Source organism: Bacillus sp. FSL K6-2869 (assembly GCF_040869405.1).
Taxonomy (GTDB): domain Bacteria; phylum Bacillota; class Bacilli; order Bacillales; family Bacillaceae; genus Bacillus; species Bacillus altitudinis.
On sequence record NZ_CP152035.1, the window covers coordinates 3,134,112 to 3,249,454 of the forward strand.

The following is a 115,343-nucleotide window of genomic DNA, read 5'->3' on the forward strand; positions in this document are numbered from 1 at the left end:
AATCTTATTCACATCGGAATAGGTCATTCTTTCCGTCGTTTTGATCACACTTTGGAAAATTTCGTGTTTGACGACTTTCCCACTTCGATCAATGATCATTTCACAAGAGAGTGTGAGACGATCAACCTTCGGATTCAATGAGCAAATGCCATTTGACAGGCGATGAGGAATCATTGGAATAACGCGGTCGACAAGATACACACTCGTTCCGCGCTCATAGGCTTCCTGATCAATCGGCGAATTCTCTGTAACATAATGAGAAACGTCTGCAATGTGCACGCCGAGCTTATATTTGCCATCATCGAGCTTTTGCACGGTTACGGCATCATCTAAGTCTTTTGCATCTGCACCGTCAATCGTCACAATCGTTTCATTGCGCAGATCACGTCTACCTTCAAGGTCCTTTTCATCAATCGTTTCAGGTGTGTCTACTGCCTGCTGGAGCGCTTCTTCCGGAAACTCACCTGGTAGACCGTGTTTATGAATAATCGATAAAATATCGATGCCAGGGTCATTTTTGTGACCGAGAATTTCCGTCACTTCACCCTCTGCGCTCATTCTTCCTTCTGGATAGCTTGTCAGCGTGACAACGACTTTATGACCTTCAACCGCTCCGTTTTTAGCGGATTTCGGAATGAAGATATCGTTTGTGATTTTTTTATCATCAGGAATGACAAAACCAAAGCTTTTCGTTTCTGTATAGGTACCGACAACCGTCTGAGTATTACGCTCCAGAATACGGATGACCGTTCCTTCTTTTTTGGTGCCATTTGATTTGTGGCTGACACGAACCATGACGGTGTCGCCATTCATTGCTGTGCCTAGCTCATTTGGCGGAATGAAAATATCATCCTGTCCAAACTCTTCTGGTGTCACAAATGCAAATCCTTTTGCATGCGCAGACAGCTTCCCTTTGACCAAGTTCATTTTTTCCGGTACACCATAGCGGTCGCTGCGGGTACGGACGATCAGTCCCTGATCCTCTAATATCACAAGTGCTTTGACGAGCTCTTTATAATCATCTGGATTGGTAATTTCCATCATGACTTCTAATTCCTGTACCGTTAATGGTTTGTACGCCTCTTCTTGCATAAACGCAAGTAATTCATCCATAAATTCTTCTTTTTGCACACTCTAACCCCCTATATATTTAAATTGACCAATCGAGTGATTCTAAGAATGCATATACATCCTGATGAACCTTCTCCCGCTCTTTATCAAGCGTGATAACATGGCCCGATTCTTCATACCACTTTAATTGTTTTTCATCTGTCTCTACTTCGTTATAAATAATGTTTGCACTGTCTGTATTAATCATATGATCATGACGTGCCTGAACAACAAAAGTAGGTGAATAAATCATGTCAACATTGTTTCTGACATCTGCAATGAGTTCTTGAAGAGCCTTGAGTGTACCCATTGGTGTTTTCTTGAACTCTTCCATCTCTTGCTCAATTTGATCCTCTGACTTACCCTCGAATTTTTTATAGTTACGGGCATAATCTAGTACACCCTGGTACATGACTTCTTCACTTTTTATGTACATAGGTGCACACATAGGTACAATTCCCTTTACAGGTACAGTGTAACCTAATTTCAATGAAAAAACTCCTCCGAGGGATAGTCCGCAAACCGCAATTTCCTCATAACCTTCGTCTTTTAAAAATTGATAGCCTTCTTCTACATCTTTCCACCAATCTGTAGGACCTGTATGAACAAGCTCCTCTGGCGGCACACCGTGTCCTTTGTATTGAGGTGCATGGCATGTATAGCCTCTTTCATTTAAATAGCGTCCAAGCATACGAACATCGGCTGTATTCCCAGTAAAACCGTGAAGAAGAAGCACCGCCTTTTCTCCACCTTTAAACGTAAATGGTTTTGGTGTAACAACTTTCATGATGTGACTTCCTTTCCTTCTGATATGGTTTATATTTTCCACTTGTATGTATGAAACAAACACAAAAGAGTGCTGATAATAAAAAAAGGTCTGAAAAAAGATCAGACCTTCTGTTACTCGCGCCTACACGCCTAAATATGCCAATGCAAGTGTTAAGATGAAGAAAAGCACTGACAAAATGACAGTTAATCGGTGAAGAATCAAGTCAAGACCTCTCGCTTTTTGCTTACCGAAAAGCTGCTCGGCTCCACCTGAAATAGCGCCTGACAGTCCTGCACTTTTACTTGATTGTAATAATACAACGATGATAAGTGCGATACTGACAATTACGAGTAATGTGATAACAAATGCGTGCATGAAAACACCTCCAGACAAACTGGTACACATAACTTTATTTTACATGAAAACAAGGTGCATGTCACGAAACATCAAAATAAAGATTTCCTATATATTGTCGACTTTATTTGTCATTTTGATTCAATTTCGCTCCAATGGATTGCATGCAGCATTTTTTATATGCAATTTTTGAGGTTAAAAAGCGTTTTTAGCGAGTTGCTTCTTCTTTTAAGAGCTGTTTTAATTCTACTAACAGCCTTTCAGCTCCTTCAGGACTCAGCACGACGTTACCATTTCCATAGCTTTTGTTGTATTTCGTTATTTGGCCAGTTAATAAGCAGCTCTTATCTGCATCATATTTTTTCAGCATAATGGTTTGATCTTCGATGAAAATTTCTAACAGCTGCTCTTCTTTTATATTGAGTACCTTTCGCATTTCTGAAGGCAGAACAATTCTGCCAAGCGAATCGATGTGTCTTACCATTCCAGTTCTTTTCAATGAAGCCGCCTCCTTAATGATCAAACAATGATTTCATTCATTGACTTTTGTCAACATCTTCATAGTAAAATAAATCTTCAAATTTTTTATCAAAGTAATGAATCATTTTGCCAATGACAAGCTGTCCTGGCTTCCGGTGACCATTCAATACCCTGCTGAGTGTGGCAGGAGAGATGCCAATTTCATCTGCGAGCTGATTTAAAGACATATCGTTTTCGATCATATACTGCATCACAAAAGCCCGCCTGATCTGAATCTTTTCGACCATCATTACAACCTCCTATAGGATCAATATGTACAACATGTAGGATTCTCACATCTCTCGGATTCATTAACTTATGTCAACACTTTTACGCCCTTTCTATTTCCTTTGGTCAATGATCATACTAAAATAAGTCATATACTGAAATGTGAGGTTCGATGACATGAATCACTTTGGTGAACAATTACGCATTTTAAGAGAGAATAGAAAGATGTCTGTCAATCAACTCGCCATGTATTCAGGCGTAAGCGCTGCCGGTATTTCTCGGATTGAGAATGGAAAGCGTGGTGTGCCAAAGCCTTTAACCATAAAAAAATTAGCACGCGCTTTGAAGGTGCCTTATGAGGATTTAATGCTGCTTGCCGGTTATATTGAACAGGAAAAAGTGCATGAAATGAAACCGAAATATGAATCCATATTAAAAATCTATCAAACGGCGCTTCAAAAGGATGTAGAACATCTCCCTATTTTCGATGGAGACCAATGGGAAACACTCACCGCACAAGACATCAGCCAGCTGAATCAATACTTTCTCACGCTCATTAACCAAAAAAAGGCGAACAAATAGCGGGGCATAAACATAAGATACATCCACCATTAACTAATGTCAATATTTTCATGGTACACTTATTGCCAATAGTCAACAAATCGAGTACACTAGAGATAACTAATCTTTAACCATGTGAGGTTTTGAGTTGATGAACTTCGGTGCATATTTAAGAGCATTACGTGAGAAAAGGAAACTATCGGTGAACCAATTAGCGATGTATTCAGAGGTCAGCGCTGCTGGTATTTCTCGGATTGAAAACGGGAAACGCGGCATTCCGAAACCTCCTACAATTAAAAAACTAGCAAGTGCATTAAAAGTACCTTATGAGGACATGATGCAGGCTGCAGGGTATATTGAAGAAGCATCTTCTGCCTATGTCATAAAGGAAGAAGAAACGGCTTTTACCCAAATAAAAGAAGCAGCAGAGCAATATGAACTTGATGATCTTGAAATATTTAATGGGGACATATGGTCCACCCTTTCTAAACATGAAATAGAGGATTTAAACCGCTATTTATTATTTCTACTAAACAACCGTTCGTCATCGTAAAATGTTTTGATCATTGACAAGCTTTTTGCGCCGATTTTTGACAGAATTACGGTATAATGGGTTCAGATTGGAGTGAAGAAAGATGAATCAATCTGATATGTGCCCGCGGTTTGAAAAAGCAGTTGAGTTATTAAGTAAACGTTGGGTGGCACTGATTGTTTTTCAGCTTCTCTCAGGTTCGCAGCGCTTTAGTGAAATCGAAGCAGCTCTGACCAATTTAAGCGGAAGGGTTTTATCTGAGAGATTAAAAGAGCTGGAAGCAGCAGGCATTGTAAAACGGGAGGTTTTTGCTGAAACACCCGTGCGTATTGAGTATTCATTAACTGATATGGGGCGCTCACTTGCACCCGTTTTTGAGGAAATTGCGAAGTGGTCCTCTGAATGGATCACACTTGAATCATAAATGTCTTCTGATGTGAGCCGCCTAATCATGATAAAAAAACCTCCCCTACAGATGTAGAGGAGGTTTTGTCTTTTCAAGCATTTATGCGGACGTCATGTTTTTTTCAGCTAATGCCTTGCTTTCTTTTTTCTTGTTGGTTGGGCTTAAATAGCGTTCAAGCCAGCCCATGACAAGGTCAGCAATAATGGCCATGAGCGCAGTTGGAATAGCACCTGCTAAAATAATGGCTGTTCCGTTTGTCGCGTTTGATCCTCTGATGATAATATCACCAAGTCCTCCAGCACCAACAAATGTCCCAATCGCTGTAATACCGATTGCGATCACAAGTGCGGTTCTTAAACCAGCCATAATGACAGATAAAGCAAGCGGTAATTCAACCATTCTCAGCACTTGCCATTTCGTCATGCCCATCGCTTTCCCCGATTCTAAATAGGCATGCTCAATGCTGACAATACCTGTGTACGTGTTACGGATAATCGGCAGAAGCGAATATAAAAAGAGTGATAAGATGACTGTATTTGCACCAAGTCCTAATACAAGCATCAACACAGAAAGCATCGCTAACGCTGGAATGGTTTGAATGACATTGGTTATTGCGAACACCCAATTGCTCAATTTGCGGTAATGCGCCACAAAGATGCCGACTGGTATTCCGACAATTGCCGCAAACAATACCCCATACGCTGACATGAGGAAATGCCGGTAAAATTCTTCTAACACATATGAACCGTTCTGTTGATAATACGCCCATAATTGCTGTAGTGTGTCCATCAGCTCTGACACCTCCCAATCTTACTCAAAGTAATTGTGTTTCTTTAGAAAATCTCTCGCAACAGTCGCTGGTTCTTTTAGTTCTCCATCGACTTGATAATTGAGCTCTTGCATTTGTTCGGTATCGATTTTTCCAATCAACCTGTTGATCACCTTGTCCAGTCCTGGATTTTCTTTTAATACCTTCTCAGGGACAACTGGTGATGCATCGTATGGTGGGAAGAATCGTTTATCATCTTTTAAGATTTTGAGATTATACGCTTTGATCCGGCCATCTGTTGAATAGGCAAGCACAATATCCATTTTTTCATTTTTCAATGCGTCATAGACTAGACCGATCTGCATCGGAAAAGTGCTTCCAAATTCAATTCCGTATGTTTTCACAAACCCTTCGTAACCGTCACCTTTCTTTTTCAGCCAAATATTATCCACACCGAAGCGATAATTTTTGGCATTCTTTTTTAAATCAGAGACTGTTTCTAGGTTGTTTTCCTTCGCCATCTTCTGCGTCACAGCAAAGGCATACGTATTATCAAACCCATAGGAATCAAACCATTTGTAATCATAGCGTTTTTTGAATTCTTTCTGGACGATTTCCATTGCACGCTTTGGATCTTTTTCTGCATCCATTCCTAGCGTACTTGTTAAATCCGTGCCTGTATATCGTGTTGCTGAAATGTCGACATCCCCGTTTTCCATTGCTTTTTGCTGCACCGTATTTGAGCCTAAATTCTTCACAATGGTTGTCTTTTTATCTGTGTAATGCTCAATGATGTCTCCCACCATATAGGCCATAATTTCTGATTCTGTAAAGTTTTGTGCACCGATTCGCAGCGTGCTCCCTGAAGAGCCGGCTAGTCCAGGAAGTGAACAGCCACTTATGAATAGCAAGCATCCGGCAAGCAGTGCACTGATCCATTTTGTTTTTCGATTCTTCACATGAGCCAACTCCTTATGAAACTTCCTTCAATCCTTTTAAGCCTTCTGGTGTTACTTTTTTCTCAAGCTTCATCAATGTAAGGTCAATGATGACCGCTAAAATAGTGACAGGGATTGCACCCGCAATAATGTATTCCGGCTGGTAAAGCTGAAGCCCAATTAAAATGTAGTCACCAAGACCGCCTCCACCGATAAAAGCAGCAAGTGTTGTCCACCCAATTAAATAAATCGTTGAGGTTCTGACACCTGCCATAATGACCGGAACAGCAAGCGGTAGTTCCACAAGACGAATTTGTTCCCATGTCGTCATGCCAATCCCTTTACCAGATTCAAGCAAGTTTTTGTTCACACCTTGAACACCGGCATACGTATTTCTTAAAATAGGCAAAACGGAATAGAAAAATAGCGCAACGATCGCAGGTATTTTTCCAACTCCCAAAATAGGAATAAAAAATGCAAGAATCGCTAAACTAGGGAGTGTTTGAAAGATATTCACGATGCCGATGACAAAACCGGCGCCTCTTTTCATTCGTGTAAGAATGACGCCTAAAGGAACGGCCACGATAATGCCTAACACAACGGCAATTAAAGAAATGTATAAATGCTCCCACATTTTTGTGAGGAGTTCCCCACCATTTTTCTCAAGAAAATCGATGATTTGATCCATGTGTACACCTCCCTTAGTTCATTTCAGTGACAGCCTCCGGGGTATCTTCTCCCCAAATAGAGTCATATACGACATCTACAAGACTTGCACGTGTGACGATGCCTTTTAAGTGCCCTTTTGCATCGACAACCGGTACATATTTAATGCCGCGTATTAAGATCTTTCGGACAGTATCTCTAAGAAGCGCTCCTTCTTGTACTGTATAAAATTCTGTATTTAAAATATCGCCAACGAAGGCTGCTTTTCTGCGATTTGCATCGATGGTTTCAATGTCGATATAGCCTTTTAGCACGTGATCTTCATCAACGACAAGCAGGGAATCAACCCGCTTTTCTCTCATAATAAAGATGGCATCTGTCAATGTTTTTTCGACGGTAATGGTGACTGGAGACGTGTTCATCATTTGTTCCACACGTTCCATATTCGGATTTGACTGAAGCAAACGTTCTTTCCCGATGAATTCTTCTACGAATTCGTTCGCAGGGTTACGTAAAATGTCATCTGGCGTGCCCACTTGGACAATCTCTCCATCTTTTAAAATGACAATGCGGTCTGCAAGTTTAATCGCTTCATCCATGTCATGTGTGACAAATACGATTGTTTTATTTAACGTTTTTTGCAGTTTCTTAAATTCTTCCTGCAATGAATCTCGTGTGATCGGGTCAAGTGCTCCAAATGGTTCATCCATCAGGATTAAAGGGGGTTCTGCTGCGAGTGCGCGAAGAACGCCGATACGCTGCTGCTGCCCTCCACTGAGTTCATGAGGGTAACGCTCTAAGTATTCCGGCCCCATGTCGACGAGTTTGAGCAATTCACGCGCTCGTTCTTTTCGTTTTTCTTCCGGCCACTTCAGCAGCTTCGGCACAAGGGAAATGTTTTGTGCGATGGTCATATGAGGGAAAAGTCCAATTTGCTGAATCACATAACCAATTTCTCTTCTTAATTGGACTGGATCTTTTTTCATAATGTTTTCTCCCTCGATCAATATGTTTCCTGAGGAAGGTTCAATCAGTCGGTTAATCATCTTCATGGTTGTCGTTTTACCACAGCCACTCGGTCCAATAAAACAAATAAATTCTCCTTTTGCTATTTCTAAATCAATATTTTTGACAGCTTTTTTTCCGCCTTTATACGTCTTAGATACATTCTCTAGTTTCAGCAAATGAGACACCTCCAATTAGTCGGATATATATTTTCAGAAAATTTACACCTTATTTATTATAGTGCAAACTTTATAAAATAAAAAGTTTACAATGTGTTTGTATTGCATAAGATTTATTTAAAATTTTCAGTTAACGGTCTGATATGTAGCGATCCCTCCTTTTTCCTCCAACTTACGAGCAAATACTCAATATTTATTGTTTTCATCAACAAACAGGTATATGATATATTGTGTTACAAATTGTCAGTCGTGAAGGGATGAAGCGGGGAATGGACAAGCAAGCGTTAGGCGCCATTCAAAAAGCACAGGATCATTATATTGAAAAAGCTGCCGAGAACATGAATGCCTTTGGTCTTTCTGCCACAGTGGGTAGAGTGCTTGGTATCATTCATATGAACCGTAAACCAATGACGCTCGGTGAGCTCTCAGAGGCGACCGGCATGAGCAAAACAAGAATGAGTCAAGTCGTTCGAGAAATGCTTGATCTGAATATTGCTGAAAAGGTTTATGAAAAAGGAATACGCAAAGATTTATATGACGTTGAGCAAGATCAATATCAAACTTTTATTTCATTGTTTGCAGCCAATTGGTCACGTGTTGTCAGCAAAAATCGCAAGGCACATAAGAAGACATGCAAGGAATTGCTGGAGCTGCTTGAACAAGATGACCTGCCAGAAGAAACAGTAGATAAAATCAATCTTCTTCTTTCAGAAATCAAGGAAAGTCTCGATTATTATGACTGGATTAGCCGTTTAATTGAGTTCTTTGAAAGTGAAGAAGTATTTCAACATGTGCCAAAACCTTAAAAAAGCTGTTTTATTTTACAATTTTGTAGAAAAAAACAGCTTTTTTATATACACTTATGACATCAGCATTGGGAACATCCCTTTGATCCCTGCGCCAATCATCTCTACTGCCACAACAGCTAAAATCAATCCCATTAATCGTGTCACGACATTCATCTCTGTTTTCCCCATTTTTCGCATAATGAAACTCGAATAATGAAATGCATAATAGGTCATGGCAAGTACGACCACAATGCCAATAAGAATCGCAAGCAGATGAAGCGTTACTTGGTGGCTTCCTGGGGTTAAGCTCATGACGGTCGCAATTGTACCAGGTCCGGCAATGATCGGAATGGCGAGTGGGGTCACCGAAACATCAGCCTTCTCTTTGCTCTCTGCCTTTTCATCCGAATGAGGGTTTTGAACATGTGATTCTTTTGCATTTAGCAAATTGTAAGCGATACCAAAAATAAAAATACCTCCGGCGATACGGAGTGCATGGATATCAATGCCAAACAATTTGAAAATGAGCCTGCCTGCCAAAAGAAAGGCAATCAAAATTATAAAAGACACAACAATCGCTTTTTTGGCCGTCTGGGATCGTTCTTTTTCTGAGTAGCCTTCTGTTAAAGTGATGAAAAGAGGCACGTTTCCAATGGGATTTGAGACAGCAAATAGTGACACAATGACATGAATCATAAAGGAAATCAACAGACACCCTCCTTTTTTCATAGTGTCTGCTAATCTGATGCGAATATTCCCTTGTTCTGTTAAAACCTGGTTTGTTTTAACCGATGATAATAGAGGTTTAACGAAAGGGGAATAGAACATGAAAAAAAACATCACGATCATTGTCTTGTCTGTGATCATCCTAGGTGCAACTGGCTGGATTGTGTGGCAGCAGCAGTCGCTCACCGCATCAGAGAATAAACACCAGCAAGAAATGAGAAAGAATAATGAGCAGCTGACACAATTAAAGTCAGAAGGAACGGATATGAAAGATGAAATGGATGGTCAAAAAAAGGAATTGTCCACCGTCACAAACAAGCTGAAGAAAGAAAAGAAGGCGCATCAAAAAGAAATCAAACAGCGTAAAGCGCTTGAATTGAAAATAGACCAGCTTCAAAAAGAACTGGAAACGGCTCAAGCGAATAAGCAGGCAGCACAAACGACTAGGAAAGCAACTGTCAAAAAGGACCCAAATGTCACCCATCATCCTCCTTCTCAATGGGTGCAGGATCAATATGATTGGGGTGTTAAACAAGGGTATATCAAAGAATAGAGAGGATGAAATGATTTGATACAGATTCGGCCATTGTCTCATGATCAATCTGTTCCTATGGATCTTTTACTATTAGCTGACCCTTCAACTGAAAAAGTCCTTGCCTATGTACAATCTGGTTCTTGTTATGTTGCTTTTCATAAACAGGACATGATTGGTGTGTATGTTCTGACGCCTCTGTCTCAGCAGACAGTGGAAATCATGAATGTCGCCGTGAAGGAGTCATGGCAAGGTAGAGGAATTGGGAAGCAGCTGATCCGCCATGCTATTTCAGAAGCCAAGGCAGCTGGCTTTCATACAATTGAAATTGGCACAGGCAACTCTAGTATTCAGCAGCTCGCCCTTTATCAAAAATGCGGTTTTCGCATGGCGTCTATCGATCACGATTTCTTTCTGAAACACTATGATGAACCGATTTATGAGAACGGTATTCAATGTATGGATATGGTGCGGTTGTCACTCGTTCTTCAAGCAGACTGACTTCATTCAGCCTGCTTTTTTTATGTTCTGCTTTTTTTCACTGCATGAATCACATATTGAATCAAGAAGTAGAGAGCGGCACCCGCTAAAAAACAGACCACGCACCCAAAGAGCGTTGCCTCTGAGCTGAATTGATACTGTTCAATTTTCATGATATAAAATGGCATACCAAAGAGAGTTGGACTTGATTCAACATGATGAACCTCTAGCAGCATTAAAAATACTGGCGTCATAAACACAGCAAACACATAAAGCATCGCAAGCGTTAAGCCGCTAGAAAACGAATGAAATACTTTAACCATTTAGTTCTCTCCTTTCATCTCTTTTAAACTGGTGATGATATTTTTCCCGTCTGGGCAAGCTGGATGCAGCATCACTGTATTTAATAAAGAAAAAAGCAGCAATGGATGCGTCAATGGATGCCCCCACATGAAGAAAAGCACACCCGAGCAGATCACTGGAAACACAGGACCTGCAAGTGCCACCATCACATTAAAACCCGGCCGTGAAAATTTCTCATGAACAATCGACACGTGCTTCCAATCGATCATCACCACATAATCAAAGATGGGTCTTTTTTGAATTTTGTTGCACACCATCACCATCAGGATATGACCGAGTTCATGAATGAGCACAACTGCTATTAAGCAAAATAAAAGCGTCATCATCGCACAATCGGCCTCTTTAGCATGGCAGCATATATGAAGATGAAGAATGCGGCTGAACAAGCCATATAGGCAGTTGAGAGCAGCTGGATATTTGCTGAAAGCCACTGGACTAAAAGCATATCCAACATACTGAACACAGCAATCATCATCACGATCACAAACAGTTTATTAAATTCACTAATCTTCACGACAAACCCGACACATGCCGCCATGACAGTGATCAATAAAATGGACAAACTCGCCAAACCGTGCCCTTCACTTTCGACCCCTATCATGAAATAAGCAAGCCAGATATAGACAAAATAAATCAATATATTCATTGTGTAATAAAATAAAATTCTTGATAATAAATAGGCACCCTTTGATGTATTTAACATAAAAATGGCTCGCTGATGGAGATGATATTCCCTGCCAATCATCAGAGGAAGCATAATAAGGATCTCCTTTAAGGCAAACTGCACAATAAAAGCATACAGCCAGCCAGTCTCTGCCGGAGTAAAGATGAATGGGAGACCTATCGTGAAACAGACAAGAAACAGGAACAAAATACCTTGTTCTTTAAACACAGCTGATCGGCTAAAATAAACAAGCTCCTGCCGCAGATGTGTGAAAAATGAAGAATCCGATCTGATTTTTTGGTAAGAAAACGACTTCACCTCTACCTTTAGCTGCAAAAACATCCGATTGACATAACAAGCCGCCAAGCCTTTCAGCCAAAACCACCCTGCACATAGAAAGATCATCAGAAATACAAGATAGATAGACGGCCATACGTGAATCATCTCAACCGCTTTTTGAAAAAGGAGAAACACGAAAGCTCCGAGCGTCACAAATCCGAGCGCTTGCAGCAGTAAATGCTCTTTTGTTTTTGATATAAAATGGCTCACACCAATTCGTATCAGCATCCAAGAAGCGAGCGTATAGAGCGCCAATCCACAGCAAGTGATCCCTACCACAATGATCCAATACAAAGATAGTGTAACGCCGCTAATGATCAGTCCTAATAGGATGGGTAAAAAAAGCAGACCAAGCATGATGAAACAAAACAGCACTGGAAAGAAATACACACAAAGGACAAATGAGACACTTTGCATCGCACTATTCAAAAAGAAGAACTGATACTCTTGACGCTTCATTTTATGACGGGAAAAGACAATACCTGCTCCCAAAAGCAGCAGGGTCATTTTCACAAATTGAAGGTATAAAGCAACTGGTTCGCTCTCCCCTACTTGCATAAAAAAACGCAGGCTCATGACAACGTATATGGCGTAGATCAGCAACATAAAAACGGCTGCGGCGAGAAGCTGCAAAGGATATTTTTTGCCGAGCTGCTTGATTTTCGTTGTGAGCATGCCCCATTCTATTTTATGAAGAACGTGTCGTGTCCAAGTCATTGAGCAACCTCTCCACCTGCATATAGTAATCTTGATTCACTTCTTTATAAATATCCTCAAGTGCTTGATGAGGGAATGTTTTGTTTGTTTCTTGACGTGACATATCCAGCTTGATATCACCGTTTCTTAAGATCATAAGGTGATCATACAATGTCTCACCAAAACCTAAATGATGGGTAGAAATGAGAATGCCTGCACCTTGATCTCTCAGCTTCATGAGCACCTTTTTTAAGATGATCATCATATCTGGATCAAGTCCATTTGTAGGCTCGTCGAATACATAATAATCACAAGGCCTAAGGAGCTGGGAAATGATTTGTGTTTTCTTTTGATTGCCATGAGACAACTGGGCAATTGGCTGATCCATATAAGGTCTCAGCTCAAAAAGATCGACGAAGGCCTCTTCTCGAGGTCCATTTCGTTTGTCTGGAAGCTGGAGTAAATGAAAATATTCTCTCGGCGTTAAATAATCAAACAAAGCATGATCATCAGGAATATAGGAAACATGTTCTTTCAAAAAGGAGATATGTGCTGAGGATTGAAAATTCAGCTGTTTACCATGTAAAGAGACAAACCCCGTAAATGGTGTTAGTCCAAACATAGACTGAATCATCGTGGTCTTTCCTGCACCATTATGCCCCAAAAGCAGAAGCATACGTCCTTTCTCCACATTTAACTGAATATCGCGGAGAGAAAAGGTGCGGCTATACGTTTTTTCTGTTAAGTGTAATGTCAGCATCATGTCCCTCCATTTATTTCAGATAGAACAGATGACCCCGCATCTGTTCTCACCATTTGTTAGAAGCCGCATTTGATTTTAATATACAGGCCTAAAAACTTGAACTCTCCTAAAAATTTCGAGCCTTTTCCAAATGTTTTGCATGCCCAAATCAAAGCGGCAACTGTCACAATGCCTAAGATAGCGGCAAGGACATAAATCCAAAATGCATTTTTCTGTACGTTCTTAGAAGTTAGAATTCGTTGCTTCCTTTCATCATATGCCGCCAGTAGGTGAAGGACATACATGTACACGCCTACTGGAAAACGAAGGCTAAAAGGATTCAGCATCTCATCACCCCCTAATATATGTAAAATGATACCACCCCCATGCAAATAGCATAAGTTCAATTCAGATCATATTTTTAGAAGAGTTTTCATGATTTATTGCTTATAAATCGTCAAGCTCATCGTTTCTCCTCTGACTGAAGGATGATTTTTTACAAAAATAGGATATGACAAAGGAAGCAGAGCCTATTCGCTTGAGCTAGCTTTGCGTCTTTATTTCAACATAAAAAAAGCGCTGCGATACGCTCTTTTCAAAAGAGCGCACGCAGCGCGTTACTTTACATTACTTATTCAAGTTGTAGAATGTAGCAATGCCGTGGTATTGAGCTGTTTCAGCCAATTGATCTTCGATGCGAAGTAATTGGTTGTATTTCGCCACACGGTCCGTACGAGACGGAGCACCTGTTTTGATTTGTCCAGCGTTTGTTGCAACTGCAATGTCTGCAATTGTGCTGTCTTCTGTTTCACCAGAACGGTGAGAGATAACAGCTGTATAGCCTGCACGTTTCGCCATTTCGATTGCATCAAATGTTTCAGTTAATGTACCGATTTGGTTTACTTTGATGAGGATTGAGTTACCAACGCCGTTTTTGATTCCTTCAGAAAGCTTCTTCGTATTTGTTACGAACAAGTCGTCGCCTACTAGCTGAACTTTGCTGCCAAGACGCTCAGTTAATAGTTTGTGACCTTCCCAGTCGTTTTCATCAAGGCCGTCTTCGATCGAGATGATTGGGTATTTCGATACCATATCTTCATACCAGTCAACCATTTCAGCAGATGTTTTCACAACACCTTCGCCTGATAAATGATATTTACCGTCTTCTTTGTTGTAGAACTCAGAAGATGCAGCATCCATCGCAAGTTTCACTTCTTCACCTGGTTTGAAACCAGCTTTTTCAATCGCTTCTACGATTGTTTGAAGTGCTTCTTCGTTAGAACCAAGGTTTGGAGCAAATCCACCTTCGTCACCTACAGCTGTGTTTAAGCCTTTTGCGCTTAATACAGATTTCAGGCTATGGAAGATTTGAGCGCCCATGCGAAGTGCTTCACGGAAGTTTGGAGCACCTACAGGCATAATCATGAATTCTTGAATGTCTACGTTGTTATCCGCATGCTCTCCACCGTTGACGATGTTCATCATCGGTACTGGAAGCGTTTTGGAGTTGAATCCACCAAGGTATTGGTAAAGTGGAATTTGTAAGAAATCAGCAGCCGCACGTGCTACAGCGATAGATACGCCAAGGATTGCGTTTGCGCCTAATTTCCCTTTGTTTTCCGTTCCGTCAAGCTCGATTAACATTTTGTCAATTGCGACTTGTTCAGTGACATCAAAGCCTAAAAGCTCTGGTGCAATGATTTCATTTACGTTGTTTACAGCTGTCAGAACACCTTTTCCAAGGTAACGGTCTTTGTCTCCGTCACGTAGTTCTACTGCTTCATATTCACCAGTAGACGCACCACTTGGTACTAGTGCACGGCCAAAGCCGCCAGATTCTGTGTAAACTTCTACTTCAACTGTTGGGTTACCGCGAGAGTCTAATACTTCGCGTGCATATACGTCAACAATGTATGGCATCGTTATTTCTCTCCTTTTGAATCAATTTGTTATTTTTGAATCAATGATGTTCCTGTCATCTCTTTTGGTTTTTCAAGACCAAGTAAGTCTAAAAGCGTTGGAGATAGATCGGCTAAAATGCCGCCTTCTCTAAGCGTCGCCCCTTTTTTCGTTACAATGACTGGAACAGGGTTTGTCGTATGTGCCGTATGCGGCTTTCCTTCTTCGGTAATGAGCACGTCTGCGTTACCGTGGTCTGCCGTGATGATGGCATGTCCGCCTTTTGCTAGGATTGCGTCGACTACAGCTCCTAAGCACTCATCTACTGCTTCAATGGCTTTAATTGTTGGCTCAAGCATACCTGAATGACCCACCATATCTGGGTTAGCAAAGTTCAGAATGATCGCATCATGCTTGTCCGCATTGATGTCTGCAACAAGTGCATCCTTTACCTCATAAGCGCTCATTTCTGGCTTGAGGTCATAGGTTGCGACATCTGGTGAATTGATTAAGATGCGGTCTTCTCCAGGAAATTCTTCTTCACGCCCACCGCTCATAAAGAACGTCACGTGAGGATATTTCTCTGTTTCAGCAATCCGCAGCTGCTTCAATCCATTTTGAGAAAGTACTTCTCCTACTGTGTTATCCAAATTCACTGGTTTGAAAGCCACATAGCCATCTACCGTTTCACTGAAGTGTGTGAAGCAGACGAAGTGTAAATCCTTCGGATGTGCTTCCCCGCGGTCAAACGAGCGGAAATCTTCATTTGTGAATGTGTTTGAAATTTGAATCGCACGGTCTGGACGGAAGTTATAGAAAATCACAGAGTCGCCGTCATTTACTTTTGCTACCGGCTCACCATTTTCTCTCGTAATGACAGATGGAATAACGAACTCATCGTAGATTCCATTTTCATAGGAGTCATCAACGACATCATAGATGTTTTGATAACTTGGGCCTTCACCATACGCCATCGCGCGATATGCTTTCTCCACACGATCCCAGCGCTTGTCACGGTCCATTGAGTAATAGCGTCCAGAAAGTGTTGCCACTTCACCGACACCGATTTCTTTGATTTGTTCTTCAAGCTGCTTTAAGTACACTTTCGCTGTCTTCTGACCAACATCACGTCCGTCTAAGAAGCCGTGAATGTATACTTTTGTTAAGCCTTCTTTTTTCGCTAGTTTCAGCAAGGCAAAAAGATGCTGGATGTGGCTATGCACACCGCCGTCTGACAAGAGACCGAATAGATGAAGGGCCTTGTCATTTTCTTTTGCATAAGTCATTGCGTCTAGGAACGTTTCGTTTTTCTCAAATTCCCCATCACGAATGGCCACATTCACTCTTGTTAAGCTTTGGTACACGATGCGTCCTGCACCGATGTTCAAATGCCCAACTTCAGAGTTCCCCATTTGACCTTCTGGGAGACCCACTGCCTCACCTGAAGCCGTTAAGGTTTGATGCGGGAATTCGTTCCAATAGCGGTCGAAGTTCGGTTTCTTTGCTTGGGCAACAGCGTTACCGACTGTTTCGCCTCTTAAACCGAATCCATCTAAGATGATTAATGCAGCTGGTTTCTTACTCATATTGACCTTCCTCCAATAATTGAACGAAAGACTGAGGTTCTAAGCTTGCGCCGCCTACCAAAGCACCGTCAATATCGGATTCTGCCATATATTCTTTAATATTCGCAGGTTTCACGCTTCCGCCATATTGAATGCGAAGGCTGTCTGCCGCTTCTTGACCAAATTCGCTTGCAACCGTTTGGCGAATGTGCGCACAAACATCGTTTGCATCTTTCGCTGTAGAAGATTTACCTGTACCGATCGCCCAGATTGGCTCATAGGCAATCACAGATTCAGCGACTTGCTGCTTCGTTAAACCAGCTAGTGCTTTTTTCACTTGATCAGCGACAAGTTCGTTTGTTTTGCCTGCTTCACGCTCTTCAAGCGTTTCACCTACACAGATGATTGGAACGATGCCATGCTTGAATGCAGCATGTGCTTTTTTGTTCACTGTTTCATCTGTTTCAGCGAAAAATTCGCGGCGCTCTGAATGACCGATCACTGAGTAGCCGATGCCAAGATCTTTAAGCGCAGCAGGGCTGATTTCACCAGTGAATGCACCGTTTTCTTCAAAGTGCATGTTTTGCGCACCAATTTTAAGGTCTGTTCCGTTAGAAAGGCTGTTCAGCTTTTCAAGGAAAAGGGCTGGTGCACAGACAATAGATTCCACTTTGTCAGGAGATGGAATAGATGACTTGACTTCTTCAACGAAGCTTACAGCTTCACCAAGTGTTTTGTTCATCTTCCAGTTCCCAGCTATAATTGGTTTTCTCATGATTGACACTTCCTTATAGCAGTTTTGGTCTTATTTATCGTTTAATGCAGTCACACCTGGAAGTTCTTTGCCTTCCATAAATTCAAGTGAGGCGCCGCCGCCTGTAGAAATATGGCTCATCTGATCGGCAAGACCAAATTTCTCAACAGCAGCTGCTGAATCTCCACCACCAATGACAGAATATGTATCTTTTGCTTCTGCCAGTGCTTCTGCGATTGCTTTTGTTCCTTTAGCGAATGCATCGATTTCAAATACACCCATTGGTCCGTTCCAGACAACAAGTTTGCTGTTTTTAATAACATCAGCATACTTCTCTCTTGTCTCTATTCCAATATCAAGTGCTTCTAGATCACTTGGAATTTCAGAGATTGGCACAATGCTTGTATTCGCATCATTTGAAAAGTCGTCGGCTACCAGAACATCTATTGGAATCAGGAAGTTCACGCCTTTTTCTTTTGCACGGTCCATAAAGGATTTCGCTAAATCTACTTTGTCTTCTTCTAATAGAGATTTCCCTACTTCGTGGCCAAGTGCTTTGACAAATGTATAAGCAAGCCCGCCGCCGATGATCAGGTTGTCCACTTTATCAAGAAGACTTTCAATCACACCGATTTTATCCTTTACTTTTGCGCCACCGATAATCGCTGTAAATGGGCGATCAGGGTTTGAAATGGCTTTTCCTAGAACCTCAAGCTCTTTTTGCATGAGGAAGCCTGAAACAGCCGGAAGATAAGCTGCAATACCAGCTGTGGATGCATGTGCACGGTGTGCAGCACCGAACGCATCATTGACATACACATCGGCTAAATCAGCAAACGCTTTTGATAATTCAGGATCGTTCTTTTCTTCACCAGGATAGAAACGAACGTTTTCAAGCACTAGCACATCTCCTTCTTTTAAGTCAGAGATTTGCTTTTTCACGTTGTCGCCGTAAGCTTCATCTGCTTTTTTCACTTCTTGTCCAAGAAGCTCTTGCAGACGTTTTGCTACAGGTGTCAGACGCAGTTCTTCAGTAACTTGACCTTTCGGACGACCCAAATGACTAGCTAGTAGTACCTTTGCGCCTTGTCCTGTTAAATACTCAATCGTTGGTAATGCTGCGCGAATACGAGTATCATCCGTCACTTTTCCGTCCTTCATTGGAACGTTAAAATCTACGCGGCAGAACACAACTTTACCTTTTACGTCAATGTCTTTTACTGATTTCTTATTCATGCTCGTCAGGAGATCCTCCTTTATTCTGGTTTCCTTACGCATTGGACAAGTCTCTCTTTATCCTTTTCCCATTTTGCCCTCATCAAAACGAGAAATCGTGCAGAACGGATAAATACAGAGAAAAAGGGAAAGGGATGCTTCCCCTTCCCTTGTCCGTCTTCATTATATCGTGTCTCTAGGAAAGAACCAAGTGAGTTCCTTCAGTGTGAGAAATTAAAGACCTTGTTTTGCAATGTAAGCTGCAAGGTCAACAACGCGGTGAGAATATCCACTCTCGTTATCGTACCAAGAAATGACTTTCACCATGCTGCCTTCCATTACCATTGTAGAAAGAGCATCGATTGTTGAAGAGTTTGCATTACCATTGTAGTCACCAGATACTAATGGCTCTTCGCTGTAGCCAAGGATTCCTTTAAGTTCTCCTTCAGCCGCTTCTTTAAGTGCTGCATTTACGTCTTCAGCTGTCACATCTTGATTTAATTCAGCAACAAGATCAACTAAAGAAACGTTAGGTGTTGGAACACGCATAGCGCCACCGTTTAATTTACCTTTAAGTTCAGGCAATACAAGTGAAACAGCTTTCGCAGCACCTGTAGAAGTTGGGATGATGTTTTCCGCAGCTGCACGAGCACGACGGTAGTCTTTGTGCGGAAGATCAAGAATTTGTTGGTCATTTGTGTATGAGTGAACAGTTGTCATCATACCGCGTTTGATACCAAATTTATCGTTAAGTACTTTTGCAAATGGAGCTAAGCAGTTTGTTGTACAAGATGCATTAGAGATGACATCGTGGCTAGCTGCATCGTATTTGTCTTCGTTTACACCCATAACGATTGTGATATCTTCTTCGTTAGCAGGAGCAGAGATGATGACTTTTTTAGCGCCAGCTTCTAAGTGTTTAGCAGCGTCTGCACGTTTTGTGAAGAATCCAGTAGATTCAACAACGATTTCTACGCCTTGTTTACCCCAGCTTAATTTCGCAGGGTCACGCTCAGCTGATACTTCGATTGTTTTACCGTTCACTACTAAGTTCGTACCGTCTACAGAAACCTCTGCATCTAGTTTTCCGTGAACAGAGTCATATTGTAAAAGGTGTGCAAGCATGTTAGCGTCTGTTAGATCGTTAACCGCTACTACCTCAACTTCAGGATTGTTTAATGCTGCACGAAATACGTTACGTCCAATACGTCCAAATCCGTTAATACCGACTTTTACTGCCATGATGTTTCCTCCTTTTATAGGTCACAATGTTTTATATTGAGGGATCTATTGACTCCCTTAATAACTCTTTTGCGGCTCCTTCGTCTGTGACGAGAACCGTTCGGCGGGGTTTTTTGAAATAAGCTTCAATGGCCCCAGCCTTTGATGATCCACCTGCAACAGCAATGATGTGTGGAATGCTTTCTAAATCATCTAGCTGCATGCCGACGGAGTGCACTTTGTGGACGACCTCACCATCACGATTAAAGTAATAGCCAAAGGCCTCTGTCACTGCGTCATGCTCATCAATCTTTTTTAAATCTTCAGCGGGTGTGTTTCGTCTCATCGCCATTGTTTTTGCTTCACCGATTCCATGAATAAGCATCGTGGATGATTTAATTGTTTGAAGCACTTCTTTGACAGACGGCTCTTCAATAATGGAAGAGTAAGCACCTTCTGACAGCTGTCCTGGAACAAACAGCAGTTTGTAAGTACCGGAAGCTTTTTCAGCCATGTGGGCACAAATGGTGTTTGCCTGATTTTTTACATTCTCCCCAAGACCGCCTCTCGCAGGGACAAACATCATGTCTCTGTTTTTGGCATCAGGGGTCATCATTTCGGCAACAGCTTCCATCGTCGTTCCGCCAGTGACGGCGACGATATTATTTCCAGTAAACCTTTTTTTCATACATTGGACAGCAGCTCTTCCCATTTCTTGCTTCACCCACGGGGATTCATCGCTGTCACCAGAAACAATGATGACTTCTTCCAGGCCTAATTTCCTCTTTAATGTATTTTCCAAAAAGGTTAAACCTAAAACGTCCTTCATCATTCCTTCAAGCATTTCAAGCAAAGCATGACCTTCAGTCGTCAGCATCATACCGCTCGTTTTGACATCCAGCAGATTTTGTTCCTTTAAGAACTGAACTTCAGCTCTTAAGATACGTTCACTCAGACCAAGACTTGTCGCAAGACTTCTGCGACCAATTGGTTCAGCTAATCTGATGTACTGCAAAATGTCGTAGCGCTTTTGCATAACTGTGAGAAGATCTGGTAATAATTTTTTTTGAGCTTCCAATAAACGATTCATGGCTAACGACCCTTTCTTTTCACGTTGGACTAAAAACGTCCCACTGTGACAAAAAACGTCCCGCCACAGCCAAAAAAAATCAATCCCTGCTTTCTTTAATTATTTTAACAGGATAATCTTGCATTTTCAACTCTTACAAACACATTTAGACAAAAAATAGACACATTTTGACCGATAACCTGCTTGTCATCTAGCTTTCCGCTATTTTATTTTTTTCAAACTATTTATTTTCTTCTATATTGAATGCATTTGTCTTTGAAAAGGTGCAGGCGGTCAAAAGCCGCCTGCTTATGTTTTCGGTATCGTTTCTTTCTCTTCATTAAACCGTTTCGCATCTTCCTTCGGTTTAATCTTGAGGTAATAAATGATATAGCAGGCGGCCATAAATGGAACTCCGCAATAAAGACCAATCCGCTGATCCTCAATAAAGAATAAACTGATAAGAACAATGCCAAATGCGATAAAGCCTGCTAATGGCACAAATGGATAAAAAGGCGTTCGGAAGACAAGATCCTTTACATCTCCGCCCTCTTTTATGAATTGTCTCCTAAAGAAGTATTGGGATAAACAAATCGACATCCAAACCACGACAAGCACCATACCCGAAATGGATATGAGCCAGACATATACCGTTTTTGGTGCTACAACACTCGTGAGCAGTGATAGAGCGGATACACCCATTGTCACCAATAAGGCATTGATCGGGATTTTACGTTTGGATAATTTTTTCGTGAAAACAGGTCCTTTCCCGTCTTTTGAAAGCGCCCAAAGCATACGTGATGATGCATATAATCCAGAGTTCGCTACAGATAAGACGGCTGTAATGATAATAAAATTCATGATATCTGCAGCGTATGGTATGCCGACCTTGTCCAACACCACAACAAACGGACTATCCACCGCGCCGGCGGTCTGCCATGGCAGAAGCGCTGCAAGAACCGCAATCGATAAAACAAAAAAGACCATCGTCCGCCAAATAATATTCCGAATAGAGCGTGGGAGTGTTTTTTCTGGATTTTCACTCTCCCCTGCTGCAATCCCTACAAGCTCTGTTCCTTGAAAGGAGAAATTGACTGTGACCATGGTTAATAAAATCGCAAAAACACCATTAGGAAAAAGTCCGCCATGATCCGTCAAATGGCGAAATAGAGGGGCAGGTTCCCCGCCTTTCAAATGAATCATTCCGAAAATTGCGCCAATTCCAATGATAATAAACAATAAGATCGCAGCAACCTTGATGGCTGAAAACCAAAACTCGGTTTCAGCAAAGCTGCGAGCTGAGATGGCATTGATGGAAAATAAGATGACGCTAAAGGCAAGACACCAAAGCCAAACTGGGATATCAGGAAACCACCTTTGGAGCAAAATGCCTGCTGACGTAAACTCCAGTCCAATTGTACATGCCCAGCTAAACCAATAAAGCCAGCCGATCATAAAGCCTGTGGACGGACCTATATATTTGGTTGCATACTCCTGAAAGGAACCAGCTGTCGGCATCGCCACTGCTAATTCACCAAGACAGAGCATGACCAAATACATGAGCAACCCGCCAATGATAAACGAAAGAATGGCTCCCCCTGGGCCTGCCTGATGAATAATGAGTCCTGATCCAAGGAAAAGGCCTGTTCCGATGACCCCACCTAAGGCAATCATAAAAAGATGTCTGCTTTTCATGGAACGCTCTAGTTCATTATGCTGTTCTGGCTTCAAATCCGCTTCCCCACTTTCACTCTTCTATTCATCAACCTTTGACAAAATTCGCCGTTCATTGAAAGAGAAAGGGAGAATTTGAAGGCTTCTCCCTTGATCATTTATGCTTGAAATAACGCTTGGATATGAGCAATTGCCCAATCCAAGTCTTCTTTTGAAATAGTAAGCGGCGGTGCAAATCGAATCACTGTCTCATGGGTTTCTTTGCATAACAGCCCTGCTTGCTTGAGCTTCTCACAATAAGGTCTAGCTGCCTCAGTCAGTTCCATCCCAATAAATAGTCCACGCCCGCGTACTTCCTTAATCACAGGACTTTGAATGCGTGATAGTTTGTCTTTGAAATATTGCCCAAGCTCCAATGAGCGCTCGGCAAGCTTCTCGTCGATTAAAACATCTAGTGCAGCAAGTGATACTGCGCACGCAAGAGGATTCCCGCCGAAGGTAGACCCGTGAGACCCTGGATTAAATACACCTAAAATATCACGGTTTGCGACAACACATGAGATCGGGAATACCCCACCGCCAAGTGCTTTACCAAGAATCAGCATATCCGGCTCAATGTCTTCCCAGTCGCATGCAAACATCTTGCCAGTCCGCGCTAATCCCACTTGAATTTCATCTGCGATCAATAACACATGTTCCTTCTCACAGATCGCTTTTGCCTCTTTTATAAAGCCCTCAGGCGGCATGACAATGCCCGCTTCTCCTTGAATCGGTTCAAAGAGAAAAGCTGCTGTTTGCGGAGTGATCGCTTCGCGTAACGCCTCAATATCTCCATAAGGGATGAGCTTTATGCCTGGAAGCATCGGACCGAAACCTCTTTGATATTCTGCTTCCGAAGAAAGTGACACAGCCGTCATTGTACGACCATGAAAATTCCCGGTACATGCAATGATTTCTGCCCGATTCTCTTCGATTCCCTTGACATCATAGCCCCATCGTCTCGCTGCCTTTATCGCCGTTTCCACAGCCTCGGCACCCGTATTCATCGGCAATGCCATCTCTTTATTCGTTAATTTGCAAATCTTCTCATACCATGGGCCAAGCTGATCATTATGGAAGGCCCTTGATGTGAGTGTCACGCGGTCAGCTTGTGTTTTAAGCGCTTCAATAATGCGGGGATGGCGATGTCCTTGGTTCACTGCAGAATATGCACTGAGCATATCCATGTAGCGGTTGCCCTCAGGATCAGTCACCCACACTCCCTCAGCCTCTGAAATCACAATTGGCAACGGATGATAGTTCGCCGCACCGTATTGTTCTGTTTGATGAATCAATGCTTTTGTCTGTGTCATCGTGTATTCCTCCTTCTATAAGCTTGCCTCTTTTGATTGGGTTCATCTTCACTCTTATATTATGCAAGGATCATGCCAACTTAGTGATCGCTCTGTATCTAGGATTGTGCTCATCTTTAACGCAAAATAATTTTGCATATGCAAATTTTTTTAGAGGAAACCGCAAAATTTTTCATGTAAAATAGAGGTAATGTCTGGAGGTGGCGCAAGTGAAAAAAGATCAGCATACCGCAAAGTTCGAAAATGAGATTGATCTATATAAACAAATGCTCGATTTAATTGATGTTGGGGTTCACGCCATTGATGAAAATGGAAATACCATTGTTTATAACAAAAAAATGATGGAGATCGAATCTTTAAAACGTTCTGATGTCCTTTATAAAAATGTCTTAGACCTCTTTGTGTTTCAGGATGAGATGCACAGTACACTTGTCCAAGCGCTGCGAACCGGGAAACAGACGGTTCATGCAAAGCAGACGTATCACAACTACAATGGAAAAGAAATCACAACGATTAACCATACATACCCGCTCGTTCGAGACGGTTTGATTCAAGGGGCGGTTGAAATTTCGAATGATGTCACGAAACTGGAACGGCTCATTCATCACAATATGAAGAAAAAAGGAAACACACGCTTTACATTTGATTCAATCATTGGGGAGAGTCCTCCCTTTTTAGAAGTGATTGAACATGCGAAACGAGCCACACGTACCTCTTCTTATGTGCTAATTGTTGGTGAGACAGGGACGGGGAAAGAGCTATTTGCACAAAGCATTCATAATGGTAGCAGCCGTTCATCTGGACCATTTATTACGCAGAATTGTGCAGCACTGCCTGATAACCTGATTGAAAGTCTGCTTTTTGGAACACAAAAAGGGGCTTTTACAGGGGCAACAGATCAGCCCGGTCTATTCGAACAAGCACAAGGAGGGACTCTGCTTTTAGATGAGATCAACTCATTACACCCAGCTCTTCAAGCAAAACTATTGCGCGTCTTGCAAGAGAAACGTGTAAGAAGGTTAGGCAGCACAAAGGAAATCGCCATTGATGTGAGAGTGATTGCTAATATGAATGAGGACCCTGTGGATGCGATCGCAGGTGGACGAATGCGAAAGGATTTATTTTACCGGCTTGGCATTGTCACCTTGTTTATCCCGCCACTCTCTGAGCGAAAAGAAGACATCCCCACATTTGTCATGCATTTTATTCAAAAATATAATGAACTGTTTCAAATGAATGTGAAGGCGGCTGATGAAGAGGTACTTGCCCTGTTCCAAGCGTATCATTGGCCGGGCAATGTAAGAGAACTGGAGCATGTGATTGAGGCTGGAATGAATATGATGATGGACGAAAAATACTTAAGCATGCATCACCTTCCTTACCATTTCCGTTTCAAGCAAGGAGAAGGACGTCCTAGTGAACACATGCAGAAGAGTCCGCTTAATCTAGCAGCTGCAGCTGATACGTTTGTCTACACGAGCTCAGATCATACAACTGACTTCCAAACCCAAATGGAACGATTTGAAAAACAATACATCGTCCATTACTTAAATAAAATGGACGACAATATTTCACAGACTGCAAAGATATTGGGCATGAGCAGGCAAAGTCTGCAATATCGAATGAAAAAGCTGCATATTTCTCTTCAATAATAGAGCTGTGCCCTTATGTGGCACAGCTTAGATTGTTGACAAAGGGCTAAAATGACCTTTATTTTAGCCCTTTGTCTTCTTTTCAGCGTGATAGAAAACCTTTGCAGTCTAGGAAGGACGAGCACTGGCACGGAGCGAATTTGACAATCGTGAGTACCAGCGCGCAGGACTGACAAAGAATGCGAGGGTTTGTCTACACGCTGAGCTGTGCCGTTTTTCGGCACAGCTTATTGTATATCTGGCTTTCCTTCCTGTTCTTGCAGCACATCACCAAGAAGTTGTTCTACTTTTTCCAAATGTGTAAGCATCGCCCTCTCCGCTTCTTCTGGCTGCTTGTCCATGACAGCTTGATAAATACGTTCATGGTCTTTATAAAGCTGACGTATGGACGCTTTTCTTGAAAATAACACGATTTTTCTCGTTTCCCGCATCGTTTCAATTAATAAGGATGAGACCTGATTCATTAACGCCGCCAGTAAATGATTCTTTGAGGCTTTAGCGATGGCAAGATGAAATGCGAGGTCTGCCTCTTCACCAATTTCTTTATGCGCTTCTGCACGCTTCATTTGTTCTAGTGCCTCATGCAGTCGATGGAGGTCCTCGTCTGTCCGCAGCAATGCTGCCTTTTTGACAGCACCTGATTCAATGATTGATCTCACTTCAAGAAGCTGCGTGATATCCTGCTGCTTCATCAAAAAAGCAGGAGATAAACAAAATGTGAGCTGCTCAGGATCGAACTGCTTCACATATGTGCCTTCTCCTTGCTTCATCTCTATTAATCCGATCGCTTTCAGAGCGGACAGCGCCTCTCTCACAGCGGAACGGCTGACTTGAAAGTTTTCAGAAAGTGCTTGAACCGAGTCTAATTTTTCGCCCGGAAGAAGCTCCCCCGTTCGAATGGATTCGACTAATGCATCCGCAATTTCTTCATATATTTTTTTCGTTTTGATTTGTTTATATTTCAATTGGTCTCACCTCATCACTGTTGTCTACCCTATCGGCTCATGCCCTATCTTATACTTTACCCCAAAATTTCAAATCACACGTCTTCCCTTTTTTCAATTCTCAAGAAATCTTCTATCACTCTTCCACTCATCAAAAAAGAAGCACGTGCCATTGTTTCTGGCATGTGCTTCTTTTTAATCATATCGCTTCCGCAGCGTGGAAGACGGAAGGTTCATTTGTTCACGATATTTGGCAATGGTTCTGCGAGAGACGCGGATACCAAAGGTTTGCTGAAGCTGCGTCATGATTTGCTGATCTGAATACGGTTTTTTCTTATTTTCTGATTGAATCAGCTCTGCAATGTGGGTCTTCACTGTGTAGCTGGATGCTTCTTCGAGCGAATGCCCTTCTAGTTTCGCTTGGAAAAACTGTTTCATTTCCATTAACCCATAAGGGGTCTGCACCATTTTCCCTTTGACTGTTCGACTCACTGTCGACTCATGCACTTGTAATATATCTGCAACCCGCTTCATAGTAAGCGGTTTCATTTTATGCTTCCCTGTCAGGAAAAAATCAGTCTGTTGTAAGATAATCTCACGAACGACATTTGTCATCGTTTGTTTTCTCTGCTTCAGCGCTTGAACAAGCCAATTGTACTGCTGATGCTTTTCCTTTAAATATGCATATGCTTCATGCCGCTTTTGATCTTGAATCATGGCGAAATACCCTTCATTCATTTCAATGTCCGGAAAAGCACGCTGGTTCAGCTCGAATGTGATGTGACCTCCCGCAGCTGTAATCAACACATCTGGTTCTATATACACATCCTCTTCTTCATAAGAGAAATGAAGGCCTGGTCTTGGTTCGAGAAGCGACACCTCATCTTGTATGGCTTGCAGGGTTTTCAAAGGTATACCTGTTTTTGCCGCGATTTCCTTCCAAGCCTTCCTTGCGAACAGAAAGAAATGCCCTTCGATGATCAGCTCTGCTTCATACCAGCGTTCCTTTTTTCGTCTAAGCTGGAGCAGGATACATTCTTGCAATGATCTAGCGCCAATACCGGCAGGCTCTAATGATTGAAGCTGATGAAGAACGGCCTCTACTTCTTCTGCCGAAGCCTGTAACACAGCGGCCATTTGGTCAACCGATTCATTTAAATAACCATTGGAATCAATGGACTCAATCATGAATTGAAAAATCCTTTGATTCTTTTCACTTAAATTCAAATCAATGGCCTGTCTCTTTAAATACATTTGCAGGCTTTCTTTTTGATGCGTACGATACGGCTCTGTCATTCGATCTTGCGTTCTTTTATGATAAACTGGTTGATAGCTGTCCGTGTCTTTCCGCTCAATCAGAGGGTTCTCAAGCGCTAACTGATCAAGATACTCACCCAGCTCTGCACAATTCAATTGCAGCAGCGTAATCGCCTGCCTGAGTTCTTGCGTGAGTACCTGCTTTAATACTAGTTCTTGTTGCAGTTTAAGGCTCATTGTCTCCCCTCCCTCTCATCATTTTACATGAAGATTGACGGACCGTATATACGAAATAGGAGTGATTTCCATGTCTGAACTTTTTTCCGTTCCATATTTTATTGATAACTTAAAACAGCATATTGCCATGAATCAACATGAAGACAAGATTCATGCCATGAACGCTTATTATCGTTCGGTGGTTTCTACACTTGTGCAGGACCAATTGACGAAAAATGCTGTTGTCTTGAAGCGAATTCAGCATCTCGATGAAGCGTACCAAAAGGTGAAAAAAGAAAGCGAATAAATGGACGAAAAACAACACCCTTTCTCATGATTGCAAAGGGTGTTTTTCATGCAGGAAAAGCTTTTGATCCAGCTTCGATTTGTACATCATCAAAAAGCCGGACCGCCCTACAGTATAAATGATAAAGGCAAACCATAGTCCGTGATTGTGCCATATCGGAATGACTGCCGCCTGAACAGCCACAAACAAAATCATCGCAAACAGCATTGAATTCCTAACAGGAGCAATTTCTGTCGCACCTGTGAATACACCATAAATCACCAAGCCAAAACAAGCAGCAAACGGATAAAGAACGAGCCAATCGGCATATTGCAGTGTCACATCAAGAAGCTGAGGCAAATTTGTAAACAGGCTTAAAATCGGTACTTTAAAGAAAAAGTAACCTGCCGCAATGACACATGCCATCACAACTGCCCATTGTCTCGAAAGGGTTAATGTTTTATCATAAAGCGCTCGGTCGTTCGCACCTACTGATCTACCGACAAGGATGCTGGACGCATTGGCAAATCCATCGAACAAATAGGCCATGATGTAGTGAATTTGAAATAAAATAGCATTCGCCGCCAATTGCTCTGTTCCGAAAGAAGCTCCCTTTGCTGTAAACATGTTGATCACAACAAGCAGACAGATCGTTCGGATAAACAAGTCTTTATTCACATGAAACATTTTCTTTACTGCACGTGTGTCCATCACCTGCTGGATAGACGGCATCCGAAAACCGTTTGACGTATGCTTCAAGATGATCCAGGCCCCTAACACAAAAGCAGTGAGTTCAGAGATCAATGTCGCCGCTGCCACACCTTTGACGGCAAAAGAAAACGCATGAACTAAGATCAATGCCAAGATCATATTCATGACATTGATCAAAATTTGTAAAGAAAGGGCTTCTTTCATTTTTGCCATCCCCATCAGCCAGCCAAGTATGACGTAATTCATCAAGGTAAATGGCGCTCCCCAGATCCGAATATGAAAATAGTCCGCTGCATATTCGCGTACATCAGCAGCAGGAGAGATGATCCATAATGCGGATTGAATAATGGGCCATTGAAGAGCAATAAAACAAAGCCCGACGATAATAGCCAGCAAAAAAGGCCTTAGAAAAGCAAGAACACCCTGCTCCTCGTTCTGCGCTCCGTTTGCTTGGGCGGCAAAAGCAGATGTACTTACCCGTAAAAAGCCAAACAGCCAGTACAATGTACTAAAAATGAGACTGCCGACTGCGACGCCTCCTATATAAGCGGGGTTGGCAAGCTGGCCAACAACTGCTGTATCGACAGCTCCAAGTAATGGCGTGGTCATCGTTGAAATGGTTAAAGGGATCGCCAAAGCTAAATATGCTCGATGGTTCACGATGCCACCTGCCTTTCATGAAAAATAGCCTCTCTTAAAAGAGGCATTGAGGGAATGAAAAAGTTAACGAACCGGCCTGCCAATCGTTCGAGACAAAGGGTGGCTGGCGAGCGTTGCCTCCTTCATTTTCAGCACAGCTTCGTGCTCTGATAGAAAGAAATCATCCTTCGATTGAAACTGAGCCACAAGTTCACCCTGATCAAGAATCGCTAATTGATCACTTAAATGATAGGCCGCTGTCAAATCATGTGTGATAAATAAGTATGCAAGCTTCAGCTCTTTCTTTAATTCGACTAACAAATCTAAAATGACTGCCTGCGTAACCATATCTAAGCTACTGACTGATTCATCCAGCACAATGAGCTTTGGCTGAAGCACCAGTGCTCTGGCGATGTTGATCCGCTGTAGCTGGCCGCCGCTAAATTGGTATGGGTACTTGGACAAATCCTGCTCACTGAGCCCTACTCTTTCTAACCAGTGAATGAGTATATGCTGACGTTTTTTACGGGTCATTGGTTCATAGTTTTCAAGCGGCTCAGATAGAATTTGTTCCACTGTCCACCTTGGATTAACCGCTGAATATGAATCTTGAAATACCGCTTGTACATGTCGGCGGAAATGCTGATGTGTCCGCTGATCTGCACGAATGATATCCTGACCTTCAAACAGAACTTGTCCGACCCTCGGCTTCTCTAGTCCAAGGATGATGCGGCCGAGTGTACTTTTCCCTGCGCCACTTTGACCTAATAATCCAAGACAAGTGCCTTCTTCAATGGTCAAATGAACGTTTTTCAGGACAGGGGTTCTCCCTTTTGTCCTCATCAGAAACGATCGGTTGCCATATGAATGACTAACTGCTTTCACTTCTATTAAATGCAACGGTCTTCTCACCTCAAATCGTGCAAACAGCTGGCATGGATGGACGAGCTGCTAAAAGTTTCTTTGTATAATCATGCTTCGGGTGTTCAAAAAGCTCAAGAACTTCAGCCTTTTCAACGATTTTTCCTTGTTTCATCACCACGACCTCGTCTGCCATTTCTGCAATCACACTAAGATCGTGGGTAATGAGCAAAATCGCCGTTCCGTATTCATGACGAATTTGATTCAAGTGCTCAAGCACCAGCTTCTGATTGTGTACATCTAATGCGGTTGTCGGTTCATCTGCGATGATCAGAGGCGGATGCATACAGGCAGCCATAGCAATCATGACACGCTGGAGCATCCCCCCGCTTAATTCAAAAGGGTATTTACTCAGTAATTGATCTGGATGGGGCAGGTTCATTTTCTCTAAGGCTTTAATTGCCTGGACCCGTGCCTGCCTTTTACTGACAGCTGTATGCCTGCGGATTGTTTCAATCAATTGATGTCCAATCGTCCATACAGGCGTAAAGCTATTCATTGGATTTTGCATGATATATGAGAGATCTTTGCCACGAATAGACCGCATATGCTGTTCACTCAAACCGATCAATTCTCGACCTTGTAGAGTGATACTGCCTGTCACTTCCGTTGTTTTTCGATCAAGCATGTTTAAGATCGACATACTTGTCACCGTTTTTCCGCATCCGCTCTCACCAATTAATCCAACAATTTGACCGCGCTTTACCTCAAATGCTATTTCCTGAACGAGAGAAATGGTTCCTTGCGGCGTTTTCGTATGCACATGCAGGTTTTCTATGTTTAAAATAGACTCTTCCAACTGACTCATTCCTTTACACACGACGTTTGATGCCATATTTCTCTGAAAGGGCTTCTCCCAGTAAGTTGAATAGAATGACCACAGCCATAATCACAAGGCCCGGATAAAGCATCAGCTGAGGATTTGTTTGAATATAAGATTTTCCTTCATGGATCATCGCTCCCCATTCAGGCGTAGGTGGCTGAACCCCTAAGCCTAGAAAAGACATGGCGGAAATGTCCATAATCGCCCAGCCCATTTCAAGTGTGCCCACAACTGCGAGTGGCGGCAGTACATTCGGAATCATATGCTTTCTCATGATATTCCAATGGGAAGTACCACTAATCTTCGCAGCTGCAATAAAGTTTTGTTCTTTTAAACTAAGGACCATCCCTCGAAAGACGCGAGCGTAATACACCCACTGTACAAGCATCAAAGCCAGCACCACTTGAGAAAGCCCCGGTCCAAAAATACCGACTAATCCAAGGATCAGTACCAAATTCGGAAATGCCATGACCCCGTCGCACAATCTCATCAATACGTGATCGATCCAGCCCCCTTTATATCCAGATATCAGCCCTACGATTAAACCGATAGATAGAGAGGAAACAAAGATTAACAACGCACAGCCTAGTGAAATACGAGCACCATATAGAATACGAGATAAATTACATCTTCCCAATTGGTCGGTGCCTAGAGGATACTCCCATGAAGAACCCTTTAGTTTCATTGCAAGATTAACAGCAGAAGGGTCATGCGGAGCGATCCATGGTGCACATACCGTCACAATGAGCAGGAGACCGAGCAGCACCACACAGATCGAGATCATCTTTTGATGATAGAAGAGGTGTTTTACTTTTGTCATCATGGCTGGCGGCCTTCCTTTCTAGAAATACGGGGGTCAATGAGCAGCTGAAGGAGATCAACCATCAAACTACTTAAGATAAAGATACACGCCGCCATCAACACATAAAATTGAATGACCGGCAGATCCCGGTTAAAGATCGCTTCTATAAAAAATCGTCCAAATCCAGGCCATGAAAAAACAGCCTCTACAATAATAGTCCCTGTGAGCAGCTTGCCAAGATTCACGCCAAGTCCTGTCAGCATTGGTGATATTGCCATTCTGAAGACATGTTTGAACATAATCGATTGTTCCTTTAACCCTCTCATTCTCGCATATTGAACAAAAGGCTCGTGAAGCGTCTCACTCACACTCGCTCGCAATAATCTCGTATACATCGCAATTAACGGCACAGCCAGGGTAATGGATGGCAGTACAAGATGTTCCCATGTACCAACACCTTCAACAGGTAAAAGATCGAGTTTCACTGAAAAAAAGAAGATGAGCAAATATCCCAAAACAAAGGTCGGGATAGATGCTCCTAGGAAGGAAATCATCCGGCTCACATGATCTACAACGCCATTTTTTCTCAACCCGCTGAAAAAGCCCAGTGGGATACTGACACAAATTGCGATCAGCAGACTAGTGAACGCCAATTGAATCGTCGCAGGTATTCGATAGATCACCTCATCAAGCACAGGCTGATTGGTCATATACGACCGCCCAAAATCAAGACGGACGACTTTTCCAATCGTATGAAGGTACTGCATGTAAAAAGGTTCATCTAAACCAAATTCACTTCGTTTTTGGGCTAATACCTCATCAGTAGGCTGAATATGAGCCGCTGCTAAATATGCCTCCGCTGGATCAACTGGTGACAGATGAATCATGCCAGTTGTGAACAGTGTGGCTAGTAGAAATACAGGAATGATGGATAACATTCGTTTGATGATATAGCGGCTCATTTGCTTACCTTCCTTCTGTTACTTCAGCTTGATGCCTGTGAAAGGATGTTCATCTCGATTCGCAGGGAAATCAAAGTCCTTCACATCTTTTTGATAAACAGCTGTCTTTTTAAAATAAGAAATTGGCACAATCGCCCCTTGATCTTGCAAGGATGATAAGACGGACGAATAAAGTGCTTTACGTTTGTTTTCATTAGTTGTTGATGGAATCTCCGTCATTTCTTTGATCAGCTTATCTTTATTCGGATACGCTGAGATCGCCTCTTTGAATCCAAAACCATCTGATGAGACAACGTTCATAAATGTATGCGGATCATACGGCGCTCCATAATTGCTAAAGAAGTTCATATCAAACTTGTTCGCTTTAAACCGCTGAACCTGCGTCGCCAGCTCGACACCTTCAAGTTTGACGCCGACCCCAATGGCTGCCCATTCTGCCTGCAGTGTTTCAGCCATTGTTTTTTGAATCGATTCTGCTGAGTCATACATCATACTAAACTCAAGCGTTTTTCCGTCTTTTTCGCGTATGGTTTTTCCTTTCGGAAGCGTCCAGCCTGCTTCATCCAGTAAAGCCTTCGCTTTGTCCACATCATATTGGAAAGATTTCACCCGGATGCCTGACGTATATGGCATGTTGGTCGGCAAGATGTGATCTGCTACATCCTCTAAACCAGAGGTCACACCTTCCACCAATGATGTTTTATTGATCGCATACTGAAGAGCGTGACGCACTTTCTCATCTGACAGCTGATCGATTTTTGTGTTCATGACAAGCTGTCTTGTGGCTACAGGCTCTGACATCTTTGTTTCATACTTGCCGCTCGCCTCTAATTGTTTAAAAGCATCGAGGCTAATCGTTCCTTCTCCATAAAGTAAATCTACATCGCCTTTTTCAAATGCCATCACTCTTGTTTCGGCATCTGGAATGACCTTCACTTTGATTTCTTTGACCTTTGGTTTCTCTCCCCAGTAGTGGTCATTTCGTTCAAAGATCGCGTAATCATCTTTTTTGTACGTCTTTAATACCCAAGGACCTGTCCCCACTGGTTTTTCGATTCCTTTTGATGTATCTCCGTTTTTTGGAAAACCTGCTTCGCCTAGGAAACGAACGGGGCGCACAACAGCTAACTCTTGAACAGTTGGATAATAAGGCTCAGTTAATGTGAGTTTAAACGTTTGCTTGTCCACTGCTTCTGTCTTTTTGATTTTCTTTATGACACCTAACCAGCTATGTACTTCTTTGTTTTTTAAAATCGCATCAAAATTCTTTTTCACAATATTCGCATTAAATTTAGATCCATCTGAGAACGTGACATTGTCTCTTAGATGGAACGTATACACCTTGCCATCCTTGGAAACATCCCATGATTTTGCTAGTTCAGGTTTAAGCTTTCCATTTTTTTGATAGCTCACCAATGGTTCGTAAATCATGGATTGGGCAAACAATTGTGATGGATTGTATATGTGCGGGTTCATTTCGCCAATATCTCTTGGCCATGCCATGGTGATCATATTGGGATGATCCTTGTCTCCACTTGCTCCATTATTTGCTTGAGAACAGCCTACTAGTAAGAAGATCAGTAGGATAGGTAATATTGCATTTATTTTAATTTTCGGAAAATTACTCCAAATAGACATAAGTTGCTCCTCCTAATTGATGCTGATAATCATTTTCATTTTAAGGAGGAAGGACACCGTTGTCAATATCATATTTGAAACGAAATGACAATATATATTCCTTATTATTCCACAAATTAAGAAATTTGTTAAAAAGAGAGGCAGGCTGCTGATGAACGAGCAGCCTATGTGGAGGGTAATGCTTTCTTTTGCAGAGCGTTGTACAGTGTATCAATGACAAGCTCCTGTTCCGCGTCTGTCATGCTTGTACCAGATGGCAGGCAAAGACCTGTCTCAAATAACAACTCAGATGCAGGGACTTCATCGGCTGTTGTATAAAAAGGACAACCATGAAAGAGCGGCTGCTGATGCAGTGGCTTCCATACACGCCTTGCTTCGATCTGCTTTTGTTCTAAAGCATCTATCATCTCTACTGGAGACATCTGTGCATGATGATCAATGGTGAATGTGGTCAGCCAGCGGTTTGATGTGGTTTCTTGATATTCTGGCATAAATTGAATGCCTTCAATATCGGCTAAAGCATCTTGATAACGCTCGAAAATGCGGCGTTTTTGCTGAACACGCTCCTCTAACACTTCCATTTGTGCAATTCCTACACCTGCGAGTAGGTTGCTCATCCGATAGTTATATCCCTCCTCTTGATGTTCATAGTGTAGAGCATGTTCTCTTGCCTGTGACGCGAGAAATCGGCAGCGGTCGATGGCGGCTTCATCATCACTGACAAGCATTCCGCCTCCTGATGTTGTAATGATTTTATTTCCGTTAAAAGAGTACACACCGAACCTGCCCATTGAACCGCTTTTTCTTCCTTTATATATACTGCCTAACGATTCAGCCGCATCTTCAATGATTGGCACATCATATGCCTCACACACCGCTATGATTTCATCCATTTTCGCACTTTGTCCGTATAAATGAACGACAATAACCGCACGGGGTCTTTTCCCAAGTCGTTTTGTTTCAGCGAAGGCTTTCTCTAACGCCAGCGGACACATATTCCATGTCTCTTTTTCTGAATCAATAAAAACAGGCGTCGCTTGTTCATATAAAATAGGATTTGCACTGGCAACAAATGTGAGAGTGGAACAAAAGACCATATCTCCCTTTTGAACACCAATGAGTTTTAAGGCAAGGTGAATGGCCGCTGTACCTGAAGATAATGCTGCTCCTCTCTTCACCCCTGCATAATCTGCGACTACTTGCTCAAATTCATTTACAAGCGGTCCTAATGGTGCAATCCAGTTGCTCTTAAATGCCTCCTCTATTTTCATCTGTTCTTTTCCACTCATATGAGGAGGAGATAAGTAGATTCGTTTCCTGTCTCTCATGATTTCCCACCTTCTCTTCGATCTTTGATCTCAATTGCAGGAACGCCTACGGCGACTTTCTGATCATGTATATCTCGGGTCACTGCCGCTCCTGCGCCGATCACTGCCCAGCTTCCAATGGTTCTGCCAGGTATGACAGCAGCCCCAGCTCCAATATGAGCACCCTCTCGCACAGAGACACAGCCGGTGAGCACAGCTCCCGGGGATAGGTGCGTAAAGGATTCGAGAAAGCAGTCATGCTCCACGATAGAACCGGTGTTGATAATGGCATGCTCACCAATTACTGCATCTGCTTGCACAACAGCCCTTGCCATCACAACCGTTCCTCGGCCAACCTTCGTTGACGAGCTCACAACTGCCTCTGGATGAATCAGTGTGGCAAATGCCCTCTCTTCAAATGCGAGACGTTCTTTGATCCTCTGTCTGATTTCGTTTTGCCCAATGGCAATCAGCCATTGCACATCAGGTATTTCATCTCTTACCTTTTGACTCATAGAAATGGGACCATACAGAATGCCGGTTTGAGTGTCAGCTTCCTCAAATCGATCGTCTAGTACAGCACCCAATGAGTAATCAGGATGCAAAAAAATCAACTCCTGTATAACCTTACTGTGTCCACCAGCCCCTATTAAGCCAATGGGCTGCTCTTTACGTATCGGTTCCTTTGAATTTTTCAGCTGTTGCATGATTTGGCTGCTGCACCCCTTCTGTTTTGATGACTTTCAGCAAGGTCATCCATAAGATTTTCATATCGAGCCAAAACGATTGGTGCTCTACATACCAGAGGTCATAGGTGAATTTCTCCTCCCAAGAGAGAGTATTCCTCCCATTCACCTGGGCCCATCCAGTGATACCAGGCTTCACAAGATGACGCTTCGCTTGCTCCTCTGTGTACATTTGTAAATACTCCATTAAAAGCGGTCTTGGTCCAACGAGACTGATTTCCCCTTTGAGTACATTGACAAGCTGCGGCAATTCATCAAGACTGAGCTTACGAATAAAGGCGCCGGTTTTTGTTAATCGAAGATGGTCTGGAAGCAGTACGCCATGTTCATCGCGTTCCTCGGTCATCGTCCGAAATTTATAAAGCATAAACGGCTGTCCGTACAGACCAGGTCGTTCTTGTCGAAACACCACAGGAGCTCCGATTTTCCACCGAATGAGTCCATAGATGAGAAGGAAAAGGGGGCTGCCTGCGATGAGCAGGGTCAAAGCCACGACCACATCTATTATTCTTTTCATCATTGCTTCTCCTTTCCACACTAGCGAGAGACAGCCCGTTCAATAGCAGCTTGTTTCACCTTACGCATGAGCTGTATCCGCTCTTGTTTTGTTCCTGCAAATTGATACAAATAGCCTAAGTAGAGAACGAAACATATTCCGCCAATACAAAATAGCTCCCACCATCTCGTCACATCATACACAGCCTGAATGCCGGCACAGATCCCCCATATAAACAGAGCCCCAAACAGCGGAACGACTGTATGTTTGTAAAAGATGGTACTTTTCTGTTTCGTGATCTTGGCTGTATACAATGGGAGAAAAACGATATTTTTCATCAATAAAACAACGGCCCCTGCTGATGCAATGCCATATAACCCAAGCTGAAGTAGGTGAGTCAGTCCATAGGCGAACAGGACATTGGAACCGCCTAATATGAGTGTCACAACCGCCGGCACTTTAAATCGGTTAAAGGCAGTCGGTACATAGGTCAGCGGTAAAAACATCAACGTGAAACACAAATAAGCCGCATGAATCATCAGCAGCCATTTTAGATCCTCAAAGGCTGGTCCAAGCCATAACAGCATGAGCGGACCGGCAAGACCTCCTAACAGAGCCGCGGGGAATGCCACAAATAAACCACTCCATTTCATGGCATTGGCGGCGTATTGAATGAGCCCCTGCTCGTCTTGATTTGAATATAATTTTGTGATCGTTGGCGCAAACACAACCGCAAGTGTCCCTGCAAGGGTGCGCAATAATAATGGAAATTGTAAAATGGCGGCATACTGTCCAGTCGCTTCTGCCCCAATCAGTAAGTTGGTCATCAATAAATCGATTTGTAAAAACAACAAAATGCCCATTTGCTCAAATGAATGCCACACCCCTGATCGAACCAGCGTGAGACTTGAAGATAAAGAAACGTACCGCCACTTAAACGAAAACCAAGGAATGAGTTTCTTAAAATAATAGAGACCCATTCCCAAAGCGGCGAAACTCCCCATAACGGCTGCAAGCGGAATATGCCAGATGGCTGGTGTCGTCACAGTAAATAACAGTACAATCACAAGCGCCCTGCCAAACATCTGAATGGCCTGTCCAACACTCGATACATATAATTTGTTCGCATAAAACGGTGCCGCCCCAATACCAGACATGACGAAATTGAGCATAAATAAAAGACCCCCTAACACAAAGGCGATCTGTGTATCTTTTGCAAGATGAGCAGGCACATGAAGCCAGTCAACCAGCTGCTGAGACATGAATAGACAAAGTAAAAAAAGACAGATGGATAAAAGAAGAGAACTGACAAAATAGGAAGCGAGATAGCGCTGCGCTTGTTCCATCTCTCCTTTATGAGCCGCAACAGAAAAAAAACGCACCACCACAGCACTTAATGAAGCCGTAATGACCGATAAATAGTTGATCATATTTTGCGTCAGATGAATCAGACCAAACGCTTCCACTCCAAGTGTATGAACAATGTAAGGCGTTAAACAAACAGACATCAGCATCATCAAGAAAAACGTCATCACATTTGCACTGACATTGTAAAGAAACGCACGGTTCATGGTGATTTCACGCAGTGTTTAAGGGCCTTCATCCAACTTCCTCTCCCTTTTGTCTGCTTGTTTTCATATGCTGATGAATGGCCTTTTTCACCGCTTCCTCCGTTGGTTCCTTCAAAAGGGTCATAAACGGCAAGTGCGCTACCCATTCATATCCTTCCATGACTTTATGATCAAACGACCTGATGACAACACACGGTGTATGTGTGATCGCACAAAAGATCATGCCATGCAGTCGATCTGTCACGACAACTTGTGCCTGTCTCAACTGCGTCCATAGCGTGGATAATTCCTCTAAACGAGTCGTTCGATTCACTCGCTTACCAATGGTCGTTGTGATAAAACCAACTTGATCATACGTTTCTTTGATATGCTCCTGCAGTTGTTCTCGTTTCTCTTTCGTGAGATACGCCTCCTTATCCTCACGCAGACAAAGTAGCACACCTTTACGGGTTTGACTCTTTGATGTTTCGTCTAATGTCAGGACCATATCAGGCTGTTTCCACACCTCTTTATTAGGAAAATGCTTCTTCATCCATTGATAGGTGGTTTGATCTCTTGCCATCAAGAGAAGCCTCGGGTGTTGCTGATATGCTTGAATAGCGCGGCGTTCTTCTCTTTTCCCTCTCTTTGTTTCTGTAAAATGAGCAGTAGCGGGCAGCTGAATGACGGGATAAGACTTAAAGGCGTTCATGATAAATTGTCTTGTCCATTCTTCATATCGATATAAATCGCCCATGTTGCCCCCGCCGATAATACAGACAATGTCCTCTGGGTGCCGTGCGTGCTTCAGCGGACGTGCTAGACGATACATCTCCTGCATGTCTACTTCTATGATTTGATAGTCTGGAAAGTGCTTTTGTAGAAAACAGCAGCTGGCATAGGCAATCGCGTGATCACCTAAGTTGTCATGTGCCGGCAGCAGCGTGAGAATGATTTTCTTCTGATGACGCAGCTCTGGCAGTCTTTGGCGGCTCAACCTATATTGAAGTGGATACTTGACCTTTAAGAGCAGCCACTCTGCGGCATGTGCTTTTAATTGCTGCAATGTCACACTCATCACCCCGATTTTCTCGTTTGATATTCAATCCATTTTTGATAGCTTGAAGCTGCGGCAGAGAGCGGATACACCCACTGCATCCTAGCAAGGAATAAGATCATTCGCTTTCGTACAGTCAGCTTCGATGGTTCCACTTGTTTCACAGCCTTCTGAAAAGCTTCATGTGTCACCATTTCACGCATATGACCAAGCTTTTTTTGAAAGGAAAGGGAATTTTGGCTCTTCCATTCATTGAGCATACAATGCAGCGTATGATTCACGATAAAAAAGTAAAAAGCCTCCTCATATGGTGTCAGCTCATCATGCTCTTTTAAAAACAAACGCTGTGCGTCATAAAACGCCAGTCCATGCTGAAAATACTGCTTTTGATATCGCTGGACAATGGATGACAAATGAACCCGGTAATAATAAAGCGGCTCATGAACAAAGGCAATGACACGTGATAAAGAAAAACAGCGCAGCGTGACATATTGATCTTCAATATTCTCAAGCTCACCTCTCAATGGAAAACGGATATGATATTTTTCGATAAACGCCCGCCGATACAGCTTATTCCATGAGAATCCCGTGATCTCACCATGTAATAACGATTTTATTAAACTTGTCTTATCGGCTTTCTGCTGCGCTAACAGCGTCGTCGGTATGATCCGTTTTGACTGTTCAAATTGAATCCAATATTCACTGACAACAAGATCGGCACCAGTGTTTTCGGCTTCTTGATATAAAGCCTCACAGTATTGAGGAGCGAGAACATCATCTGAATCAACAAAGGCAAGATACGTTCCTGCTGCTTCTTCTATGCCCCTGTTCCTCACCGCTCCGAGCCCTTGATTGGTTTGGTGAATCACCCGAAATCGCTCATCACGCGCAGCAAACGCTTCAAGGATGTCTCCACTGTGATCGGTAGATCCATCGTTAATGAGGATGACCTCTATATCTGAAAAGCTTTGGTCTGCAATCGATTGAAGACACTGCTCCACATATTGACTAGTGTTATAGACTGCGACCAATAGACTGATAGCTGGCATGACAGCAAGCCCCACCTTTCTTCAAATCTACTTTGTAAAAATCGTTCGGTACGGTAAAACAGAAGAATCAAACGGCATCAGCATGATGCTGTACAAAATATAGCAAACCGCAATTCCGATATACATAAAGAAATTGGTTCGCTGATCAAAAATCCGTGTGAAATAAGGCAGTAAAATGAGCTGATACAGACCAAAGTAAATATGAAATCTTGCATAAATGACATCCTTCGTTGCAAGGATGCCAAACAAAAATCCAAGCAAGCAAAAATTCACAATATAATCACTCTCTGGCGTCAGCTCACGAAGTCGTTTTCGACAAAAGAACGCAAGCAATAATGGCAAAATCAAGACACCAATTTTCGTCACATTCATTCCATTCGTATTCGTTGTCAGCCACTCCTCGTAATGACCATAAGAACTCCCTTGCAGCATCACGACAAACACGGAGACAAAGCGGTCATACAGAGCGGTTAAGCCTAGAAAAATCATACATAACACAAGCATCATCCAAGACCATGCCTTTGTTCTGACGATGAAATAGACTGGAATCATAATGAGTGCCGAGGAATGAAATAGCGCGCATACAAGTACGAGCGGAAAATACCATTTCCACTGACCTTTGATGACAAACTGGATGGCATAAAAAAGAATCGCTGCCACCATATACTGCCGCATGCCATTAAAGGAAGCGTAATAATGAAATGTGCCGAGAAATAGCAGCATACTAAGCTCAAATGGCCGTCCATATCGCACAAGTGTTTTGATAATAAAAAAATAGGTGATGATCCCAACTGTGATATACATGATTTGCGGCTCATGTGATAGTTGATTGAGCATCCATAAGATCAATGTAAAGCCCGGATCAGTGGCGGCCTTGTCTACACCGAATCCGAAAATATGCCAAGGCTTGTCATAGTTGACGGAGAACTCATACATTTGTCCATAGGTGACGAAATCAGTTCCTACTTTGTAGCGTATGCCCGCCACAATACAAAGAAATAAAAACGGAAAAAACACCAGAAGCTTGTTCGGCCGCCAGCCGCTTTGTATGGTATCATCACGTCTGCCATAAAATGCAGCAAAGCTCGACCATAAATAGACCATGATCATGTTCACCAAATAAACCGCCATCTGCCAATCCTTCCTTACAATCCATACACATTCATCACACGGGTGATGTTCTGTTTCACATCAAATCCTCTAAGGCCAAGCTGAGAAATAATCGTCTCCTGAAGAGGAGGGTCTGCATGGTAGGCTTCTAGTATGGCTTTCATCCACTCATGTGCTGAATCTTGCAAGGATTTCCGTTTCACAAGCCCACAACCTAAATCGACTTCCTTTGTGATATGATCTGAAATCACACATGGGAGTCCAGATGCCTGCGCTTCCACTAATACGAGCGGAAGACCTTCAAACAAAGACGGCATCACAAACACATCAAATGCTTTCATATACTGCGGAACCTCTGAGACAACGCCCGTAAACACAATGTCTTCCATTAGTCCTGCTTTCACTGCATACGATTCAACCACTGGCCGGAGCGGCCCATCTCCTATGAGAACTAGCTGAAAGGAGACCCCTTGTTTTTTCAGTGTCTGCGCTAATTCGATGAAAAAAACATGGTTTTTCTGCTCATGAAATCGGCCAATATGTCCAATGATCAGTTTTCTCTCGTGAAGATGGAGGTCTTTTTTCATCTTCACCTTCGCTTCTGGCTCCAACTGAAAAAAAAGGTCCAAATCAATCCCATTTGGCAAAATGTCCACTCGTCCATCGTGCATTCTTTTTTGTCCAAATAAAAAGACACCGGCATCTTCACCGCATGCAACGAGCTGCGTAGAAAAGGCAAAGATCAGCTGACGAAATCCTTTGAGCATCAAATGATCAACCCGGCTAGGAGACTGTTTCCAAGCCGTATTATGTGAATGGCAAATGCGTATCTTCACACCTGCCAGTTTCGCAGCAAGGGCAGAAAAGCCCGTTTGAAAATCTGTATGTGCATGCACCGCCTGATAAGGTCCCGTTTGCTTGATCGTCTTCGTCAACGTTTGGACAAACGTCCATGGAGAGGACGATCCAATACTTGGGACATAAAAAATCCGCCCGCCAAGCTGACGAATTTCCTCATCGTAATCACAAACATCCTCCCGGTGGGTAATGAAATCAAATTGAAGAACATTCCGGTCGATTGCACGATAGATATTCATGATCATCGTTTCTGCTCCGCCTCTGTTCATTCCGCCCACAACATGAAGTACACGCTTTGGCTCACTCATCCCGAATCGTCCTCCTTTTCACCATAGATCCTCCAAGTTTCCGCTGATGATAAAACCTCATGATCTTTGGTGACATACAGGCACGGATGACCGGCTTAAGCGCAAAGAGATAATCAAACGGCGACAATTTTAATTGCTTGCATGCTTGTAACACAAGCCAGGCATTGTCCATTGAGTATCGGAATTTCCGGCGCTGAAAGGCCGCTTCATCCTCCCTTACAAGGTATAAGGGCTCTTGCAGATTAAAGCCTTTTCTCCCCGCAGCAAAAAAACGAATCCAAAGATCGATATCTTCCATCCGTCTAGTTGTTTTGACAGAACGATAGCCATTTAAAGCCTTGTAGGCAGACGCTCTCATCATAATCGTTCCATGACAAAAAGGCGTTCCTCTTGCTAGCACCCTTCGATCAGGCTCTGAGACAAGTGCTCGAACACCCTTCGTCCCTGACTCATCAAACACCGTCATCGCCGTACCAACTACATCATATTCCGGATGTGCATCAAGGAAACGAACCTGTTTTTCTAATCGTGTAGACACCGATATATCGTCGCCATCCTGTCTTGCAATCAGTTCTCCATTCGTTTCAGTGAGACAACGATTTAAACTGGCGGCAAGTCTTTGATTGTGTTCATTTCGGATGAGGCGAATTCTATCGGGTTCACGCATGGTATAGTGCAGCACTTTTTCATAGGTGCCATCTGTTGATGCATCATCACATATGATGAGCTCCCAGTTTTCATAGGTTTGATGAAGAATCGATTCAATGCTTTCTTCTACTGTCTCTTGGCAGTTGTAAACACCCATGATAATCGATACTTTCGGCTGACGCATGCTCACATCACCTTCTCTTTTTGATCCATATACGTTGTGTAAATTTCCTCCATTGCACTTACCGTCTGCTCCTGTGCAAATGCGTGAGCCATAGAACGTCCCGCTTTCCCCATTAGGTGAAGCTGGTCCTTTTTATGGTAGAGCTGTTGTAAATAAACGGCTAAACCATTCACATCATGCGGTTTGACTAAAAAGCCGTTCACTCCATGTTTGACGAGCTCACAATGCCCTCTATTTTCTGTTGCAATCACCGGCTTTTCAGCAGACATCGCTTCAAGAAGATTCATCCCAAGTCCTTCTCTCAAGCTGGTTGATACACATACATCGCTCATATGCATCCAATCTTCGATGTGTTTGCAAAATCCCGCAAACTGTACATGTTCCTCAAGATTCAGCTGACAGACCAGCTTTTCATAGGACGACCGACTTGTCCCTTCTCCAGCAAATACAATTTTCACATGTGGTATATTCCGATACACCTGCGCGCAAGCTTTGATGAGCATTCCTTGATTTTTATTGTCATTTAATTCACCAGCACACAGCACGATAAAATCTTGCGTGGTAAAACCATATGCTTTACGAAGGCGGCCTTTTTCTTTGTCATCAACTGGTGCAAATCGCTTCATATCGACACCCATACCGGGAACATAATGCACAGCCGCCTTCTCTTTTGACAGACGATCGGCTCTTTCATAGTCTTCTCCATTAATGGTGATGAGTGCATCCGTATATTGAACGAGCCATCTCTCAACTGGATAATAAAGCAGCCAATTTTGAAGCGGTGCCCCCTTCCAAAAGTGAAATCCATGCGCTGTGTAAAGAACTTTCGTCCCTTTTTTGCGCGTCCCTTTGGCCGCTAGCCTGCCAATGACACTCCCCATCGGTGTGTGACAATGGATGAACTGATAATGCTCTTTTTCTAACAGCTTTTTCAGCTCCACATAAGCAAGCCGGTTGTGCAAATGAAAAGGGGAACGCTGAATCGGAATGGAATGCGCTTGATCCACATACGGCAGCTCCAGCTGGCCATTTGCCGCTGTATGCACTTCCCATCCTTGTTCCTGAAACCATCTGAAATACGGGAGATGGAACGCCTTAAAATGATAATCAACCGTTGCGCAAAACAAGACTTTTTTCTTCATTAGCAAGTGGCTCCTCCTCTCGTTGCATCGGTTCAGGCAATACATCATGCGACTCAATGGCGGCAAACAAGGCCTGTCTTAATTGATCGTCACTCATCATATTAAATTCGTGAATAAAGCGGTTCAGCACATACGGATCACCATCCAAGGCATGCCCGATATGGATTTTCGGGAAAATTTGCTCCTGTGCTTTTTCATGCTGGTTGAGTAACTCCTCGTACATTTTCTCTCCGGGACGAATCCCTGTAAATGTGATTGGAATCTGGTCTGTGGTGTAGCCTGAGAGGTGAATGAGGTTTTCTGCGAGGTCGACAATTTTGACTGGCTCCCCCATGTCTAAAACAAAAATCTGCCTTCCTTCTGCTAGTGCACCAGCTTGAATAACAAGCCTTGATGCTTCTGGTATCGTCATAAAATATCTTGTCATGGCTGGGTGCGTGACGGTCACTGGCCCACCTTTTTCAATTTGTTTTTTAAAGATTGGAATGACGCTCCCCCTGCTCCCGAGTACATTCCCAAACCGGACGGCGACAAATTTCGTTTCACTGCTTGCCCCCATTTGCATAATCACCATTTCAGCAAACCGCTTTGTCGCTCCCATCACATTGGCAGGGTTGACCGCTTTGTCAGATGAGATGAGGACAAATGTTTCAACTCCGTGCTCATGTGCAGCTTCTGCCACATTTTTTGTCCCGATAATATTGTTTTTCACCGCTTCTTTCGGGCTGATTTCCATGAGCGGGACATGTTTATGTGCAGCGGCATGATAAATCATATCCGGCTGAAAATGACCAACGATTTCACTCATTTTTTGTTTATCTTGAATATCCGCAATTTGTGGATATAGGCTAATGCTGTCTCCATACAATTCTTTCAGCTCTAGTAAAATAGAATGAATGCTAAATTCTCCATGTCCCACAAGCACAATCGCCCGAGGGGAAAATACACAAATTTGACGACAGATTTCTGACCCGATAGACCCGCCAGCTCCTGTCACCATAATCATTTTTCCTTTTAGGTGAACGGATAGACGGCTTGTATCTAATTGAATCGGCTCTCTTCCAAGCAAATCCTCTGGCTGTACATCCCGCAATTGATTCAGCGCGTGGGTTCCTTTTAAAATCTGTTCCATTTCCGGCATAATCTGTGTTTTGATTCCAGTCGCTACACATTCCTTATATAGTCCTTTTAATGTGTGACTGCTTTTGGATGGAATGGCGATAATGATTTTTTGAATATCCATCATCGCAACAGCCGTTTGAATATGTTCTTTTCCCCCAAGAACAGGCAGCCCCATAATTTCAAGCTTATGCTTTGTTTTGTCATCATCAATGAAAGCGACCGGCTCAATATGTACATCACTCGACTGCTGAAGCTGACGAACGATAATGGTCCCGGCTGATCCAGCGCCAATGATTAGTGCCCGCTCCTTTTCAACTTGAAACCGCTTGGCACCATCATGAAACAGCCTGGATGCCATACGTGATGCACCGATGAATAACACATGGAAAAGCCAGACAATAAATAAAAAGCGAAATGGCCATGTCTGCACAAAAATGTACAGCATCGTCATGGAAAATAAAAACGAACACGCAAAGGTCTTCATTAAAGAAAATAGCTCTCTAACCCCTGTATAGGCCCATACTTGCTTGTACACGTGAAAAACATACGAAAACAAATGGTGCCCGATAAGCAGACTGAGCGAAGAAATGACGAGCATTTCAAATGTATATACGGTTAACGCCGCCTCTTGGACAAATTGAAAGCCAAAAAAGACGGCAACTAAGATGAGATATGAATCTAGTGCCACGATGATTGATAATCTTTGGGCGTAAGTCAACGCTCCTCCCCCTTTTTAAAACATCACTATTCTTACGTAAAATGGGCATCAAACCCGTCCTCACATCCCACTACCGATGACGAGCATCTAAGGCATATGTCATGCCCACAGCAGGATCGAGTGCCTCCGTTGTTAAAGATTAGGAGACATCACCTATCAATCTCTTTAATACATATAGTGCCTTCCCTTTTTCACTTTCTTGCCATTTAGCATCGCCCCAAGCAGTTTCCCTGTCGTACCCTCTAATACTTCTTTTGATTTCTTCACAGCGGCAATCTTCGTTTTACCGCTTAAAACCACAAGAATGCTTCCATCCGTCCGGTTCGCTAATATTTTGGCATCGGCTACAGGCAGAAGCGGTGTGGAATCAACAATCACCATGTCATACTGCTGCTCAATCTCGTAAAATAGCTGCTTCATCACAGAGGAGGAAAGCAGCTCAGCGGGATTTGGCGGAATGGTCCCACTCGGAAGCAGCTCTAAATGCTCAATCGGTGTAGGCAAAATGGCTTCTTCCAAACTGCAATTATTTAATAACACATTGGTCAATCCGGTGTGCGGGCTTAGATCAAAATATTCATGAATGGCAGGTTTACGTAAATCAGCATCCATGAGCAAGACCCGTTTTTTCTGCTGTGCAAAAACAGCTGCCAAGTTTGCAGCCGTAAATGATTTTCCTTCCTTCGGCAAGGAGGATGTGACCAATATCGACTTCAGCCTCGTTTGAATCGACGTGAATTCGATGTTCGTTCGGATCGTTCGGAATTGTTCCGCAATGACAGAGTGAGGATTTAATACAGAAATACAGGATAAATCTCTTTTTTCTCGTTTTTTCCTCTTAAAAATCAATGTTCTGTCCTCCCGTTATGACGGACTGCTTGTCTTTTTTTGCCCTCCTGTCTGCCTGCATCTGATAGACACTGCCGAGCGACGGCAATCCGATCTCTTCTCTTATTTGATGTGTTCGTTTCACCGTATCATCGAGTAAATTCATTAAGAAAATGAGTGTCATTCCCCCTAATACAGAGGCGCCTAGTGCCAGAACGATGTGAACGAATTTACGTGAGTTCATCAGTATCGTGTTGGACAGCTTGGCTTCAGACAAAACATTAATGCGATCCATATTCATGGTTTTTTTGATTTCTTCTTGCAGCACCTCTGTGGCTGTATTCGCAATGGCTACTGCCTTCGCTCGGTCCTCATCTTGTACAGAAATATTTATGACCTCTGACTCATTTTCTGTACTTGTGGCAATTTTGTGTTTTAATCCTTCCGCCGATTCTGTAAGATTGAGTGTTTCTTTTACTTTTTCAATAACGATTGGACTTTTTAATAGGACTTGAAAGGTACGTGTATATTGAAGGTTCATCTGAATATCGTTTAAATTCGCTTGTGCATCACTGCTTCGTTTATGAACAAGAATTTGAGTGGTTGCCTGATATACAGGAGTCGAGACATAGAACTGATAGTAGGCTGAAATGCCCGTTACGATCAGGACAATCAGGATCAGAAGGGCCATTTTCTCTTTTATGACAGAAAACAGCTGCTTAAAACCTATATTCTCATTCATAGATACCTCCCGATTTCATCATAAAAAGGTTATATATGGTTTCTTTTTGTTAATGATTGGATTATAAAAGATAATACCCGCAAAGAAAAATGTCATAATAGGTCTTATAGTTCTTTTTAAAGAACGAAATCGTTCGTTTTCTTTTGTTTACTTCCTGTTTCTTACGTTTTTGAATTTTATAAAGAACAATTTATTTCTTATAATGAACGAAAAGGTCGCAGAACGATTCGCCGGGGAGAAGGGAGATCATATATCGAATGATAGGAAAGGTGATACGCATTTACCGAAAGAGGAAAGGATACTCAATCCAGCAACTGGCTGAAGATGCCCATGTCTCTAAATCATATTTGAGTAAAATTGAGCGTGGTGTCCATCGTAATCCATCTGTCCAGTTTTTAAAAAAGGTATCCTCATCACTAGACATTGATTTACAAGAGCTGTTTGATGCAGAAACGATGATGTTTCATTACGCTGAGGGCGGTGAACAGGAGTGGCGGGATCATATCGTTCATGCCGTCCAATCCGGCATGCCTAAAGAAGAACTGTATCAGCTGCTTCAAACCTACAGAAAGGAGCAGGAAGGAAAGACGTTACATGTCCATCAGAGAAAGCTAACCGACTCAAATATGTCAGAATGGAAGCGTCTCATGAGTGAAGCAAAGGCCATTGGCTTAACCATCGAGGAAGTGAAAGCGTTTCTGACCAATATGGGAGAACACCGGGCGTAAGCCTCTGAGATAAAATCAATTTGCGGGGAGAGGCGCTTGTCGCTTCGATGAAATAGAGCCTCTTTGCATGAGAGGCTCTGTTTTTTATTATTCTTCTTTTTTGGTTCGTGCTTTTTTCGTAATATCATTGTTCTTCCAATAGGCCCATAGTGATGTGATGCCAAGAAAGGCTAACGTAATGAATTGCTGCACACCTTCTTCATCAATTGGAATTGGGCTTTTTCCTGCAGCAGTGAGAGCGCTGTTCACAAGTGCCAATAAAAGCAGCACAAGCCTCGCAATAGTGCCTGCACTAATTTTTTGAACCTTCAACTGTAACCCCTCCCCTTATCCTTTCATACGGGCGATACTGCTCGTTCCCTCTCATATGTATGCAAAAAGCGAATGAATAGAAGAACGAATCAAAAAAAGAGACATCATTCCTAGATGCGGAATGATGCCTTGATTTATCTGCTGTTTATTTAGAGAACATCTTTTTTGCTTCATCCATTGCCATTTTGTTGCCTAGAGCTGAATAATCTAACCATGGCTGATCGGCAATCGGATACACTTGGTTTTTCTTCACGGCTTTTAGGCCTTTCCAAATTGGCGTCTGTTCTAACTGTTTGAATGCCTGTTGCGCCTTATCATCACGGTTCACGACGACAAAAATAGCATCTGCATCAAAGTCAGGAAGCACTTCTTGAGAAATGACTTCAAATGGACGTTTGCTGTCCAGTTTTTTCACACCATCTACAGGTGTCAGTCCTAAATCATCGTATAAAATTGGACCCATCGGACGTTTCATACTAAATACTCGAAGCTCTTTTGCTGTTACACGAATCGCCATCACTTTCCCATTTCCAATCTTTTTCTGGATGAGTGATTTGACTTCTTTTGCTTCTTGATTGTAGTCCTTAATATATTGATCGGCTTCTTTTTCTTTATTGACGAGCTTGCCGATTTTTTTCAAATGATCACGCCATGTGCCATCATTTAAATTAAACACTTCGGTTTTGGCGATTTTCTTGTATTTTGATAAGTCTTGTCCAGCCAGTTCTTCATCGACGTAAATGACATCTGGTTTTAAAGCAAGCAATGACTCCATATCAGGATCTGCTGCGATGCCCAGCTTTTTCGTTTGGCTAAGCTGCTTTTTCGCATGTGGAAGGAAATCTTTTAAGTCTCCCCCTACAACAGAGCCAGCAGGTTTTATCCCGAGTGCTAATAAGTCATTTGTTAAATGAATCGACAAGGACGCAATCTTAGGTGTTCCGTTTTCATCTTGATTTGTTGTCTTCTTTGTTTCCTGTTGACCACAAGCGGCCAGAATCAAGAAACAGAGCGTTAAACCAAAAACAAGTACTTTTTTCATGATGAGTTCCTCTTTCTTATTTTGTTTTTGTTAGTAAATAGAGAAAATAAGGTGCTCCGATAAAAGCCACAACCACACCCGCTGGGATGGCATTTGGGGCAAATATGGAACGTCCGAGTGTATCAGCACTGACCAAAATCAACAATCCAAGCAAAGCGCTCACTGGTAAAAAATATTGGTGCAGTGAGCCGACAAGACGCCTCGCCAAATGAGGTGCAACAAGGCCAATAAAACCAATTCCGCCTGTCATCGATACACTTGCACTCGCTAGACCAACAGCTAAGGTGAGAAGAAAAAGTCGTTTGCGCTCTACACGTACTCCGACACTTGAGGCGACGGCATCACCTAACGTTAACGCATTGAGTGTGCTGGACTGCATGAGCGTAAGCGGGACAAGACATACGATCCAAGGTAGGAGCGCAAGTACATGAATCCAGTCTCTTCCCCATACATTTCCCACAAGCCACCTTGAAGCGAAGGTGTATGTATCTTCATCCAGTTTCAATGACAAATATAACGTCAATGCACTAAACCCCGCAGCTACGGCAATTCCAACAAGGATCAGCCGGATAGGCACAAGCCCTTCATGCCTGTCGTACGCAAGAAGAACGATGACTGCCGCCGCAAGCAGACCTCCACCAAATGTAAAGAGCGGAATGAGTAAAGATGGATTTCCTTCTAGTACGTGAAAATACGTCACAAAGATGATTAAGCCGAATGCGGCTCCTGCATTCAGACCAATAATCCCAGGATCGGCCAGTGGATTGCGGGATAAACTCTGCAAAATGCCACCTGCAATGCCTAGACCTATTCCAGCTAGTATCGTCACGACGATTCGAGGCAGACGATAATCAAACAGCACCGTCTCACTTTGGAAATCTCCAAAGCCAAATAACGTTTTGACGACAACGAGAGGACTGAGTTTCAGCGTGCCGGTATTTAAACTATACAGCACGACAGCCGCACTCAGACAAAGCAAAACGGCTGTCACGACAAGAGCACGCCGTTTCTCTTTCATGACAGGTTCCTCCCTTCTTTTCTGGCAATATATAAGAAGAAAGGAACACCAACAAGTGCCACCATGACGCCAATGGCAAGCTCTCTTGGCGGATTTACTGTCCGGCTGGCAAGATCAGCGAAGACGAGAAGCATTGCGCCTAAAATCGCTGACATCGGAATGACGAAACGATAATTGACCCCAACCAGCTTTCGTGCAATATGCGGAATGACAAGCCCGACAAACCCAATAGACCCAACTGCCGATACAGAAACGCCTGCCAGCAGAACCGCAGCTGCCATACCTAGTATTCGCACTTGCCGGGTTTTCACCCCTAAATTCGCAGCTACATCTTCACCAAGTGATAATAACGAGAGGGATCGTCCTAATAACATCGCCCAAACGATGACAATGAGAATGACTGGAGCAAGGATCATCAGCTGCGGCCATTTGACACCTGCCACACCCCCTGCATACCAAAAAGCCAGATCCTGACTGAGATCAAAGTAAATGGCGATACCTGAGCTTAGCGCATGCAGCAATGCGGCAACAACAGCTCCAGCTACAGTGAGCCGAAGTGGGGTCAGCACGCCGCCAGCCGCCCCAATGGCAAAGATCAGCAGTGTACTGAGAACGGCACCAAAAAAAGAAAATAACATCAATGCCGAATAAGGCATTCCTGGAAAAAAAGCAAAACAGAGAGCGACTACAAACATCGCACCGCCGTTAATGCCTAATATCCCCGCATCTGCCAGCGGATTTCTTGTAATGCCTTGCATGAGCGCACCTGCCACAGCAAACGCCGCTCCAACAAGCGCAGCTCCTAGCACACGAGGAAGCCTTAATTCATGAATGACCTGCTGCTCTGTCACATGAGACTGATAGTCAAACACAGCTGTCCAGACCGTTTGCAAAGACAATGACTTTGCACCGTAGGAAACAGCCAAAAACATAGCCGCCAATAAACCAATGACAGCGAGAAAAAACAATAAAAAGAACAAAATAGGTGATGATCGTTTTTGTTGAGATGTTCGCTTATCCGGCAAAATCGGTGTCATCCTTTTCTTCATTAAAAGTCAGTTTGAAAATGAGAATCATAATCATCAAAATTATAGCCGTCAGCCTCTGAAAAATCAATGTACGGCTCATTTTTTTAATTATTGAAGGTATTGGTAGACGGCAAATAAGAGAATTCTTTCCTTCTGCTTTTTCTCGTTCTGAAAGACCTATCAATTTTTACAGTATTTTAATAGGAAAATAGTTGACATTCCGCATGAAAATCCCCTAAAATTACAAAAGTAAGTCAATTGTTATAAAAATATTACAAACAGATGTCAAAGAAATAAAGAATGACCCGTCATGAGAGGAGAATTGAAAGTTGTGTCAGTAAAGGGAAAATGGAGTATCATCCTATTTGCGCTTGCCATCGTCATTGGAGCAGTTGCATTCTTTCAAAATCAGCAAGCAAGCGGTACAGAGAAGAAAAATATGAAGCAGGATACGAATTATAAAAATGTTGAAATTGTCACTCTTGTAAATGACGGGAAGTTTATGAGATATGCGGTGAACTATCCTCTTTTTCATCAAAAAAAGCTAGATGACAAGATTCAAAGCTATGCGAATTCAGCATTAGAGCATTTCAAAAAGACATTTAGTGAAGCAAAGGACATTGATGAAAACAAACGGTTTGAACTGAATATTGACTATGACATGGTGCACTATGCAAAACAATCTGCGGCCATTTATTTTACGACCTACACGTATACAGGTCAGCAAAATGGGACCACTCATCACGTCACAATCAATTTCGATTTTCAGAAAAAAGACTTTCTTGACACAAAAGATTTATTTCAACCAAAAAAGGACTATTTGAAAAAATTATCCTATATTACATACACGGAGCTTAAAAAAGATAAAACCTTGTCTAAGGATCTATCACTCCTTCAAAAAGGAACAGCCCCTACTGATCAAAACTTCAGTCAATTCGCCTTAAAAGAGAAATATATAGAGTTCTATTTCCCAGCTTCTCAAGTAGCCGCAAAGGACTTAGGTCCGCAAACGCTGGCGATCAAAAAGACGCTGCTAAAAGATATCTTGAAGCCAGAATATATGAATAAGACCAAAAATCAGAATGAAATCAAAGAACCGAATCCAAAAAGAAAAGCCGTCAAGCTGCCGCAAAAGCCAAAGCTTGATCCGAATAAAAAAGCCATCGCACTTACATTTGATGATGGTCCAAACCCAGCCACAACTTCAACCATTTTAGCAGCGCTGAAGGAAAATAAAGGACACGCCACCTTTTTCGTATTAGGAAGCAGGGTTCAGTATTATCCTGGAATGCTTGCCGACATTTTAAAGGGCGGAAATGAGATCGGAAACCATTCATATAACCATCCTTTATTAACGAGACTCCCTCTAAATGAAGCGGTCAAACAAGTAAAAGACACGCAGAAGCTGATTGAGAAGGCCAGCGGTTATACTCCTACGCACTTTAGACCGCCATATGGAGGAACAAATCCCGACATCAATCAAGCGGTGGACATGAACGTTTCATTGTGGGATGTCGATCCTGAGGACTGGAAAATTCGCAACAGCCAGCAGATCACAAACCATGTTCTCTCACATGCAGCAGATGGCAAAACCGTACTCATGCACGATATTTATGACAGCTCTGCTCGAGCAGCAGTGAAGATCATACATGAACTCACCAAACAAGGTTACCAGCTTGTCACAGTCAGCGAACTTGAACAATTGAAAAAAGAACGAAACGAACAGACCCCTGTGCAGTAAACACAGGGGCTTTTTTTATGACTCTAACAACTTCTTTCTTTTTAACAATGCTTGAAACGTCTCTTCAAGCTCACGAGAAGGCTCGATGCTTAAACGACTGAGCACTTCAGACAGCTGCATATCAATCAGCAGGAGCTCTTCTTCTTTCTTTGTAGCAGCTGGCTTTTCTTCCTTTTGTTTATATTCTTCATAGGTGCCATCAAAGCGTTCAATGGTTTTCTCGTGCACATGAAGAATACGAGTAGCCACCTGCTCAATGAGCCTCCTGTCGTGGGAGACAAACACAACTGTGCCCGGGTAATCTTTTAAAAGTCCTTCAAGCGCTTCTACTGCCGCAAGGTCTAAAAAGTTCGTCGGTTCATCAAGCATCAGAACATTGGCATCACTGACGAGCAACTTTGCAAGCATCGTCTTCACCCGTTCCCCGCCGCTTAATACGTTCGTCAGCTTATACACATCGTCTCCCCGAAACCCAAGTCTCGCTAAAACGGTGCGAACGATCGTCTCATCTTGAATCGCCTGTTCCAGTGCATTTTGTAAGATCGATTCATCTAGATTCAGTCCTGAAAGATCTTGGCTGAAATAGCCAATCTTCACGGCTTCTGAACGAAAAATCCCGGGATGTCCGTTTACAAGCATTCGGAGAAATGTCGTTTTACCGCTCCCATTCTTCCCAATGATCGCGACTTTGTCTCCGCCTCTCACTTCTACATTCGCCTTTTTCCAAAGGACTTTATCTCCTGCCATGCCATCTACATGTTCGACACGAAAAATGGAGCGGCTTGCCACTTCCTTCATGGTGTGCTGCGTCATTTGAAGAGGCTGGACTTCCTTTACCTTCTCCACCTTTTCTAATTTCTCCATTCTTGTTTCAATAGATTTGGCTGTTTTTTGAAGCTTTTTTTGCTTGTTTGCATAATAAGGCTTCGCAATTTTAGGCCCCGAGGATTTCAGCTTTGGAGATGGCTTTGTCGCTTTGTCGGCTTTTTTCATTTTCTTTTGCAGTGCATGTTCTAACTGTTTTTTCTTTTGGGTATACACCTCGTACGCCTCCACGTGCTGGCGATGTTCGAGTTCTTTTTGCCGGGCAAAATCGCTGTAGTTGCCTTTGTATAGTTTGAGCTTCCCATCTTCCAATTCCCAAATGTCTGTACATAACGCATCTAAAAAAGCACGGTCATGCGAGACGACAATCAGAGCACCTTGATGATAACGAAGCTTTTCTTCTAGCCACTCAATATGCTCCGTATCTAAATGAGTCGTGGGTTCATCGGCTAATAAAAGGGCAGAAGGCCGGCTTAAAGCTCTTTCAATATAAGCTTGTGTCATCTCTCCGCCACTTTGTCTGCCATCTCCTGTCTTTAGTTGAGGAAGCAGCGTACAAGTTGTAGTGTGTGCAAATGTGCCGCTGTCTGGTTTTTCCCTCCCCGCCAGTACATGGAGCAATGTCGTTTTCCCACTGCCATTTGTCCCTACAAGGCCGATTCGGTCCCCTTGATGAATGGCAAGCTCCTCTATATCAAATAACAAACGATCCTTTCGAAATACTTTTAATTGGTGGGCTCTCAGTAACATCCAACCCTCTCCTTTCGTATCAGGAGACATGAAAAAGCCTCCCATTCTCAGAATAGGAGGCAAAATGGTGTACAAAAATAAGCGTATCGATACAGAATGACATGCGGTTCATCAAATGAGCACACATATCCCCCGTATCCATCACTTCAATCTTTGATTCCCAAGCTGTACCATCCTATTCCGAAGCTAAAAAATGAAAACGCAGCAAACATAGCAACACATATCGTTTGCTCACTGCCTTCGTTCTTTCATTTTGCTTACAGGTCATAGGATTAGTACTTCATTGCATTGGGTCACCCTTCCGTCGTTTGTTACGTATACGATAAAAGATTGGTTATTCTTTGTCAAGCTGAAAAGGCATGAGTGAGTCTATTAGCTTGAGCGTAAATGGATGAGTCGATTCTAACAGCTGGTCACTTTTACATTCTTCCACAAGTCTTCCCTCATGTAAAAAAAGAAGTCGATCACATAAAAAAACGGCTGCCTCTAGATCATGGGTAATCATGAGAATGGTCATATCTAACTCTTGCTTTAATGTTTCAAGAAGCTCCAATATTTGAACTTGGACAGAAACGTCAAGTGAGCTAAGGACTTCATCTAAGATGAGAATGGCTGGATTCGTCGATATGGCCCTTGCTATGCATACACGCTGGAGCTGACCGCCGCTTAGTTGGTGAGCATATTGATTTAGCAAAGACGATGGAAGTCTTACTTGTTCAAGCAGGGACAACACTTTTTGGTTCACATCCATGTTTCGCTTTATTATTTGCATGGGTTCTGCTATGATCTCTTTCACTGTAAAGGAAGGATGGACAGAAGAAAGATAATCCTGAAAAACAACACTCATTTTCCCCCGGTTCATCTTACGCCATGTATGAGCTGGCCATCCACCTATCTTTATCTCTCCGCCGTCTAATGTTTCTAAACCAAGCAGCGTACGTGCTATTGTACTTTTACCACTGCCGCTCTCACCGACTAACCCGACACATTCACCCTCTCCAATCTGAAATGAAACCTGAGCTATGCGTGCTATGGATTCCTCTTTATGAAAAAAGCGCCCTTTATCTTCTCCATGTTTAAGTAGTTGATTGGCTGTGATCAGCATGGGAATGCCCTCACTCTCTTCTGCTGCCTCAGTGCTTCAAGGGGGGCCGATAAGTGAAGCCTCGTTTCTAGTAAATGCCTCGTTTGAGGATGCTCAGGTGATGTAAATATCTCTTTTGCATGACGATGCTCAAGCATCTTCCCTTGGTGCATCACCAACAATTCATCAGCGATTGCCTGAACGACGCCTAAATCATGCGAAATGATGATCAAGGCAGCTCCTGTTTCTTCTTTCAGCGTCTGTAATTGCGTGATGACTTCACGCCGGTTATATGCATCTAATGATGCTGTAGGCTCATCGGCAATGATCACGTCAGGAGAAAGCATGATCGTAATGGCAATCATGACTCGTTGAAGCATCCCTCCCGACAGCTCATGAGGATATTTTTTCATTAACATATGCGGATTGTTTAAATGGACACGTTCTAGCCCAGTGATCGCATGTGCTGTTCCTTCTTTGCCACGTAAGCCCAAATGCCGCTGGAACGTTTCAAGTATTTGATGACCAATTGTTTCAATTGGATTGAACGCATTCATGACATCTTGTGAAATGAAGCCAATTCGCTTTCCTCTCCAACGCTGTGCAGCCTGACTTGTCAATTTTTCACCGTCAAACAAAATGGTCCCAATCATCTCTAGCGAAGGAGGGATGAGGCCAATTAATGCTTTTGCAACGGTTGATTTTCCGCTTCCACTTTCTCCAATAACGCCTAAACAACGTTGTCTATGTAATGTAAACGTGATATTTGCCACTAAATCCTTTTGTTGAATCGGATCATGTACGGACAGGTTTTTTATCTCGATGAAAGGCAAACCGTCTCCTCCTTTTTTTGTTGCTAAGATGCATGGCAGGGGTCATGACCTGCTGAAGACTGTCTCCCAAAAAATTCAGTGCCATGACCACAAATAAGATCGCAAGTCCAGGCGGAAGCATATGAACCGGGTGCGTCACCATGACATTCTTCGCCTCGTTGAGCATCATGCCCCATTCCGGTGTAGGTGCACTCACACCTAATCCAAGAAAAGACAGAGCAGAAATATTTAAAATAACCCAGCCTGCGTCAAGTGTAGCAAAGACAGCTATCTCTCCTGAGATGCGAGGAAATAGATGTTTTCGAAGGATATAAAAAGGTGAACCTCCAGATACTTTCGCAAACTGAACAGATGGTTCATTCGTATATTGCAGGACTGACGAACGAATCATCCTTGTATACCAAGCCCATTTTGCAAGGACATTGGCCAAAATAATATTGAAAAGCCCAGGTCCCATAATGCCCACAACGGCCAAAATCATCACCTCTGCTGGAAATGACAGCATGACATCACATATTCTCATTAGAACTCCATCAACTTTCCCTCTAAAAAAGCCAGCCATGAGTCCAAGTATCGTGCCAATGAGCATCGTGATACACATTGTCAGCACGGCAGCAAGCATCGTTGTCCGAATACCATATAAGAGCCGCGATAATACGCATCTCCCCAGCTGATCGGTTCCGAGGGGATATGTTAGACTCACACCAGCATATTTTTGAAGAATGTTCGTGTCAGTTGGGTCATGCGGCGCTAGAAACGGTGCAAACAGCCCAGCTAATGTGACAAGTACCAAAAGCCAGATAGACAGAATAGCCATTCGATCTTTTCTTAATTGATTCCATACGATCAAATTTTTTAGACCTCCTTTCTTAACTGCGGGTTCATGATCATTTGTATGACATCAGCAACGAGGTTACACACAACGAACAGGCATCCCATCACAAACAAATAGGCTTGAATAATAGGGAAATCGGCGTGAAAAATAGCTGTTACACACAAACGGCCAACCCCTGGCCAAGCAAAGAGATTTTCAATAATGACGGTTCCTGCAATGAGCTTTGGTATTGACATACCGAGTGCTGTTACCGCTAGTTGAAGGGCATGTCTCATCACCTTCAATTGAATGGTTCGTTCCTTTAAACCACGAGCTCTTGCATAAAAAACAAAGGGCTCGTGCTGAAACTTTAGGATTTGATTTCGAATGAGTCTCACATAGGTCGATAAGTAGCCAAGTGATAAAGTCATCGCTGGCAAAAGAATCGATTTAAATCCTTCCATTCCACTCGTGTTGACCCAGTTAAATTTGACTGAAAAAAGCCAGATAAACAAAATGCCCAACCAAAAACTAGGCATGGAAGCTGCAATAAACACAAATGCTCTCACGATTCGATCCAACCATGTATGTGCCGCATATGCACACACCATTCCGAATAACAAACTCAGCACAATAATAAACAAAAGGGACATCCCTGCAAGCTGTAAAGTCGCAGGAAGTGCCTCCAAGATCAGATCAAGAACTGGCTCCCGCGTGACATAGCTGCTGCCAAAATCACCTGTTAATCCATCTTTAAGCCATGTGACATATCGTAAGAAAAATGGTTGATCTAAGCCTAGCTCTTGACGCATGGATTCAACCATTTCTTCGGTTGGGGTTACTTGGTTCACACGTAAAGCGACCTCAGCTGGATCACTTGAACGCATCGCAAGCAGCACAAACGCAAAGAAGGTAATGAATACAATGAGTGGTAAAAGAAACAATAATCTTTTTATGATATAGCGTGTCATGTCTCCGCCTCCGGTTATGACGAAAAATACATTCGGTCAAAAGGAATTTCATACTGAGATACATGAAAACCTACACCTTTGAGGCGCTTATTATAAACAGCCTTTGTCACAGAATACGAGATAGGAATATAGACATTTTCATCATGAATATACGTCAAAATATCTTGATACATTTGTTTTCGTTTTTGCTCATCCGGCTCCACCAATACTTTCGTAATGGTCTCATCCAGCCACTTTTTCTTTTTCAATCCTAATTGAGCTTGATAATCAGCATGGGATGCAACACGGAATGAAGAGACGTATGTTTGAGGGTCATAAGGAAGTCCCCACGATAGAGAGTACATAAGATCAAACTTTCCTGTTTTTTGACGATCTAAAAATGCCTGTTTTTCTTCACCTCTAATATCCAGCTTGATTCCAACCTGCTTGAAGTCCTGTTGTATCGATTCACTAATCGTTCTTTCACCTGCATTATCCGAATTGTAATAAATGGTCACGCTAAGCGGCTTGTCTTTTTGATAACGATAGCCGTCTTCTTTTAACTTCCAGCCTGCCTCATCTAATAATGCCTCTGCTTTCTTTTTGTGATAGGTTTTCTTTTTAAGCGGAATGTCCGCGTAAGGGACAGACGGAGCAAGCAGTGTATGTGCCACCTGTTCAGTTCCATTTAAAATCCCTTCTGTAATCATCTCTTTTTGAATGGCATATTGAAATGCTTCTCTTACTTTTGGATCTTGTGTTATTGGTTGATTGGAGTTGATTACAATAGATCTTGAACCAACAGGAGGACTCACAGTCACACCATATTGACCAGCTTCTTTTAAAGCCTGAAATGAATCTCCATCAATCATGTCACCATCTGCTCCAAATAAGAGATCAATCTCCCCTTTTTGAAGAGCGAGTAAAATGGTTTGATGATCCGGCATGACCTTCCATTTCACCGTTGAAATCTTTGGCTTCTTTCCCCAATAGCGATTGTTCACTTCAAAAATGGCATATTGATTTTTCTTATGTTCCTTTAACACATAAGGACCTGTACCTGCATAACCTTTGACGCCTTTTGATGTGGTGCCATCAATAAAGCTTTTGGGAGAAATAAAACGGAATGGACGTGTTAAACCAAGTTCTTCTAATGTTGGATAATAGGGCTCCTTCAATGTGAGAACAAAAGTATGTTCATCTACAGCCTTTGTGGATTTAATTTCTGACACGAGATTAAGCCAAGCATTTTTTTCAATATTTTTGACAACTGCATCCATATTCATTTTGACAGCCTTCGCATTAAATGGCTCACCATCTGAAAAAGTCACGTTTTTCCGAAGATGAAATGTGTAGGTTTTTCCATCTTTAGAAATATCCCAGCTTTGGGCCAGGGCTGGTTGAATGCCTTTTTCCGTATTCACAACAAGCGATTCAAACACCATATTTTGAGCGGCCATCTCCCCGCCATATAGATGGGGATTAATGTCTCTTATATCTTTTGTACTTGCATACACCAGTTCATCATCTTCTCTTCCACTTAAACTGGAAGAGGTCTTATTTTCAGAACATGATGCCAATAGAAAGCAAGCCATGACTGAAAACAACATCAAGGTATATGTCACAAAGGACTGCTTTTTATTGTCCTTTTTCTTTATGTAAACTGGTTGATCATTCATATGTACTTCCCCCAAACATTCATTTTATCGTAATCATTACGATTATCAATCGAAATGATTACGAATTGAATATTAGCATACAGATCTGGGAAATACAATGTCTTTTTCACAGAAAAAACAGACTCATGATTGAGTCTGTTTCGCTTGCATAAACTGATCAATGACACGTAATGCTTTTTCTGTTCCACCTGCTGTTTGGAAACTTTCTTCAATCTTTTCAATCCCAGCACGGTATGTGTCACTTCCGAGTACACTCTCTACAGTATCTCTCAACTGCCTTGCTGTCAGCTCGTCTTTATCGAGTGCACGAGCAGCAGAGAGATCCGTCAGTCTTTTTGCCACCATCGGCTGATCTTTGTCAACCGGGATGACAACCATTGGAACATGATAATGAATACCTTCATTGACACTGTTCATCCCGCCGTGGGTGACAAACACATCTGTCAGTTCAAGGACTTCAAGCTGCGGCACATAAGACTCGATGAGAAAATGAGATGGTGCTTCTTTTAGGAGAGACATGTCGATTTTTTCACCAGTTGCGAGAATCACTTTTCCATCAAAGTCGGCAAAGGCATCAATACACATATTAAAGAATGCTTCAGTATCTCCAAGAACCGTTCCCATTGAAATAAAGACGACCTTCTCCCGCTCAAGCGCTTCTAATGGGAAATCGTGCTGGTCAGCACGTTTTAGAAAACTCGGTCCAATGAAAACAAACGAATCATCCAATGCATCAACAGACGGCTGAAAATATTCACTTGTATACACCATATTCAGTTCGCCGCGGTTTTTCATGAATTGCATCAAATGCTTTGGCTGAACGCCAAAACGTTCATGTATTTCTTCTAACAGATGAGCCGCCTTCTCATCTTTTCTGTATAGAGGTGTATCAAAATGCGCCTCCTGCAGCACAAAAGAAGGATTCGAACCGATGCCTGGAATCTGTAAGTAATCCCGCACAAGCTCACCTGCTCCAAACATATCAAAATAGACCAAATCAAATGAATGCTGTTGAGAAAGAGTTTCCACCACTTCTAAAATGTCTAATGACGTTTGTAGCATGGCATGAAAAAATGGCTGCATGGATTCCAAATCGTCTTCTTCCACACTTAATGTCCGAATATAATCTGGATGTATATGTACGTGAGCGCCTAAGCGTTTGATCCGCTTTTGATAATGTTGAGTTGTGACCACATGCACTTCATCACCTCGATCAACAAATGCTCTTATCATCCCTAACATTGGGTTCACATGTCCTTCAGCTGGGAACGTAATCATTAAAACCTTCGCCACAAGAATCCTCTCCTTATTGTCAATTCCCTTCCATGTTAATCTTATACAGTGATCAGGCTCAACAAATACGCCTGAAAAGGGGATAAATGAGTCTTATGGCTAGTATTTTCAGAGGATAGCAGAAAAAAAGACAAAGCCTCCTTTTTAAGTGCTTTGTCTTTTTTCTATTAATTTTTGAGCAGCATTTGTTTAAACGCAGCAGACTGTTTTTCAATTGAGATTGGATCAGCATAGATAAATTCTTTGATTGAATAGGATAAAACATGTCCTTGTTTCACTGCTTTATTCTTCTTCCATACACCGCTGCCTGTGATATCTAGATTAGGTGCTTTTCCATCCTTTGTTGGTACAAGTAAATAGTCACCTGCATACTCGTTCATCTCCTCTAATGAAATACCGAGATACCCTTCTTTTGGTAGAGCTTTCTCTGCTTTTTCAGGCAAACTGAATCCATACCCTTGATAGATAACCTCTCCTCCACGACCAAAGTCTGTACCAAATAAGTACACCTGCTTAGGCTGCACATCCATAATGGAGAACGTCTTGTCTTCACCAATTTTTGCTTTGACCTCTTTGCCGTCTTTTTTCAGCTGCTCGTCCATTTCTTGTATTTGTTTTTTGGCTAACGATTCTTTTCCAAGAATCTTTCCGATTTCAATATGCATCTCTTTAAAGCTATGTTCACTTGTTGTGAAAGTAATTGTTTTTGCGATCTTTTTATATTTTTCAACTTGATCATTTTGTGAATACGCAATAATGAGATCAGGTTTCAGTTTGGCGATTGCCTCCACATTTTCTATCGGCACCCTCTTCACACCTGTTTCATCTAAAAAGGATGATTTAGGATAAACATCTGTCATGCCAACAGGTGTCACACCTAACTTTTTAAAATTTCCAAGCTGTGCTGTTAACACAACAATTCGTTTCGGTTTGTCAGGAATGGTGATCTTTTCACCCGTTTCAGTTGTATATGTACGAGTATTTGATTCTTGTTCTTCATTGTCTTTCTGCCCGCAAGCCACCAACAATACTGCCAGCAGACTCATAAGCCAAATCATTTTTTTCACTTACGAAAACCACCTTTAATTGAGAATGATTATTAATTATAGCATAAATAGTGTGGTGTAAATGACAGCTAAAAAACACTTTCTATAGATAGTTTTCATCATGCATTCAGATTTCAGAGAATTGAATAGAACATCTTTAAAAGAATTTCTCCGTAATATCTTGAAAATTTGATAGATATCTCCTTTTTTACTGTATAATTAGTTCTAGTCTTAAAGGAAGGTGACTAAACCTTGATTTTCAAAAGAAGTAAGCAAACCAAAAATACAATCGCTAACGCTGACAAAATAGTAGAAAATTATTTATATGTACACTCCGCTTGGCCTGCTGTAAATGTAACTGAAATCACTTGGGAAGAGAATCCTTATCAAAATGTGACTTGGTGTTTTTATTTACATAGTTTGGATATTGTAGCATATTTAATGCACGCATATGAACTAGATTCCGACTTGAAATATCTTAAAAAAGCAAAAGAGATCATTCATAGTTGGATAGTAAAAAACCCTTCTAAAGAACAACAAGCAAGTGTCTATGCTTGGAAGGATCACAGTGTGGCTAATAGAATTGTGAATATCATTCATTTTTGGGATAACTACAAAGACTCACCTATCTATGAAGAGACCTTTACTGAAGTAATCACACAAACATTAATAAAACACGGCAATTATCTTGAAGATGATAAGAACCATACTTTCATTAATAATCATGGCATTTTCCAAGATCGCTCATTGATTGAATTATCCCTAGTTTTTCCTCATCTAGCTAATGCGGATAGATGGTATGATAAAGCCATTAATAGATTTATGGATCATGCTAGAAAGGATGTTGCTCAAAGCGGTGTTCATCTTGAACATAGTGCAGAATACCACATCGTTGTATTAAATCTTTTTAGAAGTATCAATGATTTCTTAAATTATCATGGAAAAGAAGTTCCTGAATTATCTTTTTTAATCTATAAGATGGAAGAATATTTAGCGTATTTGTTTAAGCCAGATGGAAAAATTCCTCTAACAGGTGATTCAAATCCCCTAGATATGTCCCATTTTTCAGAAAAAATGATTTCGAATCCAAACTTCCTCTTTATATTTTCAAGCGGACTTTTGGGGAAACAACCTGAAATTGATAAAGTATACAAAGATGCTGGAGTTGCGATTTTCAGAAACAATTGGACATTTAATAGTGCCCAGCTTTACTTAAAATTTACTGCTGGCTTTCATTCAAGAGTTCATAAACACGCTGATGATTTATCCATTCTACTATCTATTGGACAAACTGATTTTTTTGTAGACTCAGGTAAGTATAACTATCAAGAAAAAGATAGTTATCGTCAGTATTTTAGAAGCACAAAAGCACACAATACTGTTACCGTAAATCGCAAATCGTATGAAATAACCGATGAGCAAATTGGAAAATCAAATATACAGAATTATGGTTTTCACCAAGATTACAGTTTTGTTACCGGCATACACTCGCTATATCCGGGGAACATTGTCAAACGTACACTTTTATATCTAAAGAAAATGGAGTCTATTATCATTTTTGATGAGTTAACTAGTAATAAAGAGTGTACGTACAGCCAAATATTCAATATTGGCGAACATGTGAATACAACTGTAGAAACAAAAAAGAAAATTATTTTGGAAAGCACACTGGACGGCAGAACAATTGAGTTGCTTCAAATGAATCATGTGACAGAGTTCAAAAGATACGAAGGTCATACTCAGCCGATTGGAGGATGGCAATCATCGGTTTTTAATAAAAAACATCCAATCACTCAAATTCAATTCTCAAATAAAGGAAACGGCCTAGAATACAAAACCATTATAAATACTCATAAGGATATCGGCATTAAATACTTCTCTACAAAAAAAGTCGATGATCAGAAAACAATTTACTCAATCACAGATAAGTACAATGAGAAGCTATATATTAAAATTTAAAAGACGCGTTAATTATCATCAAAGGAACACGCCTTACGTTTTTGCAATTTATTTGTATATAAAAAACCTCTCGATAGATATTTTCATCGAGAGGTCTTTTTATTCTACTAATTAAGTACGCGCTCGGAGGGATTCGAACCCCCGGCAGACGTGGTACCGGAAACCACCGCTCTATCCAACTGAGCTACGAGCGCACGATATGTTTTTTAAACGTCAGCATATCAAATTATAAGGGAAATGCTGCAAGAAAGCAATGATTAATCGCTATCCCTGTCGATGCATTTTCTTCATTCCCATACATATACTCATATGATGGTTTGAAGTGGAAGAGTTTTGGGGAAAATGGATAGGGGTATTTGATTTTAGGTCAGCATTTTGTTTGACCTTTATTGACCAAAAATGTATCATTGAATTACATACTTACCTAAAAGGTGAAGGAGGAACATTATGAATTTAATACCTACAGTCATTGAGCAAACAAATCGTGGGGAAAGAGCTTACGACATTTATTCTCGTCTTTTAAAAGACCGTATTATCATGCTTGGTTCTGCGATCGATGACAATGTTGCCAACTCCATCGTATCACAGCTTCTTTTCTTAGAAGCCGAGGATCCAGAAAAAGATATCTCTATCTACATTAACAGCCCTGGCGGTTCGATCACAGCTGGTATGGCCATTTACGATACGATGCAATTTATTAAACCAAAGGTATCAACTATTTGTATTGGTATGGCTGCATCTATGGGTGCGTTCCTGCTTGCTGCTGGTGAAAAAGGTAAGCGTTATGCCCTTCCAAATAGTGAAGTGATGATTCACCAACCACTAGGTGGTGCGCAAGGTCAAGCAACAGAAATTGAAATTGCGGCAAAACGAATCCTTTCTTTACGCGATAAACTGAACCAAGTACTTGCTGAACGTACTGGTCAGCCAATTGAAGTCATTGAGCGCGATACAGATCGTGACAACTTCAAAACAGCGGAAGAAGCACTTCAATACGGACTCATTGACAAAGTCTTGACCCGTAATTCAGAAGAACAAAAATAATCACAAAACAAACCGTCTGCTCTTTGAACAGGCGGTTTTTTGTTATGCATCTGTTTTAAGACAGCTCCGTCCATTTCTGCTGAAGAGACGGTGTTTGATAAGAAGCCATCTGTGAAATCAATTCTTCCGGTTCTCCAGAGGCATGCAGCAATTGAAGGTGTGATTCATTCGAAAAACCTTCCTGTACACTAAACTTCACCATGTCTATAAGCGGATTGAAATAATCATTCACTTGATACAACCCGATTGGCTTTTGGTGGATGCCAATTTGCGCCCAGCAAAGCACCTCAAATAATTCTTCATATGTACCAAAACCACCTGGCATGGCAATAAACCCATCGGCCAGCTCGCTCATTTTCGCTTTTCGTTCATGCATTCCTTTGACTTCAATGAGTTCAGTGAGCTCTTGATGCACAACCTCTCCTCTAAAAAGCCCTTTTGGCATGACTCCGATCACTTGCCCGCCGTTTTTCAATACCTCATCTGCTATAGCGCCCATTAAGCCAATTCGTGAGCCACCGTATACAAGACGGATTCCTTGCTCTGCCATATAAGCCCCTAGCTCGACAGCTTTTTGTTTGTAGATGTCATTCACACCTGGATTCGAACCAGCAAACACACAAATCGTTTTCATCAAAACAGCTCCATCTCTCTCTATGATTTCTTCACCCACTCATTCTACTATAATTCATTGTAAAGAAACAGCCGCTCCATCTATATATAGTGTAAAATCAGAAGGTGAACACCATATAAGGAGCTGTATAAAGAGAATGCAAACAACTGAAATGGAAAAATGGATCAAAGATTTCTACAAAATGAGAAATTGGACAGAATACGGGCCGTTTATCAGGTTAGGTTTCCTGATGGAGGAAACAGGAGAACTCGCTCGTGCAGTCAGGGCGGTCGAAATTGGACGCGATCGACCTGATGAGAAAACACAGGAGAACGCCGCGTTAAGAAAGGACCTAATTGAAGAAATGGGAGATGTCTTAGGAAATCTACTAGTTCTAGCTGATCTCTATGATGTAACAGTAGAAGAGGTCTTCTCTTCCCATCAACAGAAACTCACACAACGGTTTTCTAGTGAAAAAGAGCAGGTAAAAAGCACGTGACCGACATGTCACGTGCTTTTTTTAGCCTTTTATAGCTGCTGTGGTGAAATATCATCCGTTCGTTCAAAGAAATGCTGCTTTCCAATGTGATGGAAAAGACCGGTACGATGCAAAAGCTCTTTTGGCTGTGATTGAAGCCCTACAATCATCAATTTTCCATTGTGATGCTTTAATCGATTGGAAATGTTCATCAGAACCGCTTCTGCTGAGGTGTCCATATAATTCACTTTGTTCATAAGCAAAATGAGTGTTTTCGGCTTTGTCTGAACATGATCCAAAATCGAATTTTCCAATGAATCGGTTGTACCGAAAAAGAGTGGCCCTTCAATCGAATACATACTAATCCCTTTCTGATCAGTCTCCCTTTCTAAGGCAGCCGCCGTTTCGATTTGAGGAACAGCAACATTTGTGTGGATATTCGTTGTCTGGCTCATTTTTTTGATAAAGGCGATAAACGCTAAAATGAGACCTGCAGTCACGCCAATAATCAAATCACCGATGACCGTCAGCAGGAAGGTCACGACAAGCACAAGGGAATCCGCATTTTTGACTTTGACAATATTGATAAACTCTTTTTTCTCACTCATATTCCACGCCACAAACATCAAAATCGGTGCCATGGCAGCAAGCGGAATCATCGATGCATATGGTGCAAATAACATTAAGATGAGCAAGACGACGACACCATGCACGACTCCTGAAATGGGGCTTGCTCCACCATTTTTAATGTTTGTTGCCGTACGAGCAATCGCTCCAGTCGCTGGAATCCCTCCGAAAAGCGGCGCCGCCATATTGGCAATTCCTTGCCCGACGAGTTCTTTATTGCTGTCATGCTTTGAGCCTTTCATATTATCAGCAACCATAGCTGACAAGATGGACTCCACGCCGCCCAAAAGCGCAATGACAATAGCCGGCGGCAGCAGATACATCATTTTTTCAATCGTCAATTCAGGAAAAGCGAAAGTTGGCAGTTGACGAGGGATTTCGCCATATGCAGAGCCGATGGTTTCAACTTGTCCTTGAAAAAAGAGAACAGCTATAAATGTTGAAACGAGTAGACCTAATAGAGCACCAGGTATTTTGGGAATGTATTTTTGCGCCGCCAAAATCACGATGAGCCCAACAATCGCTGTGAGAATGGCGAGACTGTTTGCGGTACCGAGATGGACCACGATCTCTCTCATATTGAGGAAAAAGCTTTCATGCTTTTCAACACCCTTTAATCCGAGGAAGTTGGCAATCTGTCCTGAAAAAATAATGACAGCAATGCCGGCAGTAAAGCCGATGATAACCGGACGAGGAATAAATTTCATGAGCTTTCCTAGTTTGAATATTCCGAATAAGACAAGCATACACCCTGCCATAAAACCAGCAATGAGTAAGTTTTCAATACCGTACTGGCTGACGATCCCGAATAAAATTGGAACAAATGCCCCGGTCGGTCCGCCAATCTGATACTTTGAACCACCAAACAATGAAATCAAAATGCCGGCAACGATGACTGTGTATAATCCGTATTCTGGTCCGACACCAGATGCAATGGCAAAAGCCATGCCTAAAGGAATTGCCACAACGCCCACGACAAGCCCAGCGATTAAATCGCGTCTAAACTTTGATGAATCATAACCTTCAAATCTTCCATAAAAACGCATGGTATGTGTTGGCCTCCTTCAAGTATGTGTAGATGATTTAGGTATATTGTGGGTCGATCTGTTTATCTTTTATAACGACATCCAGCTTTCCTGTTGCCGGATGAATCACTAGTCCATGAACAGCTACATCACTTGGCATGAGCGGGTGCTCTTTGACTAATTTCACACTTTGAGATACGCTCTCTTCCACTGAATCAAAGCCTGTCAGCCAGCCCTTTAAATCGACACCTGCGCTTTTCACAATGCTCAAACACTTTTCCTCAATTCCCCGTGCTTTTGCCTTTTCAAGTAAAGGGTCTGCCGCAAGGCCTGCCATTCCGCATTCATGATGTCCGACAATGCATACTTCCTCTGCTTTCAGCTCATAAATGGCTAGTAAAATACTCCGCATGACACTGCCAAATGGATGTGTGACGATGGCTCCTGCATTTTTAATGATCTTCGCATCACCGTTACGAAGCCCCATGGATTGGGGTAATAATTCCAACAGGCGTGTGTCCATACAAGTTAATATAACCAATTTCTTCTCAGGAAATTTTCCCGCCTTGAAAGGCTCATACTGTCTCTCTTTCACAAAATCTGCATTGTGCTGAAGAATCTGTTCTAATGTTGAATCCATCCTGTCATCTCCTATCTTTTTTAAGTGATTGTAACGCCTTACCTGGCCTCCTTTTCCCTTGTGTGTTCTCAAGCATAGAGAAGAAAAATGATAGAAAAAAAAGAAAAAAATGAGAAAACGATGAGAGAATATGTAAGCATTTTCTCTATTTTGCTCTTTGTTCCGCTTCAGCACAGGGGAGAGGCGGCTTTTGCTTTCAAACAATGGCTTTCATTTCAACAAAAGACGATGAAATGGTTTAGTAGAAAATGACCATCCCGTTTAATACACTGCAAATATAATAAATTTTCTATCAAAAAGTCTCGATCTATTTTCCAGTTTGTCAGATTATCTCTCGAAACATCTAGCGTTTTTCTATGACTCATCTACTAATCACTCGTTTTTCTACATCATAAAAAGACATCAGATGGCCATGTCATTTACTCTTTCACTATAAAAATCTCTCCTTTTCCGTTATTTCAGTATATTAAATATTGAGCAGCTCATATTCAAACGTGTACTGCCAAAATGGTTGCTTTATAATAAAAAGAGAAAGATGACCATGTGAAAGGAGCGAGTTGATGATGAAACCACATATTTTTGTCGCCAAACCCTTACCTGCCGCTTTTGAAGACATGTTAAAAGAACATTGTACATATGAGGTATGGCAGTCAAAGGATCCGATCCCAAGAGATCTGTTATTTGAGAAGCTACAGAAGGCTGATGGCCTTTTAACATCTGGTACGAAAATTGATCAAGATTTATTAGATCATGCACCCCAACTCAAGGTGGTGAGCAATAATTCAGTCGGCTATGACAATTTTGATCTAGAAGCCATGAGACAAAGAGGCGTGATTGGTACGCACACGCCTTATACACTCGATCATACCGTTGCTGATCTTGCCTTTTCTCTCATTCTCTCTTCTGCGAGGAGAATTGCCGAGCTTGATCGTTTTATCCGCGAGGGAAAATGGACAAAATTTGTTCAAGAAGAAGACATATTCGGCATTGATGTCCATCATCAAACGCTTGGGATCATTGGGATGGGACGAATCGGTGAGCAAGTAGCCAAACGAGCCGCTCATGGTTTTGATATGAACGTCCTCTATCACAACCGGAGCCGGAACGAGAAAGCCGAATCGGCATATGGCGCTGTATATTGCGCACTGGATGACTTGCTGAAGCAAGCTGATATCATTGTGTTAATCACACCACTGACGGATGAGACGTACCATATGATAGGAGAGCGGGAATTGAAATTAATGAAGCCGACAGCTTTATTCGTGAACATCTCCCGCGGAAAAACCGTCGATGAGAAAAGTCTCATTCAAGCACTGCAGGAAGGGTGGATTAAAGGAGCTGGTCTGGATGTGTATGAGCAAGAACCGCTTCAGGAAGATCATCCTTTCAAGGAGATGGACAATGTCACGCTTGCCCCGCATATCGGTTCCGCTACTGAAACGACAAGAGACCTTATGCTGAAACGAGCCATTCATAATGTACTTCATGGAATTGATGGCAAAGCCCCTGTTGATATTGTGAAGGAGCTTGCCTCATCTTAATTGAAAAAAGGCGCAGGGAACTGCGTCTTTTTGTTTACGTCATCTAGAGACAGTAGGTCAAAAAGCCTCATTTTTTCCAATCTCCTGATTCTTTACATTCTCTTCATATGCCGGTGCTATAATATGAGGTAGACAAGCATCAAGAGGACGGCATCCCATTTCCTTTTGAGGAGGATCAAGATGAAAAAAATAAGTTCGATTTTTACTCTGTTCGCTCTGATTGCTGCCATTCTGTTTTCTGGATTTATCCCGCAGCAAGTCCATGCAGAAACACCACTTACACCCACAGCCACAAATGAGACTGCTTCCGTACAGCTTGCACCAGACCTTCGTACCCTTGCCGTCATTAATACCTTTGATGGTGTAGCAGATTACTTAATCCGCTATAAACGACTACCTGATAATTACATCACCAAATCACAAGCGAGCGCCCTCGGATGGGTGGCATCAAAAGGAAATTTAGCTGAAGTCGCGCCGGGCAAAAGCATCGGTGGAGACGTATTCTCTAATCGGGAGGGACGCCTTCCATCCGCTAGTGGCCGTACATGGCGTGAAGCCGACATCAACTACGTCTCCGGTTTCCGTAATGCTGACCGCCTAGTATACTCAAGTGACTGGCTCATTTATAAAACAACCGATCACTATGCGACATTTACGAGGATTCGTTAATCAATGAAAAAGACAGCCCTTTGATGAGCTGTCTTTTTTATCATGTTTGCTTGCGGGCTGCAAACGTTGTGTCAATTGATATTGCTAAATGAGATTTATCACTAGGCAATCATGTTATTTTCAATAGACAGAATATTAAGTTAATTATACCTTTACATCAACTCGTTTAATATTTTATATCGTTTATTTTATTCACATTTAGTTGTTCATCTTCAATCATATTTTCACTACGCGCAATACACAGTGTACTGACTACGTCACCTGTCACGTTAAGTGAGGTGTGTCCCATATCGATGATTCTATAGATCCCAGCAATCATTCCAACTATCTCCATAGGGAGTCCTAATGTAGTTAACAGCATAATGGTCATAACGATACCACCTCCAGGAATCCCGGGCGATCCAACTGATATTAAAGTTGTCATTAATATGACTAGTAGTTGCTGGCTAATTGGCATGTCAATCCCATATATTTGGGATACAAATATGATGGCAGCAGAGTAATACACAACGGCACCATTCATGTTCATCGTTGCTCCAATAGGAAGGGTAAATTGCGCTAGTTCCTCTTTCACCTTAAAATCTTCTTTCGTCACAGAAATAGTAACAGGTAATGTTCCAGAACTGCTTGTCGTACTCGCAGTCACTACCCAAATTTTACCGATTGACTTAAAGAACTTAGATAAGGGAATTTTCGCTATGAATTTCAACATAAACAAGTACATCAAAATGATGACAGAAATCAAACCGATATAATCAACTAAAATAAATTTGCCCAAAGGCCCAAATATCCCCAAACCGTATTCCCCAATCGTACAAGCCATTAAAGCAGCCACACCTATAGGTGAAAATGCCATGATGATTCCTGTCATTTTATACATTACCTGTGTACCTTCTTCAAAAAAATGTCTAAGGGTGACTGATTTGTTTCCTATTAAAACGATGGATATTCCTAAGAAAATGGAAAAGATGATAATTTGCATGAGATTTCCTTCTGCTAGAGCCTGAACAGGATTTGATGGAAATAGACCTAATATCGTCTCTCCAAAAGTAGGAATATTGGCAGCTTTATATTCGGACGATGTCTTAATACTATCAATATCAATTCCATTCCCCGGTTTAAATATATGCGCAACCAAAAGACCGATTCCACCTGCTATTAAAGTCGTTCCAATATAATAAATCAGCGTCTTTGTTCCGATTTTCTTTAATTTTTGAACATCACCAATACTAAAGATTCCAGAAGTGATGGAGAAAAAAATGAGCGGAACCACGATCATTTTAATGAGTGTTAAGAATATATCCCCAATAGGTTTAATGATTAATATTTTTTCTTTAAAGATTAAACCTAGCAATATACCGATGACAAACCCAATAAATACTTTTGTACCGAGACCTAATTTCTTCATTAGTAGTTCCCCCCTAGTTGATGAGTTTGCTCATTCTCTTCGTTTCAGATAACTCTTTGGTTACAAATAAAAATTGATCGATGTCCTCTTCTGTATGACAATGGAACGGTGAAACCCTTATCGCACCAGTTAATCCAATGGCTTCGAGTATACGTTTTGAGTAGACACTAGTATTCACTCGTTCATAAACGGTAATTCCTCGATCTTGATAATCCTTTCTTAGTTGTTCATCATCTATCCCTTGAATTCCCATCGCAACGATGAGATCTCTTTTCGTTAAATCAGGGGCATCCGCAAAAACTTTTACGTTCTTCATATATCTCAATCCCTCGATCTGATCACTGCCTTCAAGAAGTCGATGGAGTAGTGCTCTTTCGTGAAGAACTATTTTTTTCATACCCTTTAGATACTTCTCTCTTCTAGACATTTCTCCAATACTGTCGTACGAACCCAGCCAACATACATAGTCGATAACAGCTGACATAGATGCAAATAGCGAAGGTGTTGGTGAACCAAGTTCCCATTCACGATCATCCTTTGCTAGTAATTTTTGATGTGGAAGTTTCGATAATCTGTCTGAAACATAAGCGAACCCAATACCTCTTGACGCCATAAACTTATATGGTGCAAAGTTTGCTCCGTCTATACCAAGCTTTTCTACATGAAGAGTCCCATGCGGCATATGCTGGACTGCATCAACAATAATATATAAATCTGGTTTTTTCTTTCTAGCAGCTTTTATCATTTCTTCAAGATCCATGATATTTCCTGAAATATTACTGGAAGCAATGACGCTTAACAAAATCGTATTCTCGTCAATTTTATCAGCGATCGCTTCGGGATCAACAAAGCCTGTATTCACATTTGCTTTAGCAACTCTAAATTCTTTATTGTTCTTTTGACAGTAAAATTCTAATGAGTCATACGCAGAAGGATGTTCAATATTAGTCGTGACGGCATTCGTTCCCTCAACATTTTCAATAATAGTTGAGACCATTTTAAACATGGCTTGAGAAGCTGTTAAATCTGTTATTAAAGAACCTGACTCAGCTCCGAACATGACACTCAATACATCATTCTTACATTTGTCCATCATATCATTCAGATCTGTTGCTCTTTGATGGTACCTTTCTGGACAATCCGGTAACAAATCAATCTTTTCTTTCACCTTGATGGCTTCCTTTAACCTTAAAGAGCCTCCTGAATTATCAAAAAAAAGTCTTTCCCCATAGTCTGGGTCAAAGGATAGAAACGAAAATTTTTCACGTAATTCCTTTAATAGCTGCTGATCCATTAATTTCCCTACTTTATAATCATTCAACATACTTCCTCCTCTACAACACAGAAAATGTTTTTTAAAATTCTTCAAAATAATATGAATGAATAATTTTCTTCATCATTATGATGATATAAGCTTCTTTTTCTGTCAGTTATCTTGTTAAAAAACATGACGGTTTTTTTTCACACTAAATATTTCTTCCAAATCACTTGAATTAATACACTTTATAGAAATCAGCATGAAGAACCGTCACACAAGCAAGCGTTTTCATTTATTCTTTTTTAAAAAAATATGAAGAATTTATTTCATTTTGATTTTATCATAACCATTTTGTTAATAACAATATTTTTTTGAAATTTTCAAAAAATATACGTTTATCATTTCCTAGTCCTGTTCCATTTTTTATCTTCTCAACACATGAACAGTTTCTCAGAATTTCTCCATTAGTCATGTTGTAAAGTAAACAAACAATAACCCACCAATTAGAAAAACTGGTGGGTCGTTTTTTGCGAATTTACTTTATTGGAGTCATACATGATTGTAGTCATACATGATTGTAGTCATACAAGCTTGACCTCCCTTAAAGAATTCAAATACACCTGCAAAGGTCAGATCATATTTATATCAACTATACTTTTTATTAATACATACCAAACTGGCTAATATGTTTATTAATTCTTTCTAATTTTTCCTCACTATGAGCGACTGTCGCTCGACTGACATGTGTACATATTAACTCAGCTAAAAATAATACAGGTGTGTAAGAATTGAAGAATGCATTACTATCCACTGAAACTAAAAGTAGGACATCAGCAAAATGTGCTATAGGTGCTGTGGCTTTATCAGTAATGATAACAACTTTCGCATTGATTTCTTTTGCCATTTTGGCTGCTGCAAAGTCTACTTCAGAGTATCTTGGGAATGAAAAAATAAGGACACAATCATCCTGACTACATGAAGCTAAGGAATCAAACGGAGTAAACGATTGTTGACTATTAATCACTACATGATCAATGATCTGATTTAGGAAAACTCCCATTATTTCGGTTAAACCAGTTCTAGCTCTACTGCCTAAAATATAAACTCTTCTAGCGTCAATGATATAATTGATTGCCTTGTTAAACTCTTCAGATGAATTTTTCTCTGAAATAGAATATATATTTTTTTCAAGAATTTTTAAATTGTCATTCAGTAAATCTGACTGTATCACTTTATCATAACTTAATTTTAATCTTTCAGAGGGAATGGTCACATCATCAGAAATGGCTAAGCTTTTGTCATAGTACTGTTCTCTAAGATATTTTTGAAAGTCACTATATCCAGAAAAGCCTAACTTTTTCGGGAATCGAACAACTGTAGCATTACTCACTTTTAATCTATGAGCTAGTTCTATTGAAGTAACAAGACATGCTTCTCTTACATTATTTAAAATGTATTCCGCTATTTCTTCTTCCTTTTTTGTTAGTTTAGTATTGCTTATCATTGTTTTCAACGATTTTTGCGATACATCCATTTGGCATCCCTCCATGTTCACTTATATTGATTCATTATATTAGGGGAATAGAATGATGAAAAGCACTTGATAAAGTACGATACTAACCCCGGCTTTTTTGACATCAATTATGAGCGGTGAGTCATACGCCTATAGGGGGATGAGCGATTCAGCTAGGCAAGCCGGGGTGCACATTTAACATTCGTGAGTGCGACAGTAGGTACAAGAGTTTGTCTATCCGCAAAGACAGCCATTCAAGCAAACTGTCTCTATGATTTAGGTGCAAGATGTGTTTGTACATATACTTCAAAAGGTTGAGAAAGCAAGTTTTTCGATACTTCTTCCTGTTCATGTATCGTGACATGATCCTCTGTCACGATCACACGACCTGTTGGTGTTAGTTTGGATGCAAGCAGCCTTTTGTTAAAAGGAGAGGCTTCATTTTCATAAATCTCATGCCGCAATTGCACAAGTGTATCTTCACCGACTTCTTTTAATGTGAAAGCATAACCTGTTTCAGCACCTGCTCCCCTATCCAATTGGAGTAGATGGGTTCCTTTTTCTGTTTCCTCTGCGTTCACGCGAAAACGAAGGGACGGTGCTTCCACCCATTCACCTGTAAAAGGGACGGGCTGAAGGGGTAAATTCACACCAAATCCTGCATCAATGAGGTAGCGCTCATGGTGATGTTGAAGGACGATGGCTACATGCGTCCCATCCAGTGCCCACTTCTCTGCTTCTTTGTTATATACGGTCCCTTGAACGAGCTGTACGGCGAGACCTGCCTCTTTTAAGACATAATATAAGAGCGGATTGAGGTCATAGCAAAGCCCGCCTCTGCTGCCTTCCAGAAGATGATGCTTCAAACCTTCTTGATCCAAAGCATAGGCGTGTTTACCCACCACAGATCTATTTTCAAAAGGAAAGGTATAAGCCATCTTCCTTAGTAAATCCGGTAATTGATCAAACGTAATGGACGCGGCTTCATATCCAATTTTCTGTAAAAAGGCTGATTGAATCACAACTTTCCCTCCTAAAAAAACTGAGCCCTTGAAAGAGACTCAGTTTTCTTGATTGATAAAATCCGTTAACGCATCGATGGCTTCTTGTTCATCTGCTCCATCAGCTATTAGTTTGACGGTGACACCAGAGCTGATCGCAAGACTCATCAGTCCCATAATACTCTTCGCATTGACCTTTTTCCCATCTTTCTCTAGAAAAATATCAGCACCAAAACGATTGGCTTCTTGAACGAACAAAGCAGCCGGACGTGCCTGCAAACCCGTTTTCAGCTGAATTGTGACCGTTTTTTCCACCATATGATCTGCCTCCCTTTTTTATTTCCCTATTTGAGTGTAACAGCTTGTCCGTTTCTTAATTGTTCTGCAATTTGATCTAGCTTTCTTAAACGGTGATTAATGCCTGATTTGCTGATCTTGCCGCTTTCCACCATTTCGCCAAGTTCCTTTAGTGTGACTTCTTGGTAGTCAATACGCAGTTGCGCAATTTCACGCAGCTTATCTGGCAGGGCGTCTAGTCCAATCTTTTCGTCAATGAATTGAATATTTTCAACCTGGCGCAGTGAGGCACCGATCGTTTTATTCAAGTTTGCTGTTTCACAATTGACGAGCCGGTTCACTGAATTCCTCATATCTCGGACGATGCGCACATCTTCAAAACGAAGCAATGAGTTATGAGCACCCACAACACTTAAGAATTCCGTAATTTTCTCCGCTTCCTTCATGTATGTGATAAAGCCTTTTTTGCGTTCAAGTGTTTTACTGTTAAGATGGAATTGATTCATGAGCTCACAAAGGGCATCATTATGTTCTTTGTATAGTGAAAAAATCTCAAGGTGATACGAAGAGGTTTCTGGATTATTCACAGAACCTCCTGCTAAAAAAGCACCTCTCATATAGGAACGCTTGCAGCATCTTTTCTTCACAAGTTCTTCTGAAATGTTGCGTTCAAATACAAATTGTTCACCTAATATCTTTAGGTCCTCTAAAATGGTTTTCGCTCGTTCTACCAGTCTGACAATATACACATTATTCTTTTTTAATCTCATTTTTTTACGAACGAGCAGCTCGACAGTCACATCGTATTTCTTTTTCAAAAGGGTATAAATACGTCTTGCAATGGCTGCGTTCTCTGTCTGTATATCTAAAATCAATTTTCGATTAGAAAAAGATAATGAACCGTTCATACGGATGAGGGCAGAAAGCTCTGCTTTTGTGCAGCAGTCCTTCACTTCCAGATTAGTCAGCTCTTTTTTTGTTTCGGATGCAAATGACATCCTTGCCACCCCCATTCCTATTTTTTCTGATGCAGCAAATCGACAAGCAGCGCAGCTACTTTCAACGTATCATGACGAATCACATGCTGGTCATATGTAATGATTTCCCCAGGGATGACTTCTAGTCCCATGGCTTTGAGTACATCTGTGTCGAATTGTACAGGCTGCGCCTGTTCTTCTGCATATTTTGCTTTGATTTCTTCTGGAATTTCTTTATTGTTCACAAATATCGTATCGATAAATGGTCGGTCCATATGATCGTTTAGTGCCTGCACATGATCAGCTGCACTGTAGGAAAGCGTTTCCCCCGGCTGCGTCATGACATTGCAAATATAGACTTTTTTCGCCTTAGAACGAATCACTTCTTCGCCAATATGCGGTACAAGCAAGTTTGGCAAGATACTTGTATACAAGCTGCCAGGTCCAAGGACGATCAAGTCGGCTTCACGAATGACTTGAATCGATTCTGGGAGCGGCTCAATCGTATCGGGTGTGAGGAACACTCGTTTAATTCGCTCACCATAGGTTGGGATTTTTGATTCTCCCGTTACCACTTGCCCGTTTTCTAATTCCGCATGAAGAACAACACTTGAATTCGCTGCTGGCAATACTTTTCCTCTCACATTTAAGACCTTGCTCATTTCTGTGACGGCATGAAAAAAATCACCGGTTATATTCGTCATAGCCGCAAGAATGAGATTGCCGAGAGAGTGGCCTGTTAAGTCATTCCCTTTATTAAAACGGTGCTGAAATAAATCTTCTACAAGCGGTTCGACATCAGAGAGTGCCGCAAGTACATTTCGAATATCGCCTGGAGGCGGAATATTCAAATCATGTCGCAGTCTGCCTGAGCTGCCTCCATCATCAGCTACCGTCACAATGGCGGTAATGTCCACTGGCTTTGTCTTTAATCCTCTAAGTAAAACAGATAAGCCAGTGCCTCCGCCAAGAATGACCACCTTTGGAAGTGTCGTCATCTATTTTCTGCTTCTCTTTTCAATGTCCCGGTGAGTGACATGAGTATAGTAGTCATTTTTAAAATACTCCGATAAGTAGTTCGCTAGCGTCACAGATCGGTGCTGTCCGCCTGTACAGCCAATGGCGATCACCAGCTGACTTTTCCCTTCTCGTTTATAGGACGGAAGCATAAAGCTGAGAAGGTCGATTAATTTCTCTGTGAACTTTTGCGTTTCACTCCACTTCATGACATAGGAACGTACTTCTTCATCGTTTCCAGTCTGTGGACGCATGCTCTCAATATAGTAAGGATTCGGCAGGAATCTCACATCAAATACAAGATCAGCATCAATCGGCAGACCGTATTTAAAACCGAATGACATCACATTCACTGTAAACACCTGCCCTTGGCTCGTGGCAAAGTGTGCGACAATTTTTTCTCGAAGCTGTTTGGGTTTTAAATCCGATGTATCAAAAATCATTTGAGCCCGGCCTTTTAACTCTTCTAACAGATCGCGTTCCATCTCAATTCCTTCGAGCGGCAAACCTGTTGTCGCAAGGGGATGAGAACGTCTCGTTTCTTTATATCTTGAGACAAGCACCTTATCGTTTGCATCTAAAAATAGAATCCTTGGTGTGATCCAGCCGATATCACTCATCTCATCTAAGGCAGCAATTAAGCTATCAAAGAATTCGCGTCCGCGCAAATCCATCACAAGGGCCACCTTGCTCATCTTTGAATTGGATTCCTTCATGAGCTCTAGAAACTTCGGTAAAAGTGATGGCGGTAAGTTATCCACACAAAAGTAACCTAAGTCTTCAAAGCTTTGGATGGCAACGGTTTTCCCCGCACCTGACATTCCTGTAATAATCACAAGCTGAATATCATCTTGTTTGTGCGTATTCATGCCTGCTCCCTCTCCTTCTTTATGAAAACGGTTCATTTATTAGTCTCCTTGAGGATCTAATCGATAAGCAATCAGCTCAAAATCTGGTGTATACGTAAAAGTGCCGTGGAGTAGTCCTTTCCCTTTCAACATGAAGTCAAGAATATGGGAATCTCCTGGAGCCATCGGCAAGCTGGGGACATCTTTTACATCATGCCATTTTAAAATGCCTTCCTCCGACTCTGATACGTTTTTTCCTGTAAAGGAATCTGCCATAAAGGTGAACATCATCCACTCTTGAACGATTTGATCGCCTTCTTTTATGATAAAGGTAAACACGCCTTTTAGCTGCGGATTTAAAATATAGATGCCTGTTTCTTCTCTAAATTCTCGAACGACTGAATCCTTGACCGATTCTCCGCTCTCCATTTTGCCGCCAGGTGCTACCCACCAGCCTCGTCTTGGCTTTTGCAGCAAGAGAACTTGATCTTCGTGATGCAGCACACAATTGGTTACTCGTTGCATCAGCTGTCACCTACTCTTTTATGTCTTTTTCTTATTATACAGGTTCATCATGACTCCCACAATGAACATGCCCGTTCTTCACTGAAAACAGACAGGTTTTCGTATGAATATGGTGACGGGCAGTTTCTCTATTCTTTATTTTACAACATCTAACGGTTCTCCATGCGTCATTTGTGAACATCTCGTGAATTTCTGATTTTAAGCAAAAAAAAGGACACGGATTCACATCCGTGCCAAACATGTATTCCTTATAAAAGGGGGTCAATTACTAGTTTCATCATAACGGATAATTGTTTCACCCGTGTTACATTCCAGTTAAAAGCCCGTGACGCAATATTAAGGATTTACGACAGCTGTTTATTTCATTGCTTTTAGCTTTTCAGCAAGCTCTTCTACATAATGCTGTGCACTCTGTGCTGCAATACTTCCATCACCTGTTGCTGTGACGATTTGACGAAGGGTTTTCTCACGAATGTCACCAGCTGCGAAGATTCCTTCAACTTTTGTTTCCATTCTTTCGTTCGTCTCAATGTAGCCCTCTGCATTTGTAATTCCAAGATTTTCAAATGGTTTAGACAGCGGCAGCATACCGATGTAGATAAAGACGCCATCTGTTTTGAAGTCTTCTTCCTCACCTGTCACGGTATCAATTAATGTCACACTGCCGACTTTCCCGTTCTCTTCATTGATTTCTTTGACGGTTTTGTTCCACATAAAGTCGATTTTTTCATTATCAAATGCACGTGCTTGTAAGATGCTTTGGGCACGCAGTTTGTCGCGTCTATGGACAATAGTGACTTTAGACGCAAAGCGAGTGAGGTAAACACCCTCTTCTACTGCTGAATCTCCTCCGCCAATCACGACAAGCTCTTTGTTTTTAAAGAAGGCTCCATCACATACCGCGCAGTATGATACGCCGCGGCCGCCAAGTTCTTTTTCGCCTGGTGCACCGATTTTTTTGTATTCAGCACCTGCCGCAATAATGACAGAGCGTCCTTTGTATTCTTTGGAACCAGCTTTGACGATTTTGTACTCTTCACCATCTACAATTTCTTTAATATCGCCATACGCATACTCGGCACCGAATTTCTTTGCATGCTCAAACATTTTATTTGAAAGTTCCGGCCCTAAGATGCTTTCAAAGCCCGGATAGTTCTCGACATCTTCCGTATTCGCCATTTGGCCGCCTGGAATTCCTCTTTCAATCATCAGTGTTGAAAGATTTCCCCGTGATGTATAAACAGCGGCTGTCATTCCGGCAGGACCCGCTCCAATGATGATCGTATCGTAGATTTTTTCTTCTGACACAACTGTCACTCCCTCTTCAATTGCTGCTAGCATTTCTTATTAGAATGCCCTTGGGTGATGCTTCCATTCATGACAGAGAGCATCATTTCCACTCTTAGCTTTTATTCCTTACCCATATCCTATTAAATCTGCGGATAATAAGCGAATCATTTGCTCATATCTTCAAAAAAAGAAAAAGCTTCCTTAAACTGCTGTTTAAGGAAGCCTGTTTACGGTTATATAGTGAGTAATGATTTATTCAACGACTCTTCTTACAACGCCTTTGAATGCTTTTTTCCAGTAAACGTTGCTCATAGAGTCAACTGAAACACCGCGAGAGCTGTTATCGTTCAAGAATGTACCGTTTCCTAAGTAAATACCAACGTGTCCATTTACTTTATACGTATCAAAGAACACAAGGTCTCCACGTTTCATGTCAGATGCACTTACAGCTCTTCCTTTACCTACAAGCGTATCTGTTGTTGTACCGCCAACTGGTCCAAGGTTGATGCCTGCTGATGCAAATGCCCAGCGAACGAATGAAGAACAGTCAAAACGACGTGCGTCAATATCGGCTTGTGATCTGCCGCCGCCCCATTTATATGGAGATTGTCCTACAATGGTAGAACCTGTGCTGATCGCACCTTCGATTCCGCCTACGTTATTGCTGACAGGTGATCCACCGCCAGAAGATGGCTTTTTGCTTGGTGAACTGCTGCTATTGTTATTTGAAGATCCACTGTTATTTGAAGAAGAACCGCTGTCGTTATTAGAGCTGTTGTCTTCAGCTTGAACACTAGCTTGACGCTGCTGTTGTCTTTGTGCTTTTTCTTCTTTTGCTTTTTGAGCAGCTTCTCTTGCTTCTTTTTCAGCTTGTTTTTGAGCAGCGATTGTTGCGTCTTTTTCAGATGCAATGCTGTTTGCCTCAGTGTTTAACTCGCTGATTTGAGAAGAAGCACTTCCTTTTTGCTTTTTCACTTGCTTGAATAGCTTGTCTTTCTCATCAAGCTGTTTATTTAAGTCTGTTTGAAGTGTTTCAAGCTTTGCAAGCGTCTTTTGAACATCTTCAAGCTTTGTATTTAATTCGTTTTCAGACTTTTGTAATTCCGCTTTGTCTCTTTCTTGTTCTTTAATGATTTCGCTGTCTGCGTTGATTAATGTAGATACAGCACCTGCACGGCTGATGAAATCGCTAAAGCTTTTTGCTCCTAGTAATACATCTATGTATTTCGTAGAACCACCGCTTTCTTGAAGCGCACGTACACGCTTTTTCAAGAATTCGTTTCTTTCTTCGATACGTTTTTCTGTATCAGCAATTTCTTTTTTCAGTGCTTTGATTTCTTTTTTTGTTTTTTCGTTTTCTTTTTGTTTTTCTTCGATTTGATCACTTGTTTTTAAAGCTTTTTCGTCAATTTCTTTTAGCTTTAGCGCAAGTGCCTCTTGTTTTGCCTCAAGCTTTGAAAGCTCTTCTTTTTTCTTTTGAAGATTCTTGTTTACCTCTGACTGCTTGCTGTCTAGTTCTTGTTTCTTTTGTTCAAAGTTCTGTGCATTTGCTTCATGAGTAAATGGAATAAATAAACCGCTCGCTCCAATCACCGAAGCTAAACCGAAAGTAATAAACTTTTTCACGTATAGTTCCTCCTTTGACAATTTCCCAAGCGACATGAGAAAGCAGCAAATTCTCTGCGACCAATCTGTGCTTCCTGTGTCTTTCTTCCTGATGATTCAGTCAGATGTTGACCAGATTGTTTCTATCACTAGGTGTTGCATTATGTATAGTAAAATATTTAAATATATGTCTTTGTTTTAATCCACGATTTTCATTATACATGACACATCGACAAAATGAGCTAATATTTTTATTACATTTATGTTTCAAATAGATGTCGAGATTGTCATACTTCGCCAAATCCTAGCAAATCCCACCTCTTTATCCAAGAAAAAAGCATGACCTTTTCGGCCATGCTGTTGTTATCTGAATCTATTTACCTATTCAAACCATGAACGCACAAATAATATTCTCATATTTTGACAGCGTTTGAACGCTGATCTGAAAAGAAGCTGCGATCTCTTTTTTGCTGACAGCTGATTCTTCTTGTTCATTCATCCATAGATAATAAGAAGCTGCTGCCCATGCAATGGCATTTTTCTTCTCCACGCCTGAAGCGCGTGCTTGCTGAATAATATGGAATAACCAAAAATATGGCATGTGGCTATCAGGCTGCACCGCTTCTTCCAAAGCAGATGCCGCCTGTTTTGCGAAGACCGCATCTTCTGAAAACGATCGTTCTTCCATTTGATCTTCAAATAAAAGTAACTCAATAAACTGCTGTTCAAAGGCCGTTTTCGCAGCGCGGGAATCAAGAACAGATTGCAAGACGTCACGTTCACCTTTTTGTTTGCTGACATAGTAGGCAGTGAGTCGTTCCTCAATTGAAACCATTGGCTCAGACTCCTCTGGTTTATCTTGCCACGGCTTGATTTCATCTGCATCAATATCTTCTTCCACCATCTTATCCCAGACGGTTTGCGCCAGCGTTTTGTGGCCCGTATAATAGGCTGCACTTGCCAGCCAGTATAAAAACGTACTATCACCTTGGAAACCAGTTTTATACAAAGAATAAAGCCATTTAAATGCCCATTCAAATTCTCCAACAAGGGCAAATGTTGCGCCAAGCTTATAACGCTGTTCACTTAATATTGGATACACGTGCGTTAATTGCTTCGCTAACAGATTGACCTTTTCTTCTTCTTTTTCATAATGATAGAAAACAAGCTGATTACAAAGGGCATGCAGATTACCGGGATTTTCATGAAGGACCCGGTTCAACATTTCTTTTGCCTGATCGATTTGGCCAGAATAAAAATAGGCCAAAGCGAGATTATTATACGCTGACCAAAACTCTGGATACTCAACAATCATCTGTTCCAGCATCTCGATTGCTTCATCCAGCCTGCCGCTTTCTAGCAAATGGTTGGCTTGATCCTGCTTTACAATCAGATCATCCTGATCATAAGGGAAATCTTCATCAACATCGTCACTCATATCAAGCAGATCGAGGAGATCGTCATTTTCATCTGCAAATTCCCCGTCTTCTTCCAGCGCAGCATAAGCAGTGGCGCATCTATATGCCTCTTGAAATAAACCGAGATTCGCATAATTATTGGCTTTAAAGTAGTGACACTCTGACATATTCTCATCCAAGTGTTCAAGGATAAAATCAAGCAGTTCATTTGATTGTTGGTAATGACCCATTTCAGTATAAATAATGGCAAGCTGCGACAGCATTTCTACATTTTCAGGCTCAAGTACGATGGCCCGCTGTATCAGCTTACTTGCCCTAGACAGATTTCTTTCTCTATATGCTTTTAGACCTTTATGAAAAAAGTAATGCCCATCTTGGAATAGCTGGACGACTTGTGTGTGATTATTTTGAGAAGTGTATTTACTCACCGATACCCTCCATTTCGAACAGTGTACCGTGTGTAGTATAACATACTTCATGAGTCGTCACATAGAACAAAAGGAAAGGAAGGATTTGTTTTTCATTTAAAAGCAAAAAGCCGGGGGTACCCCCAGCTTTTCATTCCCCTTGATGGCGCTTTTTCAATACCTTTAATACATCATCAAGAGGCAGCTGCTGTTCACGTAATAACACAAGAAGGTGATACAGGAGATCTGCTGTTTCCCATTTCAATTCTTCTTGATCACGGTTCTTCGCTGCGATGATCACTTCAGAAGCTTCTTCCCCTACCTTTTTCAGGATTTTGTCGACTCCTTTTTCAAAAAGATAGGTCGTATAAGCTCCTTCTGGCATTTCCAACTGCCGTTTCGCAATGACCTGTTCCAGTTCATTTAAAATGGCAAAGCGGTCTTGTTCTCCCCTTTGCTGTTTCACGCCATCTTCTGAAAAACAGCTATAGCTGCCTGTATGGCAGGCTGGGCCGCTTGGTGTCACTAGAACAAGCAGGGCATCTTGATCACAGTCATAGCGAATAGATGTAACACGCTGGGTGTGTCCAGATGTAGCTCCTTTGTGCCAAAGCTCATTTCTTGATCTGCTAAAAAACCATGTTTCCCCTGTCTCTAATGTTTTTTCATAGGATTCTTGATTCATATACGCCAAAGTAAGAACTTCCTTGCTTTGAGCATCCTGTACAATGGCAGGAATGAGACCTGCATCATTAAAGGTTAATTCGTTTGCCTGTTTCATCGTACCTTCACCCCGTGTTCTTTCAAATATGTCTTCACTTCTTGAATGGAGGTTTCTTTATAATGGAAAATAGAGGCTGCGAGTGCGGCATCAGCTTCACCTTTTGTAAAAGCCTCCAGCATATGCTGCGCATTGCCAGCACCTCCTGAAGCAATAACTGGCACTGTGACTGCTTCTGATACAAGCCTCGTCAAACGATGCTCAAAGCCCGTTTTCTCTCCATCGGCATCCATGCTAGTCAGCAAGATCTCGCCTGCTCCTCTTCGCACGACTTCTTTCGCCCAGTCACTCACTTCTAAATCCGTTTGACGGCGTCCTCCGTGCGTATAGACCATGTATGCTTGTTTCTCTTCATCGTATTTCGCGTCAATCGCAACAACTATGCACTGTGAACCAAAAAAGTCGGCTCCTTCTGTTATTAGCTCCGGTCTTAAAACAGCCGCTGTGTTCACAGACACCTTGTCTGCCCCCGCTCTTAATATACGCTTCATATCATCAAGGTGGTTAATCCCGCCGCCCACCGTGAATGGGATAGCGAGAGTGGATGCAACTTGTTTCACCACATCCACCATTGTTTTACGGCCTTCATGAGAGGCAGATATATCAAGAAAGACGAGTTCATCCGCACCTTCCTCGTCATAGATCTGCGCTAATTCGACCGGATCACCAGCATCCTTCAACCCTAGAAATTGGATCCCTTTGACCACACGCCCTTCCTTTACATCAAGACATGGAATGATTCGTTTTGTCATCATATGCTGTCAAGCCCTTCAAACGCTTCTGCTAAAGTAAATTGCTTTGTGTACAGCGCCTTGCCAATGATTGCACCAGACACACCTGTCTGCTTTTGTGCTGATAGCTTTTGCAGATCACCTACTGCACTGACACCACCTGAGGCAATGACTTGTTTGCCAGTTGCTTCTGCTAATCGAACCGTACTTTCCACATTTGGACCAGACAGCATGCCATCCATTTGAATATCCGTGAAAATGAAGACCTCTGCGCCTTCCTTTGCCAGTTCCTTACCGAGTTCCTCCGCCTTCACTTCTGACGTTTCAAGCCACCCTTCAGTCGATACAAAACCGTTTCGTGCATCAATGCCAATGGCGATTTTCTCTCCATATTGCGCCAACATTTTTTTCACAAAAACCGGGTTTGACACCGCTGAACTGCCAAGAATGACTCTCGATACGCCATTGTTTAAATAGAATGCAACATCTTCTTCTGTCCGAATGCCGCCGCCAATTTGGACATTCACATCTAATGAGGAAGCAATCGCCAGCACATGCTCGTGATTCACGCGTTTTCCTGCTTTTGCGCCATCTAAATCAACAAGATGTATCCATTTCGCTCCTTCATTTGCAAACCGTCTCGCCATGTCTAACGGTGAATCTCCATAAATGGTTTCTTGGTCATAGTCTCCTTGCACAAGTCGTACACATTTGCCATTTCTCATATCAATTGCTGGATATAATGTAAATTCACTCATTTGCTCACCCTCTGTTCGTTTGCTAATTGAATAAACTGTTTCAGCAGTGCCATTCCTGTTGTACTGCTTTTTTCAGGGTGAAACTGCGTGCCAAACACATTCCCCTTCCCAACAACGGCAGGTACTTGAACGCCATAGGGCGCACTTGCCAATAGGTCTTCTGGATTCATGCCGCTCACATAATAAGAGTGAACAAAGTATGCAAATCCTTCCGGCACACCGTCAAATAATGGTGACGGCTGATGAAATGTGAGCTCATTCCAGCCCATATGAGGCACCTTCAGCCTTTGTCTATCCTGATCACGATCCTTCAAAAGAACGACACGTCCTTTTAAAAGGCCTAACCCTTTTGTTTTACCTGCTTCTTCACTTTCTTCAAACAACAACTGCATGCCAAGGCAAATGCCAAATAACAGCTTTCCTTCCTGCACGACTTGGTGGATAAACGCCTCAAGTCCTGTCTCTCTTAACAGCTGCATCGCATCACGAAACGAACCGACGCCTGGCAAAATATACGCATCTGCCTTTTTCAGCTCCTCTACTTCAGAAGACACGATATAAGACGCTCCTGCTCGTTCCAGTGCTTTTGATACGCTAAACAAATTTCCCATTCCATAGTCAATGACGCCAATCATTAGAGCATCCCCTTTGTCGACGGAATCCCTTTCACACGCGGATCAATGGTTGTTGCTTCATCTAAGGCGCGTGCCATCGCTTTAAAAATGGCTTCAATCATATGGTGGGTATTGGTTCCATAGTGAACGATCACATGAAGATTGATTCGTGCTTCAAGGGCAAATTTCCAAAGAAACTCATGAACCAGCTCCGTATCAAAGGTGCCGACCTTCTGACTCGGGAAATCAGCTCTCATTTCCAAATGAGGACGATTGCTTAAATCAACGACGACTTGGGCAAGTGTTTCATCCATTGGAACAAAACTAGAGCCGTAGCGCTTAATTCCTTTTTTATCCCCGAGCGCTTCTTTAAACATCTGTCCAAGCACGATGCCAATATCTTCTGTTGTGTGGTGATCATCGACATCTGTGTCTCCTTTTGCATTTACAGATAAGTTAAAGTGCCCATGCTTTGTGAATAAGTCGAGCATATGCGTCATAAAAGGGACATCTGTTTGAATATCTGCTTTTCCTTCACCATCAATCTCTAGCGCTAACGAAATGTTCGTTTCATTTGTCTGTCTCGCTGTTTCCGCCTGTCTCATTCTGATTCCTCCCGCTTTCTCGCTTCAATCGATCTTGCATGTGCTTCAAGCCCTTCTAATCTTGCAAAAGCCGCAATGCTTTCGCTATGTGTTTCAAAAGCTTCTTTGCTATATGAAATGATGCTCGTTTTCTTTTGGAAATCCGTGACGCCAAGCGGACTGGAGAATCTTGCTGTCCCGTTTGTTGGCAGCACATGGTTCGGTCCTGCGAAGTAATCCCCTACCGGCTCTGGGCTGTAACGCCCTAAGAAAATCGCTCCAGCATGCTTGATTTGACCAAGTAGTGATTCTGGATACGCCGTCAGCACTTCTAAATGCTCTGGGGCTAACTGGTTCACGATATCAACTGCACGATCCAAGGATTCTGTCACGTAAATATGGCCATAGTCTTGAATAGATTGTGCTGCGATTGATTTCCTTGGCAAAGTGTCCAGCTGCGCTTGCACCTCTGCTTGCACTGCTTCAGCCAATCCTTTAGATGGTGTCACCAAAATACTAGATGCCAATGCATCATGCTCTGCCTGTGAAAGCAAATCAGCTGCCACCTCATGTGCGGTTGCCGTTTCATCTGCTAAAACAGCAATTTCACTTGGGCCCGCAATCATATCAATGTCTACTTGACCAAATACTTCCCGTTTGGCAAGTGCTACATAAATGTTTCCTGGACCGGTGATTTTATCAACAGGATGGATACTGTCCGTTCCATATGCAAGAGCAGCTATCGCCTGAGCACCACCCATTTTGTACATTTCTGAAATGCCCAGCTCCTTCGCTGCTACTAGTACAGCGTCAGACAGACGACCGTCTTTTCCTGGCGGTGTCACAAGAACAATTCGCTCAACGCCGGCTACAAGTGCCGGGATCACATTCATTAAAACAGATGATGGATAGGCGGCCGTTCCGCCTGGGACATATACACCGACCGCATCGAGCGGTGTTACTTTCTGACCTAGCATTGAGCCGTCCTTTTGGTGATAAAACCAAGAGGAGGTTAGCTGACGCTCGTGGTATGTTCGAATATTCCGGATCGCCGTTTGGATGATTTTGATCATCTCCGGGTCCAAACGTTCGTAGGCTTTTGTCTTTTCATCCTCCGTCACAAGTGGCTGTTCAATAGAGACACCGTCAAATTGCTTCGTGAAAGACCGTACGGCTTCGTCACCATTTTTTCTCACTTCTTCGATAATCCGCTGAACAGCCAGTCGCTGCTCTTCCGTTCCTGTATCTAGAGAACGCTTGAGTGAGAGAGTGTCTGTCTCACCTTCTTGTATGTAGGTGATGTTCATGATGTTTCCTCCCCTTCTCCTTCGATGATTCTTGCCAGACGCTGCGCCATTTCATCGATTACCGCATCCTTCATTCGATAACTCACAGGATTGACAATAAAACGTGACGTAATGTCACAAATATGTTCCGTTTCGACAAGCCCATTTTCCTTAAGTGTTTGACCGGTGGAGACAATGTCAACAATTCGATCGGCAAGTCCGATGAGCGGTGCTAATTCAATGGAACCATTTAGCTTAATGATCTCCACCTGCTCACCTTGTTCTCTAAAATAAGAAGAAGCGACATTTGGGTACTTTGTGGCCACACGCGGCGCGACACCGCCCCAGCTGGCTCCCGGCAAGCCCGCTACAGCTAAATGACATTTGCTAATGTTTAAATCGAGCACTTCGTACACATCCCGTGCTTCTTCAAGCATGACGTCTTTCCCTGCAATGCCCACATCTGCTACACCGTGCTCTACATATGTCGTCACATCCATTGGCTTCGCTAAAATAAAGCGGAGATTTTCTTCCGGTACATCAATGATTAATTTTCTTGAATCTTCGAATTCCTCCGGCAGCTGATATCCAGCCTGTCTTAATAGCCCTGCTGCTTCTTCAAATATCCGCCCCTTTGGCATTGCCATTGTCAACACTTTACCCATTTTGCTCTTCCTTTCTAGCGCCGATAAAATAAGTCACTTGCTCAAATGCTTTGGTCATGGCATCGATATTTTCAATACCTGCTAAGTCTTGGAGAACAATCCTTTTGCCCTTTGTCCGCTCTTTTTCTGCAAAATCAAATGCTTCAAGCCGCTGTTCTTTACTAAAAATCACAGCCTCTTGGGGCTCATTTATTTCTTTTGCGTCGAGCGCCTCAAGAAGACGGTCTAATCGAAGTCCGAAGCCTGTAGCGGGTGCGGGTGCATCAAAGTGAGCAAGCAATTGATCATACCTTCCTCCACTTCCGATCACAGACCCAACATGATCTGCAAATACTTCAAACAAAATCCCCGTATAGTAGCTCATATGACTGACCATGCTTAAATCCAAACGGATATATTCTGTACAGCCGTAATCTTCAAGTGTCTCCCACAGCGCCTTTAACTCCGCCAGCACTTCTTTGCCCTCTTGTGACACCACAATTTCTTCAGCCTGCTGGGTCACTTCTTGACCGCCGCGCAGCTCTAAAAGCTGGAGCAGCCTTGTTTTATCGATGGATGAGAGCGGCAATTGTTTGACATGCTGCCTGTATCCCACATAATTCTTTTCATATAAAAATCGGCGCAATACGTTCGCCCGCTCTGTATTTCCTAGTACATCTAAAAACAAGGTCTCAGCCAAAGCCACATGCCCGATCGCAATTTTGAAGGATTGAAGTCCAGCATTTTTTAATGCAAACACGACAAGCGCTATGACTTCAGCATCTGCACTAATCGAACCATCACCGATCAATTCAATACCGACCTGCTCAAATTCAGAAGGTCTTCCCCCTTCTCTTTCCTGTGCCCGAAACACGTTGGCTGCATAACCGACTCGAAGCGGATACGCCTGTTCGTGAAGCTTTGAAGCCGCCACTCTCGCAATTGGTCCCGTCATATCAGGTCTAAGCACAAGGGTTTGACCATTTTGATCAAGAAGCTTAAACAGCTGCGTATCTGTAATCGCCGATTGAACACCGACTGTATCGTAAAATTCAAGCGTTGGCGTTTCCATTAAACGATAACCCCAACCATTCATGACCTCTGTTAAAGAATGCCTAACTCTTTTCTTCGTCTCATACAATCCTGGTAATGAATCTCGCATACCATATGGTTTTTCAAACATGAACATGTTCCGCACCTCCAACACATTAAAACAAAAAATTCCGAATCCTTTAGTTCGCTAATATGATAATATGCTAACAAAATAAAGCGATTAAATCAATCATTTTTATTTTCCCCTTTTTTTCCTTAATCATTTGTTCATATATTACATTAAAATGACACCTAATCCTTTTTGATCTCTTTGCTTTAGGAACATGCTATAATACTTAAAAATATTGAATAACACAGGAGATTACAGTGAAATTCATCCAGACATTAATCTTAACTTTGTTGTGCGCATGTCTTGTTTATTTCGGCTTTATTTACATTTCACAATTCGACCAAGTCAAGAAAACAACGTCACCGCAAGAAGCCAAAGAAAAAGAAAATGATACCGCACTAGCAGCAGAAGAAACACGTTCTACGAAAAAAACAGAAACAACACATTCTAGTTTAAAAGGAAATAAAAAAGCCATGGACGTCATCCTCTTTAATCAAATGGATGCACCAAAGCTTTATAACGGATGCGAAGTCACGAGCTTAGCCATGCTTCTTCATTACAGCGGCTATGAGCATATAACGAAAAACGCATTGGCAAACGAGATTAAGCGTGTCCCGCTCAATTATGAGAATGGCTTAAAAGGAGACCCTCATGACGGGTTTGTAGGCGATATGGAGAATGGGCCAGGTCTTGGTGTGTACCACGAACCCATTTATCAGCTTGCGAAAAAATATGTAGGTAATCAAGCCGTTGACTTAACCGGCAAGCCAGTCAAAAAGGCCATCTATCAATCACTTGAAAAAGGTTATCCTGTCTGGGTCATTACCACTTCGACCTTTGCCAAAACAGATAACATTGAAACATGGAATACACCAAATGGGAAAATAGATATCAGCTTTAATATGCACAGCGTGGTCATCACTGGCTACGACAAAGATCACGTCTACTTAAATAACCCTTACGGAGAGAAGAATCAAAAAGTCGATCGTGAACAGTTTGAGGATTCTTGGAAACAGATGGGCAGCCAGGCGATTATCATTAAAGCATAAAACCCCGCTAAATAGCGGGGTTTTTATTTTCTTATTCTGCTTCAGAAACCACAGTAAAACGTTCTCCAACATGAGCAGCTTGTTCTATCTCATCGACAAGCGCAACGGCGTAGTCAGCATAACTCACATAGCTGTCACCCTTCGAATTAACGATAAGATGGTCTTTACCTTTCACATAAGCACCTGTACGTTTGCCTGCTGGATTAAAGAAGGCTGCTGGACTTAAAAATGTCCATTTTAATCCTTCGGTCTTTTGAAGATCTATTAAATTTTCTCCTTGGTGTGAAGCAGTAGCAAAGTATTCCTTTGGAAACTCTGGTGTGTCCATCAGTCTAGTTGTTTTAGCCTCATCTACAAATAAACTTCCAGCACCTCCCACAACGATTAAACGCGTTTCTGGTGTCTCTTTCAAGAGATGAATGAGTTTTTTCCCTGCTTCTACATGAAGGTGCTCTTGTCCTGCTGGTGCACCAAATGCGTTTACGATCACATCAAAACCTTTGACGTCTCCTGCCTCTAAGTGAAAAACATCCTTTTCTAAAACAGCTGCTGATGAATTGGTCACTTTTTGTGCATCTCGAACGATGGCCGTTACTTCGTGCCCTCTCGATTGAGCTTCTTTTAAAATGTGTTGTCCTGCTTTACCTGTTGCGCCAATGATTCCAATGTTCATGTAAATTCCTCCTACAATATATTGTTATTTTGATCATTTAAGATGTAACCACGATAGTTACAACAGAGGTAAAAAAAATTGAATAGATCATCCAATTTTTTTGATTAAAACCTGCGTTAGTTCACTTAATTTGATCTCAGCAAGCACTTGCTCCATCGCACTTTGAGCACGGCACAAAATTAATTCTAATACAGCTTGAATATTTGCACCGATCGGACAGTCAGGGTTTGGGCTTTCATGAATTTGAAACAACTCTCCCTCATCCACAACTTCAACCGCTTTATACACATCGAGCAGTGTCATGTCATCTTCACTGCGATTCAATTGAGAACCGCCTTTGCCAAGACTCGTTGAGATTAGGCCTGCTTTTTTGAGCTTACTCATGATACGGCGAATCACCACTGGATTTGTATTGACACTTCCTGCGATATCCTCCGATGTCTGTAAAGAACCTTTTTCAAGTGATAGCAAGGCCAGAATATGGACAGCGACAGTAAATCTGCTGCTGATTTTCATGTTTTCTCACCTCTGTTGTAATCATTATAGTTACACCAAGTTAGAATGTCAACAAAAAAGTCTGCCGAGCTACTCAGCAGACGAAGATTGACGTGCTTCCATTTCCTCTTTCGTATAAATCATCCGCATTGGATTTCCTCCAACAAAGGAGCCTGCCGGAACATCTTTGTTCACAAGAGTTCCCGCCGATACAATCGCACCATCACCAATTGTCACTCCAGGTAGAATCGTTGAATTTGCTCCGATTAACACTTCATCACCAATATAGACTTCCCCAAGCCTATACTCTTTAATCAAATACTCATGGGACAAAATGGTCGTGTTATAGCCAATCACACTATTTCGACCGACAGTGATTTTCTCAGGAAACATGAGATCGACCATCACCATTAAAGCAAACGCCGTATCCTCCCCGACTTTCATTCGAAGGAAGGTGCGATAAATCCAATTTTTCATTCCCATAAAAGGCGTATACCTTGCCATTTGAATAAAGATAAAGTTTTTCACAACCTTGAGAAAGGGGACCGTTCGATAGACTTGTCTAAGCGAATTGACCCCTTTGACAGGATAACGATCTGTTTTTCTCAACTTAATCAGCTCCAACAATCGCCAAGAGATCACTCATTTTCTGCAGCATATAATCTGGGCGATGCTTTAACAGGGCTTCTTCTCCCTTAATAGACCAAGCAACACCTGCTGTTTTCGTCCCTGCCGCTTGACCAGATAAAATGTCGTGATAATTATCACCAACCATGATCGCCTCATGCGGATCACTGCCGAGCTTGGATAATGCCAGTTGAACTGGTTCTGGATGCGGCTTTTCATTTTGTACATCATCAAGTGTGACAATGACCTCAAAAAATGGCTCCAATCCAGTCAGCTTTAATCCCATTAAGACAGTATCACGGATTTTTGTTGTCACAATTCCGAGCTTAAATCCCTGATCCTGAAGAATTTTCAACGTATCTAACACCGTCTCATACTCCGTCACAAGCAGGTCATGCTGTTCATGATTAAACGTTCGATACATCTGGATCATGTCATCTGTCAGATTCGGATCCATTGCAGAGAATGTATCAAATAATGATGGACCAATGAAATGAAGGATATCCTCACGGCTGTATTGACCAGGGTAATAATGATCAAGCGTATGCTGAAATGAAGCAATAATTAATTCATTTGTATTGATTAATGTGCCATCTAAATCAAATAGCACTGTGTTAATAGTTGATTGGTTCATATAGCTTCCTTTCTAACAGCTGCATGTTCCCGCCTCCGCCAAATATAGCTTATGGCAGCTGTCAATAAAATAGCAGAAATAAGGCGAATAAGAAGAAGCGGCCAGACTGGAATACCTAAAGGAATGAAAATGAGTGTATCTTCGACCACCGCATGACACGCCACAAGGAAAATGAAAGCAAGCGTTAAATCCTTTTTGCTGACACCGTCCTCTTCCACTGCCTTCATCATGACGCCTGCCCCGTAGGCAAGACCAATGGTCAAACCAGCCACCATCGTCATAGACGTATTTTCTTTCATTCCAAGCATTCTCGTAAAAGGAGACAGCCACTTAGACAGCGTATGGAGCCACCCTAAGTCTCTCATGAATTGAATGATGATCATGAGAGGAATGACAATACAAGCCAGCTGCAGCACACCAAGAACAGCTTTCTGTAAAGCAAGAAGTACGATCATATGCCAGCTAGAAGGCACATCGGCCGACTGAGCAGCTGTCAGCAAACCATATTGCGCCGGCTCCTCGCCTCCCTGCCAAACGAGGTGAATGACAATTGCTGACACGACGGCAAGACTGATTCTGACTAGCAAAATGACAGACACCCGCAGCCCAACCTTCGCCGCCACTGTTGATTCGATGATCAAGTTGTGACAAAAAGAGAGCATGACCGCTAAAATGAACACTTCCTTCACAGGCAGCTCTAATGTCAAGATGGCTGCAATACCCGCATACAAGTTCAGCATATTTCCTAAAACAAGCGGAATGGCCGCTTCCCCTGAAAGACCAAACAGGCCCATAAATGGACGGATGAATTGTATAATCCAATCCATCACAGGTGTATGCTGCAAGATACTAACGAGAATGGTAACCGGAAAAATGACTTTTCCAAGTGTCCAAGTTGTCGATAACCCTGCTTTCAAGCCGTTTTTCCATGTCTCCCCCATCTCTTATCCCCCTTGCTCTTAATTTGATGAGTTGTTCTCTTTATACGGTATAGATGCATATCCCTTGATTCTTCTAAACACAATCAGCAAAACAGCCACTGCAAATATGGCAATTGAAATCATCTGTGCAATTCGAAGGTGCTCAGTCAGCATTAAGCTGTCTGTTCTCATTCCTTCAATGAAGAAACGACCGATTGAATACCAGATTAAATAAGACAAGAACATTTCGCCTCGACGCAATGATGTTCTACGTAATAAGATTAATATCAAAACGCCTGCGATATTCCATAATGATTCATATAAGAACGTAGGGTGATAGTAGGTCCCGTCAATGTACATCTGATTAATAATAAACTCAGGCAGGTGCAAATTTTCTAAAAAGGCTCTTGAAACAGCCTCACCATGCGCTTCCTGATTAATAAAGTTCCCCCAGCGCCCGATGGCTTGCCCTAGTAAAATACTAGGCGCTGCGACATCGGCGATTTTCCAAAAGGACACCTTTCTCACTTTAGTAAAGACAATCGCTGTCAGCACGGCCCCTATCAGTCCACCATGTATGGCAATTCCGCCATTCCAAATCTTGATGATTTCATTTGGGTGCTGCTGATAATAATCCCATTCAAAGGATACATAATAAATTCGTGCACAAATAATGGCGATAGGAATGGCAAATAAGATGAGATCAATAAACATATCTTTATTGATGCCTCTTTTTTCACACTCCCTTAATGCGAGCCAGAGTCCAAGCAGGGCTCCGACCCCAATAATCACACCATACCAATGAACCGAAATAGGTCCGAGCTGAAAAGCAATCGGATCAATTGGTTGAATTGCCTCATTCATATAGACAGCTCCTATTCATCCTGGCCATTGTCTTCAATGACATCGGCAAGTTTACTTGTAAATTGTTCCGCTGCATTATGTCCCATTCGTTTCAATCTGAAGTTCATTGCAGCTACCTCGATGATGACCGCTAAATTTCGTCCCGGACGTACAGGGATGGTCAGCTTTGGTACATCTGTATCGATGATCCGCATTTTTTCTTCCTCAAGTCCTAAACGGTCATACTGTTTGCCTTGTTCCCAAAGCTCAAGGTTCATAACAATCGTAATTCTCTTATAGCTTCTGACAGCGCCCGCTCCAAATAAGGTCATCACATTAATAATGCCTAATCCACGGATTTCTAGAAGGTGCTCAATCAGCTCTGGTGCGCTTCCAACTAACGTATCCTGATCCTCTTGCCTGATTTCCACGCAATCGTCTGCAACCAGCCTGTGGCCTCTCTTCACTAATTCTAAAGCCGTTTCACTTTTACCTACGCCACTTTTTCCAATTAACAGCACACCTACACCATATACATCTACGAGTACGCCATGAATCGCAGTCGTTGGTGCAAGCTTGCTTTCTAAGAAGTTCGTTAATCGACTCGAAAGTCTTGTCGTTTTTAAGCTTGAGCGTAAAACCGGCACTCCATTTTCGTTTGAAGCTTCGATCAATTCCTTTGGCACTTCACGATCTCGTGACAAAATGATGGCAGGGGTAATATCTGTACAAAGAGACATCATTCTCTGCTTTCGTTCGCGTTCTGGGAGCTGTTCAAAAAAAGAAAGCTCTGTCTTCCCTAAAAGTTGAACTCTTTCTTTTGGGTAATATGTAAAATATCCAGCCATTTCAATACCTGGTCTGGAAAGATCACTGATTGTAATGGGACGATTAATCCCTTCTTCCCCACTTACCAGTTCAAGATGAAATTGTTCCATTATGTCCTTCGTACGAACTTTCGGCACGCTTCTTCCTCCTTTTATCGCAGGCGTTTCAGAAATACAGCTCTATTTTATCACTTTCAATGATGAACCCAAAATAGTATTTTATCCTGATCCTGTTTCATCACATTTACTGGTATAGACAACTATACTTAAAAAAGGTAAACTGAATCTAACGACGAGAATAAGGGGGCACAATCATGAGCAGTTCTTTATTGCTCTCCAATATTCATATTGTGACAAAGACAGAAATCATTGAAAACGGTTTTGTCGGTTTACGCGATGGCAAGATCGACTATATTTCAACATCACCTCCGACAGGAAATTATGAAAAAGTATATATTTCCCGGGAAAACTTTTATTTACTCCCCGGAATGATTGATATTCACATCCATGGGGGATATGGTGCAGATATGATGGATGCGACACCAGAAGCCATGAATACACTTGCTGATCATTTACCCGCAGAAGGAACGACAAGCTTTTTAGCAACAACCATTACACAAAATCACCAAGAGATTGAGCAAGCACTTAAAAATGTCGCACAGTGGAGACCCTATAATGAAAAGCAGGCTGGAAGTCAGGCACAATGTTTAGGCATTCATCTAGAAGGTCCTTTTATTTCTAAAGATAAAGCTGGAGCGCAGCCTGCTCAATGGATTACACAGGCTAACCTTCCTCTTTTTGAGAAATGGCTGAGTGCATCAGATCAGCTGATTCGAATTGTCACTTTTGCACCTGAGGAAGATACTGATTTTGCATTTCTTTCCCTGCTAAAAGAAAAAAATATCATTCCTTCTATTGGACATACAAATGCTCCTCATGACATGATTGAACTAGCAGCAAAGCACGGCGCGCGTCATGTCACGCATCTTTATAATGCGATGAGTTCATTTCAGCATCGTGAGCCAAATGTTGCAGGGGCTGCGCTTACAAACGAAAAGCTTTTGACTGAGCTGATTACAGATGGCATTCATTCACATCCTCTTTCCGTAAAGCTTGCGTATTTAGCAAAGGGAAGTGAACGTTTGATCATGATTACAGACTCAATGCGTGCAAAAGGACTTGGAGAGGGAACCTACGAATTTGGCGGTCAGACTGTGACAGTCAGCGGTGAAAAAGCATTGCTGGCAGATGGAACACTTGCAGGATCAATTTTACAAATGAAAGATGGGGTCAAACGTATGAGACAGATCACACAATGTGGATGGACAGAAATTGCTCAAATGACCTCAACAAATGCAGCCACCCAGCTCAGGATCGATCATCAGCTCGGTTCGATCGAAGTTGGAAAACTGGCAGACTTGGTCATTTGGGATGAAGCTGGCGAACTCATGATGACGATCTGCCATGGACAAATCGTTTATGAAAAAAAGGAGGCCACACACTGATGAACATCATCGAATTTGCAGATAAAGATCAATTAGGAAAAGCAGCAGCTGCTTTCATTGCACGTACCATTGAATCAAAAACAGATGCGGTTCTCGGTCTGGCAACTGGCGGTACACCAATTGACACTTATAAAGAGTTAATTCAGTTGCATGAAACAGAACAATTGTCTTTCAAACAAGCAAGAACAGTGAATCTGGATGAGTACGTGGGAATTGATCCAAATCATGAAAATAGTTATATGACTTACATGAAGCGTCATTTATTCGACCATATTGATCTCCCATCAGATCAATATTTCCTCCCCAATGGTGCTGCTTCTCACTTGGAAGAAGAGTGCTTAAGGTATGATCAGCTCATTGAAGATTTAGGGGGTATTGATCTTCAGCTACTTGGTATCGGACAAAATGGACATATCGGGTTTAATGAACCTGGTACTCCTTTTGACTCAAAGACGCATGTCGTCCAATTAGATGAACACACTCGCCAAGCCAATGCAAGGTACTTTTCTTCTATAGATGAGGTACCTACACATGCCATTACAATGGGAATTGCAAGCATTCTTTCAAGTAAAAAAATTCTCCTTCTCGCATCAGGAAAATCAAAAGCGGACGTGATACAATATTTAGAACGAACAGAGATTCACCCAGACTTCCCTGCATCTGCTCTGAAACTTCATGAAGATGTGACGATTTTTATTGATCGAGAAGCTGGTTCACTACGCTAAACACGAGAGGATTTTCACATGTTTATTGATAAGCAGTCACCTATCCCCATGTACCATCAGATTATGGAGAACTTGAAAAAGCAGATTGAGGATGGAACGTTAGCACCTGATACACTCATTCCTTCTGAAAGAGAATATGCCGAACGCTTTGGTATTAGCCGAATGACTGTCAGACAAGCCTTATCGAACCTTGTGAACGAAGGATATTTATACCGGCAAAAAGGAAAAGGAACATTTGTTAGCCGAAAGAAGTTTGAACAACCGCTTCAAGGCTTAACAAGCTTTACAGAAGATATGCGTCAACGTGGGCTCAAAGCTTCAAGTCAGTTGATTGATTTCAAAAAAGTCGCATGCCCAGAGCACTTGCTGCAATCATTACAGCTGTCGAACAGTGAAGATGTCTATGAATTAAAACGAATCCGCCTTGCAAACGATGAACCAATGGCTATTGAAACGAGTTATATTCCTGAAAAATTTGCTGGCGAGCTCACAAAGGACCATTTAACTGGATCTTTATATGAATATATAGAAGCGAACACAGGTCTAACCATTGCCCATGCCAAGCAGGAGCTTGAAGCCAATGTTGCTTCAAAGGAAGAAGCTAACGTGCTGTCTATTTCATTAGGGGACCCTGTTCTCTCCATTGCAAGAACAACTTATTTTCAAAATGACCTTCCATTCGAGTATGTCATGTCCGTTTATAGGGGGGATCGATACAAGCTCACTCACACAATGGAAAGATAAAACTGTGCTCCTGAAAGCACAGTTTTTTATTTCCTAAGAAATGTTGATTGATCATCATTTTTTGTATGAATTTTCCATATAGGCGAAATCGCTTTCCCTTCGAAACGGTCTTTTGCGACAGTGTACCAATAATATTCTTGATTTGGCTTTAACCCTTTCCATTCAAAGGTTGCTTTTTTACCACTTTTCACACCTTTGACTTCTCCAAGAAGAACGTTTGTGTAGACATTCAATTCAAAATAATTGGTTTTAACGGATTTCATTTTTGGTGTTAAATCGACATCAATTGAAAATTCATCTTGATCTCCATACGTTTTTGGATCATAAAAATGTTCTTGATTCAAGTAGGGTGAGTATGTGGTGAAATGAAGCTTATTTTTTTCTTGATCCGCAGTGATCAGCCGCATAAAACCTTGACCACCTTCAGGACCTGACTGGTAATCTGCAAGAATTTGATATACTTTTCTGTCCACTTTTCCATCATGATCATCGTCAATCTCATCTACTTTTCGACTGGCTCCGTGGTAGTGGCCACTAAATACTGCGACAATATTCGGGTGACGCTTTACCACTTGATGGAAGATCAAATCTCCAATTGGGCTTCGATTGCCGCTCACTAACAAATACTCATGGAAATTTAAAATGACAATGCGATCTGGATGTTCAGAAATGACTCGATTTAACCAGTCAATCTCATTTTGCTTGATCCCCCAGCCCATATACACCATCATATAATCATTGCCACCAGCAGAGATAAGATCATAATGACCTCGATTGTTTTGATAGGATTCACCGTAATATGGCTTGTCTTCAAAGCGTTTCGCTCCAAAGTATCTCCCATATTCCCTATAATGGCCGTCTTTGTGTCTGACATCATGATTACCAGCTAATACACCGTAAGGAATCTGATGCTGATCTAACACACGCATAAATGTATCGGCACGATTCCATTGCTTATCCTTTGAATCATCCACAATATCACCTGTATGGAACACATATTGAATATTTAATGGGTCCCTTTGATCTCTGATCCACTCGACCATTTTTTTGAAGATATGAGGATAACTTCTGGCATAATATTGAGTATCAGACATCCACACCATCTTATAAGGCTTTAACGTCTTACTGATCTCATCTTGTACAAGCAAATCAAACGTTTGATTTTTCATATACTGTCTGACTGACAGCAGCCCTTTTAGGTAAAATTCCTTTTCATCCTTGGCAAAGTGATGAGTGATTTTATCCCACTTTTCTTGCTGATGATTCCAAGCGTACATCGTTACCTTTCTCCCTGATAATGAGCTTCCTTTCCATACAGCCTCGACAACATCCTTTTCACGTACATCGTGATGAACCTTGATTTGAAAGCGATGATAAGGAAAATGCTGTAGATCTTTCGTTTCCACTGATTTACCATCAGCAAATGCAATGCGATTTCTTTCTCGATCAGAAAAAATCATTTCCCCTGTTTCATTTAAATGTTTTGGCGGCTCCGTTTCCGCTGCATATTTGAAAATCTTCATGGACGGATGCAGCGATGTATATTGATAGGCACGGTAAAAGGAGTAATCTAACTGATCATTAGTAGGATCATTGGTTAGCACTGTTTGCTTAGATGATTCCTTTTTTGTCCTATCTGACACTCTCTCTGGCGTTTCAGGGTGTTCATGTACCGTCTTAAAAACCTTTTTCAAAGTTGATTTGTTTCCAGCGGCATCTTTTGCTTTTATCTTCAATGTGTGCTCCCCAGGTTCTAATTCGCTAGAGGACGTTTGATAAGGCAAAGAGATCTGTTTTCCATCTAAATATGCCTTCATCTCCGCTATGTCACTCCAACGATCCGTCACCTTTGCCTTTAACGTAAAGACGCCTTTATATTGGTCATTTGCCTGTATATTACTCTTGATTTTCGGACCCGTGTTATCGACTTTCACACGTACAGATTGAGATTCGTCTGCGGTTTTAGCCTGAACAACATGTACTCCTTCTTTCAGCCTTCTTGTATCCCACTGAATATAGCTTGAAGCATATGCTTGCTTCGGGATTTGAAACTGAAATGCTCTCACCTTCTTAGCGCTGCCACCGTCGCCCATTTTCCATTCCTCATGCTGGCTCGCATTTAGAGGCAGAATTTGAGTTCCATTCGATAAAATCATCTGGACATTTTTCAATTCAAAATCATCGTGATTTTCTCCAGGAAATCGGTCAAACGGCGATGACTTCGTCCCAGCATGGAATGATATCGTTTGTGGACCTGCCTTTTCTAAGTGTTTTTCTGGTATTGGTATCGTATAGGTGCGATACACTTTTGTCGAATCATCAAAAATGGAAAGTAAGTGCTTACCTATAGACACACCATTCTTAAAATATAAATTTGTCCCTTTGACATCAAATGCAAGATATGGATCTGCTTCAAGTGCAGGGAATACTTGTCGAATTGGTTTTCCATCTATCATTAATTTTATGCTTTTTTTCTGATCTGCTGTTGCTTTTAAGTGAAATACGCCAGAAACCGTATCTCCTTCTTCTACATTCAATCGAAGGCCGTGAGCTTTGCTTACTTGTTCCACATCAATTGTTTTTTTCATTGTCATTGCTTGATTTTCGCCGTCAGACGCTTCAATCTGATATTCCAATCGATCTTTACCAATGAGCTCAGGTGAATAAATAATATAGTGAAACAGCCGATCATTATGATCCTTTTGAAGCAACACCTCTTTAAAATCTTCATGACGATTGGTCCGATATCGCAATTTGACCGTTTTGACGGACTGATCATCCTGCACATCTGCCCTCATTTCAATGCCTTCAGTTGGTTTTATCGGTTGATTGTCTGTCATATCTTCGATCACAGGTTTATGAACATCTTGTGATATTTCTTTTTTTTCAGTTGGAATTTGTGCTTTTAACACTTTTCCGGGTGTTGGCTCTTCCTCCACTTTCGAGATCAGCTTCATTTGTGTCGTACCATCCATTGGATACTTGAACAGTAACGATCTGTGCTCGCTAAACAATGAAGGCTTTAAACGATAGGATGCCGACGATACCTCTTCTCCTATATTTGTTGTGATAGAAACAAGGCGGGATTTAGAATTGGACAATCCTTTACTCTCAATGACCGATAGATGCTTGCCCTCTTTTAAATGACTTTTGTACATCGCATTAAAGTCCGCTACCGTTAAATGCTCCTGCCCTTTTTTTCTAAGCCAAAATACGTACGGTTTTCCAGGAGAAATGGTGATAGGACTTGTGTGGAATGAATATATATCATCCATCTCCACGCCTTGCGCTGGATTGCGATAGCGAAGCTGGTAATGTCGAAGTGAAATGGGTGCATGTGTTGTGTTATACACCTCGATGAATTCAAAAGCATCCTTGCCTTTGCGGTTTTTTGAATTCACGACGATTTCTGTCATCAATAGCTCAGGAATTTGTGAGAGATCCTCTTCAAATCCGTTTAAGTGAACTGCTTGTTCGGTTGTTTTGATGACAGACTTCTGCGTCAGGAATTCTGTATAGTATTGAACTGTTGGATTCCACAATTGATCTGTCGGGATTTTCGCTGTGAATTCTGGTTTCATCCCCGGCAATCGTTCCATTGGGATCAATCGATATCCTAGCTCATCACTCTGTTTATAGTACAAGTTTGCAGACAAAATTTGCTCTGACTGACTAATAGATGCCCTAAATTGAAGATCACGTTTTTTTCCTTGAACCGGACGGACATCTACTTGAAATTGATCAAAGATAAAAGGTGAAAAGGGCTTATTTCGTATGTTCACTTGTGTTTGTGTCAAAGATCCTGCTGAAGCAGGCTGACTGAAACAAAAAAGAATGCTCAAAAAAAGCAAAAGAATGATTTGTCTGCTCACATTCACCATCGTGCACCGCCTCCCTTCGGATATTGTGTCTCCTGAAGACGGTTTTTATGACAGATGGAACGGGGAAACGATATAAATTCACACAAAAAAACCGTTAGCTTTTTTTCGCTAACGGTTCCACGATTCCTTTTTGTATGAGCAGATGGAAAATGGATAAAATGACAGCCATCCAAATGGCCGTTCCAAACCCATCAATGTTAAAACTATCTCCCATAAAGCTTGAGGTCATCATCAGTGTGATGGCATTAATGACAAAGAGGAACAATCCTAGTGAAAGTACTGTCACTGGCAGCGTTAAAATGATCAAAAACGGCTTCACTAAAATATTGAGCAAGGACAAAATAATACTTGCTACAATCGCTGCGCCAAAGCCTTCAATATACACACTACCAAGGCCTGGCAGAATGCCTGAATCAAAATATCCAGCAATGACGATTAAAAGTAATGCATTGACGAAAATACTAACGATCCATCTAAGCATTTAGTTAGTGCCTTCTTCCGGAACAACAAAATACCAGATGAAGTAGATCAAGAAGATCGGCATAAATGCTGTCATAAATCCGATGATCACCGTTAAAATACGAAGCAGGGATGCATCGACACTTAAGTATTCAGCAAGTCCACCGACAACACCCGCTATTTTTTTATCTGTCGCTGAACGATAAAGCTTCTTCATGTAGAATCACTCCTTGTCTGATTGGTGCTTTACTTGGATTGAGCCTGTTTTTGTTTCTGCAAAAATGGATATATTGTGCTCCGCCTGTTGATTGGCTTTGATCATTTTCTCTTTTTGCAGCGTTTCATTTTTCTCTTTAATCATATTTGCATCAAGCAGCTCATGAGAGATCGATCCGAGATTGCTTTTCAGCTCCGCAGTCACTGCACAAGCACGCGGAATCTGAACGTCCACACTGCCTGTTGTCGTTTTTGCATAGATCGAACGGCATTTCTCATCTGACAGCTGAACAGCAATGTTCCCATTGAAGCTCTGTGCATCAATTGATTCACTTTTCCCGCGCAGGTCAATGAGCCCATTAATGGTTTCTACTTCAATCATACCACACTCGTGATCAGCCAGTTTGATTTGTCCATTTGCTGTTTCAATTCCGACTTTTTCTGCTTGTAAAGAGGCAAAAGAGACGACGCCATTTGTTGTTTTTGCAGCCAGTTCTTTTGTCTTTAGCTTTTCCCCGCGAATCGGTCCATTAAACAGTTTGACTTTGATTTTATCGTATTGGATACGTGGTACATACAGGGTGACATTGACCTTCATGGTCTTCTTTTCAGTTCGGATAAAAAATTTGTCCCCTTCAAGCCCGCAATCCAGATGTTGAAGAAATTGCTGTCTTGCCTGCTCTCCATCCTCTGCACGGTAAATTTTCGCATGACACTCTGCCCGAACATCCCCATCATCCCAAGGCATCAAATTGAGACTGCCGTTTGCCAATTGAATATCTAAATGAGACAGTGCCGCGTCTTTGAATTGAAAAATGTGTTCAACGTCGACGGACTGTCCAAAGTTCAAATCAAGATCTACATCTTTGACCTTTTTCACCGCCGAATCTAACCATCCAAACAGCTTTGCACCGAGGTTTTCAGTACCAGTTCCTTTATTCTCTGTGCCAGCTTTTTCTTCATGAAAGGTATGATCAGCCGTTGGTTTTTCTAGTGAAATGGACTGATTTTCTTCTAGTTTTTCAAGCAGCGTAATCGCTTCTTTTGCAGATAATGTCCCGTCTTCTACTAATTTTAAAATGCGTTCTTTTTCATTCATACAAAGCCCTCCTACGATTTGATGGATTGAAGCACTTTAATACCTTGAATGATATTCCAAATGACAGAGATCAAAAAGCCAATGGCGACTAAAAAGGACAAGATAAGTACGGTGAACACTGGAACGAGTGAGTCGCTTGCCTGTGTCGTCAATAAAAAGGGGATAGCTCCAAAAACCAGCAGCACACACGCTGCGACTGGCAAAACATGTGACCACAATGCACGCAGCGAATGCCGTTTCGTTTCCTTTTGATCCACTACAAAATATGCCACGATCGGTACAATAAACGGCATGAAAAATACACTAAAATAACAAATAGATGCAATGATCGACTGATCTCTGTTCATATATATTCGCTCCTTCATGATGAAAATTCCTTTCTAACTCATACGTTTATGGCGTATAAAAAGTTTCAAACTCATTCGATTTACATATGACCTTAGACACAAATTATTTCTTTTTGCACCTAAGTGTAGATTCTTCATGGATTACCCTTTAAAATATGTTGAAAAGATGGTGATTATCATTATAGGGGGTAATTATTTTGACAGATCATCATAATGCTAACCACACGGCACAAACGCTTTTAGACCTTATACAGAAACAGAAAAGCATGAACAGCGATATGATCAAGGAGCTAGAGGCCATTCATCCGTCTCATCCGAAGTATGGTGATATCCGTTATTTAAAAGTACTGCTCGATAGTAGCAGCACTCATATTTTAAAGGATTTAACGCACCTCAGTAACTTAATGCCAAAGGAAGATGTGCAATAAAAGGAAAACCCCTCTTTCGGAGGGGTTTTTCTTTATGAGGATGTCACACTTTCTGTTTCTTTGACTAACTGTTTCATTCGCTCACGATCACGCTCTAAAATCGGTTTTAAGTATCGACCGGTGTAAGAAGCTTCTTCTTTAGCAATGTGTTCAGGTGTTCCTGAAGCAATAATCGTTCCTCCACCAGCACCGCCTTCTGGTCCTAGATCAACAAGGTAATCGGCTGCCTTAATAATATCAAGGTTGTGCTCAATGACCAATACCGTATCCCCGTTTTCGACCAAGCGCTGGAGCACTTTTAACAACCTAGCAATATCATCCACATGAAGACCCGTTGTCGGTTCGTCTAAAATATACAAGGATCTTCCGTTTGAACGGCGGTGAAGCTCAGATGCCAATTTCACACGCTGCGCCTCTCCACCAGACAATGTCGTGGCAGGCTGCCCAAGTGTAATGTATCCTAATCCAACATCAAAGATCGTTTGCAGCTTCCGCTTAATTTTCGGGATATTCTCGAAAAATTGAAGTGCGTCCTCTACCGTCATTTCAAGCACATCGGAAATATTTTTCCCTTTATACGTGACCTCTAACGTCTCGCGGTTATAACGTTTCCCGTGACACACTTCACAAGGCACATATACATCAGGTAAAAAGTGCATTTCAATTTTAATAATGCCATCTCCACGACATGCTTCGCAGCGTCCACCTTTCACGTTAAAGCTGAATCGCCCTTTTTTATAGCCTCGTACCTTCGCTTCATTGGTTTGCGCAAACACATCCCGCACGTCATCAAATACACCTGTATACGTAGCAGGATTGGATCTTGGTGTACGTCCAATTGGAGATTGATCAATATCAATGACTTTGTCTAAGTGATCCATTCCTTTGATTTCTTTGTGCTGTCCTGGCTTCGCTTTTGCTCTGTGCAGTTTTTGGGCAAGGGATTTCAATAAAATTTCATTCACAAGTGTACTTTTCCCTGATCCTGACACACCCGTCACAGCGGTAAAGACACCTAAAGGAAACTTCGCATTCACGTTTTTAAGGTTGTTTTCTTTTGCCCCTTTAATTTCAATGAAGCGGCCGTCAGGCTTTCGTCTTTCAATCGGAAGCGGGATGAATTTCTCACCAGATAAATATTGTCCAGTCAACGATTTTGGGTCCTTCATGACTTCTTCTGGCGTTCCAGCTGAAATCACTTCTCCTCCATGAACCCCTGCACCTGGTCCAATATCAATGAGATAATCAGCGGCAAGCATCGTATCTTCATCATGTTCTACGACAATCAGTGTGTTTCCGATATCACGCATGTTTTTCAATGTCCCAATCAACCGGTCATTATCCCGTTGGTGTAGACCAATCGATGGTTCATCTAAAATATAAAGAACGCCTGTCAGTCTTGATCCAATTTGTGTCGCCAAACGAATCCGCTGCGCCTCCCCGCCTGATAATGTGCCAGCAGACCGGCTTAATGTCAAATAATCTAATCCGACATTATTTAAGAAGGATAAGCGCTCTTTGATTTCACGTAAAATGAGCTGGGCAATCTGCAAATCTTTCTCAGACAACTCAATTTTCTCATAGAAATCAAGGGCATCAGATACAGACAAATCGGTCATTTCTCCGATATGTTTGCCATTGATGAGAACCGCAAGTGTTTCTTTTTTCAGGCGATATCCTTTACAGGTCGGACATGGCTGATTGGCCATATATTTTTCCATCTGCTCCCGAATATAATCGGAGCTCGTTTCCTTGTAACGCCGTTCAATGTTACGAAGCACACCTTCAAACTCGATTTCATTTTCACGGACCTGGCCAAAATCATTTTCATATTTAAAATAAATCAGCTCAGAGCCGCTGCCATATAAAATTTTATCAAATAAATGCGCCGGAATATCTTTTACTGGAATATCCATGTCAATTCCATAGTGTGTACATACCGCCTCAAGAAGCTGCGGGTAATATTGTGAGCTTTGAGGCTCCCATGGGGCAATGGCATGCTGACGTAAAGTCAAATCCTTATTCGGAATCACAAGCTCTGGATCTACTTCTAGTTTAGAACCAAGCCCATCACAGCCTGAGCAGGCACCGAAAGGGCTATTAAACGAGAACATTCTCGGCTCAAGTTCCCCAATAGAGAATCCGCAGTGCGGACAAGCATGATGCTCACTAAATAACAGCTCCTCTTGTCCAATCACATCAATCATCACACGACCTTCACCAAGTCGGAGTGCCGTTTCAAGAGAATCAGACAACCGTGCAGCCACGCCTTCTTTCACGACAATTCGATCAATCACCACTTCAATGGAATGCTTTTTATTCTTTTCAAGCTCAATCTCTTCTGACAGGTCCTCCATCTCGCCATCAACTCTGACTCGAACGTAGCCCTGCTTCCGAATTTGATCAAGTACTTTCACGTGTGTTCCCTTACGTCCAGATACGATCGGCGCAAGCACTTGTAGTTTCGTTCGTTCTGGATACTCTAAAATACGGTCTGTCATTTGCTCAATCGTCTGTGATGTAATTTCGATCCCATGAATAGGACAAATCGGTTTTCCGACTCGAGCATATAATAGACGCAAGTAATCATAAATTTCTGTAACAGTCCCAACGGTTGATCGAGGGTTCCTGCTTGTCGTTTTCTGGTCAATACTAATCGCTGGAGAAAGCCCTTCAATCGCATCTACATCTGGTTTGTCCATTTGACCGAGAAATTGACGTGCATAGGCTGACAGTGATTCAACATACCTGCGCTGACCTTCTGCATAAATGGTATCGAAGGCAAGCGACGATTTTCCCGAACCAGATAAACCCGTAATGACCACTAGCTGATCGCGCGGGATATTGACATCAATATTTTTAAGGTTGTGGGCTCTTGCCCCTTTCACCTCTATTCGTTCCATAGCCATCTGGCATTCATCCTTCCGCTTTTAGCTCTAGCAATAGATCTCTTAATTCTGCTGCTTTTTCAAAATCAAGCGCTTTTGCTGCATCTTTCATTTCCATCTCGATGTTTTCGATCACTTTTTCTCGTTCTTTTTTGCTCATTTTTGACAACTTTGGTGCTGCTTTTGTTTCGTATTCTTCTGAATCCTCATGTACTTTTGTTGCCTTGATCACATCTCGAATCTTCTTATGGATCGTTTGCGGAGTGATACCAAATTTCTCATTATACGCTTCTTGCTGCTCACGTCTCCGCTTTGTTTCTTGTATGGCAATGTCCATTGATTTCGTCATATTGTCTGCATACATAATAACCCGGCCTTCTGCATTTCTTGCAGCACGGCCAATCGTCTGGATGAGGGATCTTTCTGAACGTAAAAAGCCTTCTTTATCCGCATCTAAAATCGCCACGAGCGACACCTCTGGAATATCCAAACCTTCTCGAAGAAGGTTGATCCCAACAAGCACATCATATTTTCCGAGACGTAAATCACGAATAATCTCAATCCGCTCTAGTGTCTTAATTTCTGAGTGCAGATAATTGACCTTGATTCCGATTTCTTTCAGATAATCTGTCAGATCCTCAGACATTTTCTTCGTTAAAGTCGTCACAAGTACACGCTCATTTTTCTCAACCCTTGCATGAATTTCCCCAATTAAGTCATCGATTTGTCCTTCAATCGGACGGACTTCAATGATTGGATCAAGCAAACCAGTTGGACGAATAATTTGTTCCACAACCTCTGGCGTTTTCTCAAGCTCGTATGGGCCAGGTGTTGCGGATACATGCACAATATGGTTAATGTGCTTTTCAAACTCATCAAATGTGAGTGGTCTATTATCAAGTGCTGACGGCAGACGGAATCCGTGATCAACAAGCACTTGTTTTCTTGCCTGGTCCCCATTGTACATGGCGCGAATTTGCGGGATGGTCACGTGTGACTCATCGACAACAATCATAAAATCATCCGGAAAATAATCAAGCAATGTGTAAGGTGTTGAACCGGGCGGACGTAAGGTGAGATGTCTTGAGTAGTTCTCAATCCCTGAACAAAAGCCCATCTCTCTCATCATCTCAAGGTCATACCTTGTCCGCTGCTCAAGACGCTGTGCTTCAAGTAGTTTTCCGTTTTCACGAAGCTTTTCCAACTGTTCCTCAAGCTCTTTTTCAATATTAATAATCGCTTTTTCCATCTTTTCTTCTCTTGTGACGAAGTGAGATGCTGGGAAAATAGCAACGTGGTCACGATCACCGAGAATTTCTCCAGTGAGAGCATCTACTTCACGAATACGTTCAATTTCATCACCGAAAAACTCCACTCTGATACAATGCTCATCTCGTGAAGCAGGAAAAATTTCAACGACGTCTCCTCGAACTCTGAAGGTTCCGCGCTGAAAATCTATATCATTACGAGAATACTGAATATCCACAAGCTTACGCAGCAGCTGATTGCGTTCAATTTCCATTTCAGTTCGTAAAGACAGCACAAGCTCTCTGTATTCTTCAGGAGAACCTAAGCCATAAATACAGGACACACTGGCAATGATGATGACATCTCTCCGCTCAAATAATGAGGATGTGGCGGAGTGCCTTAGCTTATCGATCTCATCATTAATGCTGGCATCCTTTTCAATAAATGTATCAGTTTGAGGCACATACGCCTCAGGCTGGTAATAATCATAATAACTCACAAAATATTCAACAGCATTATTCGGAAAGAATTCCTTAAACTCGCTGTATAATTGTCCGGCAAGTGTCTTGTTATGCGCAATGACAAGTGTTGGTTTGTTCACTTCTTTGATCAGGTTGGATACAGTAAAGGTCTTTCCCGTACCTGTAGCACCTAACAGCGTTTGATGCTGTTTCCCCTGATGGATGCCCTCCACAAGCTTTTCAATGGCTTTTGGCTGATCTCCTTGGGGCTGATAGTTAGAAACTAATTCAAAGCGGTCACTCACATCAAAGCCTCCGTTTCGTTACGAAATCTATCTAATGAATATATTATCATAAAAGAACACAAAAATACGAACTAAAGTTCGTGTCTGACTTGATTTTTATTTCCAATACAACCATACCCTCTCTGCCGTGGCTCATAACCCTCTAAAGAAACCTTCCTTTCAGTATGGAACATTTTGGAGCGAGATATTCGATCAGCAGAAAAACCACAAAAAAGAAAGCTGCACTCACTAGAATCGTAAGCACAGCTCCTGCAATCAAAAACATTTTCTTTTCATCAAGAGGGATCACATCAATGATGTTTTTCAGCCTTCTCTCTTTTTTCGACTTCTTTCTTGGCCATAAACAATGCCCCGGCCACTAAAGAAATAATATCTAATCCTACGATAAAGTAGGTTTCTGTATAGCCTTTCATATACGAAGCAAATAAAAGCGCTGCTGTTAATGCAATGCCAACGTAATGATTATAAGTAACCTTTGAAAATAAAATAACGAGCAAGAAAGGAAAAACAAGTGCAAATATGGCTTTTGTAATCACAAAAACCCTCCCTCTACATGGTCTACTCCCTTGATTATAGTAAAGATTGGCATAATGAACAATTCACAGTTTTCAATTTCAGCTTTTTTCTTCTCAGTTGAAGACTTTTGATATAGATGAGGAGGAAAATTAGTGAAAACGTCCCCTTTCTAAAGATAGGTCTTTACGTCTTTGACAGTTACATCCAATAAATTCTATGATGAAAATGATAGTGCGCACTATCATTTTAAAAAACAAAAAGAGACAAATGAAACCATTGGCTATTTGGATAAGGGGGCATTCCCATGTATTCAGTATTATTTCATGCGGCTGAAGAATCCGCATCACTCGCAGGGGCAAAAGGCGTGAATTTAATTAAATTAAACAATCACGGACTGCCAGTTCCAGATGGATTTATTATTAAAACGAACAGCTTTGCAAGCTTTCTTTCATATCACAATTTCCATCCAACTGATCAAAATCTTGCCCGAAAAATCACAGAAGCTTCGTTTCCTTCACAAATGGAGACAGAATTACTTTCATCCTTTCAATCATTGTTGAAAACATATCCGTCCGTTGCAGTGCGATCCTCTTCTGTTTCGGAAGATCTTGAAGGCGCCTCCTTTGCAGGTCAATACGAGACCTATTTAAATATCAAAACAAATGAAGAATTCTTGCAAGCCGTCAAAGAATGTTGGTCGTCTTACTTCGCAGCAAGAGTCACAGAATATAAGGAAGAAATGATTGAGAACGAGGAAGAGATGCCGCTCATGGCTGTTGTTGTACAAGGATTGATCCATTCTGACATCTCTGGTGTCATCTTTAGTGAGAATCCTGTATCAGGAAAAACAAACGAAGTCATGATGACTGCAAGCTATGGACTAGGAGAAGCCATCGTCTCCGGCCTTGTGACACCAGATACATTTATTGTAAACAAAGAAACGTACTCTATTGAAAAAACACTAGGAACAAAAGAAGTGCAAATTGTCCCCTGTCAAGAGGGCGTCGTTGAACAACCCGTAGGTGAGGAGATGGCTGGCCAATTTTGTCTTCGAGATGATCAATTGATCCAAATCACGAAAATGACAAAACAAGTAGAAGAACTTTATGGACATGGAGTAGATATCGAATTCGGCATGTCAGATGGTACTTTTTATTTACTTCAAGCAAGACCGATTACTGCTTCTTTTTCCAATACAGCAAATGGCTCCTCAGGTGCAGCCTTTCAAATGAAACCTGAAGAGCTGCAAGACTTCTGGATCTCAATGGACGATCATATGCCTGGACCCACAAGTCCTCTTTTTTCAAGTTTGATCATACCTGCTTTAAAAAACGGGATGAAGAAAAACGGAGAGAAGTATCAAGTACCAGACCTTAATATTAAAGATATCAAGCTTTATAGAGGCCATTTGTATTCTTCACCGTCTATGCCAGAAGCGTCAGAGGAACCAGTTTTTGACGAGAGCCTATTCGAAATGTTTCCTCGTTTAAGCGAAAGAATGTATCGCATTTTAAAACAAAACTTGTTCCCATTATACGAAAAACTTGATCGGCAAATCACTCAACCGCTAACAATTGATGAAGCCATTATTGGTTTTCAAGAATTAAAAGAGATTTATCTAAGAGCGTATGACGACCATTTTGACATTGTCATACCTCAAGTCATTCTATCAGCGATCATTGAAGACATGCTTGTCTCATATACTGGCGATCAAACACAAGTCGTCCTGCTGCATGAAATGATGATAGGTGTGATGAAC

The 115,343-nt window shown here is 41.9% G+C and carries 114 protein-coding genes, 1 tRNA gene and 1 pseudogene (2 of these 116 cut by a window edge); 21 read left to right on the forward strand and 95 right to left on the reverse strand.

Annotated elements, in window-relative coordinates; all coding sequences use genetic code 11:
• The 5 genes from rnr to MHI58_RS16305 all read right to left on the reverse strand — a co-directional run.
• Positions 1–1,131 carry the 5' portion of a ribonuclease R gene (gene rnr, locus MHI58_RS16285; RefSeq protein WP_041507779.1) on the reverse strand. Its footprint begins 1,209 nt before the window's first position, so the window shows 1,131 of its 2,340 coding nt (coding positions 1–1,131); the start codon lies at positions 1,129–1,131; its stop codon lies beyond the left edge, outside the window.
• Between the two features lie 19 nt (positions 1,132–1,150).
• Positions 1,151–1,897, reverse strand: a complete 747-nt coding sequence (locus tag MHI58_RS16290) for a carboxylesterase (protein WP_045034043.1) — start codon at positions 1,895–1,897, stop codon at positions 1,151–1,153.
• A 123-nt stretch (positions 1,898–2,020) separates the two neighbouring features.
• Positions 2,021–2,254, reverse strand: coding sequence for a preprotein translocase subunit SecG (gene secG, locus MHI58_RS16295; protein WP_003212746.1), 234 nt, complete (start codon positions 2,252–2,254; stop codon positions 2,021–2,023).
• Positions 2,255–2,441: 187 nt separating this feature from the next.
• Complete coding sequence (locus MHI58_RS16300) at positions 2,442–2,732, reverse strand: AbrB/MazE/SpoVT family DNA-binding domain-containing protein (protein WP_008347666.1); 291 nt, start codon at positions 2,730–2,732, stop codon at positions 2,442–2,444.
• Positions 2,733–2,769: 37 nt separating this feature from the next.
• Entirely contained in the window at positions 2,770–3,003 is a 234-nt protein-coding gene (locus MHI58_RS16305) for a helix-turn-helix transcriptional regulator (RefSeq protein ID WP_008347669.1), read from the reverse strand.
• 154 nt (positions 3,004–3,157) lie between these two features.
• Between MHI58_RS16305 and MHI58_RS16310 the strand changes: the two genes are divergently transcribed.
• The 3 genes from MHI58_RS16310 (at position 3,158) to MHI58_RS16320 (ending at position 4,497) form a co-directional block, all read left to right on the forward strand.
• Complete coding sequence (locus MHI58_RS16310; RefSeq protein ID WP_007500204.1) at positions 3,158–3,562, forward strand: helix-turn-helix domain-containing protein; 405 nt, start codon at positions 3,158–3,160, stop codon at positions 3,560–3,562.
• Between the two features lie 130 nt (positions 3,563–3,692).
• Positions 3,693–4,094, forward strand: coding sequence for a helix-turn-helix domain-containing protein (locus MHI58_RS16315; protein ID WP_045034042.1), 402 nt, complete (start codon positions 3,693–3,695; stop codon positions 4,092–4,094).
• An 82-nt stretch (positions 4,095–4,176) separates the two neighbouring features.
• The gene (locus MHI58_RS16320) at positions 4,177–4,497 is read left to right on the forward strand and encodes a helix-turn-helix domain-containing protein (RefSeq protein WP_007500199.1); all 321 of its coding nucleotides are present in this window, start codon (positions 4,177–4,179) and stop codon (positions 4,495–4,497) included.
• A gap of 81 nt (positions 4,498–4,578) precedes the next feature.
• Here MHI58_RS16320 and MHI58_RS16325 read toward each other — a convergent pair whose 3' ends face one another.
• Genes MHI58_RS16325 through MHI58_RS16340 form a run of 4 tightly spaced genes read right to left on the reverse strand, consistent with a single transcriptional unit; the run spans position 4,579 to position 8,036 of the window.
• A complete protein-coding gene (locus MHI58_RS16325) occupies positions 4,579–5,268 on the reverse strand; it encodes an ABC transporter permease (protein ID WP_008347676.1) in 690 nt (229 codons plus the stop codon).
• Between the two features lie 21 nt (positions 5,269–5,289).
• On the reverse strand, positions 5,290–6,207 hold the full coding sequence (locus MHI58_RS16330; protein ID WP_008347678.1) for an osmoprotectant ABC transporter substrate-binding protein: 918 nt from the start codon (positions 6,205–6,207) through the stop codon (positions 5,290–5,292).
• A 13-nt stretch (positions 6,208–6,220) separates the two neighbouring features.
• On the reverse strand, positions 6,221–6,874 hold the full coding sequence (locus tag MHI58_RS16335) for an ABC transporter permease (RefSeq protein ID WP_024719832.1): 654 nt from the start codon (positions 6,872–6,874) through the stop codon (positions 6,221–6,223).
• Positions 6,875–6,887: 13 nt separating this feature from the next.
• Positions 6,888–8,036, reverse strand: coding sequence for a betaine/proline/choline family ABC transporter ATP-binding protein (locus MHI58_RS16340; RefSeq protein ID WP_045034041.1), 1,149 nt, complete (start codon positions 8,034–8,036; stop codon positions 6,888–6,890).
• Between the two features lie 269 nt (positions 8,037–8,305).
• Here MHI58_RS16340 and MHI58_RS16345 point away from each other — a divergent pair, with 269 nt between their 5' ends.
• Positions 8,306–8,842: a GbsR/MarR family transcriptional regulator gene (locus MHI58_RS16345; RefSeq protein ID WP_017359221.1), complete on the forward strand. Its 537-nt coding sequence runs from the start codon at positions 8,306–8,308 to the stop codon at positions 8,840–8,842.
• Between the two features lie 54 nt (positions 8,843–8,896).
• Here the strand turns inward: MHI58_RS16345 and MHI58_RS16350 are convergent, their stop codons facing one another.
• On the reverse strand, positions 8,897–9,532 hold the full coding sequence (locus MHI58_RS16350) for a MarC family protein (protein WP_045034071.1): 636 nt from the start codon (positions 9,530–9,532) through the stop codon (positions 8,897–8,899).
• A 118-nt stretch (positions 9,533–9,650) separates the two neighbouring features.
• Between MHI58_RS16350 and MHI58_RS16355 the strand changes: the two genes are divergently transcribed.
• Both MHI58_RS16355 and MHI58_RS16360 read left to right on the forward strand, forming a co-directional pair.
• Positions 9,651–10,103 carry a hypothetical protein gene (locus tag MHI58_RS16355; protein WP_045034040.1) on the forward strand — a complete coding sequence of 151 codons (453 nt, stop codon included), beginning with the start codon at positions 9,651–9,653 and terminating at the stop codon, positions 10,101–10,103.
• Positions 10,104–10,118: 15 nt separating this feature from the next.
• Complete coding sequence (locus MHI58_RS16360; protein ID WP_017359218.1) at positions 10,119–10,583, forward strand: GNAT family N-acetyltransferase; 465 nt, start codon at positions 10,119–10,121, stop codon at positions 10,581–10,583.
• A gap of 20 nt (positions 10,584–10,603) precedes the next feature.
• Here the strand turns inward: MHI58_RS16360 and MHI58_RS16365 are convergent, their stop codons facing one another.
• The 13 genes from MHI58_RS16365 to MHI58_RS16425 all read right to left on the reverse strand — a co-directional run bounded on the left by MHI58_RS16365 (position 10,604) and on the right by MHI58_RS16425 (position 24,115).
• Positions 10,604–10,885 (reverse strand): hypothetical protein, encoded by a 282-nt coding sequence (locus MHI58_RS16365; RefSeq protein ID WP_008347692.1) that lies wholly within the window; start codon positions 10,883–10,885, stop codon positions 10,604–10,606.
• On the reverse strand, positions 10,886–11,251 hold the full coding sequence (locus MHI58_RS16370) for a hypothetical protein (protein WP_045034039.1): 366 nt from the start codon (positions 11,249–11,251) through the stop codon (positions 10,886–10,888).
• On the reverse strand, positions 11,248–12,645 hold the full coding sequence (locus MHI58_RS16375; protein ID WP_045034038.1) for a hypothetical protein: 1,398 nt from the start codon (positions 12,643–12,645) through the stop codon (positions 11,248–11,250). Before MHI58_RS16375 ends, MHI58_RS16370 begins: the two co-directional genes overlap by 4 nt.
• Positions 12,617–13,384 (reverse strand): ATP-binding cassette domain-containing protein, encoded by a 768-nt coding sequence (locus MHI58_RS16380; RefSeq protein ID WP_045034037.1) that lies wholly within the window; start codon positions 13,382–13,384, stop codon positions 12,617–12,619. Before MHI58_RS16380 ends, MHI58_RS16375 begins: the two co-directional genes overlap by 29 nt.
• Positions 13,385–13,443: 59 nt before the next feature.
• Positions 13,444–13,713: a hypothetical protein gene (locus MHI58_RS16385; RefSeq protein WP_039169204.1), complete on the reverse strand. Its 270-nt coding sequence runs from the start codon at positions 13,711–13,713 to the stop codon at positions 13,444–13,446.
• 280 nt (positions 13,714–13,993) lie between these two features.
• Positions 13,994–15,286, reverse strand: a complete 1,293-nt coding sequence (eno, locus tag MHI58_RS16390) for a phosphopyruvate hydratase (RefSeq protein ID WP_003212752.1) — start codon at positions 15,284–15,286, stop codon at positions 13,994–13,996.
• A gap of 29 nt (positions 15,287–15,315) precedes the next feature.
• Entirely contained in the window at positions 15,316–16,851 is a 1,536-nt protein-coding gene (gene gpmI / locus MHI58_RS16395; RefSeq protein ID WP_017359214.1) for a 2,3-bisphosphoglycerate-independent phosphoglycerate mutase, read from the reverse strand.
• A complete protein-coding gene (gene tpiA, locus MHI58_RS16400) occupies positions 16,844–17,605 on the reverse strand; it encodes a triose-phosphate isomerase (protein ID WP_017359213.1) in 762 nt (253 codons plus the stop codon). The genes gpmI and tpiA overlap by 8 nt, the downstream gene beginning before the upstream one ends.
• 30 nt (positions 17,606–17,635) lie before the next feature.
• Positions 17,636–18,820 carry a phosphoglycerate kinase gene (pgk, locus tag MHI58_RS16405; RefSeq protein ID WP_045034036.1) on the reverse strand — a complete coding sequence of 395 codons (1,185 nt, stop codon included), beginning with the start codon at positions 18,818–18,820 and terminating at the stop codon, positions 17,636–17,638.
• 213 nt (positions 18,821–19,033) lie between these two features.
• A complete protein-coding gene (gap, locus tag MHI58_RS16410) occupies positions 19,034–20,041 on the reverse strand; it encodes a type I glyceraldehyde-3-phosphate dehydrogenase (protein ID WP_007500174.1) in 1,008 nt (335 codons plus the stop codon).
• 31 nt (positions 20,042–20,072) lie between these two features.
• Complete coding sequence (locus MHI58_RS16415; protein WP_008347711.1) at positions 20,073–21,110, reverse strand: sugar-binding transcriptional regulator; 1,038 nt, start codon at positions 21,108–21,110, stop codon at positions 20,073–20,075.
• Between the two features lie 288 nt (positions 21,111–21,398).
• The gene (locus tag MHI58_RS16420; protein ID WP_082055547.1) at positions 21,399–22,820 is read right to left on the reverse strand and encodes an amino acid permease; all 1,422 of its coding nucleotides are present in this window, start codon (positions 22,818–22,820) and stop codon (positions 21,399–21,401) included.
• 101 nt (positions 22,821–22,921) lie between these two features.
• Positions 22,922–24,115: an ornithine--oxo-acid transaminase gene (locus tag MHI58_RS16425; protein ID WP_045034035.1), complete on the reverse strand. Its 1,194-nt coding sequence runs from the start codon at positions 24,113–24,115 to the stop codon at positions 22,922–22,924.
• Between the two features lie 209 nt (positions 24,116–24,324).
• Here MHI58_RS16425 and MHI58_RS16430 point away from each other — a divergent pair, with 209 nt between their 5' ends.
• Positions 24,325–25,767, forward strand: coding sequence for a sigma-54-dependent Fis family transcriptional regulator (locus tag MHI58_RS16430; protein WP_082055546.1), 1,443 nt, complete (start codon positions 24,325–24,327; stop codon positions 25,765–25,767).
• Between the two features lie 227 nt (positions 25,768–25,994).
• Here the strand turns inward: MHI58_RS16430 and MHI58_RS16435 are convergent, their stop codons facing one another.
• Together MHI58_RS16435 and rpoN are read right to left on the reverse strand one after the other, a co-directional pair.
• Entirely contained in the window at positions 25,995–26,732 is a 738-nt protein-coding gene (locus MHI58_RS16435) for a FadR/GntR family transcriptional regulator (RefSeq protein ID WP_045034034.1), read from the reverse strand.
• Positions 26,733–26,906: 174 nt separating this feature from the next.
• Positions 26,907–28,205 (reverse strand): RNA polymerase factor sigma-54, encoded by a 1,299-nt coding sequence (gene rpoN / locus MHI58_RS16440; RefSeq protein WP_045034033.1) that lies wholly within the window; start codon positions 28,203–28,205, stop codon positions 26,907–26,909.
• A gap of 70 nt (positions 28,206–28,275) precedes the next feature.
• Between rpoN and yvfG the strand changes: the two genes are divergently transcribed.
• Entirely contained in the window at positions 28,276–28,491 is a 216-nt protein-coding gene (gene yvfG / locus MHI58_RS16445) for a protein YvfG (RefSeq protein WP_017359206.1), read from the forward strand.
• 24 nt (positions 28,492–28,515) lie between these two features.
• Here the strand turns inward: yvfG and MHI58_RS16450 are convergent, their stop codons facing one another.
• The 19 genes from MHI58_RS16450 to MHI58_RS16540 form a co-directional block, all read right to left on the reverse strand.
• On the reverse strand, positions 28,516–29,841 hold the full coding sequence (locus tag MHI58_RS16450; RefSeq protein WP_045034032.1) for an MATE family efflux transporter: 1,326 nt from the start codon (positions 29,839–29,841) through the stop codon (positions 28,516–28,518).
• A gap of 63 nt (positions 29,842–29,904) precedes the next feature.
• Positions 29,905–30,720, reverse strand: coding sequence for an ABC transporter ATP-binding protein (locus MHI58_RS16455; protein ID WP_039169190.1), 816 nt, complete (start codon positions 30,718–30,720; stop codon positions 29,905–29,907).
• A 13-nt stretch (positions 30,721–30,733) separates the two neighbouring features.
• On the reverse strand, positions 30,734–31,549 hold the full coding sequence (gene nikD, locus MHI58_RS16460) for a nickel import ATP-binding protein NikD (protein WP_181566810.1): 816 nt from the start codon (positions 31,547–31,549) through the stop codon (positions 30,734–30,736).
• A gap of 4 nt (positions 31,550–31,553) precedes the next feature.
• On the reverse strand, positions 31,554–32,387 hold the full coding sequence (gene nikC / locus MHI58_RS16465; RefSeq protein WP_045034030.1) for a nickel ABC transporter permease subunit NikC: 834 nt from the start codon (positions 32,385–32,387) through the stop codon (positions 31,554–31,556).
• A complete protein-coding gene (nikB, locus tag MHI58_RS16470; protein ID WP_045034029.1) occupies positions 32,384–33,328 on the reverse strand; it encodes a nickel ABC transporter permease subunit NikB in 945 nt (314 codons plus the stop codon). The genes nikC and nikB overlap by 4 nt, the downstream gene beginning before the upstream one ends.
• Positions 33,329–33,346: 18 nt before the next feature.
• Positions 33,347–34,966 carry a nickel ABC transporter substrate-binding protein gene (gene nikA, locus MHI58_RS16475; RefSeq protein ID WP_041507794.1) on the reverse strand — a complete coding sequence of 540 codons (1,620 nt, stop codon included), beginning with the start codon at positions 34,964–34,966 and terminating at the stop codon, positions 33,347–33,349.
• A 164-nt stretch (positions 34,967–35,130) separates the two neighbouring features.
• Positions 35,131–36,294, reverse strand: a complete 1,164-nt coding sequence (locus MHI58_RS16480; protein WP_113766936.1) for a DegT/DnrJ/EryC1/StrS aminotransferase family protein — start codon at positions 36,292–36,294, stop codon at positions 35,131–35,133.
• Complete coding sequence (locus MHI58_RS16485) at positions 36,291–36,980, reverse strand: acetyltransferase (RefSeq protein WP_113766935.1); 690 nt, start codon at positions 36,978–36,980, stop codon at positions 36,291–36,293. Before MHI58_RS16485 ends, MHI58_RS16480 begins: the two co-directional genes overlap by 4 nt.
• Entirely contained in the window at positions 36,943–37,536 is a 594-nt protein-coding gene (locus MHI58_RS16490) for a sugar transferase (RefSeq protein WP_017359198.1), read from the reverse strand. The genes MHI58_RS16485 and MHI58_RS16490 overlap by 38 nt, the downstream gene beginning before the upstream one ends.
• Before the next feature lie 20 nt (positions 37,537–37,556).
• Positions 37,557–39,086, reverse strand: coding sequence for an MATE family efflux transporter (locus tag MHI58_RS16495; protein ID WP_113766934.1), 1,530 nt, complete (start codon positions 39,084–39,086; stop codon positions 37,557–37,559).
• Positions 39,087–39,114: 28 nt separating this feature from the next.
• Positions 39,115–40,143: a polysaccharide pyruvyl transferase family protein gene (locus MHI58_RS16500; RefSeq protein ID WP_163116036.1), complete on the reverse strand. Its 1,029-nt coding sequence runs from the start codon at positions 40,141–40,143 to the stop codon at positions 39,115–39,117.
• Complete coding sequence (locus MHI58_RS16505) at positions 40,143–41,171, reverse strand: glycosyltransferase (protein WP_249855582.1); 1,029 nt, start codon at positions 41,169–41,171, stop codon at positions 40,143–40,145. Before MHI58_RS16505 ends, MHI58_RS16500 begins: the two co-directional genes overlap by 1 nt.
• 27 nt (positions 41,172–41,198) lie before the next feature.
• Positions 41,199–42,302 carry an EpsG family protein gene (locus tag MHI58_RS16510; protein ID WP_024719852.1) on the reverse strand — a complete coding sequence of 368 codons (1,104 nt, stop codon included), beginning with the start codon at positions 42,300–42,302 and terminating at the stop codon, positions 41,199–41,201.
• 14 nt (positions 42,303–42,316) lie between these two features.
• Positions 42,317–43,447, reverse strand: coding sequence for a glycosyltransferase family 1 protein (locus MHI58_RS16515; protein WP_368004343.1), 1,131 nt, complete (start codon positions 43,445–43,447; stop codon positions 42,317–42,319).
• Positions 43,440–44,279: a glycosyltransferase gene (locus MHI58_RS16520; RefSeq protein WP_368004344.1), complete on the reverse strand. Its 840-nt coding sequence runs from the start codon at positions 44,277–44,279 to the stop codon at positions 43,440–43,442. The genes MHI58_RS16515 and MHI58_RS16520 overlap by 8 nt, the downstream gene beginning before the upstream one ends.
• Before the next feature lie 2 nt (positions 44,280–44,281).
• Positions 44,282–45,421, reverse strand: a complete 1,140-nt coding sequence (locus tag MHI58_RS16525; RefSeq protein WP_368004345.1) for a glycosyltransferase family 4 protein — start codon at positions 45,419–45,421, stop codon at positions 44,282–44,284.
• Complete coding sequence (locus MHI58_RS16530) at positions 45,387–47,261, reverse strand: nucleoside-diphosphate sugar epimerase/dehydratase (RefSeq protein WP_113766928.1); 1,875 nt, start codon at positions 47,259–47,261, stop codon at positions 45,387–45,389. Before MHI58_RS16530 ends, MHI58_RS16525 begins: the two co-directional genes overlap by 35 nt.
• Positions 47,262–47,426: 165 nt before the next feature.
• Positions 47,427–48,110 carry a CpsD/CapB family tyrosine-protein kinase gene (locus tag MHI58_RS16535; protein WP_008347761.1) on the reverse strand — a complete coding sequence of 228 codons (684 nt, stop codon included), beginning with the start codon at positions 48,108–48,110 and terminating at the stop codon, positions 47,427–47,429.
• Positions 48,100–48,831: a YveK family protein gene (locus MHI58_RS16540; RefSeq protein WP_024719858.1), complete on the reverse strand. Its 732-nt coding sequence runs from the start codon at positions 48,829–48,831 to the stop codon at positions 48,100–48,102. The genes MHI58_RS16535 and MHI58_RS16540 overlap by 11 nt, the downstream gene beginning before the upstream one ends.
• Before the next feature lie 257 nt (positions 48,832–49,088).
• Here MHI58_RS16540 and slrR point away from each other — a divergent pair, with 257 nt between their 5' ends.
• Positions 49,089–49,559 (forward strand): HTH-type transcriptional regulator SlrR, encoded by a 471-nt coding sequence (gene slrR, locus MHI58_RS16545; protein ID WP_045034019.1) that lies wholly within the window; start codon positions 49,089–49,091, stop codon positions 49,557–49,559.
• Between the two features lie 87 nt (positions 49,560–49,646).
• Here slrR and MHI58_RS16550 read toward each other — a convergent pair whose 3' ends face one another.
• The 4 genes from MHI58_RS16550 to MHI58_RS16565 form a co-directional block, all read right to left on the reverse strand.
• The gene (locus MHI58_RS16550) at positions 49,647–49,871 is read right to left on the reverse strand and encodes a phage holin (protein ID WP_008347764.1); all 225 of its coding nucleotides are present in this window, start codon (positions 49,869–49,871) and stop codon (positions 49,647–49,649) included.
• A 145-nt stretch (positions 49,872–50,016) separates the two neighbouring features.
• Positions 50,017–50,913, reverse strand: a complete 897-nt coding sequence (locus MHI58_RS16555) for an iron-hydroxamate ABC transporter substrate-binding protein (protein WP_007500130.1) — start codon at positions 50,911–50,913, stop codon at positions 50,017–50,019.
• 16 nt (positions 50,914–50,929) lie between these two features.
• Positions 50,930–51,931 carry an iron ABC transporter permease gene (locus MHI58_RS16560; protein ID WP_025208010.1) on the reverse strand — a complete coding sequence of 334 codons (1,002 nt, stop codon included), beginning with the start codon at positions 51,929–51,931 and terminating at the stop codon, positions 50,930–50,932.
• Positions 51,928–52,956, reverse strand: a complete 1,029-nt coding sequence (locus MHI58_RS16565; protein WP_201297796.1) for an iron ABC transporter permease — start codon at positions 52,954–52,956, stop codon at positions 51,928–51,930. Before MHI58_RS16565 ends, MHI58_RS16560 begins: the two co-directional genes overlap by 4 nt.
• Positions 52,957–53,290: 334 nt before the next feature.
• Between MHI58_RS16565 and MHI58_RS16570 the strand changes: the two genes are divergently transcribed.
• On the forward strand, positions 53,291–54,700 hold the full coding sequence (locus MHI58_RS16570) for a polysaccharide deacetylase family protein (protein WP_349773528.1): 1,410 nt from the start codon (positions 53,291–53,293) through the stop codon (positions 54,698–54,700).
• A gap of 15 nt (positions 54,701–54,715) precedes the next feature.
• On the opposite strand, the gene abc-f is transcribed toward MHI58_RS16570, so the two are convergent.
• From abc-f to MHI58_RS16610, 8 genes are all read right to left on the reverse strand, one after another.
• Complete coding sequence (gene abc-f / locus MHI58_RS16575; RefSeq protein ID WP_251185073.1) at positions 54,716–56,275, reverse strand: ribosomal protection-like ABC-F family protein; 1,560 nt, start codon at positions 56,273–56,275, stop codon at positions 54,716–54,718.
• Between the two features lie 334 nt (positions 56,276–56,609).
• Positions 56,610–57,380 carry an ABC transporter ATP-binding protein gene (locus tag MHI58_RS16580; RefSeq protein ID WP_045034014.1) on the reverse strand — a complete coding sequence of 257 codons (771 nt, stop codon included), beginning with the start codon at positions 57,378–57,380 and terminating at the stop codon, positions 56,610–56,612.
• Positions 57,374–58,192 carry an ABC transporter ATP-binding protein gene (locus MHI58_RS16585; RefSeq protein ID WP_268357074.1) on the reverse strand — a complete coding sequence of 273 codons (819 nt, stop codon included), beginning with the start codon at positions 58,190–58,192 and terminating at the stop codon, positions 57,374–57,376. The genes MHI58_RS16580 and MHI58_RS16585 overlap by 7 nt, the downstream gene beginning before the upstream one ends.
• Positions 58,155–59,042, reverse strand: coding sequence for a nickel/cobalt ABC transporter permease (gene opp1C, locus MHI58_RS16590; RefSeq protein ID WP_045034012.1), 888 nt, complete (start codon positions 59,040–59,042; stop codon positions 58,155–58,157). Before opp1C ends, MHI58_RS16585 begins: the two co-directional genes overlap by 38 nt.
• A 5-nt stretch (positions 59,043–59,047) precedes the next feature.
• A complete protein-coding gene (opp1B, locus tag MHI58_RS16595; RefSeq protein WP_045034011.1) occupies positions 59,048–59,977 on the reverse strand; it encodes a nickel/cobalt ABC transporter permease in 930 nt (309 codons plus the stop codon).
• Positions 59,978–59,991: 14 nt separating this feature from the next.
• Positions 59,992–61,635: a nickel ABC transporter substrate-binding protein gene (gene nikA / locus MHI58_RS16600; RefSeq protein ID WP_045034010.1), complete on the reverse strand. Its 1,644-nt coding sequence runs from the start codon at positions 61,633–61,635 to the stop codon at positions 59,992–59,994.
• A 123-nt stretch (positions 61,636–61,758) separates the two neighbouring features.
• A complete protein-coding gene (locus MHI58_RS16605) occupies positions 61,759–62,928 on the reverse strand; it encodes a macrolide family glycosyltransferase (RefSeq protein ID WP_045034009.1) in 1,170 nt (389 codons plus the stop codon).
• A 167-nt stretch (positions 62,929–63,095) separates the two neighbouring features.
• Entirely contained in the window at positions 63,096–63,986 is an 891-nt protein-coding gene (locus MHI58_RS16610; RefSeq protein ID WP_045034067.1) for an ABC transporter substrate-binding protein, read from the reverse strand.
• A gap of 240 nt (positions 63,987–64,226) precedes the next feature.
• Between MHI58_RS16610 and MHI58_RS16615 the strand changes: the two genes are divergently transcribed.
• Positions 64,227–65,933 (forward strand): alginate lyase family protein, encoded by a 1,707-nt coding sequence (locus tag MHI58_RS16615; RefSeq protein WP_052659615.1) that lies wholly within the window; start codon positions 64,227–64,229, stop codon positions 65,931–65,933.
• A 118-nt stretch (positions 65,934–66,051) separates the two neighbouring features.
• Here the strand turns inward: MHI58_RS16615 and MHI58_RS16620 are convergent.
• Positions 66,052–66,127: transfer RNA gene (locus MHI58_RS16620), tRNA-Arg, on the reverse strand.
• 253 nt (positions 66,128–66,380) lie between these two features.
• Here MHI58_RS16620 and clpP point away from each other — a divergent pair.
• On the forward strand, positions 66,381–66,977 hold the full coding sequence (clpP, locus tag MHI58_RS16625) for an ATP-dependent Clp endopeptidase proteolytic subunit ClpP (RefSeq protein WP_024719872.1): 597 nt from the start codon (positions 66,381–66,383) through the stop codon (positions 66,975–66,977).
• A 55-nt stretch (positions 66,978–67,032) separates the two neighbouring features.
• Here clpP and MHI58_RS16630 read toward each other — a convergent pair whose 3' ends face one another.
• Complete coding sequence (locus MHI58_RS16630; protein WP_017368101.1) at positions 67,033–67,611, reverse strand: TIGR00730 family Rossman fold protein; 579 nt, start codon at positions 67,609–67,611, stop codon at positions 67,033–67,035.
• A gap of 136 nt (positions 67,612–67,747) precedes the next feature.
• On the opposite strand from MHI58_RS16630, the gene MHI58_RS16635 reads away from it, so the two are divergent.
• Positions 67,748–68,089, forward strand: coding sequence for a MazG nucleotide pyrophosphohydrolase domain-containing protein (locus MHI58_RS16635; protein ID WP_045034008.1), 342 nt, complete (start codon positions 67,748–67,750; stop codon positions 68,087–68,089).
• Between the two features lie 29 nt (positions 68,090–68,118).
• On the opposite strand, the gene MHI58_RS16640 is transcribed toward MHI58_RS16635, so the two are convergent.
• On the reverse strand, positions 68,119–69,741 hold the full coding sequence (locus MHI58_RS16640; protein ID WP_045034007.1) for a SulP family inorganic anion transporter: 1,623 nt from the start codon (positions 69,739–69,741) through the stop codon (positions 68,119–68,121).
• Between the two features lie 37 nt (positions 69,742–69,778).
• Positions 69,779–70,360, reverse strand: a complete 582-nt coding sequence (locus tag MHI58_RS16645; RefSeq protein WP_024719876.1) for a carbonic anhydrase — start codon at positions 70,358–70,360, stop codon at positions 69,779–69,781.
• A gap of 563 nt (positions 70,361–70,923) precedes the next feature.
• On the opposite strand from MHI58_RS16645, the gene MHI58_RS16650 reads away from it, so the two are divergent.
• Both MHI58_RS16650 and MHI58_RS16655 read left to right on the forward strand, forming a co-directional pair.
• On the forward strand, positions 70,924–71,901 hold the full coding sequence (locus tag MHI58_RS16650) for a D-glycerate dehydrogenase (RefSeq protein WP_041508114.1): 978 nt from the start codon (positions 70,924–70,926) through the stop codon (positions 71,899–71,901).
• 342 nt (positions 71,902–72,243) lie between these two features.
• Positions 72,244–72,570: pseudogene (locus tag MHI58_RS16655) on the forward strand (ribonuclease); the annotation flags it as partial.
• Positions 72,571–72,736: 166 nt separating this feature from the next.
• Here the strand turns inward: MHI58_RS16655 and MHI58_RS16660 are convergent.
• The 20 genes from MHI58_RS16660 to MHI58_RS16755 all read right to left on the reverse strand — a co-directional run bounded on the left by MHI58_RS16660 (position 72,737) and on the right by MHI58_RS16755 (position 92,721).
• Complete coding sequence (locus MHI58_RS16660) at positions 72,737–73,978, reverse strand: dicarboxylate/amino acid:cation symporter (protein WP_045034006.1); 1,242 nt, start codon at positions 73,976–73,978, stop codon at positions 72,737–72,739.
• 13 nt (positions 73,979–73,991) lie between these two features.
• The gene (locus MHI58_RS16665; protein WP_045034005.1) at positions 73,992–75,302 is read right to left on the reverse strand and encodes an aminotransferase class V-fold PLP-dependent enzyme; all 1,311 of its coding nucleotides are present in this window, start codon (positions 75,300–75,302) and stop codon (positions 73,992–73,994) included.
• A gap of 595 nt (positions 75,303–75,897) precedes the next feature.
• Positions 75,898–76,770 (reverse strand): MurR/RpiR family transcriptional regulator, encoded by an 873-nt coding sequence (locus tag MHI58_RS16670; RefSeq protein WP_039963728.1) that lies wholly within the window; start codon positions 76,768–76,770, stop codon positions 75,898–75,900.
• Between the two features lie 248 nt (positions 76,771–77,018).
• The gene (locus tag MHI58_RS16675) at positions 77,019–77,771 is read right to left on the reverse strand and encodes an arylamine N-acetyltransferase (RefSeq protein ID WP_045034004.1); all 753 of its coding nucleotides are present in this window, start codon (positions 77,769–77,771) and stop codon (positions 77,019–77,021) included.
• 39 nt (positions 77,772–77,810) lie between these two features.
• The gene (locus MHI58_RS16680) at positions 77,811–78,068 is read right to left on the reverse strand and encodes an HPr family phosphocarrier protein (RefSeq protein ID WP_008348124.1); all 258 of its coding nucleotides are present in this window, start codon (positions 78,066–78,068) and stop codon (positions 77,811–77,813) included.
• 26 nt (positions 78,069–78,094) lie between these two features.
• Positions 78,095–79,045 carry a DNA-binding protein WhiA gene (gene whiA / locus MHI58_RS16685; protein ID WP_008348125.1) on the reverse strand — a complete coding sequence of 317 codons (951 nt, stop codon included), beginning with the start codon at positions 79,043–79,045 and terminating at the stop codon, positions 78,095–78,097.
• Between the two features lie 17 nt (positions 79,046–79,062).
• Entirely contained in the window at positions 79,063–80,022 is a 960-nt protein-coding gene (yvcK, locus tag MHI58_RS16690) for a YvcK family protein (RefSeq protein ID WP_008348128.1), read from the reverse strand.
• On the reverse strand, positions 80,023–80,910 hold the full coding sequence (gene rapZ / locus MHI58_RS16695; protein WP_024719879.1) for an RNase adapter RapZ: 888 nt from the start codon (positions 80,908–80,910) through the stop codon (positions 80,023–80,025).
• Positions 80,911–80,949: 39 nt separating this feature from the next.
• On the reverse strand, positions 80,950–81,414 hold the full coding sequence (locus MHI58_RS16700) for an 8-oxo-dGTP diphosphatase (RefSeq protein ID WP_008348133.1): 465 nt from the start codon (positions 81,412–81,414) through the stop codon (positions 80,950–80,952).
• Positions 81,415–81,771: 357 nt separating this feature from the next.
• Entirely contained in the window at positions 81,772–82,722 is a 951-nt protein-coding gene (gene trxB / locus MHI58_RS16705) for a thioredoxin-disulfide reductase (RefSeq protein ID WP_024719880.1), read from the reverse strand.
• Between the two features lie 234 nt (positions 82,723–82,956).
• Positions 82,957–84,330: an NlpC/P60 family protein gene (locus tag MHI58_RS16710; protein ID WP_056408336.1), complete on the reverse strand. Its 1,374-nt coding sequence runs from the start codon at positions 84,328–84,330 to the stop codon at positions 82,957–82,959.
• Positions 84,331–84,694: 364 nt separating this feature from the next.
• Positions 84,695–86,155 (reverse strand): lipopolysaccharide assembly protein LapB, encoded by a 1,461-nt coding sequence (locus MHI58_RS16715; protein ID WP_024719882.1) that lies wholly within the window; start codon positions 86,153–86,155, stop codon positions 84,695–84,697.
• 130 nt (positions 86,156–86,285) lie between these two features.
• Positions 86,286–86,915 carry a bifunctional phosphoribosyl-AMP cyclohydrolase/phosphoribosyl-ATP diphosphatase HisIE gene (gene hisIE, locus MHI58_RS16720; protein ID WP_045034002.1) on the reverse strand — a complete coding sequence of 210 codons (630 nt, stop codon included), beginning with the start codon at positions 86,913–86,915 and terminating at the stop codon, positions 86,286–86,288.
• Positions 86,912–87,670: an imidazole glycerol phosphate synthase subunit HisF gene (gene hisF, locus MHI58_RS16725; RefSeq protein WP_045034001.1), complete on the reverse strand. Its 759-nt coding sequence runs from the start codon at positions 87,668–87,670 to the stop codon at positions 86,912–86,914. Before hisF ends, hisIE begins: the two co-directional genes overlap by 4 nt.
• Positions 87,667–88,404: a 1-(5-phosphoribosyl)-5-[(5-phosphoribosylamino)methylideneamino]imidazole-4-carboxamide isomerase gene (gene hisA, locus MHI58_RS16730; protein WP_045034000.1), complete on the reverse strand. Its 738-nt coding sequence runs from the start codon at positions 88,402–88,404 to the stop codon at positions 87,667–87,669. Before hisA ends, hisF begins: the two co-directional genes overlap by 4 nt.
• A complete protein-coding gene (gene hisH / locus MHI58_RS16735) occupies positions 88,401–89,039 on the reverse strand; it encodes an imidazole glycerol phosphate synthase subunit HisH (RefSeq protein WP_045033999.1) in 639 nt (212 codons plus the stop codon). Before hisH ends, hisA begins: the two co-directional genes overlap by 4 nt.
• Positions 89,039–89,623, reverse strand: coding sequence for an imidazoleglycerol-phosphate dehydratase HisB (hisB, locus tag MHI58_RS16740; RefSeq protein ID WP_045033998.1), 585 nt, complete (start codon positions 89,621–89,623; stop codon positions 89,039–89,041). Before hisB ends, hisH begins: the two co-directional genes overlap by 1 nt.
• Positions 89,620–90,909 carry a histidinol dehydrogenase gene (hisD, locus tag MHI58_RS16745; protein ID WP_368004346.1) on the reverse strand — a complete coding sequence of 430 codons (1,290 nt, stop codon included), beginning with the start codon at positions 90,907–90,909 and terminating at the stop codon, positions 89,620–89,622. The genes hisB and hisD overlap by 4 nt, the downstream gene beginning before the upstream one ends.
• Positions 90,906–91,553 carry an ATP phosphoribosyltransferase gene (gene hisG / locus MHI58_RS16750; RefSeq protein ID WP_007500071.1) on the reverse strand — a complete coding sequence of 216 codons (648 nt, stop codon included), beginning with the start codon at positions 91,551–91,553 and terminating at the stop codon, positions 90,906–90,908. The genes hisD and hisG overlap by 4 nt, the downstream gene beginning before the upstream one ends.
• The gene (locus MHI58_RS16755; RefSeq protein WP_017368113.1) at positions 91,546–92,721 is read right to left on the reverse strand and encodes an ATP phosphoribosyltransferase regulatory subunit; all 1,176 of its coding nucleotides are present in this window, start codon (positions 92,719–92,721) and stop codon (positions 91,546–91,548) included. The genes hisG and MHI58_RS16755 overlap by 8 nt, the downstream gene beginning before the upstream one ends.
• Before the next feature lie 230 nt (positions 92,722–92,951).
• Here MHI58_RS16755 and MHI58_RS16760 point away from each other — a divergent pair, with 230 nt between their 5' ends.
• Complete coding sequence (locus tag MHI58_RS16760) at positions 92,952–93,743, forward strand: C39 family peptidase (protein WP_024719888.1); 792 nt, start codon at positions 92,952–92,954, stop codon at positions 93,741–93,743.
• 31 nt (positions 93,744–93,774) lie between these two features.
• Here MHI58_RS16760 and MHI58_RS16765 read toward each other — a convergent pair whose 3' ends face one another.
• From MHI58_RS16765 to hprK, 7 genes are all read right to left on the reverse strand, one after another.
• Positions 93,775–94,416, reverse strand: a complete 642-nt coding sequence (locus tag MHI58_RS16765) for an NAD(P)-dependent oxidoreductase (protein WP_045033996.1) — start codon at positions 94,414–94,416, stop codon at positions 93,775–93,777.
• Positions 94,417–94,503: 87 nt separating this feature from the next.
• Complete coding sequence (locus tag MHI58_RS16770; protein ID WP_024719891.1) at positions 94,504–94,932, reverse strand: Rrf2 family transcriptional regulator; 429 nt, start codon at positions 94,930–94,932, stop codon at positions 94,504–94,506.
• A 69-nt stretch (positions 94,933–95,001) separates the two neighbouring features.
• Positions 95,002–95,520, reverse strand: coding sequence for a DapH/DapD/GlmU-related protein (locus tag MHI58_RS16775; protein ID WP_024719892.1), 519 nt, complete (start codon positions 95,518–95,520; stop codon positions 95,002–95,004).
• 1 nt (position 95,521) lies between these two features.
• Positions 95,522–96,172, reverse strand: a complete 651-nt coding sequence (gene ppaX, locus MHI58_RS16780) for a pyrophosphatase PpaX (protein WP_007500058.1) — start codon at positions 96,170–96,172, stop codon at positions 95,522–95,524.
• Positions 96,169–97,113 carry a nucleoside recognition domain-containing protein gene (locus MHI58_RS16785; RefSeq protein WP_045033995.1) on the reverse strand — a complete coding sequence of 315 codons (945 nt, stop codon included), beginning with the start codon at positions 97,111–97,113 and terminating at the stop codon, positions 96,169–96,171. Before MHI58_RS16785 ends, ppaX begins: the two co-directional genes overlap by 4 nt.
• An 18-nt stretch (positions 97,114–97,131) precedes the next feature.
• Positions 97,132–97,956: a prolipoprotein diacylglyceryl transferase gene (gene lgt / locus MHI58_RS16790; RefSeq protein ID WP_035701537.1), complete on the reverse strand. Its 825-nt coding sequence runs from the start codon at positions 97,954–97,956 to the stop codon at positions 97,132–97,134.
• An 11-nt stretch (positions 97,957–97,967) separates the two neighbouring features.
• Positions 97,968–98,900 carry an HPr(Ser) kinase/phosphatase gene (gene hprK, locus MHI58_RS16795; RefSeq protein ID WP_003212943.1) on the reverse strand — a complete coding sequence of 311 codons (933 nt, stop codon included), beginning with the start codon at positions 98,898–98,900 and terminating at the stop codon, positions 97,968–97,970.
• A 176-nt stretch (positions 98,901–99,076) separates the two neighbouring features.
• Between hprK and nagA the strand changes: the two genes are divergently transcribed.
• The 3 genes from nagA to MHI58_RS16810 are packed head-to-tail and all read left to right on the forward strand — an operon-like array spanning position 99,077 to position 101,736.
• Positions 99,077–100,267, forward strand: a complete 1,191-nt coding sequence (nagA, locus tag MHI58_RS16800) for an N-acetylglucosamine-6-phosphate deacetylase (RefSeq protein ID WP_041507819.1) — start codon at positions 99,077–99,079, stop codon at positions 100,265–100,267.
• Entirely contained in the window at positions 100,267–100,992 is a 726-nt protein-coding gene (nagB, locus tag MHI58_RS16805; protein WP_041507820.1) for a glucosamine-6-phosphate deaminase, read from the forward strand. Before nagA ends, nagB begins: the two co-directional genes overlap by 1 nt.
• 18 nt (positions 100,993–101,010) lie before the next feature.
• Positions 101,011–101,736 carry a GntR family transcriptional regulator gene (locus MHI58_RS16810; RefSeq protein WP_041507821.1) on the forward strand — a complete coding sequence of 242 codons (726 nt, stop codon included), beginning with the start codon at positions 101,011–101,013 and terminating at the stop codon, positions 101,734–101,736.
• A gap of 26 nt (positions 101,737–101,762) precedes the next feature.
• Here MHI58_RS16810 and MHI58_RS16815 read toward each other — a convergent pair whose 3' ends face one another.
• The 5 genes from MHI58_RS16815 to MHI58_RS16835 all read right to left on the reverse strand — a co-directional run bounded on the left by MHI58_RS16815 (position 101,763) and on the right by MHI58_RS16835 (position 107,738).
• Positions 101,763–105,617: a metallophosphoesterase gene (locus tag MHI58_RS16815; protein WP_045033994.1), complete on the reverse strand. Its 3,855-nt coding sequence runs from the start codon at positions 105,615–105,617 to the stop codon at positions 101,763–101,765.
• 94 nt (positions 105,618–105,711) lie between these two features.
• Positions 105,712–106,098 (reverse strand): phage holin family protein, encoded by a 387-nt coding sequence (locus tag MHI58_RS16820; RefSeq protein WP_007500042.1) that lies wholly within the window; start codon positions 106,096–106,098, stop codon positions 105,712–105,714.
• A complete protein-coding gene (locus MHI58_RS16825) occupies positions 106,099–106,293 on the reverse strand; it encodes a PspC domain-containing protein (protein WP_008348183.1) in 195 nt (64 codons plus the stop codon). It abuts the gene before it with no gap.
• A 6-nt stretch (positions 106,294–106,299) separates the two neighbouring features.
• Positions 106,300–107,391 carry a DUF4097 domain-containing protein gene (locus tag MHI58_RS16830; RefSeq protein WP_039169067.1) on the reverse strand — a complete coding sequence of 364 codons (1,092 nt, stop codon included), beginning with the start codon at positions 107,389–107,391 and terminating at the stop codon, positions 106,300–106,302.
• A gap of 11 nt (positions 107,392–107,402) precedes the next feature.
• A complete protein-coding gene (locus tag MHI58_RS16835; protein WP_008348186.1) occupies positions 107,403–107,738 on the reverse strand; it encodes a hypothetical protein in 336 nt (111 codons plus the stop codon).
• Between the two features lie 197 nt (positions 107,739–107,935).
• On the opposite strand from MHI58_RS16835, the gene MHI58_RS16840 reads away from it, so the two are divergent.
• Entirely contained in the window at positions 107,936–108,166 is a 231-nt protein-coding gene (locus MHI58_RS16840) for a hypothetical protein (protein WP_008348188.1), read from the forward strand.
• 32 nt (positions 108,167–108,198) lie between these two features.
• Here MHI58_RS16840 and uvrA read toward each other — a convergent pair whose 3' ends face one another.
• The 3 genes from uvrA to MHI58_RS16855 all read right to left on the reverse strand — a co-directional run bounded on the left by uvrA (position 108,199) and on the right by MHI58_RS16855 (position 113,604).
• On the reverse strand, positions 108,199–111,075 hold the full coding sequence (uvrA, locus tag MHI58_RS16845; protein ID WP_045033993.1) for an excinuclease ABC subunit UvrA: 2,877 nt from the start codon (positions 111,073–111,075) through the stop codon (positions 108,199–108,201).
• 7 nt (positions 111,076–111,082) lie between these two features.
• The gene (uvrB, locus tag MHI58_RS16850) at positions 111,083–113,068 is read right to left on the reverse strand and encodes an excinuclease ABC subunit UvrB (RefSeq protein WP_025208044.1); all 1,986 of its coding nucleotides are present in this window, start codon (positions 113,066–113,068) and stop codon (positions 111,083–111,085) included.
• Between the two features lie 290 nt (positions 113,069–113,358).
• Positions 113,359–113,604, reverse strand: a complete 246-nt coding sequence (locus MHI58_RS16855) for a CsbA family protein (protein WP_008348197.1) — start codon at positions 113,602–113,604, stop codon at positions 113,359–113,361.
• A 284-nt stretch (positions 113,605–113,888) separates the two neighbouring features.
• On the opposite strand from MHI58_RS16855, the gene MHI58_RS16860 reads away from it, so the two are divergent.
• Positions 113,889–115,343, forward strand: partial view of a PEP/pyruvate-binding domain-containing protein gene (locus tag MHI58_RS16860; protein ID WP_041507825.1) — the 5' portion only. Its footprint extends 1,071 nt past the window's final position; only the first 1,455 of its 2,526 coding nucleotides appear in the window; its start codon is at positions 113,889–113,891; the stop codon falls past the right edge of the window.

What these genes read in the sequence shown, in the direction of transcription:
- MHI58_RS16290 (WP_045034043.1), bottom strand. Translation starts at nt 1,897, where the DNA reads ATGAAAGTTGTTACACCAAAACCATTTACGTTTAAAGGTGGAGAAAAG.
- secG (WP_003212746.1), bottom strand. Translation starts at nt 2,254, where the DNA reads ATGCACGCATTTGTTATCACATTACTCGTAATTGTCAGTATCGCACTT.
- MHI58_RS16305 (WP_008347669.1), bottom strand. Translation starts at nt 3,003, where the DNA reads ATGATGGTCGAAAAGATTCAGATCAGGCGGGCTTTTGTGATGCAGTAT.
- MHI58_RS16310 (WP_007500204.1), top strand. Translation starts at nt 3,158, where the DNA reads ATGAATCACTTTGGTGAACAATTACGCATTTTAAGAGAGAATAGAAAG.
- MHI58_RS16315 (WP_045034042.1), top strand. Translation starts at nt 3,693, where the DNA reads ATGAACTTCGGTGCATATTTAAGAGCATTACGTGAGAAAAGGAAACTA.
- MHI58_RS16320 (WP_007500199.1), top strand. Translation starts at nt 4,177, where the DNA reads ATGAATCAATCTGATATGTGCCCGCGGTTTGAAAAAGCAGTTGAGTTA.
- MHI58_RS16325 (WP_008347676.1), bottom strand. Translation starts at nt 5,268, where the DNA reads ATGGACACACTACAGCAATTATGGGCGTATTATCAACAGAACGGTTCA.
- MHI58_RS16335 (WP_024719832.1), bottom strand. Translation starts at nt 6,874, where the DNA reads ATGGATCAAATCATCGATTTTCTTGAGAAAAATGGTGGGGAACTCCTC.
- MHI58_RS16345 (WP_017359221.1), top strand. Translation starts at nt 8,306, where the DNA reads ATGGACAAGCAAGCGTTAGGCGCCATTCAAAAAGCACAGGATCATTAT.
- MHI58_RS16355 (WP_045034040.1), top strand. Translation starts at nt 9,651, where the DNA reads ATGAAAAAAAACATCACGATCATTGTCTTGTCTGTGATCATCCTAGGT.
- MHI58_RS16365 (WP_008347692.1), bottom strand. Translation starts at nt 10,885, where the DNA reads ATGGTTAAAGTATTTCATTCGTTTTCTAGCGGCTTAACGCTTGCGATG.
- MHI58_RS16370 (WP_045034039.1), bottom strand. Translation starts at nt 11,251, where the DNA reads ATGATGACGCTTTTATTTTGCTTAATAGCAGTTGTGCTCATTCATGAA.
- MHI58_RS16375 (WP_045034038.1), bottom strand. Translation starts at nt 12,645, where the DNA reads ATGACTTGGACACGACACGTTCTTCATAAAATAGAATGGGGCATGCTC.
- MHI58_RS16380 (WP_045034037.1), bottom strand. Translation starts at nt 13,384, where the DNA reads ATGCTGACATTACACTTAACAGAAAAAACGTATAGCCGCACCTTTTCT.
- MHI58_RS16385 (WP_039169204.1), bottom strand. Translation starts at nt 13,713, where the DNA reads ATGCTGAATCCTTTTAGCCTTCGTTTTCCAGTAGGCGTGTACATGTAT.
- eno (WP_003212752.1), bottom strand. Translation starts at nt 15,286, where the DNA reads ATGCCATACATTGTTGACGTATATGCACGCGAAGTATTAGACTCTCGC.
- gpmI (WP_017359214.1), bottom strand. Translation starts at nt 16,851, where the DNA reads ATGAGTAAGAAACCAGCTGCATTAATCATCTTAGATGGATTCGGTTTA.
- tpiA (WP_017359213.1), bottom strand. Translation starts at nt 17,605, where the DNA reads ATGAGAAAACCAATTATAGCTGGGAACTGGAAGATGAACAAAACACTT.
- pgk (WP_045034036.1), bottom strand. Translation starts at nt 18,820, where the DNA reads ATGAATAAGAAATCAGTAAAAGACATTGACGTAAAAGGTAAAGTTGTG.
- gap (WP_007500174.1), bottom strand. Translation starts at nt 20,041, where the DNA reads ATGGCAGTAAAAGTCGGTATTAACGGATTTGGACGTATTGGACGTAAC.
- MHI58_RS16415 (WP_008347711.1), bottom strand. Translation starts at nt 21,110, where the DNA reads ATGAATCGTTTATTGGAAGCTCAAAAAAAATTATTACCAGATCTTCTC.
- MHI58_RS16425 (WP_045034035.1), bottom strand. Translation starts at nt 24,115, where the DNA reads ATGACACAGACAAAAGCATTGATTCATCAAACAGAACAATACGGTGCG.
- rpoN (WP_045034033.1), bottom strand. Translation starts at nt 28,205, where the DNA reads ATGAGCCTTAAACTGCAACAAGAACTAGTATTAAAGCAGGTACTCACG.
- yvfG (WP_017359206.1), top strand. Translation starts at nt 28,276, where the DNA reads ATGTCTGAACTTTTTTCCGTTCCATATTTTATTGATAACTTAAAACAG.
- nikD (WP_181566810.1), bottom strand. Translation starts at nt 31,549, where the DNA reads ATGAGTCAGTTGGAAGAGTCTATTTTAAACATAGAAAACCTGCATGTG.
- nikC (WP_045034030.1), bottom strand. Translation starts at nt 32,387, where the DNA reads ATGATGACAAAAGTAAAACACCTCTTCTATCATCAAAAGATGATCTCG.
- nikB (WP_045034029.1), bottom strand. Translation starts at nt 33,328, where the DNA reads ATGAGCCGCTATATCATCAAACGAATGTTATCCATCATTCCTGTATTT.
- nikA (WP_041507794.1), bottom strand. Translation starts at nt 34,966, where the DNA reads ATGTCTATTTGGAGTAATTTTCCGAAAATTAAAATAAATGCAATATTA.
- MHI58_RS16480 (WP_113766936.1), bottom strand. Translation starts at nt 36,294, where the DNA reads ATGAGAGACAGGAAACGAATCTACTTATCTCCTCCTCATATGAGTGGA.
- MHI58_RS16485 (WP_113766935.1), bottom strand. Translation starts at nt 36,980, where the DNA reads ATGCAACAGCTGAAAAATTCAAAGGAACCGATACGTAAAGAGCAGCCC.
- MHI58_RS16490 (WP_017359198.1), bottom strand. Translation starts at nt 37,536, where the DNA reads ATGAAAAGAATAATAGATGTGGTCGTGGCTTTGACCCTGCTCATCGCA.
- MHI58_RS16495 (WP_113766934.1), bottom strand. Translation starts at nt 39,086, where the DNA reads ATGAACCGTGCGTTTCTTTACAATGTCAGTGCAAATGTGATGACGTTT.
- MHI58_RS16500 (WP_163116036.1), bottom strand. Translation starts at nt 40,143, where the DNA reads ATGAGTGTGACATTGCAGCAATTAAAAGCACATGCCGCAGAGTGGCTG.
- MHI58_RS16505 (WP_249855582.1), bottom strand. Translation starts at nt 41,171, where the DNA reads ATGCCAGCTATCAGTCTATTGGTCGCAGTCTATAACACTAGTCAATAT.
- MHI58_RS16510 (WP_024719852.1), bottom strand. Translation starts at nt 42,302, where the DNA reads ATGGCGGTTTATTTGGTGAACATGATCATGGTCTATTTATGGTCGAGC.
- MHI58_RS16515 (WP_368004343.1), bottom strand. Translation starts at nt 43,447, where the DNA reads ATGAGTGAGCCAAAGCGTGTACTTCATGTTGTGGGCGGAATGAACAGA.
- MHI58_RS16520 (WP_368004344.1), bottom strand. Translation starts at nt 44,279, where the DNA reads ATGCGTCAGCCGAAAGTATCGATTATCATGGGTGTTTACAACTGCCAA.
- MHI58_RS16525 (WP_368004345.1), bottom strand. Translation starts at nt 45,421, where the DNA reads ATGAAGAAAAAAGTCTTGTTTTGCGCAACGGTTGATTATCATTTTAAG.
- MHI58_RS16540 (WP_024719858.1), bottom strand. Translation starts at nt 48,831, where the DNA reads ATGAATGAGAATATAGGTTTTAAGCAGCTGTTTTCTGTCATAAAAGAG.
- slrR (WP_045034019.1), top strand. Translation starts at nt 49,089, where the DNA reads ATGATAGGAAAGGTGATACGCATTTACCGAAAGAGGAAAGGATACTCA.
- MHI58_RS16555 (WP_007500130.1), bottom strand. Translation starts at nt 50,913, where the DNA reads ATGAAAAAAGTACTTGTTTTTGGTTTAACGCTCTGTTTCTTGATTCTG.
- MHI58_RS16560 (WP_025208010.1), bottom strand. Translation starts at nt 51,931, where the DNA reads ATGAAAGAGAAACGGCGTGCTCTTGTCGTGACAGCCGTTTTGCTTTGT.
- abc-f (WP_251185073.1), bottom strand. Translation starts at nt 56,275, where the DNA reads ATGTTACTGAGAGCCCACCAATTAAAAGTATTTCGAAAGGATCGTTTG.
- MHI58_RS16580 (WP_045034014.1), bottom strand. Translation starts at nt 57,380, where the DNA reads ATGCTGATCACAGCCAATCAACTACTTAAACATGGAGAAGATAAAGGG.
- opp1B (WP_045034011.1), bottom strand. Translation starts at nt 59,977, where the DNA reads ATGACACGCTATATCATAAAAAGATTATTGTTTCTTTTACCACTCATT.
- nikA (WP_045034010.1), bottom strand. Translation starts at nt 61,635, where the DNA reads ATGAATGATCAACCAGTTTACATAAAGAAAAAGGACAATAAAAAGCAG.
- MHI58_RS16610 (WP_045034067.1), bottom strand. Translation starts at nt 63,986, where the DNA reads ATGATTTGGCTTATGAGTCTGCTGGCAGTATTGTTGGTGGCTTGCGGG.
- clpP (WP_024719872.1), top strand. Translation starts at nt 66,381, where the DNA reads ATGAATTTAATACCTACAGTCATTGAGCAAACAAATCGTGGGGAAAGA.
- MHI58_RS16630 (WP_017368101.1), bottom strand. Translation starts at nt 67,611, where the DNA reads ATGAAAACGATTTGTGTGTTTGCTGGTTCGAATCCAGGTGTGAATGAC.
- MHI58_RS16635 (WP_045034008.1), top strand. Translation starts at nt 67,748, where the DNA reads ATGCAAACAACTGAAATGGAAAAATGGATCAAAGATTTCTACAAAATG.
- MHI58_RS16640 (WP_045034007.1), bottom strand. Translation starts at nt 69,741, where the DNA reads ATGCGTTTTTATGGAAGATTTGAAGGTTATGATTCATCAAAGTTTAGA.
- MHI58_RS16645 (WP_024719876.1), bottom strand. Translation starts at nt 70,360, where the DNA reads ATGGATTCAACATTAGAACAGATTCTTCAGCACAATGCAGATTTTGTG.
- MHI58_RS16650 (WP_041508114.1), top strand. Translation starts at nt 70,924, where the DNA reads ATGAAACCACATATTTTTGTCGCCAAACCCTTACCTGCCGCTTTTGAA.
- MHI58_RS16660 (WP_045034006.1), bottom strand. Translation starts at nt 73,978, where the DNA reads ATGAAGAAATTAGGTCTCGGTACAAAAGTATTTATTGGGTTTGTCATC.
- MHI58_RS16665 (WP_045034005.1), bottom strand. Translation starts at nt 75,302, where the DNA reads ATGTTGAATGATTATAAAGTAGGGAAATTAATGGATCAGCAGCTATTA.
- MHI58_RS16670 (WP_039963728.1), bottom strand. Translation starts at nt 76,770, where the DNA reads ATGGATGTATCGCAAAAATCGTTGAAAACAATGATAAGCAATACTAAA.
- MHI58_RS16680 (WP_008348124.1), bottom strand. Translation starts at nt 78,068, where the DNA reads ATGGTGGAAAAAACGGTCACAATTCAGCTGAAAACGGGTTTGCAGGCA.
- whiA (WP_008348125.1), bottom strand. Translation starts at nt 79,045, where the DNA reads ATGTCATTTGCATCCGAAACAAAAAAAGAGCTGACTAATCTGGAAGTG.
- yvcK (WP_008348128.1), bottom strand. Translation starts at nt 80,022, where the DNA reads ATGACGACACTTCCAAAGGTGGTCATTCTTGGCGGAGGCACTGGCTTA.
- rapZ (WP_024719879.1), bottom strand. Translation starts at nt 80,910, where the DNA reads ATGAATACGCACAAACAAGATGATATTCAGCTTGTGATTATTACAGGA.
- MHI58_RS16700 (WP_008348133.1), bottom strand. Translation starts at nt 81,414, where the DNA reads ATGCAACGAGTAACCAATTGTGTGCTGCATCACGAAGATCAAGTTCTC.
- hisIE (WP_045034002.1), bottom strand. Translation starts at nt 86,915, where the DNA reads ATGAAACAGGCAAACGAATTAACCTTTAATGATGCAGGTCTCATTCCT.
- hisF (WP_045034001.1), bottom strand. Translation starts at nt 87,670, where the DNA reads ATGATGACAAAACGAATCATTCCATGTCTTGATGTAAAGGAAGGGCGT.
- hisA (WP_045034000.1), bottom strand. Translation starts at nt 88,404, where the DNA reads ATGAGTGAATTTACATTATATCCAGCAATTGATATGAGAAATGGCAAA.
- hisH (WP_045033999.1), bottom strand. Translation starts at nt 89,039, where the DNA reads ATGATTGGCGTCATTGACTATGGAATGGGAAATTTGTTTAGCGTATCA.
- hisB (WP_045033998.1), bottom strand. Translation starts at nt 89,623, where the DNA reads ATGAGACAGGCGGAAACAGCGAGACAGACAAATGAAACGAACATTTCG.
- hisD (WP_368004346.1), bottom strand. Translation starts at nt 90,909, where the DNA reads ATGAACATCACCTACATACAAGAAGGTGAGACAGACACTCTCTCACTC.
- hisG (WP_007500071.1), bottom strand. Translation starts at nt 91,553, where the DNA reads ATGGGTAAAGTGTTGACAATGGCAATGCCAAAGGGGCGGATATTTGAA.
- MHI58_RS16755 (WP_017368113.1), bottom strand. Translation starts at nt 92,721, where the DNA reads ATGTTCATGTTTGAAAAACCATATGGTATGCGAGATTCATTACCAGGA.
- MHI58_RS16765 (WP_045033996.1), bottom strand. Translation starts at nt 94,416, where the DNA reads ATGAACATTGGAATCATTGGCGCAACAGGTAAAGCAGGACAACACATT.
- MHI58_RS16770 (WP_024719891.1), bottom strand. Translation starts at nt 94,932, where the DNA reads ATGAAAATCAGCAGCAGATTTACTGTCGCTGTCCATATTCTGGCCTTG.
- ppaX (WP_007500058.1), bottom strand. Translation starts at nt 96,172, where the DNA reads ATGAACCAATCAACTATTAACACAGTGCTATTTGATTTAGATGGCACA.
- MHI58_RS16785 (WP_045033995.1), bottom strand. Translation starts at nt 97,113, where the DNA reads ATGGGGGAGACATGGAAAAACGGCTTGAAAGCAGGGTTATCGACAACT.
- lgt (WP_035701537.1), bottom strand. Translation starts at nt 97,956, where the DNA reads ATGAATGAGGCAATTCAACCAATTGATCCGATTGCTTTTCAGCTCGGA.
- nagA (WP_041507819.1), top strand. Translation starts at nt 99,077, where the DNA reads ATGAGCAGTTCTTTATTGCTCTCCAATATTCATATTGTGACAAAGACA.
- nagB (WP_041507820.1), top strand. Translation starts at nt 100,267, where the DNA reads ATGAACATCATCGAATTTGCAGATAAAGATCAATTAGGAAAAGCAGCA.
- MHI58_RS16810 (WP_041507821.1), top strand. Translation starts at nt 101,011, where the DNA reads ATGTTTATTGATAAGCAGTCACCTATCCCCATGTACCATCAGATTATG.
- MHI58_RS16815 (WP_045033994.1), bottom strand. Translation starts at nt 105,617, where the DNA reads ATGGTGAATGTGAGCAGACAAATCATTCTTTTGCTTTTTTTGAGCATT.
- MHI58_RS16820 (WP_007500042.1), bottom strand. Translation starts at nt 106,098, where the DNA reads ATGCTTAGATGGATCGTTAGTATTTTCGTCAATGCATTACTTTTAATC.
- MHI58_RS16825 (WP_008348183.1), bottom strand. Translation starts at nt 106,293, where the DNA reads ATGAAGAAGCTTTATCGTTCAGCGACAGATAAAAAAATAGCGGGTGTT.
- MHI58_RS16830 (WP_039169067.1), bottom strand. Translation starts at nt 107,391, where the DNA reads ATGAATGAAAAAGAACGCATTTTAAAATTAGTAGAAGACGGGACATTA.
- MHI58_RS16835 (WP_008348186.1), bottom strand. Translation starts at nt 107,738, where the DNA reads ATGAACAGAGATCAGTCGATCATTGCATCTATTTGTTATTTTAGTGTA.
- uvrA (WP_045033993.1), bottom strand. Translation starts at nt 111,075, where the DNA reads ATGGCTATGGAACGAATAGAGGTGAAAGGGGCAAGAGCCCACAACCTT.